Raw genomic sequence first — 111,200 nt, forward strand, 5'->3', positions numbered from 1 at the left:
TAATCGACGTGATAGCGGAACTGGTGGGAAATCGCGCCCCGCCGCGCATGAACCGTATGACCGGGGCAGAACTCACCGCTCATGCGGGCACCTTTTCGAAGTCGACCTGCGGCTGCGCCCCGCGATTCAGCTCGCGCGCCACCCGAACCGCCGAGGCGAACCCATCTTCATGGAAACCATGACGGAGCCATGCGCCCGCGAACCACGTCCGATTCAGACCCTGTATCGACTGGATTTCGCCCTGCACCTGTATCGCTGCGCGGTCGAAAACCGGGTGCCAGAAGACCTCGTGATCGTAGATCGTCTCCTCGGCAATCGGCGCATCGGGGTTCAGCGTGACGAAAAGCGGATCGCTCTCGGGAATGTTCTGCAGCTTGTTCATCCAATAAGTCACGCCAAGCCGCGTCTCATTCGCGCGGGTCTGCGCCTGATAGACCCAGCTCGACCAGCAAGCGCGTCGGCGCGGCATCTGCGCCACGTCGCGATGCAGATAGACGTCGTTGGGTTGATAGCGGACCGCCGAAAGCGCGGCCTGTTCTTCCGGGGTCGGCTTGGCCAGCAGCTTGAGCGCCTGATCGGAATGGGTGGCGATGATGACCTGGTCGAACTGATCCGGAAGGGATTTTTCCGCTGAAATAGTGACTGAATTGCGCTGCCTCTCGATCGCGGTGACCGGGGTGCCGGTGCGGAATTCGACGCCGCGAAGACGCAGGGCGGCCTCCAGCCGCCTAACATATTCGATCGATCCACCCGAGACCGTCCACCATTGATGCTGACCGGTCGCCGACAACAATGCGTGGTTCTCGAAGAAGCGCAGAAGGCTTTTCGCGGGGAACGCGCCGATCTGATCGGCGGGCGTGGACCAGATCGCCCCGCAGATCGGCAGCAGGTAATAGCGCCGGAACCACTCGCCCAGATTCAACTCATCCAGGAGACCGTCAATCGTCACGTCGTCGCTTTGCGCAACAGCGACGGCCTTCGCGTTGAACTTTGCGATATCCGCGACCATCCGCAGAAAACCCGGCCGGGCCAAGTTCCGCTTTTGCGCAACGAGACTGTTCAGGTCGCGCAAAGCATATTCGATGCGGCCCTGATCGATCGTCACGCCAAAGCTCATGTCGGATTTCTCGACCGGCACATCGAGCTCGGAGAACAGGCGCGTCAGATGCGGGTAATTCGCGTAGTTGAAGACGATGAAGCCGGTATCGACCGGCTGATCGCCGTTGCGCCCCGCAGTGATCGTGCGCGAATGCCCTCCAAGCCGCGTCTCCGCCTCATAGATGGTAACGCGATTATGCGGCGCGAGTTGCCACGCCGCCGCCAGACCGGAAATCCCGGATCCGATGATCGCGATACGTTGCGCATGTGGATGCAGGGCATCAAATGACATTCGAATTCTCCCAAGCTCTTGAAGGCGTAACGGTGCATATTACCGTTTGGATCAGAAGTTTTTTCGCATCGCATGTGAACCGCTATCTCATAAGCTGCGTATCGGTCACATGCTGAGAGATGCGACCATCAACTTCGACACCACAGGGACCCCGCCAATCGTGGCGGGTCAGGCCTTTGCCGGGAAGATAATGGACGACAGGAAATCAGCGAAACCGACGCCCGAGGCGGCTTGCGAGCAGACCGATTGGCTCGTGGCAGTTCGTGACAAGCGTGACAAACTGGCCTTCGCGCGGCTTTATGATCACTTCTCGCCGCGACTGAAGGGGATGCTTGTGCGATCCGGCATGACGCAGGCGGCGGCAGAGGATGTGGTTCAGGACGTGATGCTCACGATCTGGCGGAAGGCACATCTTTACGACGAGACGCGGGCACGCGCCTCGGCATGGATTTACCGGATTGCACGCAATCGGCAGATCGATGTGATCCGAAGACGGCCCCGGCCCGTTCCAGACGAGCTGATCGCCGAGGCCGAGACGCGGGAAACCCGCGAGGCCGATGCGGCAATCGGGCTGGAACAGGAAGCGGCGCAGCTGCGCGAAGCGATCGAGGCGCTGCCGGAAGCGCAGCGCGAGATCATTGAGCGGGCCTATGTGGGCGAACTCACACAGGCCGAAATACGCGAGGCGACGGGTCTCGCCCTTGGGACGATTAAATCGCGGATCCGGCTGGCGCTGGAGAAGCTTAGACACGAGTTAAGGGATCTGAGAGAAGAATGACCGAGATTACGCATCATTTGCCCGATTGGTTGGTACGGTCCTACGCGACCGGCTCGCTGGGTCATGCGTTTTCGCTGGTCGTGGCGGCGCATGTAAGCCAGTGCGACGAGTGTCGCGCACGGCTCGAAGCAGAGGAACTGGCGGGCGGGCTGGTTCTGGATGACCTGAAAGGCATGGCCCCCAGCGACGATTTGCGGCGACGTGTGTTTGACGGGTTGGACGACGACGATGTGATCGTCGCTGATCAACCTGCGCGCGCCGGGATTTATCCGGGCGCCGTGGTCGAAGCGATGGGCGCCGACAGTCCGCGCTGGCGGGCCTTGGGCGGCGGCATCAAGCAAGCCATTCTGAGCGAGGATAAAGAAGGGTCGGCCCGGCTTCTCTATATTCCGCCGGGGATGGCGGTGCCGGATCACACGCATGGCGGGCTCGAATTGACGCTCGTGCTGCAGGGGTCCTTCTCGGACGAGACCGGGCGCTTTGGCGTCGGCGATGTGGAGGTGGCGGATGACGATCTCGATCACACACCGATCGCGGGTATGGAGGATGTCTGCATCTGCCTCGCCGCGACCGATGCACCGCTGAAGTTCAAGGGCCTTCTGCCGCGCTTGCTGCAGCCGATCTTCCGGATTTAAGACCCTAAATCCGCCGAAACACGGCCCCGATCCAGAGGGCAAGCGTAGCCGCCCGGCTTTGGCGATAGAGCCTCAGCCGGGCTAATTCTTTCAGACGGGCCGGAAAAGTCGCGTCGCGCATCCTCTTGAAGCGATCGAAAACGGCCCGGTTCCCGGGCGTGAACCGATGCGCCGATGCGGTGAGCGCTGCACATTGATCGTCGATCCAGCACCGCCAATCGCCGGACAGCATGCATCCGAGTCGAGAGAGTTTGGCGCGCATTGTGATGTTCGCCCCTTCCGCGTTGCCACCGTGTTGGCGGTAGAGAAGCGTGGGCTCCACATCGTAGAAAATCCGCGCGCCGCACCCGGTGAAGAGCTGATAGAGCCACCAGTCATGACGCGGCGTGGATCGCAGCTCGTGCGCCGCAGAGATGGCCAGTTCGGCCCCGGCCGGGTTCAGAAGAATGGTGTTTCCCGCCGCGATATTCTGCACCAGTGCGTTGCGGAACGACGGTGGGCGTGTGTGTCGGACGGAGAGATGCTGGTCTCCCAGATCAGCGTTGCAGACCAAAGTCCGGCTGCAATAAAGCGAAGCTTCCCCCTCGCCCAAACTCGAAATCCCGCGCGCGAGCCGATCCGGCAGCCAGACATCATCCTGATCACAAAAGGCGATGTAATCCTGCTGCGCGCTGTCGATCCCCCGCAGCAGAGACAGGAAATTCCCTCCCGCGCCGGTCCGCGGGCCTCTCACGATCTGCACATCATGGCTGCGGGCGAGCTCCGCCAAGACGTCGCGCGCGGCATCGCTTCGGCTGTCGTCCCCGACGATCAGACGCCAATCCCGATGGGTTTGCGCCGCGAGGCTTTCCAGCTGATCGCGCAGTTCCGGCCCCGGATCGCGTGTCGCCATCAGGATCGTGACCCGCGCCACGGTCGCTTACTCGATCAGGCGCAGCAGATACTCGCCATAGCTGTTCTTGCCGAATTTCTTTGCGCGGTCGGCGAGTGCGTCGGCACTGATCCAGCCTTTCTCGAAGGCGATCTCGTCGGGCGAGCCGCTTTGCAGCCCCTGCCGCTCTTCCAGCGTGCGAACGAAGTTGCCCGCATCGAGCAGGCTGCCATGCGTTCCGGTGTCGAGCCAGGCAAAGCCCCGACCCATCTGCGTGACCGAGAGCGCGCCGTCATGCAGGTAGGTTTCCAGAAGCGAGGTGATCTCCAACTCGCCACGGGCGGAAGGCGTGATCGTCTTGGCGCGGTCCGGCGCAGTCTCGTCGAGGAAATAGAGCCCCGTGACCGCGAATTGCGATGGCGGCACTTCGGGCTTCTCGATGATCGCGCGCACGGTACCGCTCTCGTCGAAATCCACCACGCCATACCGCTCCGGATCGCGGACGCGGTAGCCGAAGACGGTGCCGCCATCTGTGGTCGCATTCGCCGCTTTCAGGATCTCGCCTAGACCTGCGCCGAAGAAGATGTTGTCGCCCAGAACCATCGCCGAAGGGCTGCCCGCAAGGAAATCCTCGGCCAGCAGATAGGCCTGCGCCAGACCGTCGGGCGAGGGCTGCGTGATATAGGTCAGGTTCAGCCCCCATTGGCTGCCATCGCCGAGCGTGCGGATGAACTGCTCCTGATCATGCGGCGTCGTGATCACCGCGATCTCGCGGATGCCCGCCAGCATCAGCGTCGTCAGCGGATAGTAAATCATCGGCTTGTCATAGACCGGCAGAAGCTGCTTCGAGACGCCCATCGTGATCGGATAGAGCCGCGTGCCCGAGCCGCCTGCCAGAATGATCCCTTTGCGTTTCGTCATACCGCTTCCAATTCAATTAACACTTCATTCAATCCCGATCTCCAATCGGGTCTATTCAGGCCGAACACGGCCAGATCGCTGCAGTCGAACCGCGAATTGAGCGGCCGTTTCGCCGGCGTCGGATAATCGGCGGTGGGAATATCCTCCACCGTCACGCCGCGCCCGGCCTGCGCGAAGATCTCCCGCGCGAAGCCCGCCCAGCTTACATCGGGAGAGCCTGAGAAATGGTAAACGCCGCTCTTCTCAGGCGCGCGCTGCAACTCTTGCGCCATCGCCAGGCAGGCCTCGGCGATCGCCTTGGCCGGGGTCGGGCCACCGATCTGGTCGGCGACGATCGTCAGGTGATCGCGGCTTTCCGACAGGCGCAGCATCGTCTTCACGAAGTTCCCGCCATGGGCGGAGAAGACCCAGCTGGTGCGCAGGATGGCGAAAGTGCTGCCCGTCGCCCGGATCGCCTCTTCGCCTGCGAGCTTGGTGCGGCCATAGGCGCCCAGCGGGCCGGTCGGGTCGGTCGGCTTGAACGGCGCGTCGCCCGAGCCGTCGAAGACGTAATCGGTGGAGATGTGAACGAACGGGATGCCAAGGTCGCGGCAGGCCTCGGCCATCGCCGCGGGCGCGTCACCGTTGACCGTCTGCGCAAGCGCCTCTTCTTCTTCGGCCTTGTCGACAGCCGTATAGGCCGCGGCGTTGATTACGGCCTCTGGCTTGGCCTCCCGGATCGCCTGTGCAGCGGCATCAGGGTCGCTCAAATCGACCCTATTCCGGCCCAAAAACACCGCATCGGGGGCGAGGCGTTGTAGTTCCTGCGCAACCTGGCCGGTCTGTCCGAAGACGAGGATCATGCCTTGCCCAACCTTTCGCCGACGCCGTGCCGCTCCAGCAGCGGGCGCCACCAATCCTCGTTCTCGAGATACCAGCGCACGGTGCGCTCGAGCCCCTCCTCCACCGTCACGCTCGGCCGCCAGCCTAGCTCCTCGCGGATGCGGGTCGGGTCGATCGCGTAGCGCGCATCGTGGCCGGGGCGGTCGGTGACGAAGGTGATCAGATCGGCATATGGCGCGTCGCCCGGACGCAGCTTGTCGAGAATGGTGCAGATCGTCTGGACCAGCTCGAGGTTCGACCGCTCGTTCTCGCCGCCGATATTGTAACTGCGGCCCGAGGCGCCCTTCTCCAGCACCAAGAGCAGCGCATCGGCGTGATCCTCGACATAGAGCCAGTCGCGCACGTTCGACCCGTCGCCATAGATCGGCAGGGGCTTGCCCGCGAGCGCGTTCAGGATCACGACCGGGATCAGCTTTTCCGGGAAGTGATAGGGGCCGTAATTGTTCGAGCAATTGGTGAGCACCACCGGCAGGCAATAGGTCTCGTGCCAAGCGCGCACGAGATGGTCCGAACCCGCTTTCGAGGCGGAATAGGGGCTGTTCGGGGCGTAGGGCGTCTCTTCGGTGAACTGGCCGGTGGGGCCGAGCGTGCCGTAAACCTCGTCGGTCGAGATGTGGTGGAAGCGGAAGCTCTCGGGGCGACCTTCACCCTCCCAAAAGCTGCGTGCCGCCTGCAGCATGTTGTAGGTGCCCATCACGTTGGTCTCGATGAAGGCACCGGGGCCGTCGATCGAACGGTCGACATGGCTTTCGGCCGCGAGATGCATCACCGCGTCGGGCTTGTGACGGGTGAAGATCGCCGTCAGCGCCTCGGGATCGCGGATATCGGCCTGCTCGAAGGCGTAAAGCGGGCTGTCGGCGACGGGCGCGACATTCTCGAGGCAGGCGGCATAGGTCAGCGCGTCGAGGTTCACCACCTCATGGCCGCGCGAGACGGCGAGGCGGACGACCGCGGAGCCGATGAACCCGGCACCGCCGGTGACGAGGATCTTCATGCTGCGCCCTCCCAGGTGAAGGGGCTATCGAAGGAAGCGAACAGAGGTGCCTCAGCGTCCTTGCCGGACAAAACAGGCTCTATTTCTGCGGAAAGCGGCCAATCGATGCCGATATCCGGATCGTCCCAGCGGATCGCGCCTTCACACTCGGGCGCGTAGTAATCCGAGCATTTGTAGACGATCTCGGTCCCCGGCTCGAGCGTCACAAACCCATGCGCGAAGCCCGCCGGGATCAGCAGCTGCTTGCCGTTCTCGAAGCTCAGCTCCGTGCCGAACCACTGGCCGTAGGTCGGGCTGCCCTTGCGGATATCCACCGCGACGTCCCAGAGCCGCCCGCACCCGCAGCGCACGAGCTTCGCCTGCGCGTGCGGCGGGGCCTGAAAATGCAGCCCGCGCACCGTGCCCACGGCCTCCGAGACCGAATGGTTGTCTTGGACGAACTCGATCTCGATCCCGGCTTCGGCAAATCGCTTCGCCGAATAGCTCTCGGAGAAAAATCCGCGGTGATCACCGAATCGCTTCGGGGTGATCACAAGAACGCCGCTGAGAGGAGTTGGTTCGACCTGCATTCGCCCTGCCTTCATTGCTTCGGGAAAGTTGTGCCAAAGCACGGCCCGAAAGGCCAGCGACATCGCAAGACGCCAAGAAAAGAGGGGAAATCGGGAAAATGGTCGGAGCGAGAGGATTCGAACCTCCGACCCCCTGCTCCCGAAGCAGGTGCGCTACCAGGCTGCGCTACGCTCCGACCGTGGGCGGGGAATTAGCCGCTTGTGCAGGGTTTTGCAAGGGGGTCTGAGTCAGCTTCTTGAATTGCGTGCACGAAGGCCCAAAACGCGACCCAGAAGCGACGATCGCGGGGCGGTGACGGTCTCCGAGCGGCCCCTCGTGCGCAGCACCGGCTGGTTCTCGGAGACACGTGTTTCGCGAATGACGATGTAGATGCCCGAGAGGATCACCACGCCCGCGCCGACAAGCGTCGGGATGTCCACGCTCTCGTGGAAGATGATCCAGCCGTAGAAGACCGCCCAGAGGATCTGCGAATATTGCATCGGCGCGACGATGGCGGCCTCGCCCGCGCGATAGGCGAGGATTTGCAGGAAGGAGGCGGTCAGGCCGAAGATCGCGATCACCGCCATGAGGCCGAGATCGCCGATCTGCAGCGGCTGCCAGACGAAGGGCAGAAGGATCGCCATGACGATCACGTTTCCCAGAAGCGGCGAGAGCAGCAGCACGACGGAGCGTTCCTCCGAGCCGATCTTGCGCACGATCACCGAGGCCAGCGAACCGGTGACTGCTGCCGTCATCGCCGCAAAGTGGCCGGGTGCGAGATCCGCCTGACCGGGGCGCACCACGATCACCACGCCGATCAGACCGAGGATGACCGCGGCCCATCGGTGAATGCCGACCTTCTCGCCCAGGATCGGGATCGAGAAGACAGTGACCAGCAGCGGCATCGCGAAGAGGAGCGGATAGACCTGCGCGAGCGGCAGGGTCGAGAAGGCGTAGAAAGCGCAGAGCCCGGTGACGACGGTGGTAAAGACCCGACCGACGACCCAGCCGGGGTGAACCGGGCGCAAGCTTCCCCCGCGCTTGTCGTTGAGCAGGATCACCGAGAGCAGCGGGAAAGACAGGAGCGCCGCGAAGAACACGATCTGAACCGGGGAGTAGGTCTGGCCCAGATGTTTGATGATGACGTCATGCGTGGCGAAAATCGCCATCGAGGTCAGGCCGAGGGACGCACCGCGTGCGTTTGATTTTCCGCCGAAATCGGGCATGGGAGGCTCCCGGTGTTATCGCTCACATCTTGAGCGGATGTTCGGGAGTTGCAAGGCCACGGCATGAAAAAGGCGCGAGCCTGTGCCCGCGCCTTTCACAAAACTTGTCTCGTGGATCAGAGCGAAGCGTCGAGCGCTTCGATGATCTTGTCGCCCATCTCGGAGGTCGAGACCGGGGTGCCGCCTTCGGGGCCCATCAGGTCCGCGGTGCGCACGCCATCGGCCAGCACTTTCTCGATCGCGGTTTCCAGACGGGTCGCCTCGTCGCCCTGATCGAAGCTGTAGCGCAGCGCCATCGCGAAGCTGAGGATACAGGCGATCGGGTTGGCCTTGCCCTGCCCCGCAATGTCGGGGGCCGAACCGTGGACGGGCTCGTACATCGCTTTCGGGCGACCGTTCGCCATCGGCGCGCCGAGCGACGCGGAGGGCAGCATCCCGAGCGAGCCGGTCAGCATCGCCGCGCAGTCGGACAGGATGTCGCCGAACAGGTTGTCGGTGACGATCACGTCGAACTGCTTGGGCGCGCGCACGAGCTGCATCGCGCCGTTATCGGCATACATGTGGCTCAGTTCGACTTCGGGGTATTCCTCGCCGACCCGGGTCACGACCTCGCGCCAGAGGATGCCCGACTCCATCACGTTGGCTTTCTCCATCGAGCAGAGCTTTTTGTTGCGCTTCATCGCCAGCTCGAACGCAGCCCGGGCGGCGCGCTCGATCTCGGACTCGGTGTAGCGCTGGGTGTTGATGCCGACGCGCTCGTTGCCTTCTTCGAAAATGCCGCGCGGCTCACCGAAATAGACGCCCGAGGTCAGCTCGCGCACGATCATGATGTCGAGGCCTGCAACCACGTCCTTCTTCAGCGAGGAGAAATCCGCCAGCGCGTCGAAGCATTGCGCGGGGCGCAGGTTGGCAAACAGGTCCATCTCCTTGCGCAGACGCAGCAGGCCGCGCTCGGGCTTCACAGAGAAGTCGAGCACGTCATATTTCGGACCGCCCACGGCGCCGAGCAGAACTGCGTCCACTTCCTGCGCCTTCGCCATCGTCTCATCGGCCAGCGGCACGCCGTGCTTGTCGTAGGCCGCACCACCGACGAGGTCTTCGCTGACGTCGAAGGCGAGATCGCGCTTGGCACCGTACCAGTCGATGACTTTGCGAACCTCGGCCATGACTTCGGGGCCGATCCCGTCGCCGGGCAGGATGAGGATGGAGGGGTTGGACATGAGGATAATCTCCCAAGAAAACAGGGTCTCGAAGGGCGTATCCCCTGCCCGCCCCTTGGTCAAGCGGCACAGGTCGCGAAACCGTGTCTGGACGATCGGCAAGCGGTTGCCGAGGCTTCGGCGGGCTTTTGCGGATCAGGTGGTTGGCGAGTGGCCCCCGCACGCGTATGAGCGCATGCTAGAGTTTAGAGCAGGCAGACGACACATGAGGGCGAAATGAATCGCAGGGTACTGATCCTGGGAATGGGCGGTTTGTTCGGATCTGCTGCGGCACGGTCCTTCAGGGCCGCTGGCTGGGACGTCGATCGCTATCGCCGGGGCACCGACATGGCTATCGCAGCGCGCGGCGCGCGGTGGATCGTGAATGCGATGAACCCGCCGAATTACCACGACTGGGCAAACCAGATCCCCCAGATCACCAAACAGGTTCTGGCCGCGTCGCGCGACAGCGGGGCCTCCGTGATGGTGCCGGGCAATGTCTATGTCTACGGGCGCGAGCCGTCTCCGTGGAGCGCCTCGACCCCGCATCACGCCTGCACCCGCAAGGGCAAGATCCGCGCCGAGATGGAGGCGCGCTACCGTGCCCATGCCGAAGAGGGCCGTTCGGTCGTGATCTTGCGCGGCGGAGATTTCCTGAATGCCGAGTCGCCCGACACGCTGATGAACCGGGTGATGCTGAAGGATTTGCGCAAGGGTAAGATCACCGCGCTCGGCAAGCCCGATGCACAGCGCGTCTATGCCGATCTCGAGGATATGACCCGGATCGCCGTGCAACTGGCCGAGACCGAAGATCACACGCCCGGGCTGCTCGATCTCGGGTTTCCCGGCACGCGGTTCTCCGCGCGCGAGCTGGCCGAGGAATTCTCGAGTCAGATGGGGCGCGACATCTCGATCAAGAAATTCCCGTGGACGGCGCTGCTGCTTGCCTCGCCCGCATGGGAGCTGGCACGCGAGCTGCGCGAAATGCGCTACCTGTTCGACATGAGCCACGAGATCGACGGCACCGACTTCCACGCGCGCTTCCCGGAATTCACGCCGAAGACGCTGCAGCGCGTGGTGTTCGAACATCTCTATATCCGAGGCCTCAAGGTCGTACCCGATCAGGGCAATGCGATGTCGAGCCACACCATCTTGTGACGCGAGGCGGCTACGGCCGCCTTCGCCAAGGGCGCGCCCGGCTTCGGCCAGACGACGCCCGCCCCCGTCACCCTCAAGTCGGTCGACGGCAGAACGTAATCGAGCCGCAGATTGCCCGGCCCGTCGTAATCGGCGGTATCGAGGCCCGGATCGCCTTCATGCGCAGGATCGGCGGTCAGCCTCGCGCCATCGCTGCGCGGCTGCGGGTCTTGCAGATGCGGGCCGTTCAGCAGCAGATCGAGCGCATCACGCCGCCCCTCCCCGTCCTTCGGGTCGAGATTGGCGTCGCCTAGCAGGATCACCGGCGCTTCGGGCGGCAGCGCTTCGAGCTCCCCATCCAGATACCGCAGCCAAAAGGCGATCTCGTCGCGATTGCGGCGGCCGTTGCGGTCCTCGGGTCCGTCGAAAACCGGAGGCGTCGCGGCGAAGGCCAGAAGATGCAGCGGCTCGCCCGAAGGCAGTTGGAGCGGCACATCCCAATGCGCGGTGGAGCTGAGACGCTGCACCTCCAGCGCCTCCGGCGACAGCTCCGCCCCTGCGCTTTGCCCGTCGGGCAGGTCTTTCCACAGCATTGCCGAGAAATCGCGCGCCCGGTCGGCCTCAATCGGGTAGCGCGACAGCAGCGCCAGACCGCCCTGCCCCGGAAATCGCCCGTAGCCGTGCCCATCGCGCGCTCCACCAAGTTTGCCATTGCCATCGAGATCGGCCCCGCTCATCCATCCGCTATTGGGGCGCGGCGCGAAGAGATGCGGATAGGGCTGTGCGAAAGTCTCATTCAGCGCGGCCAGCGCCTGCCCGTCATGGTCCCAGTCGATCCCGGTCAGCAAAAGCACATCTGGCGCGATCGCATCGACGATCCGGGTCACAGCCGCGACCTGCGCTGCGTCATTGCGGATATCTTTCAGCAAAAGCCCCGGACCCCGGCGGGACAACCCGGCATCCCATGTCGCCACGCGCAGGCTCTCTGCCGCGGCGGGCAGCGCCAAGCAGGTCGCGATCAGGCCGGCAAGTAGTCGCTCGCCCCGGAAGCGAGACGCTTGTTTTCGATCATTTGCGCCACCCGCGCCAGCGCGATGCCGCGCATGAACAGGCTTGCGGGAAGGAAGGCCCATGCCGTCACCATCCAGATCATCGTGTGGGGCACTTCCAGCGTCACGATCACGAAGCTGACCGAGACGAGTTTGAGCACCGCCGGAATAAGGAAGGGCAAAAGGAAGCCCAGCGCAATGTTGAACCACGAATCGCGGCGCAGACGCTCGACCACGTCGCCGCCTGCGGTCGGGTCGAAGGTGGGCAAATTGACCCAGACGTTGAATTTCGTATGCGCCTGCGGCCAGCCCATGATCCGCATGACGATGACGAAATAGCCAAGGGTCAGCAGCGAGATCAGGTAGGCCATGCCCGCAGCGGTACGCACCAGCGCGACCTGATGCAGTGAGGCATCCGCCGGCAGCGCGAGTTGCAGCAGGCGAACGGGGCTGTAAGGCACGTCGATGGAGCTGGCGACGGTCGTGCCCAGAACCTCGATCAGCCGGGTCAGGGTCGAGGCGTGATACTGCGACTGCACGGCAAGCGAGAGCAGCAGAACCGTCAGGAACAGCGACATGAAGCGGATGCGGTTGAAGGGCGGCGCATCGCGAAACTCGATCAGGCCGGGATAAACGGAAGCATATTCGAAAAGGGTCAGCGCAAAGCCGAACAGCGCCATAAGCGCCACGATCTGTGCGGTGTCACTACTCGTATCGGGCAGAATAAGCGCGGGGGTGCAGATCACCACCGCGACGAGGATCGCGCGAACGAGCGCCCCTGAGAGACGTGAGAACACAGTTACCCTACCCTTCCCTGCGGTCGGATGCGGTACATTGCCGATCCTTTTACCCGCAAGACGCGCGCCGACTGTGGCGCGCTGCCTCAAACTTGCCATGATTTTGCCCAAGTTCCCGATCCAAGCAAATAGTGTTTTCAGACTCTGTGCCGCATTAAGGCATTTTCTTGGAAGACCTGGTGCGACATTGCATCAACAAAGGTGCAAAAATGTGGCAACCTAGGAGGCGAAACCATATTTTGTGGATCAAGGGGTTAGCGCCTCAAAAACCCTCGGGAGTCGCGATTGGCAAAGCCAAGTGCGGCAAGCCCGACACCATCCGCCAGCAACTGGATTCCTAGCAATAGTCCAAGGATTTGCGTCGCTATCTGATCGAATGCGGAGAAGATCAGCACGCCGATCAGGATCGAAACCGCGCCCGACAGGACCAGCATCCACCGCAGGCGCGGCCCGGCAAGGCGCAGACCGAGGAGCAAGCGCAGCGCGCCCATCAGCAGGAAGAGAACACCGACCACCGCCGCGAGCGACACCGTGCCGGACATCGGATCGGCCATCAGCCAGACGCCGACGACGATGTTGAGAAGTGCGATCAGCGCATGCCACGCCCGATGCGCCCCGTCGCGGTCGTTGAAGGCGAGCCACGCCTGCACGACCCCGGCGATCAGGAACAGGATGCCGACGAAGGTGGTCAGGGCCAGCGAGGTCGCGAAGGGATTCGTGATGGCCGCAACGCCGAGAACGATCAGCACGAGGCCGGTCACCAGAAACAGGGTCGAAACGCGCATCGCATCATCCTCTCGATCTACGTCAAATGATGAACCCTACCACGGGTGCCGGGTTCCCGCGCCCCCCCTCTCATGTAAAAAGCCGCCCCGGTCGGAGCGGCTTTTCACTTCGCGATGGCGTCTTGGGTTACACCCAGGGACGCGCCTGATGCATCTGCGTCTCGAACGTGTCGATGGCCGCGGCCTTCTCCAGCGTCAGGCCGATATCGTCGAGACCTTCGAGCAGGCAGTGCTTCTTGAACGCATCGACGTCGAACTTGATCGTCTCGCCTTCCGAAGTCGTGATCTCCTGGTTCTCGAGATCCACGGTCATCCGTGCGTTCGAGCCCTTCTCGGCATCCTTCATCAGCATGTCGACCTGCTCCTGCGGAAGCACGATCGGCAGCATCCCGTTCTTGAACGAGTTGTTGTAGAAGATGTCGGCGAAGGAAGTCGAAACGATCACCTTGATACCGAAATCGGCCAGCGCCCACGGGGCGTGCTCACGCGAGGAGCCGCAGCCGAAGTTGTCGCCGACCACGAGGATCTGCGCTTCGCGATATTGCGGCTTGTTAAGCACGAAGTCGGGGTTCTCGTTGCCCTGACGGTCATAGCGCATCTCGTCGAACGCATGCACGCCGAGCCCGGTGCGCTTGATGGTTTTTAGGAAGCCCTTGGGGATGATCATATCGGTGTCGATATTGACCAGCGGCATGGGGGCGGCGATCCCGGTAACTTTTTCGAACTTTTCCATTCTCGTCGCTCCTTACGCGTCTTCCAGTTCCATCAGCTTGCGCACATCGGTCAGATGACCGGTGACAGCAGCTGCGGCGGCCATTTGCGGGCTCATCAGATGGGTGCGGCCCTTGTAGCCCTGACGCCCTTCGAAGTTGCGGTTCGAGGTCGACGCGCAGCGCTCGCCCTCGGCCAGCTGATCGGGGTTCATCGCGAGACACATCGAGCAGCCCGCCATGCGCCATTCGAAGCCTGCGTCGAGGAAGATCTTGTCCAGACCTTCTTCCTCCGCCTGCGCGCGCACGAGACCCGAGCCCGGCACGACCATCGCGCGGACGCCATCGGCCAGCTTGCGGCCTTTGACGACTTCGGCGGCGGCGCGCAGATCCTCGATCCGGCCGTTGGTGCACGAGCCGATGAAGACCACGTCGATCTTGATGTCGGTCAGCTTGGTGCCAGCTTCGAGGCCCATGTAGTCGAGCGCACGCTTGGCCGCTTCGACCTTGCCGCCTTTGAAGTCTTCCGGCGCCGGAACGGAGCCCGAGATCGGCAGCACGTCCTCGGGCGAGGTGCCCCAGGTCACGACCGGTTCGATCTCTTCGGCCTTGATGGTGACGACCTTGTCGAAATGCGCGCCCTCATCGGTGTAGAGTTGCTTCCACCAATGCAGAGCCGCCTCCCACTGCGCGCCTTTCGGAGCGTGGGCCCGGCCTTTGACATACTCGAAGGTCTTCTCGTCCGGCGCGATGAGGCCAGCGCGCGCGCCGCCTTCGATCGCCATGTTGCAGACGGTCATGCGGCCTTCCATCGACAGATCGCGGATCGCTTCGCCGCAATATTCGATGACATGGCCGGTGCCGCCGGCGGTGCCGGTCGCGCCGATGACCGACAGGGTGATGTCCTTGGCGGTGACGCCCGGACGCAGCTTGCCGGTGATCTCGACCTTCATGTTCTTCGACTTCGACTGGATCAGCGTCTGGGTGGCCAGAACGTGCTCGACTTCCGAGGTGCCGATGCCGTGGGCGAGTGCGCCGAACGCGCCATGCGTCGCGGTGTGGCTATCGCCGCAGACGACGGTCATGCCCGGCAGGGTCCAGCCCTGTTCGGGGCCGACGATATGCACGATGCCCTGACGCACGTCGGAGACCGGGTAATAGTTCACCCCGAAATCCTTGGCGTTCTTGTCGAGCGCGTCGACCTGAATCCGGCTTTCCTCGTTCTCGATCCCCTTGGCGCGGTCGAGCGTGGTCGGCACGTTGTGATCCGGAACGGCGATGGTTTTCTCCGGCGCGCGCACCTTGCGGCCCGCGATGCGCAGCCCTTCGAAGGCTTGCGGCGAGGTCACTTCGTGGACGAGGTGACGGTCGATATAGAGCAGGCTGGTGCCGTCTTCGTCTTCGGACACGACATGCGCGTCCCAGATCTTGTCATAGAGGGTCTTCGGAGCAGACATGGCTCTCACTTTCTTTGGATGGCTGGCCTAAAAACGGCCGTTTGTCAGACATGGGACAGCAGGCGCAGATATGCGCCCGCGGGCGCAGAGCATCAAAGTCGTGCCAGCACCGAGCGGCTTTCGCCGTAGAAGCGCTCGCGAAGGCGGGCGCGGTCATCCATGTCGAAAACGAGTGTCATGGGGCGCTAAATACGGCGAATCCGTCTCTGAGGCAATCGAAGAGTCCGTGTTTGGACTGATCGCAAAACCGGGCTAACGTCATTTTCATGGATTTCGCGAATGGGGACATCGTCAAGATATTGGCTTCGATCTGGGCGCAGATCGAAATCTTCCTCAATTCGATCGTGCTGCCCTCGCGGCTTTGGCAGTTCGGGATCATCGCGGCATGTTTTGCGCTGGCCCATCTCGGGCGGATCTGGCTTGCCCCGAAAGTCGACGACTGGGGGCGGAGGCGCGAGCTTTCGACCCGCCAGCTGCGCCTGCTGATCCTGTTCCGGCAACGCCTGCGCGGCTTCCTCTTCATTCTTCTCGCCTGGGCGTCGGTCTTCGTGCTCGAGGCGACCAAAGGCTTTTATTCCTGGCGCTTCCTCGTGGTGCTGGTGGCAACGCTGGTCACGGCATGGCTGGTCGTGGGCCTCGTCGCGCGACTGATCCGCAACGCGCTTCTGCGCCGCATCGTGCGCTGGGGCGCGTGGATCTGGGTGACGCTTTATTACCTCGGGCTGTGGGACGAGACCGTGCGGCTGTTGAACGGGACGGCGGTCGAATTCGGGGATTTCCGGATCACAGCCTACGGCGTTCTCAAGGCGCTGGTGCTGACGACGATCCTCTTGTCGGTCGCGCGGATCATCTCGGGGCAGACCTCGGTGCGGCTGCGCACCAACGAGGATATCAGCCCCTCGATGTCGGAGCTGGTCATCAAGGTGATGCAGGTTGTGCTCTATGGCGCGGCGCTGTTCATCGGGATCAAGGCGGTGGGCTTCGACCTGACCGGGCTTGCCGTCCTGTCCGGTGCGATCGGCGTGGGCCTTGGCTTCGGTCTGCAGAAAGTCGTGTCGAACCTCGTCTCGGGCGTCATCATCCTGCTCGATAAGTCGATCAAGCCCGGCGACGTGATCAGCCTTGGCGAGACCTTCGGCTGGATCAATTCGCTCGGCGCGCGCTACGTCTCTGTCGTTACGCGCGACGGCAAGGAATACCTGATCCCGAACGAAGACCTGATCACTGGGCAGGTGGTCAACTGGTCCCATTCCAACGAATTCGTGCGGATCGACCTGCCCTTCGGCACCTCCTATCACGACGACCCGCACGTGGTGCGCAAGCTGGCGGTGGAAGCCGCGCAATCTGTGACCCGCGTTTTGAAGAACCGCCCGACCGTGTGTCACGTGACCGGTTTCGGGGACAGTTCGGTCGATTATCTCCTGCGGTTCTGGATCACGGACCCCGTCGAAGGGCTGACGAACGTGCGCGGGCAGGTGTTCCTCGCATTGTGGGATACGTTCAAAGCGAACGGCATTTCGATCCCGTTCCCGCAGCGCGAAGTGCGTTTGCTCGAAGGTTCGCAACTGGACTTGCAACCCGGGCCGGAAACGCATAGCGAAAATTCGCCGCATGAAAATTGAAATTGAACCTTCGGGATGCTATTTTCGGAGGACGTCCAGCGCCGGGGCCATTTCGGTGCGTAACATCTGGAGGACCATGTCCTGTCTCATCTTTCCATCGTGCCGAGTGATGCCGGCACAAAGGCAGCGGCCATGAATACACGGGCCGTCAATGCCGAAGCGACGAGCGAAGAAATCCTCGCGCGCGTCATTTCTTCCCTCGAAGACGACAAGGCCGAAGATATCGTGACCATCGACCTGCGCGGTCGGTCCTCGATCGGTGACTATATGGTTGTCTGTTCCGGGCGCAGCACGCGTCAGGTCAGCGCCATCGCCGAGAACCTGACCGAGCGGCTGAAGCACGAATTCGACCGGGCTTGCAAAGTCGAGGGCAAGGATCAGGGCGACTGGGTGCTGATCGACAGCTCCGACGTCATCGTTCACGTCTTCCGCCCGGAAGTGCGCGAGTTTTATCAGCTGGAAAAGATGTGGATGCCCGCGGGCGCCCCCGTCTGAGTTCGGCTGCATGAAGATCACGATCTGCGCGGTGGGCCGCTTGCGCAAGGGGCCCGAACGCGAGCTGATCGACGACTACCTGAAACGCTTCGAGAAATCCGGGCGCGCCTTCGGGCTCGGCCCGGCTTCCGTCGTCGAGGTCGAAGACAAGAAGGGCCTGGGGCAGGGCGCAGAGGCAGACCTGCTGAGCCGCGCCATTCCTGATGGATCGGTGATCGTCACGCTCGACGAGCGCGGCAGCCTGATCTCATCGCCCGAATTTGCCACGAAGCTGCAAGGCTGGCGCGATCAGGCGCGTGATGTGGCTTTCGTGATCGGCGGCGCGGACGGGATCGACCCGTCCCTGCGCAGCCGCGCCGAGTTCTCGATCTCTTTCGGCAAGATGGTCTGGCCGCATATGCTGGCCCGCGTCATGCTCACCGAACAGATCTACCGCGCCGGACAGATCATCGCCGGCACGCCCTATCACCGCGTCTGATCAGCACATCTTTAGATTGTGCAGTTTTCAATAGCTTGCGCAGCGTCTCCGCGACGTTACGCTGCGCTCGAAAACAATGCCCAGCAGGTCAGGCTCCATGAATACACTTCGCGACATGAATATTTCCGGCGCGTCCATTTCGCGCGAGGCGATGATGCTGATGGGCTTCCAGCGAACGCGCCAGATTTCCGGCACCGCGCGCAAGGCCTGGGAAGCCGGCGACAGGGGGCCCGCGCTGGAAGAAGTCGAGGCCCGCAACGAGGAGATTTTCCGGGGGGCGCTCGCCGAGGTCTTCACCGAGTATCTCCCGCTGCGCAAGGCGCTCGAGGAAACCGGTCGCCGCCCGACCCATGTGATCGACATCGGCTGCGGACAGGGTCTCAACGACGCGCTGCTGATCAAGGATTACGATTGCGCCGTGACCTTGATCGATATCGAGGAAACCCCGGAGCAATACCATTTCTGGAGCGATACCGGTGCGGGCTATGCCTCGCTCGACGCCGCGGCGGCGTTTCTACGCGACAATGGCGCCCATGCGGTCGAGACGCTCAACCCGGTCAAGCAGCCTGATGCTTTGGAGGGGGTCACGGGCGATCTGGTTACCAGTCTGATTTCCTGCGGTTTCCATTACCCGATCGGCGACTATCTCGACCTTATGATGCGGGTGATCCGGGATGGCGGCGCGGTCGTGCTGGACCTGCGTCGGCGCTATATGAACAAACCCGACGAAGCGCTCTCGACGCTAATCGAGGCCACGCGACAGACCGAAATTCTCAGCTACGAGAAGAAAGCCCGGCGGATCATGTTCCAGGCCTGAGGCGCACACGCCCCCGGTTGCCGCCAAGGCTTGCGAGGCGTATGAGGGGGCAACAGATTAGGAGGCCGCCATGACCCGCCCGAAACCCGTCGTCCTGTGCATTCTCGATGGCTTTGGCGAGCGAAAGGAGCGCGAAGGAAACGCGCCCCTGCTGGCCGATACGCCGAACCTCGACCGCGTTCTGTGGAACAACCCGGCGAAATCGACGCTGGTGACCTTCGGCCCCGATGTCGGACTTCCGAGCGGTCAGATGGGCAATTCCGAGGTCGGTCACACCAATATCGGCGCAGGCCGGGTGGTGGCGATGGATCTGGGCCAGATCGATCTGGCGATCGAGGACGGTTCTTTCTTCAAGAACGAGGCGATCCTGTCCTTCATCGACACGATGAAAGAGAGCGGCGGGCGCGCGCATCTGATGGGTGTCATCTCGGATGGTGGTGTGCATGGTCATATCGAACATACGCTCGCCGCGGCGAAAATGGTCTCGGAGGCGGGCGTTCCGGTGCTGATCCACGCGATCACCGACGGGCGCGATGTCGCTCCCGATAGCGCGAAGTCCTTTGTCTCCGATCTCTGCGACCGACTGCCCGAAGGCTGCACCGTCGTCACCGTCGATGGCCGCTATTACGCGATGGACCGCGACAACCGCTGGGACCGCGTCGGCCTTGCCTATGACGCGATGATCAACGGCAAAGGGCAGGGGGCCGACACCCCCGTGGCTGCCGTCGAGGCCAGCTACGACAAGAAAGAAATGGACGAGTTCATCAAGCCCACCGTGATCGGCGATTACGAGGGCGCGAAGGATGGCGACGGGTTCTTCTGTCTCAATTTCCGCGCCGACCGGGCCCGTGAAATCCTGCGCGCGATTGGCGAGCCGGATTTTTCGGAATTCGAGACCGGCCCGCGTCCGAAATGGGCGGCGCTGCTGGGGATGGTCGAGTATTCCGATAAGCATAACGCCTATATGAAGACCGCCTATCCGAAGCGCGAGATCGTCAACACGCTCGGAGAGTGGGTTTCAAAACAAGGGCTTAGCCAATTTCACCTGGCCGAGACCGAGAAATACCCGCATGTGACCTTCTTCCTCAACGGCGGCAAGGAAGAGCCGTGGGAGGGCGAAGATCGCTACATGCCGAAATCGCCCAAGGTCGCCACCTATGACCTGCAGCCCGAGATGAGTGCGCCGGAAGTCACCGACAAGTTCGTCGAGGCGATCGAGACCGGGTACGACCTGATCATCGTGAACTACGCCAATCCCGACATGGTCGGCCATACCGGCTCGCTGGAGGCGGCAATCGCGGCGGTGGAAGAGATCGACCACGATATCGGCCGCGTCGTCGAGGCGTTGGAAGCCGCGGGCGGCGCGATGATCATCACCGCCGATCACGGCAATTGCGAAACCATGATCGACCCGGAAACCGGCGGGCCGCATACCGCGCATACGACGAACCTCGTGCCGGTCTCACTGGTCGGTGGACCCGAGGGCGCCAAGCTGCGCGAAGGTCGGCTTGCGGATCTCGCGCCGACGCTGCTGGAGCTGATGCAGATCGAGCAGCCCGAGGAAATGACTGGAAAGAGCCTGATCGTATCGTGATCCGCGCCGCACTCGCAGCTCTTCTGATCTCGGCCGGGCCGCTTTGGGCGGACGGATCGGGCGACGCCGCACTCAAGGCCTCGGCCGATCTGCGCAAAGCGATCACCGCGCTCGATGCGGCGCAGTCGAAATCCGACCGCATCGCGGCGCTGACGAAAACGATCCACGCCTATGAACAGGGGCTGAGCGCGCTGCGCGACGGGTTGCGCCGGGCCGCGATCCGCGAGCGTGAGATCAAGCAAGGGTTCGACGCGAAACGCGAGGAGCTTGGCAGTCTGCTGGCCGTGATGTCGACGATGCAGCAATCCGACGGGCCGCTTTTGCTGCTGCATCCCTCGGGACCCGAAGGCTCGGCCCGTTCGGGAATGGTGCTGTCTTCGGTCGCGCCCGCCTTGCAGGAAGAGGCGCAGAAGCTGAGCGTCCACCTCGAGGAGATCGCGACGCTCCGCAAGCTGCAGGAAAACGCGCGCGAAACGCTGGAAGCGGGGATGGTTTCAGTGACCAAGGCGCGCACCGCGCTGTCCGAAGCGATCTCGGAACGCCGTGAGAAACTCCCGCAACGCTATCTCGAAGAACCCGAGGAACTGACGGCTCTGGTGCAAAGCGCCGATACGCTCGAAGGCTTCGCAACGGGCCTGAGCGACATGGAAAACGATATCGGCCCGCCGCGCGGAGATTTCGCGGGCGCGAAAGGCAGTCTGAACCTGCCAGTAATCGGCTCGGTTCTGCGGAGCTTCAATGAACCCGATGCCGCGGGGATCAAACGTCCCGGCCTCGTGATCGCAAGTGAGCCGGGCTCGCTGGTCACAACGCCCTGGGCTGCGACAATTCGCTACCGTGGTCCGTTGCTCGACTACGGAAATGTGATGGTTCTCGAACCCGCAGATGGATATCTTCTGGTTCTTGCGGGGCTCGGAACCGTCTATGGTGAGGTCGGAGACGTGCTGCCAAAGGGCACGCCCATCGGTTTGATGGGCGGAATTCAGCCGGGAGCGAAGGAATTCGGCAAGGAATTCGTGCAGGCGGCGACAGATGGCGCTGGTGCAGATCGCAGCGAGACGCTTTATTTGGAACTGAGAGAGGGCGGTAAGCCCGTGGACCCGACGCCGTGGTTCATCCAGACAAAAGACGACAAGGGTTGAGTATGAAAAAGTTCATGATGGCAGCGGTAGGCGGCACGCTCGCGGGGGCGCTTTTGTCCACGCAAGTCGCGGCGCCGCTGATGGCCGAAGAAACGAAGCGCAACGAGACCGTCTACCAGCAGCTGGACCTGTTCGGCGACATTTTCGAGAAAATTCGCCAAGACTACGTCGAGCCGGTGGATAGCAAGAAGCTGATTGAAGCCGCGATCAACGGCATGCTCAGCTCGCTCGATCCGCATTCCAGCTACCTGCCGCCCTCCGATTACAGCGACATGCGCGTGCAGACGCGCGGCTCCTTCGGCGGTCTCGGCATCGAGGTCACGCAGGAAGACGGCTTCGTGAAGGTGGTTTCGCCGATGGACGGCACGCCTGCCGCTGAGGCCGGCATCGAATCCGGCGATTACATCACTGCGGTCGATGGCGAGTCCCTGATGGGTATCCCGCTCGATCAGGCGGTGGACAAGATGCGTGGGCCGGTCGGCTCGGACATCACCGTGACCATCGTGCGCGAAGGCGAACAGGATCCCTTCGACGTCACGCTGACCCGCGACACGATCAAGCTGACCGCCGTGAAAGGCCGCCATGATGGCGATACCGTCATCCTGCGCATCACTACGTTTAACGACCAGACCTTCCCGAACCTCGAATCCTCGATCAAGGAGCAGGTCAAGGAAGTCGGCGGCATGGACAAGGTCGATGGCTTCATCGTCGATCTGCGCAACAACCCCGGCGGTCTGCTGACGCAGGCGATCAAGACGGCGGATGCGTTCCTCGACAAGGGCGAGATCGTCTCCACCCGTGGCCGGAACCCGCAGGATAGCGAGCGGTTCAACGCGACCGCGGGCGATATGGCCGACGGCAAGCCGATCGTCGTGCTGATCAACGGTGGCTCGGCCTCGGCGTCGGAAATCGTGACCGGTGCGCTGCAGGATCATCACCGCGCGATCGTCGTCGGCACCAAGAGCTTCGGTAAGGGCTCGGTCCAGACGGTCATGCCGATCCAGGGCGAGGGCGCGATGCGTCTGACCACCGCGCGTTACTACACGCCGTCAGGTCGCTCGATCCAGTCGCTGGGCATCGCCCCCGATGTGGTCGTGCCGCAGCCCGATCAGCCGAAATCCGAGGATAAAGCGGCTGCCGAAGGCGATAACGCCCGCAAGATGACCTCGGAGGCCGATCTGAAGGGTGCGATCACCAACGACTCGATGACCGAGGACGAAAAGCAGCAGGCCGAGGACGAGCGCGCAAAAGCCGAAGAGGCCGCGAAGCGCCGGATGGAAGATTTCCAAATGTCCTACGCAATCGACCTGATCAAAGGTCTCTCGGCCATCGCCCCCGAGACGCAGGCTGACACCGCGTCGACGCAGAAGGCCGAAGCGCCGAGAGCCGATGGCAAATCCGACACCCAGCAGAATTGAGGGAAGGGGCCTTCGGGCCCCTTTTTCATATGACCCCCGAAGAGATCGTTAAACTTCCTTATCGCCGCAATGTCGGCGTCGTGCTGATGAACCCCGCTGGCCTCGTGTTCGCAGGCCAGCGCATCGACAATCCCGGCCCGGCCTGGCAGATGCCGCAAGGTGGGATCGACAAGGGCGAGAAGCCGAAAGAAGCAGCCCTACGCGAGCTGGAAGAAGAGACCGGGGTGAACCCCGATCTCGTCGAAATCGTCGCGAAAACCTCCGATTGGGTGCGCTACGACCTGCCGCACGATCTGGTGCCGAAGATTTGGAACGGGCGCTGGCGCGGGCAGGAGCAGAAATGGTTCCTGATGCGCTTTCTCGGTTCCGACGATCAGGTGAAGATCGAGACCGACCATCCCGAATTCTCGGTCTGGCAGTGGATGTCCTTTGACGAGCTGGTCGAGAATATCGTGCCCTTCAAACGCTCGGTCTATGAGGCCGTTCGCGCCGAATTCAGAGACTATCTCGGCTGAAACCTCAGAAATCGAGGCCCAGATCGAGCGTCCGGGCCGAATGGGTGAGCGCACCGGAGGAGATGTAATCCACACCGGTCGCCGCCACTTCGGCAATCCGCTCGAGCGTCATATTGCCCGAAGCTTCCAGAACCACGCGGCCCGCATTCAGCGCCACCGCTGCGCGAAGTTCCGCGCTGTCCATATTGTCGAGCAGGATGACATCAGCCCCGCCGATCTTCAGCGCTTCTTCCATCTGGCGCAGCGTGTCGACTTCCAGCTCGATCCGCATCATGTGGCTACGCGCCGCTTTCGCAGCCTCCAGCACCGCACGCACGCCACCGGCGGCCGCAATATGGTTATCCTTGATCAGGATCGCGTCGGACAGACCGTAACGATGGTTAAAACCGCCACCATGGGTCACCGCGGCCTTCTCGAGAACGCGCAGCCCCGGCGTCGTTTTCCGCGTGCAGGTGATGCGCGCCTTGGTGCCTTCGGTTTTCGCGACAAAACCCGCGGTTTTCGTGGCGATCCCGCTCAGACGGCCCGCGAAATTCAGCGCAACACGCTCCGCCATCAGGATCGAGGCGGCCGATCCGTCGACCGTCAGCAAAGTCTCACCCGCTTGGCAGGGTTTGCCGTCAGCGATCAGAATCGACACGCGCAGCGTGGGATCGACCAGCCGAAACGCCATCGCCGCGACCTGCATCCCCGAAACCACGCCATTTTCCCGCGCTTTCAGCCGCGCGGAGTAGGTTTTGCCCGTCGGGATCACCGCATTGGTCGTCGCGTCGCCCATCGGCGAGAGGTCTTCCACCAGCGCGGCGCGGACAATCGGTTCGATCAGCAAATCGGGCAGCATGTCAGTCCTCCAAGGCAGCGGCGCGAATCTTCAGCGCCTCCTCCAGCGTGATTTTCGTTCTTTCCGCCAGTTTCGGGTTCATCTCCGGAAAATCCGAGCGGAAATGACCCCCGCGGCTTTCCTCGCGCGCAAGGGCCGCCGAAGCAATCAACGTGGCCGTGGCGGTCATGTTCCGCATCGTTTCCGTGCGGGCCTCCGCCTCGATCTTCGCAATGACCCGAAGCGCGGCTTTCAAACCGTCCGCATCGCGCACGACGCCGACGCCGTCGGTCATGGCTTTTCGCAAGACCTGTACGGCTGGCTCATTCACCGGGATATCGCCTTGCGGGAATTCCGGGTTAACCGTCTCGACGTCGGGGATCTCGCCAAGTTCTGCGGCGATCCCGACAGCACAGATCCGCGCAAACACCAAGGCTTCCAACAACCCGTTCGACGCCAGACGGTTCGCCCCGTGAAGCCCGGTCGACGACGCCTCGCCACAGACCCAAAGCCGATCGAGCGAGCTGCGCCCTTCGAGATCCGTATCGATCCCGCCCATGTGGTAATGCGCGGCGGGCGCTACAGGGATCACACCAGAAACAGGGTCTATTCCAGCCCTTTCGCACGCTTCGGCGACAGCCGGGAAACGCGTGAGAACCTCGGCCCCAAGCGCTGCGCGCGTATCCAGAGCGGGCTCTCGTCCGGCTTTGCGCTCCAGATACACCGCCCGCGCCACGATATCACGCGGCGCAAGCTCGGCATCGGGATGAACCGAAAGCATGAAGCGTTCGCCATCCGCGTTAACGAGTGTTGCGCCTTCACCGCGCAGCGCTTCGGTCGCAAGCGGGGCAGGGTCTTCGCCACTGGCGATCGCGGTCGGATGGAACTGCACGAATTCCGGATCGGCGATCCGCGCCCCCGCGCGCGCCGCCATCCCGATCACCTGCCCACGAATGCGCGGCGGGTTCGTCGTGACGGCAAACAGCCCACCCGACCCGCCGCCCGCCAGCAAGACCGCCGGGCTTTTTATCAACACCGGCCCCGAGGGCTCGAACGCGCGCTCGATCCACACGCCGGTGACGCGACCGTCTTCCGTCTCCAGATGCGTCGCCAAAACGCCCTCGAGAACCTGAACCGATGGGGTTTGCCGGACGGCGGCCACGAGGGTTTGCATGATCTCGCGCCCGGCCTGATCCCCCTTCACCCGAACGACCCGCGCGTGGCTATGCGCCGCCTCGCGCGACATCACGTAATCACCCTCCGGATCGCGATCGAACGGCGTGCCGAGTTCGGTCAACGCGAGGATATGCTGACGCGCTTCTTCGGTCACCAAATGCGCGATTTGCGGTGAGACAGTGCCTGCTCCGGCGATCATCGTGTCGCGCGCATGAGAGGCGGGCGTATCGCCAACCGACATTGCGGCGGCGACACCGCCCTGGGCCCAGGCCGAGGATGCGCCTTCGCCCAAAGTTTCCGGCGAAATGATGAGAACGGGGCGGGGCGCAAGGCTGAGCGCCGCATAAAGCGCCCCCAGACCTGCGCCGACGATGATGATCCGTCGCGTTTCGATCACTTCGCGAGGGTCCGGGACAGCTCGATCATCCGCTCTACAGCGACGCGCGCCTTTTCGGCGACCTGCGGATCGACGATCACTTCCTCGGTCCCGGTATGCAGCGACCACAGGATTTTCTCGAGTGTGATTTTCTTCATGTAGGGGCACATGTTGCACGGACCCACAAAATCTACTTCCGGCAACGCGTCTGCGATGTTGGACGCCATCGAGCATTCGGTGACCAACATCGCCTCTTTCGGCTTGTTGGTTTCGACGTAGTTGATGATGCCCGAGGTCGAACCCGAGAAATCCGACGCCGCGACGACGTCGGGCGGGCATTCGGGGTGCGCGATGATCCGTGTATTCGGATGCATCGAGCGGAAGTCATTGATATCTTTAGCGGTATACTGCTCGTGGACGATGCACGAGCCCTCCCACCAGACGACATTCTTCTCGGGGACCTCGTTTGCCACGTTCTGCGCAAGATACTGGTCCGGCGTCATGATGACCGTGTCGCTCTCCATCGCACGCACGATCTGCGCCGCGTTGGACGAGGTGCAGCAAATATCGGACGCCGCTTTCACCTCGGCGGTCGTGTTAACGTAGCTTACCACGGGCGCACCGGGATATTTGGCGCGCATCTCCGCGATACCGTCTGCAGTGATCGATTCCGCCAGCGAACAACCGGCTTTCATGTCGGGGATGAGGACAGTCTTGGCGGGGTTCAGGATCTTCGACGTCTCGGCCATGAAATGCACGCCGCATTGGACGATCGTCCCGGCCTGAACCTTCGTGGCCTCAATGGCGAGCTGAAGACTGTCACCCACAACATCTGCCACGCCGTGATAGATTTCCGGCGTCATGTAGTTATGCGCGAGAATTACCGCGTTTTTCTCTTTTTTCAGACGATTAATCGCGCGGATGTAGGGCGCGTAGCGCGCGAAATCCGGCAAGGGAATAACGCGATCCATCTTTGCGTGGATGTCCCGCATTTCCTCTGCCAACTCAATGGATGGCGCAAGATCGTAAGTCTCGGCCAGCGTAGCACGCATTTCGGTCAGGTCCAGCATGGACGGTCCTCCCGCTCTCTCCCTAAGAAGCCCCCGATTTAAGGGAGGTTGACGCTCGGTTAAATGGAAAACTTGCGTATTATGTCAGAAAACCCGACGTTTTCAGTCGTAGCGGTTCCAGATCGCGGCTTCGCCGAGCTGGGCTACGAAGGCAGCATGCGCCTCGGCCTCCTCGGCAGTCAAGCGCGGGGGCAGAGGCTCGGGGCGAGGCTTGGGACGCCAGTCTTGATTGGCTCCGGCCTGACGTTTCTGTCCCGTTTCAACGGGTTGCAGCCCGAAGCCCGGCTGCCGACCACCGATCAGCTCGAGATAAACCTCGGCCAGAATTTCACTATCGAGCAACGCGCCATGCAGCGTCCGCGATGAGTTGTCGATGCTGAAGCGGCGGCACAGCGCATCGAGCGTCGCGGGCGAGCCCGGAAATCTCCGCCGGGCCATTGCCAGCGTATCGAGCGCGCGATCATCCTGGATCAGCGGCATTCCGGCCCAGCCAAGCTCGGCATTCAGGAATTTCATGTCAAACTTGGCATTGTGGATCACGAGGACCGAGTCCGTGCCGATGAAATTCAGAAAATCGAGGCCGATCTGGGCGAATTTGGGTTTGTCCGACAGGAATTCGTCGCCCAGCCCGTGCACCTGAAAGGCTTCCTGCGGCATCGACCGCTCAGGGTTAATGTACTGGTGATAGGTGTTGCCAGTCGGCATGTGGTTGAAGAGCTCAACCGCACCGATCTCGACGATCCGGTCGCCTTCTCCCGGCTCGAAACCCGTGGTTTCGGTATCGAGAACGATTTCACGCATCTTGCTCACCCCTGATCTTCGTAATCAGGTTTCGCACATCTTGGCGGGTCTGCTCAAGATCGAGGGTTTCGATCACGAAGGTTGCGCGACGTCGTTTTTCGGCATCCGGCATCTGGCGCGACAGAATGAAATCAAGCTGCGCCTCGGTCATGTCTGGCCGTTCAAGAACACGCGCGCGCTGAACCTCTGCCGGGGCGGTGACCACGAGCGTTGCATCGCAGGCAGCGTCAGCCCCGGTCTCGAACAAAAGCGGAATATCAAGGAGGATCAGGTCCGCCTCCGGATGCGCGGCGATGAAATCACTCCGCGAGGCCGTGGTGAGCGGATGAACGATCGATTCAAGGCGGGTTAGAGCCTTTTTATCGCTGGCGAGCAGCTTTTTCAGCTCGGCCCGGTCCACCGCTCCATCCTTGACCGCAGACGGGAAGGCCGCGGCAATCGGCGCAACGGCCGCACCACCCTTCGCGTAGAGATCGTGCACCGTCCGATCCGCATCCCACACGGGAATTCCCGCCTCGGCGAACATCGCAGCCGTCGTGGATTTTCCCATCCCGATGGAGCCGGTCAGCCCGAGCAGGAAAGGATTGCTCATGCCCCGAGCACCGCGTTGCGGACAGTTTCGGTCACTTCCGGGCGCTGGCCGAACCAGCGCTCGAACCCGGGGACAGCTTGATGCAGAAGCATTCCGAGCCCGTCGACCACGGTGCATCCCACATCTTCAGCCTCGGCGAGGAATTTCGTCTTAAGAGGTGTGTAGACGAGATCGCAGCAGGTCGCGCTGGGACGCAACGCATCGAGCGGAACGCGGAATTCCGATTTGCCGACCATGCCGAGCGAGGTCGTGTTCACGACGGTCGCGGCATCTTCGAGCATGTTGCCTGCCTGAACCCAATCGTAAACGACGAGACGCGCGCCGAATTCCTGACGCAGCGCGTCTGCGCGCGCCCGAGTGCGGTTCGAGATACGAATCTCCGGCGCGCCACTTTCAAGAAGCGAGGCGACGATGGCGCGCGCAGCGCCGCCAGCGCCCAGAACTGCGGCCGGGCCGGACTTGGGGTCCCAGTTCGGCGCATTCTGCCGAAGATTAGCGATAAACCCGTAACCGTCTGTATTATCAGCGTAAATCTTTCCGTCTGGACGGAAAACCAAAGTGTTCGCGGCCCCGATCAGTGCCGCACGATCGGAAATGACATCGGCAATCTCGAGCGCGCGGATCTTGTGTGGGATCGTCACATTGGTGCCGACGAACCCCGCTTTCGGCAATGTCCGCAGCACGGTTTCCAGATCGTCTCTCGCCACATCCATCGGAATGTAAAACCCGTCGATCCCGTATTCGGCGAACCACGTCCGAAACAGGAGCGGCGAGCGCGAGTGCGCGACCGGCGATCCGATGACGCCGGCGAGGGGAATGCGCGGATGATCCGTCATGTCGTGAAGTCTCCTCGGGCGTGAAGCCAGTTAAGGAATTCGATCAGGGGAAGGCCCAGGACGGCAAAATAGTCGCCTTGGACGCGGGAGAAAAGACGGACGCCTTCTTCCTCGAGTTTGTAGCTGCCGACCGACCAGCGAATGCTGTCCCAGTTGCGGGCGACGTAATCGTCAATGAACGGCTCCGACAGCGTGTGCATCGTGAGGCGCACTTCGCCGACATGCCGCCAAAGTGGCTCGCCATCCCGGATCGCGACCATCGCGGAAAGAAGTTTGTGGGTCTGGCCCGAGAGGGCGCGCAGCTGCGATTTCGCATCTTCTGGCGTCTCCGGCTTCGACAACACCGCGCCTTTGAGCTCGAGAACCTGATCCGCGCCGATCACCAATTCCCCGGGGTGGCGCGCCGAGAGCTTCGCGGCCTTCATCTCGGCGAGGAGGTCCGCCACGTCGCGCGGCTTCGCCTCTTCGGCCTCCAAACTCCGGCGGATCATGTCTTCATCGATGCGCGCGGGCTGCACGGTCACGGACAGGCCGGCATTGCGCAGAAGCTGCGCGCGGATTTCTGAGGCGGAGGCGAGGAGGATGTTCATGAACTTGTGGATAAGCGGGCGCAGAAGTCTCGGGGTCAAATTGGGCATAACGCGGATCGGCGGATTACTCCACCGGATCGGCACGTTTCATGGCAGATTTCCGAAACTTGTCCACCTGTGGAATTCGGATTCGAGCCGTTGGGGACATGCCCGGGGTTTCACAATTTTCTCCCAAGAGTTATCCACAGGGTGACGCTGTGACTCTCTGAAAAAGAATCACGTGATATCAATATTTTATGAAACGTGTGTCGAGTAAAAGATTAGTGCTCGCCTGATGTTTTCCGCCTGTGGAGAAAGTCTTGATAAAGTGTTAATCCACATCATCAACAGGCCCTACATCATCATCATCTTTTTCTTTAAAGAATCTTTTTTGAAGATGATGGCAGCTGTCAGCCGGAGGCGAGATGACCGATTTCCTGAGCACTTGGTATTTGTGGATCAAAGCACTGCATGTGATGGCGATCATCACCTGGATGGCGGCCCTGTTCTATTTGCCGCGACTTTACGTTTACCACGTCGAGGGGCTGAACAAGGCGGGCATGGAGCGCGACAGCGATCAGGAGCTTCTGTTCCGGCATCAGGAACGGCTTCTTCTCAAGGCCATCATGAACCCGGGGATGATCGCGAGCTGGCTCTTTGGCCTGATGCTGGTCTTCACGCCGGGGATCGTCGATTGGTCGAGCATCTGGCCGTGGACCAAAGCCGCAGCCGTTCTCGGCATGACCTGGTTCCACATGTGGTGCGCGAAGGAACGCAAGGCGCTCGCGGAGGGCAGGGCGAACCGCAGCGGGCGTTACTACCGTATGATGAACGAGATCCCGACCATCTTCATGATCGTTATCGTCGCCTCGGTGATCGTGAAATTCTGACTTTCGTTGACTCAGCGACGCTTTGCGCTTATCTGCGTCGCTAAGCCACGGCCGTCCTGGTCGACCGGTTTTTCTGTTACATGACGAATTTATGCGTCCATCGTTGAGATGAGGCGCCAGCTGCAGGTGATCCGATGAGCGATGAACGCCTCAATCTCTCCGATTTGAAAGCCAAGAGCCCGAAGGAACTTCTGGCGCTGGCCGAAGAATGGGAGATCGAAAACGCCTCGACCATGCGCAAGGGCGAGATGATGTTCTCGATCCTGAAGGAGCATGCCGAGGATGACTGGGTCATCGGCGGCGATGGCGTGCTGGAAGTGCTGCAGGACGGCTTCGGCTTCCTGCGCTCGACCGAAGCGAACTATCTGCCGGGTCCCGACGATATCTACGTCTCGCCCGACATGATCCGCCAGCACAGCCTGCGCACCGGCGACACGGTCGAAGGCGTGATCCGCGCCCCGGGCGAGAACGAGCGGTATTTTGCGTTAACGAAGGTTGAGCGGATCAACTTCGAGGAGCCGGAGAAAGCGCGCCACAAGGTCGCTTTCGATAACCTCACGCCGCTCTATCCCGATGAGCGTCTGAAGATGGAAATCGAGGATCCGACGATCAAGGATCGCTCGGCCCGGATCATCGACCTCGTGGCGCCGATCGGTAAGGGTCAGCGTTCGCTGATCGTGGCGCCGCCGCGGACCGGTAAGACGGTGCTGCTGCAGAACATCGCGACCTCGATCGAGCAGAACCATCCGGAATGTTACCTGATCGTGCTGCTGATCGACGAACGCCCGGAAGAAGTGACCGACATGCAGCGCTCGGTGAAGGGTGAGGTCGTGTCCTCGACTTTCGACGAACCGGCAACGCGTCACGTCGCGGTCTCCGATATGGTGATTGAGAAGGCGAAACGTCTGGTCGAGCATAAGCGCGATGTCGTTATTTTGCTGGACTCGATCACCCGTCTGGGCCGTGCCTTCAACACCGTCGTTCCGAGCTCGGGCAAGGTGCTGACCGGTGGTGTCGACGCAAACGCGCTGCAGCGTCCGAAGCGCTTCTTCGGTGCTGCGCGGAACATCGAAGAGGGCGGCTCGCTGACCATCATCGCGACGGCGCTGATCGATACCGGCTCGCGGATGGACGAAGTCATCTTCGAAGAATTCAAAGGCACGGGTAACTCGGAAATCGTGCTGGACCGCAAGGTCGCGGACAAGCGCGTCTTCCCGGCGATGGACATCCTCAAATCCGGTACCCGGAAAGAGGAACTGCTCGTCGATCAGAAGGATCTGCAGAAAACCTACCTTCTGCGCCGCATCCTGAACCCGATGGGCACGACCGATGCGATCGAGTTCCTGATTTCGAAGCTCAAGCAGACCAAGACGAACTCGGAATTCTTCGACTCGATGAACGGCTGAGGCCGTCCTATCTTCCGCAGGGAAGAGGATTGCTATGGACACGATCTATGCACTGGCCACGGCCCGCGGAAAAGCGGGCGTGGCCGTCATTCGTATTTCAGGACCGCTGGCGTGGCAGGCGGCGCGGAACTTGGCAGGGACCCTGCCGGAACCGCGCGTTGCCGGCCTGCGGCGGTTGCGGCTCGCGGGTGAGGAACTCGACGAGGCCGTGGTATTGTGTTTCGAGCGCGGCGCCAGCTTCACCGGCGAAGAGGTCGCGGAACTGCATATCCACGGCGCGATTGCGACGGTTTCCGCCGTGTTGCGCGCCCTTGGGCAGATCGACGGGTTGCGGCTTGCAGAACCTGGTGAATTCACCCGGCGGGCGTTGGAAAACGAACGGCTCGATCTGGCGCAGGTCGAAGGGCTCTCCGATCTGATCGAGGCGGAAACCGAGGCGCAGCGTAAGCAGGCATTGAAGGTTTTGTCAGGCGCAGTTGGGGCTCTGGTCGAGGATTGGCGCGCAAAGCTGATCCGGGCAGGGGCGTTGATCGAAGCCACGATCGATTTCGCGGATGAGGAAGTTCCGGTAGATGTTTCGCCCGAGGTACTGGAGCTGATCGACGCGGTTAGCGCCGGAATTCGCGATGAATTACGTCGTCTTGGCGCGGCGGAGCGTATTCGCGAAGGGTTTGAGGTCGCGATTGTCGGGCGGCCGAATGCCGGGAAATCAACCTTGCTTAACGCACTTGCAGGGCGCGAAGCGGCGATCACCTCCGAATTCGCAGGCACGACGCGCGACGTCATCGAGGTGCGGATGGAGATTGGTGGGCAGGCGGTGACCTTGCTCGATACCGCTGGGCTTCGCGAAACCGACGATGTCGTCGAAGCGATCGGGGTGGAACGGGCACTCGACCGCGCGCGACAATCCGATCTGCGTGTTTTCCTGCTCGACGGCGAGGAAGTCCCGCTGATCGCACCGGAGCCGGGCGATCTTGTGGTGCATGGCAAAGCCGATATCGCTGCGCATGATGGGTTGAACGTCTCCGGGAAAACGGGGGCGGGGCTCGGCGAATTGCTCTCTGCGATCGAAGAACGTCTGTCCGGGGTTGGCGAAGGCGCCGGCGTAATGACGCGCGAACGGCACAGGGTTGCGATGCAGCGCGCATTCGGGGCTTTGGAATCGGCGCGAGATGAGGTATTGCGCGGGTCCGACCGAAGCGAGCTGGCAGCGGAATCACTGCGCCAAGCGGCTTGGGCGCTCGAAGCGTTGCTCGGTCGGGTGGATGTCGAGAACCTGTTGGATGAAATTTTCTCGAGCTTCTGCATCGGAAAGTAAGGAGTGTTTCACGTGAAACATTACGACGTCATCGTGATCGGAGGCGGGCACGCCGGAACCGAGGCAGCCCACGCGGCGGCCCGGATGGGTGCGCAGGTGGCTTTGGTGACGCTTCGCGCCGATGCGATTGGGGTGATGTCGTGCAACCCGGCGATCGGCGGGCTTGGTAAAGGCCACCTGGTCCGTGAGATCGACGCGCTGGACGGTGTGATGGGCCGTCTTGCCGACGCGGCCGGTATCCAGTTCCGCCTTCTTAACCGACGTAAAGGCCCCGCCGTGCAAGGCCCGCGCGCTCAAGCGGATCGTAAAATCTACCGCGAGGCTGCCCAGCATATGACCGCGGCGCAGCCCAACCTCGAGGTGGTCGAGGGGGAGGTGACCGATCTGCGCGTTGAAGGCGGTCGGGTCAACGGTGTGGCGCTGGCCGACGGTGTGACGCTGAGCTGTCAGTCGGCGATCCTGACTTCGGGGACATTCCTTAACGGCGTGATCCATATCGGCGACCAGCAGCGTCCGGGTGGCCGTATCGGGGATCGGCCTTCGCGCGCCTTGGCCGAGCGGCTTTACGCGATGGATCTGCCGATGGGGCGCCTGAAAACGGGCACACCGCCGCGGCTGGATGGGAAGACGATTGCCTGGGACAAGCTGGAGAGTCAGCCCGGAGATGATGATCCGGTGATGTTTTCCTTCCTTAACCGGAGCCCCGAGGTCCGGCAAATCTCTTGCGGGATCACCCATACGAATGGGCGGACGCATGACATCATCCGGAGCAACCTTGACCGCTCCGCGATGTATGGCGGGCATATTTCTGGAGTGGGCCCCCGCTATTGTCCGTCCATCGAAGACAAGGTCGTGCGCTTCGCTGATAAGGACTCGCATCAGATTTTCCTCGAGCCGGAAGGCCTGGATGACGACACGGTCTATCCGAACGGGATTTCCACCTCGCTGCCGGTGGATGTTCAGGAAGATTACGTCCATTCGATTTTCGGGTTGGAAGAGGCGAAGATCCTGCAGCCCGGTTACGCGATCGAATATGACTATGTCGATCCGCGCGCGCTGGACGCGACGCTGCAGTTGCGTGCCGTCCCTGGCCTATATCTTGCGGGTCAGATCAACGGGACCACAGGATATGAGGAGGCCGCAGCTCAGGGTCTCGTCGCTGGCTTGAATGCGGCATCCTCTGCGAAGACGGGCGCACCGGTGCATTTCAGCCGGACGTCGAGCTATATCGGCGTGATGATTGATGATCTGACATCGCGCGGAGTAACTGAACCTTACCGCATGTTTACCTCGCGGGCCGAGTTCCGTCTGTCGCTGCGGGCCGACAATGCCGACCAGCGCTTGACGGGGATGGGGATCGAGATCGGCTGTGTTGGCGAGGCGCGCCGCGTTCTGTTCGAAGATAAATCCGCAGATCTGACCGCAGGGCGGGAGTTGCTGCAGTCGATCTCGCTGACACCAAAGGAAGCCAAGGCGAAGGGCTTCAAGGTGAACGAGGACGGGACGCGGCGGACCGCTTTCGATTTGCTGTCTTTCCCCGATATCACGATGCCCGCGCTGCAAGAAGCGCTGCCGGAATTGCAGGATCTCTCTGATGAGACGGCGCGGCAGCTGTCGATCGATGCGCTCTATGCGAATTACGTTGCGCGTCAGGAGGTCGACGCGGCTTCCCTTAAGCGCGATGAGGGCTGGGAAATTCCCGAAGATTTCGATTTCGATTCGCTGCAGGGGCTCTCGAACGAGTTGAAGGGTAAACTTAAGCGCGCGATGCCTAAAACTTTGGGGCAGGCGGGACGTGTCGATGGCGTCACGCCCGCGGCACTTACGTTGATCTTGGCGCGGCTACGGCAATCAAAGCGGGCACGCTCTGCATGACGGCGCCTGAAACTGAAGAGTTCGCTGAGCGATTCGATGTTTCACGTGAAACATTGGATAAGCTGTTTGCCTATGAGGCGCTGCTCAAGAAGTGGAATCCCGCGATTAACCTCGTCGCGAAGTCGACTTTGGAGGATATGTGGTCGCGTCACTTCCTCGATTCGGCCCAGATATTCGCGATGGCGCCCGAAGATGCGCGGATTTGGGCGGATTTCGGGGCAGGGGGCGGCTTTCCGGGTTTGGTGATTGCGATTCTGTCGGCGGAAAAGGCGCCAGAACGCCAAGTCATTCTGGTCGAATCGGATCTGCGAAAATCGGCTTTTCTCTCGACGGTCACGCGGGAGCTGTCGCTCAATATCCGCGTTCTTCCTCAACGAATCGAAGAGATCGCCCCGCTGAAAGCCGATGTCGTCTCGGCCCGAGCCCTCGCGAATCTGCCGAAACTACTGGAATTCACCGCCCGGCATCTGAAGCCCTCCGGCATCGCTATCTTCCCGAAAGGCGCGCGCTGGCAGGAAGAACTTGCGCAGGCGCAGGAAAGCTGGTCCTTTGACTACGAGGCGATCGAAAGCCTCAGCGATCCAAACAGTGTTGTCCTGAAAATCCACGGAGCCGAGCGTGTCTGATCCAATTCGCGCAAATGAACCGAAAATCATTGCGATTGCGAACCAGAAAGGCGGCGTGGGGAAGACGACGACGGCGATCAACCTCGCTGCAGGGCTGGTAGAAGCCGGGCGTAAGGTTCTTTTGATCGATCTCGATCCGCAGGGGAATGCATCGACGGGCCTTGGAATTGAGCCCGATGATCGCGAACTGACGACCTACGACCTTCTGATCGAAGACGCGCCGGTTTCCTCGGTTCTGCACAAGACCGAAATCGACGGTCTTTACCTCTGCCCGGCGACGACGGACCTGTCTTCGGCGGATATGGAGCTTGTCTCGACCGAAAAGCGCAGCTTCCTTCTGCATGACGCGCTACGACATCCAGATGTTGATAGCTATGGCTTCGACTATATCTTGATCGACTGCCCGCCTTCTCTGAGCTTGCTGACAATCAACGCAATGGTTGCGTCGCATTCGGTTCTGGTGCCGCTGCAGGCGGAATTCTTCGCGCTCGAAGGGCTTTCTCAGCTGATGCTGACGATCCGGGAGATCCGTCTGAGCGCGAATCGTAACCTGCGAATCGAGGGCGTCGTCCTCACGATGTATGACGTGCGGAACAATCTCTCGCAGCAGGTGGAGGCGGATGCGCGCGCGACTTTGGGCGAGTTGGTGTTCCGGACGATGATCCCGCGGAATGTGCGGGTCTCCGAGGCGCCATCCTACGCGATGCCGGTGCTCAGCTACGACAGCAGTTCGCGCGGGGCGTTGGCCTATCGGAATCTCGCCAGCGAATTGATGTCGCGGCATGAACTGGCAAAGGCGGTGTGAGAATGGCTAAGGAACGCGAAAAGCGTGGATTGGGGCGTGGTTTGTCGGCTTTGATGGCGGATGTTGATTTGAATCCGACCGAGACGACGGCGCCTCCGCGTCGTCCGGAGCAATACGTCCCGGTCGAGAAGATCGAGCCGAACCCCGATCAGCCACGTCGCGATTTCGAGCCGGCCGCTTTGGAAGAACTGGCGTCTTCGATCCGCGAAAAGGGTGTGATTCAGCCGCTGATCGTGCGCAAACACCCGACGAAGCCCGATCATTACGAGATCGTGGCCGGTGAACGCCGGTGGCGCGCCTCGCAGATGGCCAAGCTGCACCAGCTTCCGGTCATCATTCGCGAATTCAACGACACGGAAGTGCTCGAAGTTGCGATCATCGAGAACATTCAGCGCGCCGATCTCAATGCGCTCGAAGAGGCGCTGGCCTATAAGCAATTGATGAGCCGCTTTGGGCATACGCAGGAGAAGCTGGCCGAGGCGCTGTCGAAAAGTCGTAGCCATATCGCGAACCTGATGCGTCTGCTGCAGCTGCCCGAAGAAGTGCAGGTCTATCTGCGCGAGGGGAAGCTGTCCGCCGGTCATGCGCGGGCGATGATCACCGCTGAAGATCCGGTCAGCCTAGCGAAACAGGCCGTCGCGAAGACGCTTTCGGTGCGCGATGTCGAGAAACTTGCGAAGAAGCAGCAGGGCGGGGAAGAGCGCAAAGCGCGCCCGAAGCCTCAGAAAGACGCTGACACGCGGGCGCTCGAGGGCGATTTGTCCGCGACGATCGGGATGAAGGTTGCGATCGATCATACCAGCAGCGGCGGCGGCAAGATTACGATTGCTTACGACGATCTGGAGGAGCTCGACAAGCTTTGCCAGATGCTCAGCAACGGCTGATCAGCTATTCGGGCGCGTCCAGATGAAAATCAGGACGCCGAGCAAGGTGATCCCCTGAATCGCCAGGATTTCAATCGGTAACCGGAAGACCAAAGACAGGCCGAAAGCCGCGAAAACAGACACTGTTGCCGCGATTTTCGCGCGTTTCGCGATAGCGCGGCGTTCTTGCCAGTCGATGATCTGGGGTCCGAAGCGCGGATGGGTGATGATCCAGTTATGCAGACGATCAGAGGATCGCGCGAAGCAAAACGTCGCCAAAAGCATCAACGGAACGGTCGGGACGAGCGGCAAAAACAGCCCGATAATCCCGATTCCGGCCGAAATAATGCCAAGCGTGAGCCAGAGGATGCGCATCAGGGGATAAGATCGCGAATAATGGCGTTCAAGACCGGGCGGCCTTGATCCGTCGCGCGCAGAAATCCGTTCTCTCTCTCAACCATGCCGATATCCTCAAGATGGCGCATCGTCGCCTCATCGAGCGGTGAACGCGAGATCGTGTTGAACCGTTCCATCTCGAGCCCTTCGGACAGGCGCAGCGCGAACAAAAGATATTCGATTGCCTGCTCTTCGCGGGGCAGGGCGGCGCGCTCATTCTCTCCGGCACCGGTTTTTTCTACCTGCGCGAGCCAGGCTCCGGGCTGTTTGAGCGTATCGGTGGCGTGGCGGACACCGTTTTCGGTCAGGCGTCCATGTGCGCCTGGGCCGATGCCGATATAGTCGCCATAACGCCAATAAATCAGGTTGTGGCGGCTCTCGGCGCCCGGGCGCGCGTGGTTTGAAATCTCGTAGGCGGGCAGGCCGTGCTTCTCGCAGATTTCCTGCGTCGCGAAATACATCTCGGCGGAGATATCGTCCTCAGGAATTCCGCGGAGTTTGCCGGCATCGTGCCGCGCGCCGAAAACCGTGCCGGGTTCGATGGTCAGCTGATAGAGCGAGAGGTGGTCGACCGCCATTTTCAGCGCCTCATCCAGCTCTGCTTTCCAATCTTCGATCGTCTGGTGCTGGCGCGCGTAGATCAGATCGAAGCTCACACGCTCGAATTGCTTGCGCGCGATGTCGAAGGCTTTCTGGCCTTCTGCGACCGAGTGCATTCGGCCCAAACGACGGAGATCTTCGTCATTCAGCGCCTGCATCCCCATCGAAACTCGGTTCACGCCAGCCTCAGAAAAGGCTCTAAACCGCCCGGATTCGACACTTGTGGGGTTCGCTTCGAGGGTGATCTCGAAATCGTTGCTGGTTTGCCAGTTTCTGCGGATGCGTTCGACAATTGCGGCGACAATCTCGGGATCCATCAGCGAGGGTGTGCCGCCGCCGAAGAAAACCGTGTTCAGAATCCGGCCTTCCGTCTGCGCGGCATAGCGGTCGAGTTCGCTGAGATAGGCAGAGAGCCATCGTTTCTGGTCGATGGCCGTCGCGACATGGGAATTGAAGTCGCAATAGGGGCATTTGGCGGCACAGAACGGCCAGTGAAGGTAGAGGCCGAACCCTCCGTGCCGCCAATCCTCGGTCATTGCGCGTCGAAAATCGTCACGAACTTGCGGAAAGCATCCGCACGGTGCGAAATCTCGTTCTTTTGCGCGGGATCCATCTCCGCGAAGGTTTGGTCATAGCCATCGGGCTGGAACATCGGGTCATAGCCATGCCCGAGAGCGCCGCGCATAGGCCAAACCAGCTGACCTTCGACACGGCCGTCGAACACCTCGTCATGCCCGTCGGGCCAGGCAAGAACCAAGGTAGAGCGGAAACGCGCGGTCCGCGGGAGCTCCGCTTCGACCTCGTCGCAGGCCTTCCAGGTCTTCTCCATCGCCATGGTGAAGTCGCGCCCGTTGGGGGTGGTTGCCCAATCGGCCGTGTAAACGCCCGGCGCTCCGTCGAGACAGTCGACTTCGATGCCGGAATCGTCCGCCAAGGCGGGCAGGCCGGTCGCTTTTGCCGCCACATGGGCTTTGATCCGCGCATTGCCGACAAAGGTGCTCTCGGTCTCTTCCGGCTCGGGGAGGTTCATCTCCTTCGCGCCGACGACCTCGACGCCGAAAGGCGCGAGGATCGCTTTGATCTCCTCGAGCTTTCCGGCGTTATGGGTCGCGACCAGCAGCTTCTTTTCGGTGAAGCTTCTCATTCGACTGCGGCTTTCTGCATTTCGACGAGCTTCGCCGCGCCTTCCTCGGCCAGATCGAGAAGCCGATCCATCTGCTCGCGCGAAAAGGTCGCGCCTTCGGCCGACATCTGCACTTCGATCAACTTGCCGCGCCCGGTCATGATGAAATTCCCGTCGGTGCCCGCTTCGCTATCTTCGGCATAGTCGAGGTCGGCGACCGGCTGGCCCGCATAAATGCCGCAGGACAGGGCCGCGACATGATCGAGCAGCGGATCGGAAGTGCAGGCGCCCGATTTCAGCAGCTTGTTCGTGGCGAGACGCAGCGCGACCCAACCGCCGGTGATCGAGGCGCAGCGCGTGCCGCCATCGGCTTGGATCACATCGCAATCGACGACGATCTGACGCTCACCAAGCGCCGAACGATCGACGCCAGCGCGCAGGGCGCGACCGATAAGACGTTGAATTTCAACGGTTCTTCCACCTTGCTTGCCCGCAGCGGCCTCGCGACGGTTGCGCGTGTTGGTCGCGCGCGGCAGCATGCCGTATTCTGCCGTCACCCAGCCAAGGCCGGAACCTTTGAGGAAAGACGGCGCGCGGTCTTCGATCGTGGCGGTGCACAGCACGTGGGTGTCGCCCATTTTGATCAGGCAAGACCCTTCTGCGTGTTTCGTAACCCCGGTCTCGATTGAAATCGGGCGAAGTTCACTTAACTCTCTGCCGGATGGGCGCATCGTGGGGACCTTTCTAATGAATTCACCCCATTTGATCGCCCATGCGCAGCGATGCAACCCCCGTGCCGTGATTGACCTTCGGCTTCGCGCGGCTTTAAGTCAGCAGGGATGAAGCGCGATGAGTGACAAGAACGATATTCTTTCCGAATTGAACGACCGCTCCCGCGAAGTGTTTCGCCGGGTTGTCGAAGGCTATCTCACGACCGGCGGTCCCGTGGGCTCGCGGAGCCTGACCCGAGAGATGAACGAGAAGCTGTCCGCGGCGACGATCCGCAACGTGATGCAGGACCTCGAATATCTCGGACTTCTGGATAGCCCCCATGTCTCCGCCGGACGTGTTCCGACCCAGACGGGTCTGCGGCTGTTCGTCGATGGGGTGATGGAGGTGAACCATCTCGGCGACGAGGACCGTGCGGCGCTCGATGCCACGATGGGCGCGAATTCAGGCGATGTAGGGTCTTTGTTGGACCGAGTTTCGAGCGCGCTTTCGGGGATGACGCAGGGCGCGAGCCTCGTTCTGACGCCGAAACACGAGGCCCCGATCCGGCATATCGAATTCGTCTCGCTCTCGCCCGACCGGGCGCTGGTGGTGCTCGTCTTCGCTGACGGTCAGGTGGAAAACCGGGTTTTCACACCGCCGCTTGGGCAAACGCCGTCTTCGATGCGGGAGGCTGCGAATTTCCTCAACGCGATGGCGGAGGGGAAAACGCTGTCGGAACTGCGCGGTCACATTGCACGCCAGATCGCGAACCATCGCACCGAAATCGATTCGCTCGCGACCGAACTGATCGACAGCGGGTTGGCGGCCTGGGAAAACAAAGGCGAGCGCTACGAGCGGCTGATCGTGCGCGGTCGTGCCAATCTTTTGGGCTCCGAAGACGACCTCGACCGCATCCGCTCGCTGTTCGATGATCTCGAACGGAAACGTGACATCGCCGAATTCCTCGATCTGGCCGAGGATGGCGAGGGCGTGCGTATTTTTATTGGCTCGGAGAACAAACTTTTCTCTCTTTCGGGTTCCTCTTTGGTTGTCTCTCCATATATGAACGCTGACCGAAAGATCATTGGTGCGGTGGGCGTGATTGGGCCAACCCGGCTCAACTACGGGCGCATCGTGCCGATCGTGGACTACACAGCGCAACTGGTCGGGCGGATGATCTCCGGCCAGGGCAAAGGATGAATGGCATGAGCGAGAAAAAAGACGAGATTGCCGAGGATCAGGCGCATATCGACGAGAGCTTCGAGGATGTGCTGTCCCATGAGGAAGACGAGCTCGAGGCATTGCGTGCCGAGCGCGACGATTATCGCGACCGATTCATGCGCGCGCTGGCAGATGCCGAGAATGCGCGCAAACGTGCCGACAAAGAGCGTCAGGAAGCCTCGAATTACGGTGGGACGCGTCTGGCGCGCGACATGCTGCCCGTGTTCGACGCGCTCTCGCGTGCGCTCGAAGCCGCGAATGAGGACGTGCGTTCGCAGGCCGGGCCGTTCCTCGAAGGGGTCGAACTGACCCAGCGCGAATTGCTGAACGTGTTCGCCCGTCACGGCATCACCACGGTGGCGCCCGAGGTCGGCGAGAAATTCGACCCGCAGATGCATGAGGCGATGTTCGAAGCGCCCGCGCCCGGCACCAAGGCCGGCGACATCATTCAGGTCATGGAGAACGGCTTCATGATCCACGACCGGCTTCTGCGGCCGGCGAAAGTGGGCGTCAGCTCCACTCCGAAATCCTGATCGGACAGGCTGGGGGCGCTGCCCCCAGACCCCCGGGATATTTTCCCCAAAACGAAGATCACTCCGTGAGAAGCGCGCGAAGCTCGTAAAGGGCGTCGAGCGCGTCTTTCGGTGTCATGTCGTCTGGAATGAGGGCTTTCAGCCGCTCTTCCAATTCTGACGGACCTGCTGGCGCGGCGGCCGGTTGCGGTGTGTTAGACACTGAAAACAGCGGCAGATCGTCGATCACCGCCTGTTTCTTGCCGCCACCTTCGCGTTCGCCCTTCTCCAGCGCATCGAGCACGATCCGGGCGCGTTCCACGACGGAATGCGGAAGCCCGGCGAGGCGCGCGACCTGAACCCCGTAGGAGCGGTCGGCGGCGCCTTTGCGAACTTCGTGCAGGAAGATCACCTCGCCTTCCCACTCCTTCACCGCGACGGTCGCATTCTCGACGCCGTCCAGCTTGGCCGACAGCGCGGTCATCTCGTGGTAATGGGTCGCGAAGAGGGCCCGGCAGCGGTTGGACGCGTGCAGATGCTCCATGACCGCCCATGCGATGGAAAGCCCGTCATAGGTCGCGGTGCCGCGGCCGATCTCGTCGAGGATCACCAGAGCGCGGTCGTCAGCCTGATTGAGGATCGCGGCGGTTTCGACCATCTCGACCATGAAGGTCGACCGGCCCCGTGCCAGATCGTCCGCCGCGCCGACACGGCTGAAGAGCTGGGACACAAGGCCGATATGGGCGGATTTCGCCGGAACGAAGCTGCCCGCTTGGGCCAGAAGCGCGATCAGGGCGTTTTGACGCAGGAAGGTCGATTTACCCGCCATGTTGGGACCGGTGAGCAGCCAGATCGCGGGGGTCGCGCCCTCGGTCAGTTCGCAGTCATTCGCGATGAAGGGCTCGCCGGATTTCTTGAGCGAGGCTTCGACGACCGGATGCCTCCCGCCCTCGATCTCGAACGCATGGCTGTCGTCGACGGTGGGCTCCGCCCAGTCTTCGTTGCGCGCAAGCGTCGCGAAAGCGCTGGCGAGGTCGATTTCGGCAAGCGCGCGCGAGGCTTCGTTGATTGGGCCTGCGCGGTCGAGAATGGCCTGTCTCAGGCTGGAATAGAGCCTTTTTTCGATCTCCAACGCATGGTTCCCGGCATTGAGAATCCGGGTTTCGATTTCGCTCAGTTCGACGGTCGTGAAACGCACCTGGTTCGCGGTGGTCTGACGGTGAATGAAGCGCTCCGACAGCGGCGGGGCGAGCATCTTCTCGGCATGGGTGGCCGTGGTTTCGATGAAGTAGCCCAGCACGTTGTTGTGCTTGATCTTCAGCGAATTGATGCCTGTGGTCTCGATATACTCCGCCTGCATCTTCGCGATCACGCCGCGGCCTTCGTCGCGCAGTTGGCGCGTCTGGTCGAGATCTTCGTCATAGCCCGTCGCGATGAAGCCTCCATCGCGTGCGAGAAGCGGCGGCTCCGCGATGAGCGCCGCATCCAGAAGGGCGGTGAGGTCGTCATGGCCCGTGAGGGCTTTCGCAGCCTCGGCGAGAAGCGGTGGGGCCTCGACGGCGGACACCGCTTCGGCGATCCGCTCGGCCTGCTCCAACCCGTTGCGGATCGCGGCCATGTCGCGCGGGCCGCCGCGGTCGAGGGCGAGACGTGACAGCGCGCGATCCATATCAGGGCAGCGCTTCAGATCGGCGCGGATATCTTCGGCAAATCGACCCTGTTCCAGCAGAAAACGCACGGAATCGTGCCGCGCATGGATCTCGGTCAGGTTCCGGGACGGGGCGGAGATCCGGCGCTCGAGAAGCCGCGCCCCGCCCGCCGTCACGGTGCGGTCGATGGCATTGAGGAGCGAGCCCTCGCGTCCACCCGAGAGAGCCTGCGTCAGTTCCAGATTGCGCCGCGTGGCGGCGTCGATCTGCATCGCTGCGCCGCTGTCTTCATGCACGGGACGGCGAAGCAGGGGCAGTTTCCCTTTCTGCGTGATCTCGAGGTAATCGACGATGGCGCCCATCGCGGCCATCTCGGCGCGGGTGAAGCTGCCGAACGCATCCAGCGACCCGATCGAATAGAGCGACAGAAGCCGCGTCTCGGCGGCCTGACTGTCGAAGCTCGCGCGGGACAAGGGCGTCATCGCGGCCCGCATATCAGAGACTATTTCAGCGCAATCGGCTTCTTTCGCCTCGCTTACCAGCACTTCACGCGGCGCAAGCCGGGCAAGCTCGGGACCCAGCCGTGACAGCGGGCAGGGCGTCACGCGGAATTCGCCGGTGGAGATATCGACCCAGGCGATCGCGGCCTCGTCGCGCACTTCCGCCCAAGCGGCGAGGAAATTGTGGCGGCGCGCCTCCAGCAGGCTTTCCTCGGTGAGCGTGCCGGGCGTGACCAGCCGCACCACATCGCGTTTCACGACGGATTTCGAGCCGCGCTTCTTCGCCTCGGCCGGGTCTTCCATCTGCTCAGCAATGGCCACGCGGAAGCCTTTGCGGATCAGCGTCAGCAGGTAGCCCTCGGCCGCGTGCACGGGAACGCCGCACATCGCGATGTCCTCGCCCAGATGCTGACCGCGTTTGGTCAGCGCGATATCGAGGGCAGACGCGGCATCCACCGCGTCCTGAAAGAACATCTCGTAGAAATCACCCATCCGATAGAACAGGAGCGCGCCCGGATTGGCCTCCTTGATCCCCAGATACTGTTCCATCATCGGTGTGACGGTCGGCTTGGCCATGTGCCCCCCATTTGCTGGTCGCGCGACCCTACAAAACCCCGGATTCGGGCGCAATTCCGTTGAGTGGCGGATCACGGGACGTTAAACGGGTTCGGACCTGCAGGAGGAGCACCGGCCCAATGCCCAGCAAGAACCGTATCACGCCCGAGGAGGCCTTGGCCTATCACCTCGACCCGCATCCGGGGAAATACGACATCACCGCGTCGAAGCCGATGACATCGCAGCGCGATCTGTCGCTGGCCTACAGCCCGGGCGTTGCCGTGCCGGTGGAGGCGATCGCCGAGAACCCCGAACTGGCCTACGATTACACCGTGAAGGGGAACATGGTCGCCGTGATCTCGAACGGCTCGGCCATTCTGGGGCTCGGCAATCTCGGGGCGCTCGCCTCGAAACCGGTGATGGAGGGCAAGGCGGTTCTCTTCAAGCGGTTCGCCGATGTGAACGCGATCGATATCGAGCTCGATACCGAAGATGCCGACGAGATCATCAACGCGGTGAAACTGATGGGGCCGACCTTCGGGGGGATCAACCTCGAGGATATCAAGGCGCCGGAATGCTTCATCATCGAGCAGCGGCTCAAGGAGCTGATGGACATCCCGGTGTTCCACGACGATCAGCACGGCACGGCGGTGATCTGTGCGGCGGGGTTGATCAACGCGCTGGAGCTGTCGGGCAAGAAGATCGAGGACTGCAAGATCGTGCTGAACGGCGCGGGGGCTGCGGGCATCGCCTGTCTGGAGCTTGTGAAAGCGATGGGCGCGAAGCACGACAATTGCATCATGTGCGACACCAAGGGCGTGATCTATCAGGGGCGCACCGAGGGCATGAACCAGTGGAAATCGGCGCATGCGGCGGTGACCGAGGCGCGCTCGCTCGAAGAGGCGATGGAGGGGGCCGATGTCTTCCTCGGCGTGTCGGCCAAGGGCGCGGTGACGCCCGAGATGGTGCAGTCGATGGCCGACAATCCGGTGATTTTCGCGATGGCGAATCCGGACCCGGAGATCACGCCGGAAGAGGCGCAATCGGTGCGCCCGGATGCGATCGTGGCGACGGGGCGGTCGGACTATCCGAACCAGGTGAACAACGTCCTCGGCTTCCCCTACCTGTTCCGCGGCGCGCTCGACATCCATGCCCGCGCGATCAATGACGAGATGAAGATCGCCTGCGCCAACGCCTTGGCGGAACTGGCGCGCGAGGATGTGCCCGACGAGGTCGCGATGGCCTATGGGCGCAAGCTCAGCTTCGGGCGCGATTACATCATTCCGACGCCCTTCGACCCGCGGCTGATCCACGTGATCCCGCCGGCGGTCGCGAAAGCCGGGATGGACACAGGTGTCGCGCGGCGTCCGATCATCGACATGGAAGGCTATGCGCAAAGCCTGAAAGCCCGGATGGACCCGACCGCGTCGATCCTGCAGGGCATCCAGAGCCGGGCGCGTCAGGCGCAGGCGAAGATGATCTTCGCCGAGGGCGATGACGAGAGGGTGCTGCGCGCCGCCGTGGCCTATCAGCGCTCCGGCATGGGCGAGGCGCTGGTCGTGGGCCGTGAGCAGGATGTGAAGGAAAAGCTGGAAACGGCTGGCCTGGGCGACGCCTATCGCGAGCTGCGCGTGGTGAATGCGGCCAATTCCAAGCATACCGAGACCTACAAGGACTTCCTGTATAAGCGCCTGCAACGGCAGGGCGTGGACCGCGAGGATGCGCATAAGCTGGCGACGCGCGACCGGCATGTCTTCGCGGCGCTGATGCTGGTGCATGGGCATGGCGACGCGATGGTCACCGGGGCCACCCGGAAATCGGCGCATGTGCTGGAGCTGATCAACAAGGTGATCGACGCGAAGCCCTCGGATGGGGCGGTCGGTATTACCGCCCTGCTGAACAAGGGTCGCGTGGTGCTGATCGGCGATACGCTGGTGCATGAATGGCCCGACGAGAACGATCTGGCCGATATCGCGACGGCGGGCGCGCATGTCGCCCGCGGTCTGGGCCTTGAGCCGCGCGTGGCCTTCTGTTCCTTCTCGACTTTCGGCTATCCGGTGTCGGAACGGGCCACGAAGATGCATGTCGCGCCGAAGGTGCTCGACGCGCGCGGGGCGGATTTCGAGTATGATGGCGAGATGACCGTCGATGTGGCGCTCAACATGGATCAGATGAAGAACTATCCGTTCTGCCGTCTGACCGGCCCCGCCAACATTCTCGTCGTGCCGGCGCGCCATTCGGCATCGATCTCTGTGAAACTGATGCAGGAGATGGCGGGCGCGACCGTGATCGGCCCGATCCTGACCGGGACGAGCCACGCGGTGCAGCTGTGCTCGACCACGTCGACGGTGAACGACATCCTAAACATGGCGGCGCTTGCCTCGTGCAAGCTGTGCCTGAAGGACTGAATTGAACAGGCGCGCGGTGATCCGCGCGCCTGTTTCGCTTTATCCCAGCGCGTAGCCCGTGCCGCGCACCGTGCGCACCGGATCATCCCCGCCATTGGCCATCAGCGCCTTGCGCAGCCGCCCGACATGGACGTCGATGGTGCGGGTGTCGACATAGATGTCGCGGCCCCAGACCCGGTCGAGCAGTTGATCGCGGGTCCAGACGCGGCCCGGTTTTTCCATCATCGTCGAGAGCAGCCGGAACTCGGTCGGCCCGAGTTTCAGCGGCTGGCCGTTGCGGAAGACGCGGTGTTCCTCGGCATCGAGGATGATGTCCTCGAAGCTCAGCCGCTCGCCCATCGTGGCCGGGCGGGTACGGCGCAGCTGGGTGCGCACGCGGGCCATCAGCTCGACGACCGAATAGGGTTTCACGACGTAGTCATCCGCGCCGGTCTCGAGGCCCCGCACCCGGTCCACCTCTTCGGACCGTGCCGAGAGCATGATGACGGGGATACTGCGGGTCTCGGAATTGGCCTTCACCCGGCGGCAAATCTCGATACCGGAGACATTGGGCAGCATCCAGTCCAGCACGATCAGATCGGGCTTCTCTTCCTTCAGGAACAAGAGGCCCTCGTCTCCGTTCTCCGCCATCACGACACGAAACCCTTCGGCTTCGAGGTTGTAGCTGAGCACTTCGCGCTGGGCGTTTTCGTCTTCAACCACAAGGACGCAGGGTTGTTGGGCTGGCGACATTTCTCAGGTCTCCGTCACATTACGCTCGAGCTTTTCGGGCGCGCGTCTTCCGGCATTTCGCCGGTCACGAGGTAGATCACCTGCTCGGCGATCGTCGTCGCATGGTCGCCCATCCGCTCGATGTTCTTCGCGATGAAATGCAGGTGCATGCAGGGCGTGATGTTGCGCGGGTCTTCCATCATGTAGGTCAGGAATTCGCGGAACAGCGCGTTATACATCTGGTCAACTTCGAGATCGCGCTCACGAACATCGGCGGCCAGTTTCGGGTCGCGCTGGATATAGGCGTCGAGCGCGTCTTTCAGCATCGCCTCCGTCGTGCCCGCCATGCGGCGGATCGCGGTCGCGGTGCCGCTGATCTGCGGCCCGTCGGACAGAACCTGCGTGCGCTTGGCGATGTTCTTCGCGTAATCGCCGACCCGCTCGAGGCTTGCGGAGATCTTGATGACCGAGAGCGCCATGCGCAGGTCGCGCGCGGCGGGGGCGCGTAGGGCGATCAGGCGCGCGGCTTCCTCGTTGATCTTCTCTTCCAGCTCGTCCACGGCGCGGTCGCGGGCCCGGATCTGCTCGGCCAGTTCGAGATCGCGCACTTCGAGCGCGCGGGCGCTTTCGAGGATCTGCTCCTCGACGAGGCCGCCCATTTTGACGACCAATGCCTGCACCGCCTCAAGGTCGCGGTCGAAGGCGGAAAGAATATGCTCGCTCATGATTATTTGCCTCCTCAGCCGATCCGGCCGGTAATGTAGCTTTCCGTCCGGCTGTCGGACGGGTTGGTGAAAATCTTGTCCGTGTCGTCGTATTCGACGAGGTTTCCGAGGTGGAAGAACGCGGTCTTCTGACTGACGCGTGCGGCCTGCTGCATCGAGTGCGTCACGATCACCACCGAGAAATTCGCCCGAAGTTCGTCGATCAGTTCCTCGACCTGCGCGGTCGCGATCGGGTCGAGCGCCGAGCAGGGCTCGTCCATCAGCAGCACTTCCGGCGAGGTCGCCACGGCGCGTGCGATGCACAGGCGCTGTTGCTGACCGCCCGAAAGCCCGGTGCCGGGCGCGTGCAGGCGATCTTTCACCTCGTTCCACAGCGCGGCCTTGCGCAGCGAGTCCTCGACCACCTGATCCAGCTCGGCCTTGTTCTTCGTCAGGCCGTGGATTTTCGGCCCATAAGCCACGTTGTCGTAGATCGACTTCGGGAAGGGGTTCGGTTTTTGGAACACCATGCCGACCTTGGCCCGCAGCTGCACCGGGTCGACGCGCTTGTCGTAGATGTCTTCGCCGTCGAGTTTGATATCGCCCTCGACGCGGCAGATATCGATCGTGTCGTTCATCCGGTTCAGGCAGCGCAGGAAGGTCGACTTCCCGCAGCCCGACGGGCCGATGAACGCGGTGACGGTCTTGTCGAGAATGTCGACATCGACGTCCTTGATCGCGTGGGTGTCGCCGTAATGGACCTGCACGTTGCGTGCGGTGATCTTGATGTCGTCAGTGGTCACGGCTCTCTCCGTCAGGCTCATGTCTTCCATTTGTCTCGCGCTCCCTTACCAGCGACGCTCGAATTTGCGGCGCAGGATGATGGCGATGATGTTCATGCCCAGAAGGAAGATCAGCAGAATGATGATACCTCCCCAGGCGCGTTCGTAAAATGCCGGGTCGGCGCGCTTGGCCCATTCGTAGATCTGCGCGGGCATGGCCGAGTTGGGCGAGACGAAGCCGTCGAGGAACCCGTCCGGCGAGTTGGTCGCGATATAGCCCACCATCCCGATCAGCAGGAGCGGCGCGGTTTCGCCCAGAGCCTGCGCCAGACCGATGATCGTGCCGGTCAGGATACCGGGCATCGCCAGCGGCAGAACGTGGTGGAAGACCGATTGCATCTTTGATGCGCCGACGCCGAGGGCGGCGTCGCGGATCGAGGGCGGCACGGCTTTCAGCGCAGCGCGGGTCGAGATGATGATCGTCGGCAGGGTCATCAGCGTCAGCACGAGGCCACCGACCAGCGGCGCCGATTGCGGCAGATGGGCGAATTGGATGAACACCGCGAGGCCGAGGATACCGAAGACGATCGACGGCACCGCTGCGAGGTTCGAGATGTTCACTTCGATCAGGTCGGTGATGCGGTTCTTCGGTGCGAATTCTTCCAGGTAGATCGACGCAGCGACCCCGATCGGAAGGGCCAGCACCAGCACCACCAGCATCATGTAGAACGAGCCCAGCATCGAGATCCCGATCCCGGCCTGCTCGGCGCGGCTGTCGGAGGCGTCGGCGCCGAAGATGAAGGCCCAGTTGAAACCTTTGTGGATGATGCCCGCGTCGCGGAGCTGGTCGACGAGGTCGAGCTGCGCCACGGTGATGTTCTTGTCCTTGGCGATCTCGTCGCGATGCACGCGGCCCTTGAGGTAGCTGTCCACCCGCGACGAGGCGAGGATCTTGAAATCCACCGTCGTGCCGATGATCGACGGGTCGGCGAGCACCGTGTCGCGCACCTGGCTCGCAGCCGAGGCCGAGATCAGGTTCTTCATGTCCTTCGCCTTGGCGAGATCAGTCGTCGCGCCGGATTTCTCCACCGCGTCGAGCAGGCCTTTTTCGATCAGCGGCTTGTAGGTGAAGGTGGTCGCCTTCTTCAGATCCTCCGGATCGCGGTTGCCCTTCTTGTCGAGCTTCGCGGCGTCCAGATAGACCGGAACTTCCACAAACGTCTGCTGAAACGCGGTGGCGCCGTTGGAGACGATCGTCACCAGCAGGATCACGAGGAACGCGAGACCGATCCCGATCGCGCCGATGCCGAGTGCCTTGAAGCGTTTCTCGGAGGCGTTGCGGCGTTTCGTGCGCGCATCGAGATGATGCAGCGAACGCGTCGCGGGTTGGCCTGCGCCGTGTTGGGTCGCATCACTCATTCGTATTGCTCCCGGTATTTGCGCACGATGTAGAGCGCGAAGATGTTGAGCCCGAGCGTCAGGACGAACAGCGTCATGCCGAGCGCGAAGGCGACCAGCGCCTCGGGGGACGCGAAATCGGCGTCGCCGGTCAGCTGCGAGACGATCTTGGCGGTGACGGTGGTCATGGCGTCGAACGGGTTCATGCTGAGCCGCGCGGCGGCGCCTGCGCCCAGCACCACGATCATCGTCTCGCCAATGGCGCGCGAGGTCGCCAGAAGCACGGCGCCGACGATGCCGGGCAGGGCTGCGGGCAGGATAACCTGCTTGATCGTTTCGGATTTCGTCGCGCCGAGGCCGTAGGAGCCGTCGCGCAAGCTTTGCGGCACTGCGTTGATGATGTCGTCGGACAGCGAGGAGACGAAGGGGATCAGCATGATGCCCATCACCAGACCCGCGGTCATTACGGCCGTGCCCGCATGCATCCAGCCGCCATCGGCCATCGCAGCGGTCGGGCCATTCGCGCCGAAGATCGACAGCAGGAACGGGCCCACGGTCAGAAGGGCGAAAAGGCCGTAAACGATGGTCGGGATGCCGGCGAGGACTTCGAGCAGCGGTTTCACGACGCCCCGCACCGATTTGGTCGCGTATTCCGACAGGTAGACGGCAGCGAACAGCCCGATCGGCACTGCAACGAGAAGCGCCACCAGCGAGATGTAGAGCGTGCCCCAGAGAAGCGGCAGGATACCCAGCTCCGACCCGCCACCGAAGCTTGGCGACCAGGTCGTGCCGAGGAAGAAATCGGAGATCGGATAGAGGCGGAAGAACTCGATCGTGTTGAAGACCAGCGACAGAACGATACCGATCGTCGTCAGGATCGCGATGGAGGCTGCGGCGATTAGCAGAACGCGCACGCCTTTTTCGACCGTGTTGCGCGCGCGGAAATCCTTGTTCGTGCGCAGGTAGGCGAAGGCGAAGCCCCCGATGGCTGCCAGCAGGACCAGTACCGTCATCGCCAGATCGCCCACCGAGGTCATGTCACGATAGGTCTGTGCCGCGTTCAGCGTCGCCGGATCGACATTGGAGCCGAGCGCGACACCGACTGAGCCGAGAACCTCGCGCAGGTCCGTGGTTTGCAGATCGATGTTCGCGGCTTGCCGTGCGCTCAGCGCGCCTTGCGCGATTGCGGTGTCGAGGCCGTCGGCAACACGCCGGACATCCGACATCACGAGGCTCATGTTCGAGCCGTCCAGCAGCGCATCGGGAATCTCGGCGGAGACGCGGGCATTCACGATCAGCGGCTGCGCCACCATCCAGACCAGCAGCAGAAGAAGCGCCGGCACGGCGGTGAACATCGCGACGTTGAAGCCGTAGTAATTCGGCAGGCTGTGCAGAGACCGTCGGTCTTCGCCTGCCGAATGCAGCGCACGCATACGGCCCATCACGAAGCCGACGACTGCCAGCACGACCACGATCACAACGATCCACAAAACAGGCATTTCAGCCCCACCAGTTGAAAATAACCAAAAAGGAAAAAGGGGGCAGCGAAATAAGCCGCCCCCTGAAGATAGCGGTCTCGATTACGAGCCCGAACCCATGGTCACTTCGTTTGCCACGGCATCCTGGGTCTTGGCCAGTTCCGGGTCGGCAACGAGGCCGTACTGAGCGAGCGGGCCGTCGGGGCCAGCGATCTCGTCGGAGACGAAGAACTCAGCGTATTCCTTCAGGCCGGGGATCACGCCGATATGCGCTTTCTTGACGTAGAAGTAGAGCGGACGCGACACTGGGTACTCGCCCGAAGCGATGGTCTCGGTCGAGGGCTCGACGCCCGACATGGTCGCGACTTTCAGCTTGTCGGTGTTGTTCTCGTAGAACGCCAGACCGAAGACGCCGATGCCGTTCGGGTTGGAACCGATGCGGGCGAGGGTCTCGGTGTAGTCGCCGTCGATGTCGACAGCCTTGCCGTCGGTGCGGACTTCCATGCAGGCCTTGCCGGCTGCTTTTTCGTCCATGCCCGAAGCGATGAAGGCTTCTTTCGCGCCGGTCGCTTCACAGCCAGCTTCCAGAACCTTCTCTTCGAAGACTTCACGGGTGCCGTGCTTGGTGCCCGGGATGAAGGCGATGATGTCGGCATCCGGCAGGTCGGAGTTGAACTCGTTCCACTTGGCGTAGCTGTTGTCGACGATCTCGCCGTCCTTCAGGACCTTCGCGCCGAGCGCGTTGAAGATGTCCGAGGGGGTGAAAGCGTTGAAGGCCGGGCCGTCTTTTTGCGAAGCAAAGACGATGCCGTCATAGCCGATGCGGACTTCCATGATGTCGGTGACGCCGTTGTCGGCGCAGGTCGCGACTTCTTTGTCCTTGATCTTGCGCGAAGCGTTCGCGACGTCGATCGTGTTTTCGCCAACGCCTTCGCAGAAGCGCTTCAGGCCAGCCGAGGAGCCGCCCGATTCCACGACCGGGGTCGGGTAATCGAAGTTTTCACCGAAAGCTTCGGCGACGATGGAGGCGTAGGGCAGCACGGTCGAGGAACCGGCGACCTGGATGTTGTCACGCGCGAAAGCGGCGGTGCCCGAAGCGGCAACGATCGCGATCGCGGAGGCGGCGAGGTTGAACGATTTCATAGATCACTCCCAGTGTTCTCAAATTTGGGCCGTCGAGTGGCCTCAGCGCGGTCCTAGGGGTCTTCGGTGACGCTTATGCAAACATTATGTAACAGCTATGTGACAATCTACGAGTCCGTGAAGGTTCGTGATCAGGCCCGCGAAATCGCCTGTGCAATCAGGACGGGAACCTCACGATGGGCCCCAATCTCGGGCAAAAGGCGCCCCCGATAGCTAGCGGCTTGCAAGGCCTCAGGAATATCGCCTGTCACATGTCCCGCCCGCAGCGCGAAGAAGGGCAGACACACGCCATCCGGGTGCGCGCGGGCCACGTCTTCGAGGAACGGGGGCTCTTCGATCAGGGCCACATGAATCTCCGGCATCGCGGAATTGCGGCCCAAGGTCTCGGCCATGTCATAGACCGAATTGCGCGATTTTCGCGATATTTTCGACCCGTGTGCTACGAGAATCAGCGGCGAGTCGGCTGGGATTCCCTTCGAAGCGCGGGCCTCAAGGATCACTCTGGTCAGCAGATCGGGCAGCGCAGGGTCGACGCCAAACGGCTCCAACTGGCGCGCTTGCGAGCGCGCCGCCTCCAGCCGCCGCGGAAGTTCGGTCTTGGTGAACCAGCCCTGCGCCATGAAATAGGGATAGATCACCGGATCTTCGTGCCGCGCCAAGGCGGCCTCCAACGATCCCGGTTTTGCAAGGGTCGCGGCGTCTATCTTGCGGCCCGGCATCTCCTCCGAGACCTTATTGGCTAAGGAAATCAGAGCCTTCTCCTGAGTTTCAGGCTCGGACGGGGATCCATGGGCGACGAGAATGACCGGCTGCATACCCCTAGATTAGCGCAGCAGCGCCCTATGGCAATCACGCGTTTGCGGCGTGAGTTTTCGGTTAACACCCTGAATTTTATGAATATTGTCCGTAGATGCCATTTGCGCGACCGCATCTTTGCATATACGCATAAGGCAGAGGCCAGGATGGCCAGACCCGAGATTTAGTTTCACGTGTGGTGCGTAGGGGTGCACGTGGGTGAAGGAGGGTTCTGGCTGGGGTGCCGGAACCCTCCTGTTTTATCCGGTTCAGGTCGGATCGGTCTCGCCCATCTCGCAGACGATATTCCATTCCTCTTCGGTGACCGGCTGAACCGACAGCCGCATCGACGTCACAAGCGACATCTCCGACAGGCGCGGTTCGCCTTTCACATCGGCCAGCGTGACCGGCTTGGTGAAGGACCGCACCGCCTTGAGGTCCACGCAATCCCAGCGCGGATCATCGGTGGTGGAATCCGGATGGCTCTCGGCCACGACCTCGCAGATGCCGACGACTTCCTTGCCGATATTCGAATGGTAGAACAGGCCGCGATCGCCGATCTTCATTTCGCGCATGTTGTTACGCGCGAGATAGTTGCGGATGCCGTCCCATTCCTCGCCCGCGTCGCCCTTGGCGACCAGATCGTCCCAGGAAAACTTGTTGGGTTCCGATTTGAACAGCCAGTACCGCATCAGCCGATCACCTTTTTCCACGCTTTGACCTGCACATCCTCGAACAGTCCCGCCTTGGCATAGGGATCGTTCGCGGCCCAGTCCTGCGCGGCTTCGAGGTTGTCGACCTCCACGATCACGAGCGAGCCGACCATCTGGTCATTCTCGATAAACGGGCCCGCCATGAAGACCACGCCGGTTTCTTCGATATAGGCGAGGTGCTTCTCGCGGTTGTCCATCCGGGTTTGCAGGGCGCCGGGCTTGTCACGGCAGATCACGGCAAAATACATCTCATTCCTCCTTCAAGGGGCGGGCGAGCAGAGCCTGCATCGCCTCATCCACGCTGATTGACTGTTCGGTAAGCGCAAGAACCATCGCGGCGACCGGAATCTCCAGCTCGCGCGCATGGGCCAGCTTGTTCAGGGCCTTCGCGGTCGCGGCCCCCTCGACGGTAATCGAGGGATCGAAGACTTCGCCCGAGCCGATCGCGCAGCCGAACCGGAAATTGCGCGATTGCGTCGAGGTGCAGGTCAGCACCAGATCGCCGAAGCCGGACAGGCCCGACAGCGTCTCGGGCCGGGCGCCCAGTTCCGTCGCGATCCGCAGCATCTCGGCGAAACCGCGGGTCATAAGCGCGGCGCGTGCGGAATCCCCGAGCCCTGCGCCGATCACGGTGCCCGCGGCGATCGCATAGACGTTCTTCAGCGCGCCGCCGAGTTCCGCCCCGGTCGTGTCGGTCGTGCGATACAGCCGCAGCGTCGGCGTCGACAGCTCGGCCTGCAGCTCCTCGGAATGATCGGCGCAGGCCAGCGTAAGCGCAGTCGGCAGGCCGCGCGCAATATCTCCGGCAAAGCTCGGCCCGGTCAGCACGGCAGCCCGCACCCCCGGGACTTTCGCGCGGATCAGGGCCGTCGGCCCTTGGCCGGTAGAAAGATCGATCCCCTTGGAGCAGGAGACGAGGGTCTTACCCGTAAGCGTGTCGGAATGGGTGTCGAGAAACCCGGCCATCTTCTGCATCGGCATCGCGAGAAGTAGCGTCTCGGCCTGCAGTGCATCTGCGATTTCCGCCGAAACAGTGACGTTTTCGGGCAGTTTTACACCCGGAAGGCGGCGCGAGTTTTCACGGCTCTCGCGCATGGCCTGCACTTGCTCGGCATCGCGCGCCCAAAGGGTCACCGGCCCGTTTTGCGACAGCGTCACCGCCATCGCCGTGCCGAAAGCGCCCGCGCCCAGAACCGAAATACTCATGCCTTGGCCCCCTTCTTTCCCGATCCAAGAAGCGGGGCGGCGCTGCGATCCAGCGGCCAGCGGGGGCGGGCGGTCAGGTCCATCCCGTCTTGCGCGCCACTGCGGAATCTCTCGATCCCGGCCCATGCGATCATCGCCGCGTTATCGGTGCAAAGCTTCAAGGGCGGGGCCACGAAATCCGCGCCCATTTCACGTGAAACAGTCTCTAATCCAGCCCGAATGGCCTGATTTGCCGCGACACCGCCTGCGACCGCGAAGCCGGGGTTGGCGGGCGCGAGTTTCAGGTATTCCGCCAAGGCGCGCCGCGATTTCTCGACAAGAACATCCGCAATCGCCTGCTGGAAACCCGCGCAAAGATCGGCGCGGATCTGGCGCGGCAGCCCGCCATGCTCTGCCACCACCTGATCGCGGGCGCGCAGCAGCGCGGTCTTCAACCCGGAGAAGGACATATCGCAACCCGGCCGATCCAAAAGAGGCCGCGGAAAGGCAAAAGCCTTGGGATCGCCCTTGCGCGCCTCGGCCTCGACGGAGGGTCCGCCGGGTTGGGGCAGGGCCATCAGCTTCGCCGCCTTGTCGAAGGCCTCGCCCGGCGCGTCGTCGATCGTGCCGCCGAGGCGCGAGAAATCTTCCGGTCCTTTCGCGATCAGGAACTGGCAATGCCCGCCGGAGACCAGCAGCATCAGATAGGGAAAGGCCAGCCCATCGGTCAGGCGCGGGGTCAGCGCATGGCCCGCCAAGTGGTTCACGCCAACCAGCGGCAGACTCGCCCCGGCGGCGAGGCCCTTGGCGCACATCACGCCCGACATCACCCCGCCGATCAGCCCCGGACCCGCCGTCACCGCAATGCCATCCAGCGCGTCGAGCCCAAGCCCGGCCTCTTCCAGCGCCTCTTCGACGCAGAGATCGAGCTTCTCGGCATGGGCGCGCGCGGCGATTTCGGGGACCACGCCACCGAAGGCCGCATGCAGATCGGTCTGCCCGGCGACAACGCTCGAGAGAATTTCCGGCTTGCCATCCGTCAGGCGCACGATCGCCGCTGCCGTATCGTCGCAGCTCGATTCCAGCCCGAGAAAGGTCAGCGTATCGGTCATCGGGGCGCCTGTTGCGTGGGTTATCCAACGCAGGTAACACCGGGGAAGCGTTCGCACAATCCCGGGGCGGTGGATGGACAGCCAGCCTGAGAGACCGATTCTCCTCGTCACGCGACCCGCCGTCGCGGCAGAAGGATTCGTCGAGGCATTTCGCAACAGGTTTGGGCAGGATTGGCCTGTCATCGTCTCTCCGCTCACGGAGATCGAGCCTCTAGACACGCCGATACCCGAGTTTCAGACCGCAATCTTCACATCGCAAAATGCCGTGGCCGCGTTCCAGCGACTGGCTCAGGGACAGGGCCGCCGCGCCTATTGCGTGGGGCAGCGCACGGCGCAGGCGGCGCGCGAGGCCGGGTTCGATGCGATCGCCGGGCCGGGCGATGCGGAGGCGTTGAGCGAAATGATCGCGCAGCGGGAGCTCGGCGGAAAGCTGCTCTTTCTGAGGGGGGAGCAGGTCGCCTTCGATCTTGAGGAAAGGCTGAATTCCGCCGGAATAGAGACTGAATCCGCGATCATTTACCGCCAGGTCTCGCGCCCGCTGAGCGATGAGGCGCAGGCGGTTCTGCGCGCATCGCGCCCTGTTTTAGTGCCGATTTTCTCGCCAAACGCGGCGGATCGCTTCTTAAATTCTTTGCCTGATGCGCCTAAGCCGCCGCTCTTTGTCGCAGCCATGAGCGAGGCAGTGGCGTCTCGCCTCAAAAGCGCTAGCTTGTGCCATCTGGAAGTTGCCCCGCATCCCGATGCGCAAGGGATGCTCGATGCGCTTGCCGTCTTGCTGCAAAGGCAAAAGGCGGGTTGAGCAGTCGCGGACTGACTTCTAAGTTGATGTGAACGCGCAATTTGGTGCGGCAGTGGAGGGCTTAGACGATGGCGAAACGGACAACCGGGAAATCTTCCGATACGAGCAAGCCGGAAGACGCGAAATCGACGACCGAGTCCGAGACCAAATCCGACGCAACCTCTTCGCAAACCCCGAAGGATAGCAAGGCCGCCACGACTCCCGAGGCGACGGACAAGTCGAGCGCGGCTGCGACCAGCAAGCCCGCTGCGGCATCGAAATCGAGCACGCCCGCGAAGTCGTCCCCCACGTCTACGCCTGCGACCAAAGCGGATACGTCCAAGAGCCCGAGCGGAACCGCCAAGCCGACCTCCACGCCGGCAATCAAGGCGGAGACGCCTGCGAAATCCGATGCGGCGCTAAAGTCCGATTCTGCGACTGCGAAGGCTGAGACGACCTCGACCCCGGCCACGGCCAGTGCAAAACCGGAGGCCGAGCCGAAGAAGTCGACCGCAAGCGGCGCATCGGAAGATAAAGCGCAGGCCGAGAAGCCTGCGAGCGCCGCGACGACCAGCAGCGCCACGACCACTGACAAGACCCCGCCGAAAAGCGATGCGGCAAAGGCGAGCACCTCGCCCCAGCCGGTGATCGAAAAGCGCGGCGGGTTCGGATCTGCTTTCTTGGGCGGTGTGATTGCGGCTGTAATCGGGGCGGGCGTCGCGATCTGGGCGATCCCCAACCTGCCGCCGCAACTTTCCGGATGGCTGCCGACCGCGCCGGCCCCGGTGGACGAGGCGGCCATTCAAGCCAAGCTCGATGACCAATCGAAGCAAATCGGCCAACTCTCCGAAGAGATTGCGACCCTGAAATCGTCGCAGCCGCCCGCGCCGGATCTGTCGGGCGTTCAAGGCGTGCTCGATCAGGTCAATGCGGATATCCGGGCGAACAAATCCGCGCTGGAGGATCTGAAATCGCAGATCGCGTCGCTGCAGACCGACACTGGCGGCAGCGCGGCGCAAGCCGAGATCGAAGCGGCCGCGAAAGCCGCCGAAGCCCGGATCAAGGAAGCCGAAGCGCAGGCGCAGAGCCTGAAATCGCAAAGCGAGGCGGCCGCCAAGGCGACGATGACGCGGGCTGCGGCGGCGCGCGTTAAAGCCGCGCTGGATGCGGGCACGTCGCTCGATGCGCCGTTGGCCGATCTGCGTGACGCGGGTGTCGAAATTCCTGCGGCGCTCAGTGGTGACATTCCGAGCCTGCAGTCGCTGCAATCGAGCTTCCCGGACTCCGCGCGGGCCGCACTCCAAGCGGCGCGCCGCACCGAGACAGGCGGCTCGATCAGCGATCGCGTCGGCGCCTTCCTTCTGGCTCAGACCGGGGCACGCTCGGTCGCGCCGAAAGAGGGCGATAGCGCGGATGCAGTGCTGTCGCGGGCGCAGGCCGATGTCGACCGGGGGGCCTTGTCCGAGGCGCTCGACGAGATCGCGAAACTGTCCGACCCCGCGCAGGAGGCGATGTCCGACTGGGTGAACCAGGCGAAAGCACGGGTGGCTGCGATCGACGCGGCCAACCAGCTTGGCGCGACGCAATAAGGAGACAGACATGATCTGGTCATTCATCAAAATCGCGCTGTTTCTGATTGTCGTCGCCGCGGCGACCCTAGGCCTCGCGCATCTCGCCGAGATGACGGGCGGTCTGCGGATCACGACGCTCGGCATGGAATTCACCTTGGGCCCGCTGCAGGCGGTGATCGCGGCGATCATCCTTTTCATCGCGATCTGGATTGTGATCCGGGTCGTCGGTCTGGTGGTCGCCTTCCTGCGCTTCCTTGCGGGCGACGAAACCGCGATCACCCGCTATTTCGACCGGCATCGCGAGCGCAAAGGCTATCAGGCTTTGTCCGAAGGGCTGCTCGCGGCCGCATCCGGCGAGGGCAAGCTCGCCATGTCGAAAGCGGCGAAGGCCGAGCGCTATCTACAACGGCCGGAGCTGACCAACCTTCTCACTGCGCAGGCGGCGGAAGCCTCGGGCGACTCGAAGAAAGCGACCGAAGTTTACAAACGGCTCCTCGCCGATGACCGCACGCGGTTCGTGGGGATTCGCGGGCTGCTGCGCCAGAAGCTCGAAGAGGGCGATACCGAAACGGCGCTGAAGCTCGCGCAGAAAGCTTACGCGATCAAACCGCGCCACCGTGAAGTTCAGGATACGCTTCTGGGGCTGCAGACTGAGACGGGCGACTGGAAAGGCGCGCGGGAGATTTTGCAGGCGAAGATGCGTCAGGGCGAATTGCCGCGTGACGTCCATAAGCGCCGCGATGCTGTCCTCGCGCTGCAAGAGGCCAAGGGCGTCTGGCAGGAAGGTGCGAGCGTCGAGGCGCGTGAAGCTGCGATTTCGGCCGCCAAAGCGTCGCCCGATCTGGTGCCTGCCGTCGTCATGGCGGCGCGCGCCTATATCGACAAGGGCAAGAAAGGCGCGGCGGAGCGCATCCTGCGCAAGGCTTGGGAAGTGCGGCCGCATCCGGATCTTGCGACCGCTTTCGCGGAGATTACCCCGGATGAAACGCCGGAAGCACGGCTGAAGCGATTCTCGAAGCTGCTTTCGAGCCGTCCCGATCATGAGGAAACCCGCCTTCTGAAAGCGGAACTGAACATCGCGGCCGAAGATTTCCCTGCGGCGCGCCGGGCGCTGGGCGATCTCGTCGAGACACATCCGACGGCCCGATCGCTGACGATCATGGCGGCGGTCGAGCGCGGTGAAGGGGCGGAGGATGTCGTCGTGCGCGGGTGGTTGGCCCGGGCCCTGACTGCACCGCGCGGTCCGCAATGGTGCTGCGACAAATGTCAGAACATTCAGTCCGAATGGACGCCGATCTGTGACAATTGCGGTGGCTTCGACACGCTCAGCTGGCGCGAGCCGCAACAGGCGCAGTCGCCGCTGCCGCATGGGGCGGAGATGCTGCCCTTGATCGTGGGCAAGCCGAGTGCCGAACCCTCGCCCAAGAAAGAAGATGAAGCCGAAGACGCCCCCATTCAGGACGCGGAAATCGTCGATCCGCCGAAGGAGGAAGGCGAGGCTGCAAGTGCATCGAAGGAGACGCAAAGCGGAACTGCGACAGCTTGATCATTTTGGGGCTACACATCCCCGAAAGAGCATGGTAATCGCCCGCCACAGTGCCGGTGTAGCTCAGCTGGTAGAGCACGTCATTCGTAATGATGGGGTCGTAGGTTCGAGTCCTATCACCGGCACCACTTCCTGAAAGTTCAGGCGCAGAGGCGGAACCGCAAGGTTCCGCTTCGCTTGTTTCAGGGCAGTCGTTCTCGAGGCTTCAGGTCAATTCACGACAAATTCTGCATGCAACGCGCCCGCAGCATTGATGCTCTTGAGGATGTCGATCATGTCGCGCGGGCTAACGCCGAGCGCGTTGAGCCCCGCGACCAATTCCGATAGCGAGCTGCCCTGTGGGACTTCGGCCATGCGAATGCCTGGCTCTTCTGTGAGAGTCGCCTGCGATCTGGGGACGACAACCGTATCTCCTTGCGAAAACGGGTTGGGTTGCACCACGAGGGGGCTTTCCTCCACTTTGAGGGTCAGGTTCCCCTGGCTGACGGCAACGCGCGAAATCCGCACGTCTTCCCCCATGACGATCGTACCCGAACGCTGGTCGACCACGACCCGGGCGCGCTGTTCTGGTTCGACACTGAGATTCTCTACCCGACCGATCGCATGCGCGACCGAGCGCGCGCGGGTCTCGCGAATGTCCAAAGCGACAGTACCGCCGTCGAGCATTTCTGCGACGCGACGGCCGTATTCGCGGTTAATGGCGGTTTCAATTCGGCTTGCAGTGGTGAAGTCGGGCGTGCGCAGCGCGAGGCGCACTGTATTGAGGTCATTTATTTCGAATGCGATCTCCCGTTCGACGCGCGCGCCGGATGGAATGTTTCCTGAGGTTGGCACGCCTTGAGTCACCGAAGCGGCGTTACCTTGTGCCACAGCGCCGCCGGCAATGATCGCTCCCTGCGCGACCGCATAGATTTCGCCATCTGCCGCTTTCAAAGGGGTCATCACTAGGGTGCCGCCAAGAAGGCTCTTGGCGTCACCAATCGCTGAGACTGTGATGTCGATTTGGTTTCCCGCGCGCGCAAAGGGCGGCAGGCTCGCCGTGATCATCACGGCGGCGACATTCTTCGGTCGAAACTGTTCCCCGGTAACGTTAACGCCGAGCCGTTCGAGCATGTTCGACATGATCTCTTCGGTAAAGGGGGCGTTACGCAACCCGTCGCCCGTGCCGTTCAATCCAACGACCAGACCATAGCCGACGAGATCGTTCCCGCGCACTCCGTCGAATTCGACCAGATCCTTAATGCGGATCGGGGCGCAAAGAGCGATCTGCGGAAGGAAAATGAGGGCAACTAGCAACCAGCGCCACATCACATGTAATCCGTCATCGAGAGGTTGGAGAGCCGACGTGTCAGAAGATAGAGCGTCTCGATCTGGGAGCGTACCGCTTCGAGCGCGGTTGCCGAGGCGTACGGGTCGGCGCCGATGAGTTTCGTCCGTGCAATTTCAAGGCTGGCGCGTTCAGTATCGTTTCGCGTGGCTGCTGAGGCGACTTTGCCTTCGAACGAACCGACTTCCGCCGCGAGTTCGACAGTTGCGAGAGATCCCGAGTGAATTCTCTCGCCCGCTTCCTTCGCAAGCGCACTTCGCTGGGCCAGGTCACCGTCGAACAAACCTCGGTCCAAAAGCGTGCCTATAGCGTAGCCCTTAATCGCGTCTTTAACGCGTGAGTCATTTGCGGTGACATTGATCGCGGCGGTTTCGCCCTCTGCGAAGTGGAATTTTCCCCTGGCTTCGCCACCTTGATAGGAGGTTGCGCTGAAACCGCTTGGGTCGGCGAACCACGTATCGAGGGTCGCAAGTACATCCGTCGCATTCGTCGCCCCTGAAATCTCCGCAGACAGTGATGTGATAATCGTTTCGGCATCGGGTAGCGGGGTCGTGTCTCCTTGATCGCCCGCGAATATGTAGCGTCCGACAGAATTCGTGTTGAGCGTTGCGATCAGCGCGTCGAACTTTTCGGCTGCCGACGCGACGGTCGCGTCGATCATGATCTTGCTGGAGGTGGTTGCGGCGGACATGAGGGCCGTACTGATGCCGTCGTCGAGATTTCCGATCCGCTCGAGGCTGCGTTGCATCGCGTCTGCATATTGGCTCGCCTCGGTAGTGGCGAGGTCGAATGCGTCGAACAATCTCAGGCTCCGATCGATTGCGGAGAGCGCGCCGAAGTCGCCGGATACGGCGGCGCCGAGATCGGATTTTATGCCAGACGTCAGTTCTTGGGTAAGGGTCGCCAATTTCGTATCCAGCGCTGCATTGTGGCGTCGCATCTGGAAATTCAGCGCCATGTCCCCAACAGAGAGATAGTTCATCTTAGATCTCCAGAAGCTGTTTGATCAGTGCATCGACGGTTTGGATGACGCGTGCATTGGCGCTGTAAAGCTCTTCAATTTGCAGAAGTTTCTGCATTTCATGATCAGTATCGACGCCCTCAGCGAGGGCCTGCTCTTTCAATGTGTCGTAACGGGCCGTTGCATAGGTTTGAGTCGCCTCGTTGCCTTGACGATCGCTCGTAACTTGGGACAAGAAGCTTGCGAAAAGCTCTGCGCTTGAATGAAGCGACGGGCCGAAATTTCCGGACGCGGGTGCGGACGCGGTTGTTAACGCTGAGGCGAGTGAGAAAAGATTTTCTGCGTTGCTCACGGGGCCAGGGGTAGATGCGCCGAACCCGTCACGCAGCAGCGAGAGCGAGCCTCCTTGTGCAGGGTCCGCGAGCGGGTTGATGACGATCCGACCGGCGAGGCCTGTTTCGTTGAGCGGGTCGAGCGGGCCCCCGCCATCTGTAAAGAGACCGGCTGCGCCGCCACTGAGTGTTGGGTCGACCGCCGGGTCGCTGACTCTCTCGATCAGGTTGCGGGAGAGTGCGTCGATCTGAACCTGCAAGTTTGGAGCGAGCGTATCACGGATGGCGAAAAGGGCGCCAAGCGTGCCGCCGCCGAAGAACCCGTCATCGTCACTTGAGACGGCGTTTCCGTTGAGCGTCAGGCCTGAGAGGACCCCTCCGTCGTGGGTCATGTCCGGCGTAATGATTCCGCGCGCCGTGAACCCGATTTCCACTGGGTTGCCTTCGAGAAGGACGGCACCGCCTGTGGTGAAGAGTGCAATTTGATCGTTTTCGCGCGCGACTTGGCGGGTTGGGACGATGCTGGAAATCCGGTCGACCAGCGTTTGACGTTGGTCCTTGAGCGCATTGGTGTCATGGCCTGTGGCCTTTCCGGCTAGGATCGTTGCGTTGAGTTCATCGACCTGCGCGAGTGCGCTGTTTAGGGCGTCGACCTGCGTCGCGATTTTTCGATCTGCGTCCATCCGGCTGTCCTGCAATTCTGCGGAGAGCGTATTCAGGTGTCCGGTAACCTCGCGGGCGGCGCTCAGCACTGTGGCCAGGCGGGCTTCGCTTTCTGGGCGGCTGCCAGCTTCGACGAGCGAGGCTTCGAGCTCTGCGAATTTTGAGGATAAGGAGCTCGCATCCTCCGGCGTGCCGATGCGAGCTTCGAAGGTTGAAAGAAAGTCGCCGCGCAGCGATGCGTTTTGGGCCGCAGCATCGGAGAGGCGGAGATCGCTGCGGAGAGTTTCGTTGACGATGCGGTCGACGCTCAGCACGCGAACTCCGGCACCTTGCTGGCCGACGACCTGCGCGCCGAGTGAAATCTCGCGGCGCGCGTAGCCGTCGGTGAGCGCGTTGGCGGTATTGGAGGCGACGACCTCGGCCATGCGAGAGGCCGCGGTGAGGCCCGACAAGGCATTGGATAGCGTTTGCGAGATTCCCATCGCGACCTCCCGTCGCCGATCCGATCAGGATCAGCGTTTGATATTGGTGGTTTCCTGCAGCATCTCGTCGACCGTCTGGATTACCTTGGCGTTGGACGAGTAGGCGCGCTGCGTCTGGATTAGGTTGGTCAGTTCCTCTGCGACGTCGACCGTCGAGCCTTCGCGAGCGTAGCCTTCGATCGACCCGGTCGGACCGTCACCGGCATTCCAGAGGAAGAAAGAGCCGGAGTTTGAGGAAACTTCGAAGATCTGATTGTCGAGCGCGATCAGGCCGTTCTGATTGGGAACATCCACGAGGGGGATTTGATAGACCGTGCGGATGAAGCCGGTGTCGTAGGTCGCTTTGATGTAGCCATCCTCATCGATTTCGACGGCCGTGAGGTTGCCGACGGGCGAGCCGTCCTTCGTGATCGATGTCGGCGAGAAACTGTCGGAGAGCTGCGTCAATCCGTTGGTGTCGCCGATCTTACCGATGGTGACGCTCAGCGGACCGCCGGCGACAGAGAGATCCAGCGTGCCGGTCGAGGCATCGTAGGCGCCACCCGCGATAACGTTGACCGAGGCGAGCGTGCCGCCGCTGCTACGGCTGTCGTCGAAGGTCAGGACATAGCGACCGATGACGCTTTCATCGGTTGCGGGGGTGCCCGGGTCATCGACCGTAGCGCTGTCGCGGATGACCATTGCCCATTCGTTCGATGCGCCGCTGGCCGGGACCGTGGGATGGAACGTGATGTCCAGGGTTTCGGAAGTTCCGAGATTACCGAAATATTCGACGGAGAGTGGTAGCGTGTCACCGGCTGACCCGGCTTCGGTATCTGTCGCGGGTAGGTTGACCCCGAGATTGAGCGTCGTTGTGGGGTCGCCTGCCGTTTGGTTGGCGTTGATCACCACCGGCTCCATCCCGGACATGGTGTCGCGCGCGAAGGTCGGGATGGTGCCATCGGCACTGGCGGGCCAACCGAGCAGAACAAGCCCGGATTCCGTCATCAGTGTCCCGTCGACATCGGTGCGAAACGCGCCGGTCGTGGTCATCTTCAAAGGTTCGTCCCCCGTCGAGTTATCGAGCGCCACGGCCGTCATGACGGGCAGCATACCGCGTCCGGAAACCGCGATATCGAGTGCGTTCGAGGTGGAGACCAGCGAGCCTCTCTCTTCGATGAGGCGACTCGTGGAGGCACGGACACCGCCAGCCGAATAGGAGCCAGTCTTCGCCGCCTGATTGATCACCATGCTTTCGAATTCGGTGACGGCGCGCTTGTAGCCGTATGTACTCGAATTCGCGATATTGTCCGAGATCGTGGCAAGACGTGTGGCATTCGCGGCCAAGCCGGCCACGCCCGCATTGAGCGAGGAAGAAATGGACATGGATGCGCCTTTCTGCTGCTGCGTCCGAAGTTCTTCCTACCTTTGCGCCCGGGTGTTTAAGATCGGCCTAACAGGTCTGCTTTTTTCGATCCGTGGTTACCGCTTCGCTAAAACGCGCATCACCGGCCATTGCGCAGCACGATCACTTCCAGACGGTTATTGCGCAGGTCCATCGCACGCTCGACCTTGGGCTTGCGATCGGCGAAGCCGCTGACGCGCTGCATCCGATCGGGGGGGAAGCCGGCCTCGCCCAGCAAAGTCCGCATCGCTTGCGCGCGTGCGGCGGAAAGCTCCCAGACCGGGTCATGGGCCAGCATTTTCGGGTAGGATCTCGTGTAGCCGTTGATCGCGACATTGTTCGAGACGAGCGAGAAGACCCGCGTCAGGATTTTCGCCAGATCGGGGAGAACCGGCTGCGGCTTGGCCGTGTCGCCGACGAAAAGCGGCGCTTCGGGCAGGTCGGAGATCTCGATGATCAGACCCTCGTCGGTCACGCGGGTCACGATATGACGCGCGAGCTGCTCGCTGATCATCGACTCGCCGCCGACGCCCATCAGAGCTTGCTCGATCGCGCGCGCCATCTCTTTCAAACTGGCCGTGTCGCTGTCCCGCGTATCGTCGGCGGAGTTTTCGCCGCGAGCCTGACGCTCTTCGGTCGGACGTTGCGAGACGGCACCAGTGCCGGTCTGTGCGATCTGATCCTCGGAGAAGACGGAATCCCCGCCGAAAGCGCCTTCGCCGCCACCGGAGATGCGGTTGATCGGGATCGTCGGATTGAAGTAATCCGCGATGCCCTTGCGTTGTTTCTCGGTTGTCGCGTTCAGCAACCACATCAGCATGAAGAAGGCCATCATCGCAGTGACGAAATCGGCATAGGCCACTTTCCACGCCCCACCGTGGTGCCCGTCGCCTGCGACAACCTTCTTACGCTTGATGATGATTGGCGCCGCGTTGTCGCGGTTGCTCATTCCACCACCTCTTTTCACCCGCGTCCGGTATAGTAGGTGCGTGTTAACAGGCGATTGACGGATAAAATGCGAGCCATTGGCCTCTTCCCTTGTCGTGGCGCGGGCAATCGCTAGATTTGGCAGATGAATGGGCACCCGAACACAATGACAGTTGACCCGGCCGATCTGATTGCCTGTCCGCAATGCGACGCGCTCTATCGCGCGACGCATCTGCCCGATGGCAAGCGGGCGACCTGTGTTCGCTGTGGAACGGTGCTGATCTCGCCGCGCGAGAGATCGTTTCTGCATGTCATCGCCTTCTCCTTCACCGGGATGATCCTGATGATCGGAGCGATCTTCTTTCCGTTCCTCGAGATTTCGACGCGTGGGCTGAGCCATGAGAGCTCCATCTTCGGCGTGGCGATGGCGTTTTCCGACGGCTGGATTGCGCCTCTGGCTTTCTTCGTGCTGTCGATGATCGTGGCGCTGCCGATCTTCCGGTTTGCCGCGCTGATCTACACGCTCTGGCCGCTCGCCAATGGCAAACCCGCATGGAAACATGCCGCGACGATGTTTCGCCTTGCCGAGGAAAGCCAACCCTGGGCGATGGCGGAGATCTTCATCATCGGTACGGCGGTGGCGCTGGTGAAACTCGGCGGTCTCGCCAAGGTGTCGCTCGGCCCCGCCTTCTGGGCTTTCTGCGTTCTCATCATCGTGATCGCGCTCAAGAACTCCTTTGTCAGCAAATGGACGATATGGGACGCAATCGAACGAAAATGAATGTGCTGACCGCCACCGATGCCGGATTGATCGGCTGCACCCGCTGCGGTCGGGTCTGGACCCCGGATCATGCGCATTGCGAGCGTTGCGGCGCGACGCTGCACAAGGTCGACAAGAGCGGGCTGCAGCGCGTCTGGGCGTGGTGGATCGCGGGGCTGATCTTCTACATCCCCGCCAATCTTTACCCGATGCTGGTCACGGCGACGCTGGGCCATGAGCAGAAAAACACCATCGTCGGCGGCGCGATGGAGCTGTGGCGGCATCACAATTACGGCGTGGCGCTGATCATCTTCGGCGCCTCGGTGATGATCCCGATCGGGAAGTTCATTGCCATTGCCTATCTCGCCCTCGCGGTCGGAAACGAGCGCCGCAAAGGCGGCCCTCCGCATCTGCATCTCTACGAGGTGGTGGAATTCATCGGCCGCTGGTCGATGATCGACGTCTTCGTCGTGGCGATCCTCTCCGCACTGGTGCAGCTTGGTTTCGTGGCCTCGATTCATCCCGGCCCTGCCGCTGCGTCTTTTGCCCTCTCGGTTGCATTCACCATGCTATCCGCCCAAAGCTTCGACCCGCGCCTGATCTGGCGCGGCCCTGACAGAGTGAGTTCATGAACGACACCCCCGAGACCGGCCCGGCCGAGCTGGAAACCTCCAACGCTCCGCGCCCGATCTGGACGCGGCTTTCCGTCGTCTGGATCGTGCCGCTGATCGCCTTGCTGATCACGCTCGGCGTCGCATGGAAGACGGTCTCGGATCGCGGAATGCTCATCCATATCAACTTCAAGGATGCGACCGGGGTCGAGATCGGCACGCCGCTCAAGTTCCGCGATGTCGATGTCGGCAAGGTGGAGAGCGTCTCGTTCACCCCCGATCTGGAGCAGGTGCAGCTCGGCGTGCGCATCGATAACGAGGTGGCGCCTTTCGTCGATACCGAGGCTAAATTCTGGCTGGTGCGCCCCGAAGTGTCGGCGCGGGGCATCCAGAACCTCGGGACGGTGCTGTCGGGCACCTATATCGAGGGCTTCTGGAACAATAAGCCCAACGGCCAGCAGAGCATGTTCCAGGGTCTCGACAAGCCTCCGATTTCCCCCGATCCGACCAAGGGCACCATCATCGAGTTGCGCGCGAAGGATGCGGGCGGGATCGTCGATGGGGCGCCGGTTCTCTATCACGGGCTGACTGTGGGCCATCTGCAGAACCTGCGGCTCGACGATGACGGGTCCGGCGTGATCGTGGATGCGTTCATCGAAGCCCCGTATAATAAACAGCTGACGACCCAGACCCGGTTCTGGGACACGTCGGGCTTCTCCGTGAAATTCGACACCTCCGGTCTCAGCCTCGACGTGCGCTCGCTCGCGACGCTTGTGCAGGGCGGGGTGGAATTCGACACGTTCACCAGCGGTGGCGGGATTGTCGAGAATGAACACGCCTTCCGTCTCTACGACGGCAAGGACACGGCGGAAAACTCGGTCTTCCAGTCGGACGTGGTCGACCCGCCGAAATACACGCTGCTCTTCGACGACCCCGTGCAAGGGCTCGAAGTCGGCTCGAAAGTGCAGTTCCGGGGCGTCGAGGCGGGTGAAGTTACCGGGCTTGCGATCAAGATCCGCAAGGACAGCACCGGCCAGAGCTATGCGCAGCAACAGCTGACGATCGCGCTGTCGCCGGACCGGCTCGGTCTGTCCCGCGACGCCGGGGAAGAGGCCGTGACCCAGTTCCTGCAGGGCGAGATTCAAAGCGGCCTGAGAGCGCGGATCGCGAATATCGGGCTTCTGGGCGGAACGACGGTGATTGAACTGACCGACGTGCCCGATCTGCCGGACGCCGAGATGAATCTCGACGCCAAACCCTATCCGACGCTTCCGACCGCACCTGCGGCCGAGAACGATCTCTCGAAATCGGCGCAGGGCGTCTTCAAGCGGATCGAAGGGCTGCCGATCGAGGAGGTGATGAGCTCCGCGATCCGCACATTGGATTCGATTTCGGCCGTGGCCGAGAGTGAAGAAACCCGGAAAGTTCCGGGCGAGTTGTCCGGCCTGCTGGAGCAGCTCAAGACCTTCACGACCGAGCTGAACAAGAAGGATGCAGCGGATAAGACCGTGGCTGCACTCGACCGTGTGACGGAGGCCGCGTCCTCCGTGCTCGAGGAAATCTCGGGTCTCGACGAGACGCTCTCTTCTGCAGATCGCGCCGCGACGGCCATCGCAGATATGCCGCTCAAGGATGTGGGCGATAAACTCGACACGATCCTCGCCAGTATCGACCAGCTTCTGAATAAGCCCGGCACGCAGGACCTGCCGCAATCGCTCAACGACACGCTCGAGCAAACCGCCGCGATCCTGACCCAGCTGAAGGAAGCGAATGCGGCCGACAAGCTGAACCAGACGCTCGATGCGGCGCAGAACGCAGCGGATTCGGTGTCGAAAGCCTCGGATCAGCTGCCGGAACTGACGCAGAAGCTGCAATCGCTCGTCGATCAGGCGGGGGCTCTGGTCGCGACCTATGGCCGTGGCTCCAACTTCTCGAACGAAACCCTTAGCACCTTGCGCGAGTTGCGTCGGGCGATCTCGAATATCGGCTCGCTCGCGCGTATGATCGAACGCAATCCGCAGTCCTTCATTCTGGGCCGCTGACAGGAGATGACGATGAAAGCTCTAAGCCTGATCCCGCTATGCCTCCTGGGCCTCGCGGCCTGTTCCGATCCCGAGAAGATCGCGCGCTATCCAATCGACCCGCCCACCGCCGAGAAGGCGCTGCCGAACCGGCTGGGCCGGGCCGAGCTGCGGGAGGTATCGCTGCCGGATTATGCGGGCGGACAGGAGATCGCCTTCCAAACTGCGGACGGGGCGCTGCGGTCGAACCCGGACAACCTCTGGGCGGATGATCCGGCGCGGTCGGTGACGCTGGCGTTGGCGCGGCAGATCTCGTCCCTCTCGGGTGCCACCGTAATTTCCGAACCGTGGCCGCTCGCCGATCCGCCCTCGCGCAAGATCGAGGTCCGGATCGAACAGATGCTGCCGGGCGCCGACGGGCTGCTGCATGTCGCAGGTGTCTATTTCGTCTCGGCGAATGGCTATGAGCGCAGCGGAGACACGGTGCGGCGGTTCGACTTCACGGTGCCGATCGGCTCTCAGGAGCCGCAGGCCATCGCAAAAGCGAACAGCGCGGCGGTGACGATGCTCGCGCGGCAGATCGCTCAGCTACGCTGAAAGCTTGAAACTTTGATCAGCTGCGCTGATCGGGAAGGAAGCGCCCGAACTGGCCGCCTGCGAAAAGCAGCGGATCGGTCCCGGCGCCTTTCACGAAGCGGGTGACGCGACCGATGATGATCGTGTGATCTCCGCCGTCATGGCGCGCCTCGGTCACGCATTCGAACCGGGCGAGCGTGTCGTCGATCAGCGGGACGCCCGACGCGTTCAGCCGGTAGGACAGACCATCGAACCCTTCGCCGCGCTTGGTGAACCGCTTGGCCAGCGCCTCCTGATCGTAGCGCAGCACATGCACGGCAAAAGTGGGCGTTGCCGTGAAATGCGCATGTCGGAACGAAGAACGCGCCGCCGACCACAGGATCAGCGCCGGATCGAGCGAGACCGAGGCGAAACTGTTCACCGTCATCCCGACAGGCTCTGCCGCATCTTCATGCGCGCAGGCGGTCACCACGGTCACGCCGGTCGCGAATTGCGCGAGCGCATCGCGCAAAAGCCGCGTATTCGCCGGGTCGGGCTGGTGGCCGTGGCCGTCGCTCTCGGCGCGGCCCATTGCGGCTTCGATATCGTCGCTTTCGCGCATCGGCTCTCCTTTGCGCTCACACATAATCGTGCAGGCGGGGAGAGCAAGGCTCAGCGTTCCAATCCGATGAGCTTATCGAGAGAAAGCCGCCCGGGGCCCTTCGTCAGAACCGTCAGAAGCGCGACTGCCCAAATCCCATGCGTGACCCACGCGCCGGGATAGACAAAGATCTGGATCACCAGCGTCATCGCCAGAAGCGCGAGCGCCGCGAGGCGGCTGCCAAGGCCGAAGATAAGCAGCAATGGGAAGAAATGCTCCGCGAAGGTCGCGAGCACCGCCGCCCATTCATGCGGAATGACGGGCAGGTCGTATTCGTATTGAAAGAGGGTGAAGGTGGAATCCTTGATCATGAACCCCTCTACCTTGGTCCGCCCGGACATCCAGAACACCATCGCCGGAAAGAGCCGCGCGCCGATCAGAACAATCTCCTCCGGGAAGCGCTGGGCTACATCGGAAAACCGATGATACAGCCGGAACAGACCCTGTTTTGGCGTTTTCATCTCGATCGTATCGGTCATGACTCGTCTCCTGTTTCGATGCCCGCGCCGACGATCAGCGCATTTTCCACCAGCAGCAGAAGCGCTGCATTGAGGTCAAAATCCGCTCCCGCCCGGTCTTGTGCGCGGGCGACGGTATCGCCTGCACAGAGGGCCGAGACGAAGCGGCCGGTCGAGCTACGAACGACGGACGTGATCACATGAGAAATCCCGCGTCGTGCAATCAGCAGCGTCTCCGGCCTCCACTCTTTCGCCCGCGGTGGAGCGGGGCCGCCCGGTTGTTGCGAGGCCCAGATCGAACCGGCGGGCGTTAGGAGCTGAAGCACCTGCACCGACGGATGCAGATCGAGACACAGGTGAGTACCCGCGCGAGTCGCGGTTTCTTGCAGGCGTTCCGGCGCAATAGGCTCTGAATCGGCTGCGTGATAGGCCCGGCTGCGCGCCCATTCGATGCGGGCGACGTCGGGCAGATAGCTCAGCGATTGCAGCGAAGGTTCATCCGCGAGATAGGCCGGAAACGCGCCGCCCCATTCGGTCAGGACGGGCGTGCGCGGCGGGTGCTCGGCGATATAGGCCCGGGCGAGCCCCCGGAAGCAATCCGCGCCAAGAAGCCGCTCGATCGCCGGGAAATGCCGCGCGAGGGCCTGTGTCAGCCCATGCGCCACGTTGTTGCGGTAAACGTCGAAGCGGCGCTCGATCTCGGCCGGATCTTGGGCGGTAGCGTTTTGCGGCGCGGGTCCTCCGGCCAGACCCTCGCGGAAACCGCGGGCGAAGTCACGATGCGAGCGCATGGTGGTCACCCGACAGGATCATCGACGCGCGCTCGGCCTCGGCCATCAAGGTGACGAAGTCCGGCACGTCATTGTCCCACTCGATAAGGCTCGGTAGCGGCCCAGTTTTAGAGACTGTTTCGGCGTAAAGCGCCCAAACCGGCTCCGCGACTTCGCGCCCGTGGCTGTCGATCAGCAGGGGCCCGGAGGGCAGCTCTTCCTCTTCATGACCAGCCAGATGGACCTCGCCGACACGGTTCAGCGGGAACGCCTCCAGATAGGCGCGCGGATCCTGTCGGAGGTTCACGCAGGACACGAAGACATTGTTCACATCGAGTAGCAATCCGCAGCCGGTCCGCGTGCTGATCTCGGTCAGGAATTCAGTCTCGGGGATGTCGGAATCGTCGAAGAGCACATAGGTCGCCGGATTCTCCAGCAGCATCCGGCGGCCGAGATGCTCCTGCACCTCATCGACGTGATCGCAGATCAGCGACAGCGTTTCCGCCGTGTAGGGCAGGGGCAGCAGATCGTGCATCCAGACACCACCGTGACTCGCCCAGGCAAGGTGCTCCGAGAAGCTCTCGGGGTCGTATCGATCGCACAGCAGCTTGAGCCGCGCGAGGTGGTCGCGATCCAGCGGATCGGGGCCGCCGATCGAGAGGCCAACGCCATGCACCGAAAGCGCATAATCCGCGCGCAGCCGTTCCAGCATCGCATGCGGCATCCCGCCCGCGCCCATATAGTTTTCCGCGTGGATTTCGAAGAAACCGAGATCCGGTTTCGTCTCTGTTATGGCGGGAAAATGCTCTGGCTTGAAGCCGAGGCCCGCTTTGCGTGGCAGTGTCATGGCAGCCTCCATCGGTGAGAAAACGGGGCGCGCGCCGTCCGCACGCCCCGCTTGGGATCACATCTCCTTGGGTTCGAGCGAGCCCATGCCGTGCGGCGTCTCAATCTCGGTGCAGGTGCCCGCCGGGACGAGTTTCCAGGCGTTGCCCTGATAATCCATCGTCGCGGTGCCGGCGCAGGTGGTGCCGGGTCCGGCGGCGCAATCGTTCTGCCCGGCCATCGCGACGCCGTAGCATTTCTCCATCGCCTGATCTTCGGCATGGGCGGCGCTGGCCAGCCCCATCGCGCAGGTCAGAGCAGTTGCAAAGCCAAGGGTGGTTTCGGTCTTCATGATAGTCTCCCTGATTGGTTGGGACCGTTGCGGTCCTGATCACCTTTCGCGAGAGGTCACGCTGGCGTTACGCACATCACGCCAGCGTGAACGAAAAAAGTTTTTCTATCGGGCTGTAACGAAGGCATGATCGCGAACGAAGGGATGGCGATGATGCATGATCGGCGGGCAGATTGGTCGCAGCTCCTGCGGGCTGCGAATGCGGGCGACAAGCGCGCCTACGGTCTGTTCCTGCAGGCCGTGACCCCGGTGTTGCGGTCTGTCGTGCGGGCACGCGGTGCCGGGCTGTCCGAGGCCGATTGCGAGGATGTCGTGCAGGAGGTGTTGCTCGCCATCCATCTGAAGCGTCACACGTGGCGCGAGGATGAGCCGGCGGCGCCGTGGTGCTACGCGATCGCCCGGCACAAGGTGGTCGACGCCTTTCGCAAACGGGGGCGACGTATCCATCTTCCGGTGGAGGATTTCGCCGAGATGCTGCCCGCCGCTCCAGAGGCCGATCCCACGGAAAAGGCCGATATAGAGACGTTTTTGACCCATCTCGAGCCCCGCGCCGCGCAGCTGGTGCGCGCTATCGGGCTCGAAGGGAAAAGCATCGCGGAAACCGGCGATGCGTTAGATATGAGTGAGGGAGCGGTGCGCGTGATGTTGCATCGTTCGTTGAAAAAACTGGCCGCGCTTCGCGAGAGGCTGATCGAGATATGAAAACCGAAGACCTGATATCCGTATTGCAACAAGACACGTTGCCCGATCCGCGCCCGAAGCAGGTGCTTGGCCGCTGGCTTGTGCCGGCGCTTCTGCTGTCGGCGCTGTTCGTGATTTCGGTCTATGGGCTGCGTTTTCCGCTGCAACAGACCCTTATGACGCCGGAAATCGCCCCGAAATTCTACCTGCCGCTGGTCTTGGCCGTGCTCGTGACCCCGATGGCGGTGCGCCTGGGGCGGCCCACGGCGAAGGTTTCGACCGGGTGGCTCTGGATCTTCCCGGCGATCGGGGCAGCGCTTTTGGCCTATGCCTTCCTGACCACGCCTGACGGCCAGCGCATGTCGGATTTCGAGGGCGAAACGATCCTGCCCTGCCTGATCTCCGTGCCGATGCTGTCCCTCCCGGCGCTGGGTGCGCTCCTTATCAGCCTGCGCAAAGGGGCGGTGACGCGCCCGGCTCAGGCCGGGGCGCTGGCGGGGCTCGCTGCCGGGGGTATGGGCACCGCGATCTACGCCCTGCACTGCACGGAGGACAGCCCGCTTTTCTACGTTACCTGGTACGGGGTCGGGATCGTCGTGGTGATGCTCGTGGGGGCTCTGCTCGGGAAGCGCGTGCTGCGCTGGTAGACCCTAATCCGGCCAAAACGCCAGATTTTCGATGAATTTTTCATGCAGGGTCGGGTTGGCAACGACCAGCCCGCTCGATTGCGGCGGGGAGCGGTTGAACCGCAGCGCGCGGCCGTTGCGATCCGTTGCCAGAAGTCCCGCGCGCTGCGCGATCAGGCTCGCGGCGGCGATATCCCACTCCCATGCCGGACGTAGCGAGATCGTCGCATCGAACCGGCCTTCCGCCACGAGACACAGCCGCCACGCCAGCGACGAGCGGAAATGGCGGTGGTAATCCGGTTGGGCGTGCCGCCAGAAGCTCGGATTGTCGGAGAGTTTCGATGTCAGGACCGTCGCGCCCGTGAGCGCTTCTTGGGTACCGGGCCGGAGCTGCTCCCCGTTCAGGCAGGCCGGACCGTCGATCGTCGCGGAATAGGTGAGATCGTGAACCGGCAGATGCACCACGCCCGCAACGACCGCGCCATCGCGCACCACGGCGAGCGCATGGGCGAAGCCGCCATCATGGGCGAGAAAGGCGCGCGTGCCGTCGATCGGATCGACAATGAAGGTCGAGCGCGCCTCGAGACGCGCCGGATCGTCGGTGCTTTCCTCCGACAGCCAGCCGTAATCGGGCCGGGCGCCGCGCAGGCGCTCTTCCAGCAGCGCGTTCACCGCCAGATCGGCCTCCGAGACCGGACCGGCCCCGTCGCCTTTGTCCCAGGCTTCGGGTGCCTTTTTCCAGTATTTCAGGGCAAGCGCACCGGCCTCTTTCGCGGTCTCGATCAGAAGGGGAAGATCAGTCTCCGGCAAGCGTCATTCCTTCGAGGAGAAGCGAGGGCACGATATGGCTCAGATGCATCCGCGCGTCATTCGCGGGCCGGATGCTGCGGAGCATATCGCGCAGGTTGCCCGCGATGGTGCATTCATTGACCGGATAGACCGGCTCGCCGTTTTCGACCCAATAACCCGAGGCCCCGCGCGAATAATCGCCCGTATTGGGGTTGATCGTGGCCCCGATGAAAGAGGTTACGAGAAGCCCGGTGCCCATCTCGGCCATCAGTTCCTCGCGCGTCTTGTCGCCCTGCGTCAGGGTCACGTTGCCGATGCCGGGCGAGGGCGGCGAAGAGGTGCCGCGGCTGGCATTCGCGGTCGACTGCAGCCCCAGCTTGCGCGCGCAGGCGAGGTCGAGCGTCCAGCTTTTCAGCGCACCATTCTCGACGATGGCGCGACGCGCGGTGGCCAGCCCTTCCGCGTCGAAGGGGCGTGAGCCGGAGACGCGCTTGCGATGCGGCTCCTCGATCAGCGACAGGCCTTCGGGCAGAACTTGTTCGTCCAATGCGTCGCGCAGCCACGAGGCGCCGCGACAGATCGCCTGCCCGTTCACCGCCGACAGAAGATGCCCGATCAGGCTGCCCGAGACGCGTTCGTCGATCAGCACCGGATAGGCACCGGTTTTCGGGCGGCGCGGATTGGCACGGGCCGCGGCGCGTTCGCCCGCCAGACGCCCGATCTCTTGCGCGCTGGGCAGATCGGACTGGAAAATGCGGCTTTCGGCGGCCCAGTCCCGCTCCATCCCCAGCCCCTCGCCGGAAATCGCGACGGCTGAGACGACGCGCGAGCTGCGATCATAGCCGCCCGCGAAACCGTTGGAGGCCGCGACATGGACGCGCCGATAGGAATAGGCGGCGGAGGCGGATTGCACCTGGGTGACGCCGTCGACGCCAAGCGCTGCGGCCTCGGCCTCTAGCGCGTCACTTTGCAGCGCCTCGGCGGAGGGCTCGGCGCTCGGATCGGCCAATTCCATGCCGTCGGCATCGCGGCGGTCGGTCAGCTGCGACGGATCGGCGAGGCCGATGAACGGATCCTCCGGCGCTTCGCGGGCCATCGCAATCGCGCGCTGCGCCATTTCCTCGAAGGTGCGGGCGGAAATATCGGAGGCGGACACGCAGGCCTGTTTGCCGCCGAGAAGGACACGCAGCCCAATCTCGACGCCCTCCGACCGCTCGGCCTGTTCGAGACGGCCTTCGCGGACATCGATCGCAACCGAGCGCCCATCGACCGCAATGGCATCGGCGGCAGGCGCACCTGCGCGCTTCGCAGCCTCGAGCAGCGACTGGGTCAGATCGGAGAGGGAGGGCTTGGTCAATTTACACCTCGTGAGAATAACGAAAGCCGCCCGGAGACCCGGACGGCTTCTCGCCGTGGGTTTCAGTCTTTACTGGACGCGTTGGCCGTTGACGAGGATTTCCCCGCCATCTTGGAACTCGACCTGCGACTCGTAGGCATCGTCGCCCGTGGGCTTGGCGTAGAGGCCGAGCATCATCCGCCCGAACATGATCTGATCCTGCGGCACGAGCCCCATCGCAACCAGCTTGTCCATCAGCGCATTCGCCCCGGTCAGCGTCAGGTCGATCTTGCCCGTGGGCATCGGCATCGGCCCGCCATTCTTCAGCTCGAGCGCGCCCTTGCCGTTCAGATCGGCGCCGACCATCGACAGCTTGATGTTGTTGATGTCGACGGTGTCGACCTGCATCGGCGGTGCGTCCATCGCGGCTGCGGCCGGGCTGAATAGGTCCTCGGAGAGCTTCATCTTGCCCGAGAGATCGACCTGCAGCGTCGCCGGGTCATGGGGCAGATCGCCATTCGGATCGAACATGGCCCAGATATTGTCGGAGACGGTGACGCCGTTGAAGCCAAGCTTCGCTTTGTAGTCCTGCGCCTCACCGGATTTCGCGACCGGCATCGCGAAATTCATGTCCGCCGACTGGATATCCGCGGTGATCGGGAAGGGCAGTTCGGGCGTCGTCATCTCGATATGGCTGGAATTGCTCTGGCCACCGAAGGACAGGCCGTCCTTCGACATCGCGATATCGAGCTTGCCGCCCTGATCGGTAGACTTCTGATCGACCTTGCCGTCGGGACCGTCGGCACTCACCGTCCAGTTCGAGCTGGCATAGGTCATGCCCAGATCGAGATTCGCACCGGCGTTGAGCGCCTCGTCGAGCTTCTCGGAATCGATGCCCTTGGGCATCGCGAACGTTCCTTCATAGGCGAGATCGTTCATCTGGCCGTTCATGTTGAACGTGCCGCTGCCCTCGGGATCGGCACCCGATGCAGTCAGGTCCAGCGTTCCGATGGACATCTTGGAATCGACCGAATGCATGTCGCCATCGACGACGTGGTAATTGCCCTTGGTGTTCTCCAGCGAGAAGTACATTTTGACCGGCACGTCCTGCCCTTCGGCGGTGACGGTCTGGTCGAGATCCATCGTCATCTTCGGCGCGTCGATATCGTAGGTCAGGTCGCCCGGCGACCCGGAGACGATGACCTTGCTGTCCGTCTGGGTCATCGTCATCTTCATGGCGATGTCAGACGTGTCGGTGCCCGGCTTGCCGGTCATGTCGCCCGTCATGGTCTCGGGGAAGACGGTTTCCACCGTGCCGTCGCCAAGATCGCGCAGCTTCAGTTCCGGCACGTCGAGCGTGAGGCTCATATTGTCGACATTGCGGACCATCTTCACGTCGGAGACGGTGAGCGTGTCGCCCTCTCGGTTCTGGCTCCCGACCATCACCTCATAGCCGTAGGTCTGGTATTCGGATTGCCACGCCTGCCAGACCTGCTCCGCGGTCACATCCGCAAAAGAGGCCGTGGTGGACAGCAGCGAAACCACAACGGCGCCGGAACCGACGGTTTTGAGCCATGCCATGAGAGGGGTACCTTTCCACTGAGAACCAAGTCGCGCCATCCTCCTTTGGGTCAGGCCGATGGTCAAGCCTTCCTGGGGCTGCTAGACGGGTTTCACGGGAGTTGTGAGGAGGCTGGGAATGATCCGCCACGAGATCGAGAACGGGCTGTGGCGCGTGACCATAGACCGGCCTGAAAAAGCCAATTCGCTGACCGGCGCGATGCTGGGAGAGATCGCCGATCTGGCCGAACGTGCAGGGCGTGAAGAGGCGCGGGCTTTCGTTCTGAGCGGGAATGGCAAGGTCTTCTCCGCCGGCGCCGATCTGGACGAGGCGAAATCCGGTACACTGGCGACCGATCCGGTCTGGGAGCGGCTTTCGGGCGCAATCGCATCGCTGCCCTGCCTGACCATCGCGGCGCTCAATGGCACGCTGGCCGGAGGCGCGATGGGAATGGCGTTGGCCTGCGATCTGCGGATCGCCGTGCCAGGCGCGAAGTTCTTCTATCCAGTCATGAAGCTCGGTTTCCTGCCACAGCCCTCGGACCCGGCGCGCATGGTCGCGCTGGTGGGACCTGCGCGGGCGAAGATGATCCTGATGGCGGGGCAGAAGATCGAGGCCGAAGAGGCGCTGAGCTGGGGGCTGATCGACCGGATCGTGCCGCGCGAGGCGCTGGACGAGACGGTCGAGACGCTGGCCGCCGACGCGCTGGGCGCGCTGGCCTCGCATGTCGCCGGGATCAAGGCGCTGATCCGCTAAAGCGAACGGCCCGGACAGGCCGGGCCGTGGGTCGTCATAAGCTGCGCGATGTGCTCGCGATCAGGCGTAGACGCTTTCTTTGCCGAAATGCTTGGTGAGCATGTAATAAATCACGGCGCGATACTTGTTGCGCTCGGACCGGCCATAGGTCTCGATCACGCTGTCGATCGCATCCATCAGCGCGGGGCTGTCCGAGAGGCCAAGCTTTTTGACGAGGAAGTTGTCCTTCACGGTCTCAAGCTCTGCCTTGTCCGTCGCCGCCACGGTCGAAGAATCCGCATTGTAGATCGAGGGCCCGCAGCCGATCGTTACCTTGGTCAGAAGATCCATGTCCGGGGTCATGCCGCATTTGGATTTCAGATCCTCGGCGTATTTCTCAATCAGCTCGTCTCTTTTACCCATGTGTCCCACCTATCAGGTTGCTCTGCCCAGAAATGAAGGCAGGCGCAGGGTAAGCCGAGATAGTGAAATTACAAAGCGTAAATCCCGGGAAGCGAGTGGCTCAGCCTCCGCCGCGACAGGAGACGCATTGCGTGAAGGTCGGGTCGAGTTCGAGGCGCTTCTCGGGGATCGGCTCGCCGCAGCTGTCGCAATAGCCGAATTCGTCTTCCACGATGCGCTGGAGCGCGGCCTCTATCGCGGTGATCCGGTGCTGACGGCGGCCATCGACCGCATTGGCCATCGCCTGGTTCTGCAGCGCATCCATGCGCGACAGCCGCCCGACGCTTTGCTGGTCCAGCTCGACGGGTTTTCGGGTCTGCGCGGTGTCCTGCGATGCGCTGCGCAGCTCGGCCAGCTCCGCCTCCAATTGCGGTTTGAACCGCGCGGCAAGGTCTTCGGGTGTCATCGCTCTCCTCCTGTCCCGAGGAAAACCGATCATGGCCTGCGTTGCACGTAAAAAGGCCGCACCCGAAGGCGCGGCCTTTGAAATCGCTATGCGATCCGGTCAGTAGCGGTAATGCTCGGGCTTGAAGGGCCCTTCGACCGTGACGCCGATATACTCCGCCTGATCGGGCTTGAGCTGGGTCAGCTTCACGCCGATCCGCTCCAGATGCAGGCGGGCGACCTTTTCGTCGAGATGCTTGGGCAGGATGTAGACGCCCGGCGCATAGTCTTCGCCCTTGGTCCACAGTTCGATCTGCGCCAGCACCTGGTTGGTGAAGGAGGCCGACATCACGAAGCTCGGGTGGCCGGTCGCGTTGCCGAGGTTCAGCAAGCGGCCTTCCGACAGCAGGATGATGCGCGAGCCCGAGGGCATCTCGATCATGTCCACCTGATCCTTGATGTTGGTCCATTTGTGGTTCTTCAGGTTCGCGACCTGAATTTCATTGTCGAAATGGCCGATGTTCCCGACGATCGCCATATCCTTCATCTCGCGCATATGCTCGATCCGGATGACGTCCTTGTTGCCGGTGGTGGTGATGAAGATGTCGGCGCTGTCGACGACGTCTTCCAGCACGACGACTTCGAACCCGTCCATCGCGGCTTGCAGCGCGCAGATCGGATCGACCTCGGTGACTTTCACGCGAGCGCCTGCGCCACGCAGCGACGCGGCGGAGCCTTTGCCCACATCGCCATAACCGCAGACCACGGCGACCTTGCCGGCCATCATCGTGTCGGTAGCGCGGCGGATGCCGTCCACGAGGCTCTCTTTACAGCCGTATTTGTTGTCGAATTTCGACTTGGTGACGGAGTCGTTCACGTTGATCGCCGGGAAGGGCAGCAGGCCCTTCTTGTGCAGATCGTAAAGGCGATGCACGCCGGTGGTGGTCTCTTCCGAGACGCCCTTGATCGCGTCGCGCTGCTCGGTGAACCAGCCGGGGCTGGCCGCGAGGCGCTTCTTGATCTGGGCGAACAGCGCCTCCTCCTCTTCCGAGGTGGGGACTTCGATCAAATCAGTCTCACCGTTTTCGACGCGCGCGCCGAGCAGGATATAGAGCGTCGCATCCCCGCCATCGTCGAGGATCATGTTGCAGGTGCCTTCCTCGAACTGGAAGATCTGGTCGGTATAGGACCAGTATTCCGCGAGCGTCTCGCCCTTGATCGCGAAGACAGGCGTGCCGCCCGCCGCGATCGCCGCAGCCGCGTGATCCTGCGTCGAGAAGATGTTGCACGAGGCCCAACGCACATCGGCGCCAAGCGCCTTGAGCGTTTCGATCAGCACAGCGGTCTGCACGGTCATGTGCAGCGACCCCGCGATGCGTGCCCCTTTCAGCGGTTTGCTTTCCCCGAATTCCGCGCGGCAGGCCATCAGGCCCGGCATTTCGGTTTCGGCGATGTCGAGCTCCTTCCGGCCGTAGTCGGCCAGAGCGATATCCTTGATGACGTAATCGGCCATGTGCGGCTCCCAATCTGAATTTGGAAGCTATGTAGCACTGGGACCGTAAAGCGGCAATGAAGGCCGATCACGATCAGGTTGCGGGAAGAATCCCTTCGCGATGCAGGAGCGCCACCGGGTTGTTGCCACGCTTCCAATCGGTGCCCGAGGACACGATGCAGGAGACGTTGTCGGCACGGGTATAGACCGCAGTCCAAGTGCCCATGATGCTCGAGGCGTACAACTCGACCTTCCGGTGATCGCCAAGCTGTTTCGTCATCGCGGGCTTCTCCGCGAAGTCGTGATTGAGCGAATCCACGAGCTTCGCGCGGTTGTCGCAATAGGGTTGATCGGGGCTTTGCGCCTCGCCGATCGCGGTGACGTTGTCGAAGGCCGACAGATCGCCATAAGGAATTTCGGACGGAATATCTTCCATCGGGCGACCGTCGCCCTCATAGCCATCCAGCATGACCTGCCGCGCCGATTCAGCTTGCGGGGCGGGCGTCACAGCCTCGTCGCTGCGTACGGCGGCGAGGGCAATGGTAGCGGGGATCGAGATAATCGCGATCCCGGCGGCAAAGAACGTAGTTTTCGAGGTCTGCATTTTGGCGTCCCCTTTTTCTCTCCGTGTCAACCCAAGAACACACTCCGCGCGAAAATGTTCCTCAATCTGTGGCGTTTACAGCCGCAATGGCTTTGGCTAGTCACAGATACGCGCTGCATGAGAGGGGCGAATGGAGATCAATCTGGCCTGTTCGAAACCTGCGCAGCACCGCTCTGCGATCGCGTTTTGCTGCGATGACGCTTACCTGCCTTATGCCGCGCATGCGGCGGGACAGATCGCGCAGCTCCACCCGGATCGGGATTTCGATATCTGCATCGTCAGCGCCGAGCCGGTGACGCTTCCGGCGTCGCTCGACGGGTTGAATTTGCGGCTGTGCAGTTTCGATCCCGAGCTGATATTTTCGGGGTTCTCTACGGATCGCGGGCGCAGTTCGGCCATGTATATGCGGCTGATGCTGCCGAAGATTTTCGCGGATGATTATGATCGCATTCTCTATCTGGATGCCGATATTCACGTGGAAAGCGGCGATCTCTCGCGGCTGCTGACGGTCGACCTCGGGGAGAAGCCGGTCGCGGCAGTGCGGGATAATCCGCAATGGCGGACACCGTCTCGAATGCCGGAAGATTTCAAGGATTTCGATCTCGCCAACGCCGCCTATTTCAATTCCGGCGTGCTGCTGATCGATGTGGCGAACTGGAATGCCCAAGGCATTCTCGAGGCGGCGCTGAGCTTCGGGGAAAAGAACGGCGCCCGCCTGCGCCGCAACGATCAGACGCTTCTCAATTGCGTTCTGTACCGCAACTGGGCGGAGCTCAGCCCGATGTGGAACTGGCAATATACCCCGGCCTCGCGGCTGCATGAGGCGATGGTCAGCGCGCATATCGTGCATTTCATCGGCCCGTCGAAACCGTGGAAAGCGCGACCGGAAACTCTGCCGCCGCGCTTTGGGCGGGGTTTGCGCCATTTCTGCGCCGCGCATTTCCCGGAACGCCGCTTCGATATTCCCGACGGCCCCGGACCGGGCAGCAAGCTGATGACGAAAATGCTCGTCCGGCACCTCATCAACAGAAACAAAATGGCGCGCTATCTCGCGCGCTTTCCCGACGACTATACGGTGATCACATGAAACGCGCTTGGCAAAGGATGCTTTCGGGGCGCAGGCTCGACCTGCTGGACCCGACGCCCGTCGATATCGAGATCGAGGATATCGCGCATGGTCTGGCTTTCGTGGCGCGCTGGAACGGACAGACCTTCGGCGACTGGCCCTATTCCGTGGCTGAGCATTCGCTTCTGGTGGAGCAGATTTTCTGCCATCAGAATCCGAAGATCGCGGCGAAATGGAAATTGGCGGCGCTTTTGCATGACGCGCCGGAGTATGTGCTGGGCGATATGATCAGCCCGGTGAAGGCGGCGATTGGCGAAGGCTATGGCACGCTCGATGATCGGCTAATTGCGGCGGTTCACATACGCTTTGGTCTACCCGCAGCGCTTCCGGTGCGAATCAAACGTGCGATCAAAAAGGCGGATATCGTCTCGGCGCGGTTGGAAGCCGAACAGATTGCCGGGTTTTCCAAGGTTGAGGCCGACAAGGTTTTCGGAAAGCTCGCGCCCGAATATGCCGAAACCTTTAAAATCCATCTGCGACCGCCGTCAGAAGTGCGCACGGATTATACCGCACGCCACGAAGCGCTTTTGTCAGAGCTGTAGTACGAGTGTCTGCAATTCCAGCAGGCACTCGTATTCAAAAATACTTATTTGTTTCTCAGATCTTCAGATCGTCGAGAGATTTGCCATTATCAAGCGCGGCTTGCACCCAACGCGGCTTACGGCCACGACCGGTCCAGGTTTCGCTGGCATCGTCCGGATTGGCATATTTCGGCGGCACGGTGCGGCGCGGCTTGGCCGAACCCGATCCGGTCAGTTCCGCCAGCGAATAGCCCATATCACGGGCCGCGCGCTCAAGCTGATCGATCGCTTCTTTCTTCTTGCGATCCTCGTAGCCGGAGATCGCCTTGTCGACTTGCTTACGAAGAGCTTTCAGCTCGTCGAGGGACATATCATCTAGATTCATTTTAAAGCTCCGAATTGGATATCCGGAGCATTAAATAGAAACCTTAAATATTTAACAACCTAACCAAAACGTCAGCGAGGGCTTCTCTTAGCCAAAATCCGCTGAAGGGTCCGGCGATGCATATTCAAACGGCGCGCGGTTTCCGAAACATTCCGGTCGCAAAGTTCGTACACCCGTTGAATATGTTCCCAGCGTACGCGATCCGCGCTCATCGGGTTTTCCGGCGGCGGCGGGGCAACCTCGCCTTTCGCCAATAGCGCATTTGTGACGTCGGTGGCATCGGCGGGTTTCGCGATATAATCGGTCGCGCCCATTTTCACGGCGGCCACGGCGGTCGCGATGGCCCCATATCCGGTCAGCACGACGATCCGCGCATCGGCGCGTTTTTCGCGCAGCGCCTCGACCACGTCGAGCCCGTTGCCATCCTCGAGCCGCAGGTCGATCACCGCATAGGCGGGCGGGTTCGATTGCACGATCGCGCGGCCTGCGGCGACGGTTTCGGCGGTCTGGGTCTCGAAGCCGCGTTTCTCCATCGCGCGGGCCAGCCGCGTGAGAAGCGGGAGATCATCATCGACGATCAGAAGCGATTTGTCCGACCCGATATCGGCGCTGATGTCTTCAGCCATTATCGTAACTCCCTCTCGCCGAGTTTGACGCTTGGATTTGTTTTAAGCTGTTGCGCTTGTTCGGTCAATTTCCGGCTGCGCCGTCGGGATTGGCCTTTTTCCACGCATCGACGAAACAGGAGACGCTGTCGGCCATCTGCTCGGGCGTGGTGTCGCGGTTGTAGTATTCCGCGAAGCCGGTGTCCGGGAAGACGAGATAGCTTTGGGTCGAGTGATCGATCAGCGTGTAGGGATCGCCCGGATCCTGCACTTTGAAATAAGTGCGGTATTCCTGCGAGACCTTCTTGATCTGCTCCGGCGTGCCGGTCAGCCCGATCATTTTCGGATGCATGAGATCGGTGAATTCCTTCAGCAGCTCGGGCGTGTCGCGCGCGGAATCGACCGAAATGAAGACCGGCGTCACCGAATAGCCGCGCTTTTCGAGGAGGCTTACGGCTTCGGCATTACGCGCGCTGTCGAGCGGGCAGACATCCGGGCAATAGGTATAGCCGAAATAGAGAATGCTCGGCTCGGTGATGACATCCGTATTCGTCACTTCCTTGCCGTTCTCATCGGTCAGGGTGAATGGACCGCCGATTTCGCCCGCGCCGCCTGCGACGACGCTTTGCCGGCATTGCGCGAAAATATCGTCGTCATTGCTGCGGGTCGCGGCGAACCAGGTGACGCCCAGGCCGATGACCACGATCGCGGTCGCGGCGGCAGCGGAAATTTTCGCAATACGGTTCATATTGTCACTCCTCTCACGGCTGCATTGATCGCGCGGCGGGCGCCGATTATCAATGCTTTCATGCCGCCAATTCCGGCGATGTGCGCTTTGGACGCGGGAGACGACATGGCTCAACGCCTCGAGGCCCAACCCGGCCCGGCCGAGATTCACCACGACTGGGTGCGCCTCCGGACGCTGATCTTCCTGCGCTGGACCGCGATTGTCGGTCAGCTCGGCGCGATCTTCGTCGCCTATTTCGTCTACGATATCGCGCTGGATCTGGCGCTGTGCCTCGCCACGGTCGCGGCGGCGATTGCAGCCAATCTCGTGGCGATCTTTCTCTTTCCCGACACCAAACGCCTGACCCAGCCCGAGGCGGCGGCGACGCTGATGTTCGACATGGCGCAGCTCGCGCTGTTGCTGTCGATCACGGGCGGGATGAACAACCCCTTCGCGCTGCTCATTCTCGTGCCGGTCACCATAGCGGCCACCGCACTGGAGCGGTCGGCGACGATCCTGCTGGGGCTTTCGACGATGGTGATGATTTCCATAGTCGCCGTGGTCTATCTGCCGCTCGTCAGCAAGACCGGCGAGGTGATCGCCGTGCCTGACGTGTTCGAATTCGGCTACTGGCTGTCGATCATCATCGGCGTGGCCTTCCTTGGCGCCTATGCGCATAAGGTGGCGAGCGAAGTGCGCTCCATGGGCGATGCGTTGCGCGCGACGCAGCTCGCCCTGACGCGCGAGCAGAAGCTGACCGATCTGGGCGGGGTCGTCGCCGCGGCGGCGCATGAGCTGGGCACGCCGCTCGCCACGATCAAGCTGGTGAGTTCGGAGCTGGCCGACGAGCTCGAAGACAGCCCCGATCTGCGCGACGATGCGCTCTTGATCCGCGAGCAGGCCAATCGGTGCCGCGACATTCTCCATTCGATGGGCCGGGTCGGGAAGGACGATCTGCACATGCGGACCGCGCCCATCGTCGCCGTTCTGCGCGAAGCGGCGGACCCGCATATGGAGCGCGGGATCGAAATTCACTTCGATGCTCATCCGATCGTCGAGGGGCTGGAGCGGCAGCCGACGATCTACCGCTATCCCGAACTGATCCACGCGCTGCGCAATTTCATCCAGAACGCCGTCGATTTCGCGCACTCCACCGTCTGGGTCGAAGCGGAATGGGACGATGAAGAGATCACCGTGCGGATCAGCGACGACGGCAAGGGCTATCCGACGAGCGTGCTCAACCGGATCGGCGATCCCTTCCTGCAACCGCGTGCGAATGCGGCGGAGCGCAAAGGGTATGAGGGGATGGGGCTGGGCGTTTTCATCGCGAAGACCCTGATCGAACGGACCGGCGGGCGGCTCACCTTCTCGAATGGCGACGCGCCCTTCGCGCCCGACGCCGCAGCGCCCGCGCGCTCCGGTGCGGTTGTGGAGGTTGTCTGGCCCGCCGCGCGTCTTGTGGCGCGGGACGACGCAGGTCTTGGGCTGAACCAGCCGATCGCGGTCTGATCGCCTTCACTTCTCTTGCCGCTCCCCGAGCGAAGTTAACGCTGAGTTAACGAATCTTTCGCACCCTCGGCCTGGGGACAGGTTTGAGAGGCCGAAAGACATGGGGACTGCATGGCTCGAGGCGACAATGATCGCGCTTACCTCGGTGGGCGCGGCCTTGGTCGCGTTGCTGCTGACATGGCTCGCCGTGGGGCGGTCGCCCAGGCGCAGGCTGCCCCCCGCTGCGCGAGAGGACATCGAGGAGGTGGCCTTCCTGTTCGATGACGAGGCGCTTGTGGATGCAACGCCCCCCGCGCGGCGCTTGCTGGAATCGATGCCCATCGGGGCGAGCGATTGGACGCGCTTCACCGCGTTCGCCGCGCCGCGCTTTCCCGAATTCCAGTCCCGCATCGGCCAGCTCGCCGATCTCGGGCGGCTCGAGATGACCGAGGTTGCGAGCGCCACCGACAAGCCCCGGCTCCGCCTCACCGTCGAGAATTTCAACGGTCTGGCGCGGATCACCCTCGTCGATCCCGAAGGGGAGGGGCAGGGCCAGCGCGTCGACAGTCTCTCTTTCCGGGCGATGGAAGACGAATTGGAGATGATGCGCACGACACTCGACCGGTCGCCGGTTCTGATCTGGCGGACCGAGAAGGGCGGTGAGTTGAGTTGGGCAAACAGAGCCTATCTCGTGCGCGCAGGGGCCTTCGATGTGGGCGAAGAGGGGTTTGGATGGCCGCTGCCGAGCCTGTTCACGCTGCCGCCCGACGCATTCGACGGGGGCGGGCCGCATCGTCTGGAGATTGGCCCCGCCGCGCGGAGCGACACCGATGCCGCGACATGGTTCGACTGTCACTCCGTCGTTCTCGAACGCGGCACGCTGCATTTCGCCCTCCCCGCCGACGCCGCCGTGCGGGCCGAGAAGGCGCTGCGCGATTTCGTCCAAACGCTGACCAAGACATTCGCCGACCTGCCGATCGGGCTCGCGATTTTCGACCGGGACCGGCAGCTGCGCCTGTTCAATCCCGCGCTGAGCGACCTTCTGCAGCTCGGGCCGGAATTCCTCGCGACGCGCCCGACGCTCTACGCCTTTCTCGACAGGCTGCGCGAAACCAAGATGATGCCCGAGCCGAAGGATTACCGAAGCTGGCGGCAGGAAATGACCGAGCTGGAGCAGGCCGCCGCCTCCGGGTTCCACGCCGAGACCTGGAACCTGCCCGGCGGGCAGACCTATCGCGTCACCGGACGCCCGCACCCCGATGGCGCGGTGGCGTTCCTGTTCGAGGATATTTCGTCGGAAACGTCTCTAACGCGGCAGTTTCGTGGTGAAATCGAGATGTCTCAGGAGGTGTTCGACCGGGTGGGCGACGCGATCGCGGTGTTCCGTCCCTCGGGCGAATTGGCGATGGCGAATGCCGCCTATGGCGCGCTTTGGGGTGTCGAGCCGGAGGCGACGCTGGGCCGGGTGACCCTGCTCGACGCGGTGAAGCAATGGCAGGCGCGCGCCGAACCCAGCGCCTTCTGGTCGTGGCTGCAAAATCTCGCCCGGGAAATCGGCGCGCGCGAGAACCTGACCGAAGAGATCACCCTGCTCGACGGACGGCATGTGACCTGCCAGCTCGATACGCTTTCGGGCGGGGCGTTCCTCCTGCGTTTCTCCGCTCGGGACACCGCCGACACGTCGCCGCCACGTCAGACGGGCACCACCGTCGCGCAGCAAGGCTAGCCGCTTGGCAAAGGGGCGATCGGCGCGCTAGAACCGAGCCATGCCCGCGCCGACGCACGCCCCCGTTTCCAGCGAAATACCCTGCCTCGATCTCCCCGATCCCGAGGCGACGGAGCGGCTTGGCGCGCTCTTTGCCGAATTCGCCGGGCCGGGCGATGTGCTGCTGCTCGACGGCCAGATCGGCGCCGGGAAAACCCATTTCGCGCGCGCCCTGATCCAGACGCGGCTCGGCGTGGCAGAGCATGTGCCCTCGCCGACCTTTACGCTGGTCCAGACCTACGAGGCCGATTGCGAAATCTGGCATGCCGATCTCTATCGGCTCACCGATCCCGACGAGGTTCTCGAGCTCGGGCTGGATGCGGCCTTCGACAACGCGATTTGCCTGATCGAATGGCCCGACCGGCTCGGGTCCGCTGCGCCGAAAGGGGCCCTACGGCTGCGTTTCGAGCAAACCGAAGAGGGCGCGGCGCGAAGGGTCTGTTTCGAGACGAGTACGCCTCTTTCGCGGCAGGTTCTGGAGGCGTGGGATGGTTAACGAAGCCGAGATCCAAAGCTTCCTCACCGCCGCCGGGTGGCACGATGCCAGCCGCCGCCCGCTCGCCGGAGATGCCTCCGCCCGCAGCTACGAACGCCTGACCCGCGGCGCAGATCGCGCCGTGTTGATGAAAGCGCCCGACGGGTCCGAGATCGCGCGTTTCACCCGCATCGGCGATTGGCTCGCCGAGGCCGGTTTTTCCACGCCGAAGGTGTTCGCGCGCGACGATGCGGCGGGCCTGCTGCTGCTCGAAGATTTCGGCGATGCCCTCGCGGCTCGTCACCTCGACGCGACGCCCGAGGACGAGCCTGCTCTCTATGCTCTGATCACCGATTTCCTCGCCGATCTTCCCCGCCATGCGCCGCCGGAGGATCTGCCGCTGCTGGATGGTCCCGCGCTCGCCGATCTTCTGGACTTGGTGCCGGAGTTCTACCCCTGCACAGATCGCGCAGCCGCGGATGCGCTCAAACAGGCGATTGCACAGAAATTCGACACTCTTCCGGCGTGGAAGCCGGTTCTATGCCTGCGCGATTTTCATGCGGAGAACATCATTTTGCTGGATCGCCCGGGCCTGCGCCGCCTCGGGCTTCTCGACTACCAGGACGCGCTGCGCGCCCATCCCGCATATGATCTGGTCTCCGCGCTACAAGACGCGCGCCGCGATGTGAGCCCGCAGGTCGAGACAGCCGAGATCGCCCATTACTGTGCGCTGACCAAGACCGATCCGACCACGTTCCGCCTCGCCTACGGTCTGCTTGGCCTGCAACGCGCGCTGCGGATCCTCGGGATCTTCGCGCGGTTGACCATTCGCGACGGAAAGCCGCAATATCTTGAGTATATGCCCCGCGTCTACGCCTATATCTCGCGTAACCTTGGCGATCCCGCGCTCGCCGATCTGGCAGTACTGTTCCACGCCGCCTATCCTGCGCCCGACCCGAATTTGATTGCTGATTTGAGACGAAAATGCCCGACCAGCCCGACGCCTTGATGCTCTTCGCCGCCGGTTTCGGCACGCGCATGGGCGCGCTGACGCAAACCCGGCCTAAACCGATGATCGAGGTCGCGGGGCGTCCGCTGATCGATCATGCGCTCGATCTTGCCCGGGCGGGCGGGGCGCGGCGGCTGGTGGCCAATGTGCATTACCTCGCCGATCAGGTGGTCGCGCATCTGGCCGGGCAGGACGTCGCGATTTCGGATGAGCGTGACGAGATTCTGGAAACCGGCGGCGGGCTGCGCAAGGCGCTGCCGCTGCTGGGCGAGGGGCCCGTGATGACGCTCAACACCGATGCCGTCTGGCGCGGCGAGAACCCCGTGGCCCGGCTGCGCGCGGCGTGGCGGCCCGACGAGATGTCGGCGCTTCTGATGCTGGTACGGCCCGAAAATGCACGCGGACATGCGGGCGCGGGCGATTTCACGATGGATGAGACCGGCCGCCTGACGCGCGGTCCGGGCTATGTCTATACCGGTGCGCAAATGCTGAATCCCGCTGGAATAGGGTCTATTTCCGAGCGGAGTTTCTCGCTGAACATCCTGTGGGATGAGATGATCGCGGCGGGGCGCGTCTTCGGTCTCGTGCATGACGGGGGGTGGTGCGATGTCGGACGACCCGAATCCATTACACTGGCCGAGGCGATGCTCGATGAGTGAGGACGCCGCCTCCGTCTATGCCCTTCCGCCGGGCGTCGATTTTCCCCGCGCCTTGGTTGCTGGCCTGCGTGCGCGCTTTGCCGATCAGCCGCCCGAGGCGCTGGCCCGGGTCACGCTCTATCTGAACTCCGGGCGGATGCGTCGCCGCGTGCGGGAGGTCTTTCTCGAAAGCGGCGCGCTCTATCTGCCGCGGCTTCTGCTGGTGAGCGATCTCGGGGCCGATCCGCTCGCGGGTCTGCCTCTGCCCGTGCCCCCGCTGCGCCGCAAGCTCGAATTGGCCCAGTTCGTCGAGCAACTCACCCGCGCCATGCCCGAATTCGAGGCGGGTGCGAGCCAATTCGCGCTGGCCGAGAGCCTGTATTCACTCCTCGCCGAGATGCAGAGCGAGGGCGTCCATATCGACGATCTCGATCAGCTGGAACTGACCGAGACCCACGCCCGCCACTGGCAAGAGAGCCTACGCTTCATCCGGATCATCGCGCGCTATTTCGACAACGATGCCGAGCTGGACCGCGAGAGCCGCCAGCGAATGGTCGTGGAGGCTGTGATCGAGCGCTGGCGCGAAAGCCCGCCCGCGGATCCGGTGATCGTCGCTGGGTCCACCGGTTCGCATGGGGCGACCTCGCTCTTCATGCAGGCTGTCGCGCGGTTGGAAAACGGTTCGATCGTTCTTCCCGGCTTCGACCGCGACATGACCCAAGCGGCGTGGGATAGTCTCTATTCCGGCCCATTTCCGCTCGAAGACCACCCGCAGTTCCGCTATCGCAGCTTGCTCGACAAGCTCGGGCTTTCGGCGGAGGACGTCGTAGATTGGGACGAGATTTCCGCGCCGGACCCGGGCCGCAACCGTCTCGTTTCGCTCGCGCTGCGACCGGCGCCGGTTACCGATCAATGGCGGCGCGAAGGCGCTGGGCTAGGGCCGCTCGTTCCGGCCTGTCAGGGGCTGTCGCTGATCGAAGCGCGCGATCCGCGCCATGAGGCGCTGTCGATCGCGCTCGCGCTGCGCGACGCGGTCGAGCGGGGCGTCAGTTCGGCTCTGATCACGCCCGATCGCCTTCTGGCGCGCCGCGTGTCGGCGGCGCTCGACCGGTGGGGGATCGTGCCGGACGACAGTGCGGGGCAGCCGCTGCAGCAAACTGCGCCGGGCCGGTTCCTGCGGCAGATCGCGGCGACGCGGGCGCGTCCGGTCGGGATCGCCGATCTGATCGCGCTGCTGAAACATCCGCTGACCGCGACAGGTGAGGAGGAACGCGGGCCGCACCTGCGCAACACGCGCGAGCTGGAGCTGCGCCTGCGCCGCTATGGGCCCGCGTTCCCGGATCGCGAGAGTCTCACGAAATGGGCAGAAAAAGACCCTGATTCACGGGAATCTTGGGCGCAGTGGCTCTGCGATATTCTCGAAGATTTCGCGGCTCCGCCGGCGGCCGCGCTGTCAGATCACGTGGAACAGCACTTCCGGCTCGCCGAACGGGTCGCCGCCGGACCGAGTGCCGCGACCGAGACCAGCGAGCTGTGGCGCGAGGCGGCGGGGCGCGAGGCGCGTCGCTTGATGGAGGACCTGCGCAGCCAGTCCGGCTTCGGCGGGCAACTCGGCGCGCTCGATTACGCCGATCTGGTCAATCGGCACCTTCAAAGTGGGCTCGTGCGGCAGACGCTCGCCGCGCATCCGCTGATCGCGATCTGGGGGACGCTGGAAGCGCGCGCGCAGGGGGCCGAGCTGGTGATCTGTGGCGGGTTGAACGAGGGAAGCTGGCCCGAAGCGCCCGCGCCCGACCCGTGGTTCAGCCGTCAAATGCGGCTGGAATCGGGTCTGTTACTGGCCGAACGGCAGGTCGGCCTCTCGGCGCATGACTTCCAGCAGGCGGTTGCCGGGCCGCAAGTGATCCTGTCGCGTTGCGCACGCGACGCGGAGGCGCAGACGATCCCGTCGCGCTGGCTCAATCGTCTCTTGAATCTAGTGGACGGCCTGCCCGATCAAGGCGGCACCGAGGCGCTGGAAGAAATGCGCGGGCGCGGCAAGCGCTGGCTCGATCTGGCGGATGCGCTCGAGACGCCGCAGATCACGCTTGAGCCCGCCAAACGCCCGTCGCCCCGCCCGCCGGTCGATGTGCGCCCGCGCGAATTGCCGGTCACCGCGATCGAGACCCTGATCCGCGACCCCTATGACATCTATGCGAAGCGCATCCTGAAGCTGCGCGCCCTCGATCCGCTGCGCCCCGAACCCGACGCTTTGCTGCGCGGTCAGGTGCTGCACCAGATCGTCGAAACCTTCGTGAAGACCTATGACGAGACCGTCACCATCGAGGCGGCGCAGGCACGTCTGATGGAGATCGCCGAGGAGGTGATGCTCCGTGAAATCCCGTGGCCCAGTGCGCAGCGCATCTGGCTCGCAAGGGTCCGGGGGATCGCCGAGACTTTCTGCCGGGCCGAGGCCGAGCGTCGCGCGCAGGGCGCGCCCATGGTGGTGGAGAAAAAAGGCTCTGTTTCACTGCAAAACCCGCTTTTTACGCTCACCGCAAAGCCCGACCGGATCGACATTCTCGAAGACGGGCGCGCGTGGATCTACGACTACAAGACCGGCACGCCGCCTTCCGAGCGGGAGGTGATGGCCTTCAATAAGCAGATGCTTCTGGAGGCCGCGATGGTCGGGCGCGGGGCCTTCGAGGCGATCGGGCCGCGCGAGGTCGCGGGCATGTCCTATGTGCGGCTCGGCGGCGACGGCGCCACCACGCAGATCAAGGGCAAATCCGGGGATCGCAGCGAGACGCCCGAGGAGAGCTGGGAGAAATTCCGCAAGCTGATCGCGCGCTATTTCGAGCCTACGCAGGGCTTCACCGCGCGCCGCGCTCCGCAAAAAGCGCGCGCCCGGACGGATTACGATCAGGTCTCGCGCTTCGGGGAATGGGATGTCACCGATGAGGCCGAGGGGGAGGACGTATCATGACCCATCCGGCCAGCCTCAGACAGCATCAGGCCTCGCAACCGGACAGCTCGGTCTGGCTCGCCGCGAATGCGGGCTCGGGCAAGACCAAGGTGCTGACCGACCGCGTCGCGCGCATGCTTTTGGCGGGAACAGAGCCTCAGCGCATCCTGTGCCTGACCTACACGAAGGCCGCCGCGGCGGAGATGCAGAACCGTCTGCTCGGGCTGCTGGGCGGCTGGGCGATGATGGACGAGGCGAAGCTGCGCGAGAAGCTGCGGGCGCTTGGTGCCGATGAGGCGCTCTCTGCCGAAGATCTGGCAAAAGCGCGGCGGCTGTTCGCCAAGGCGATCGAGACACCGGGCGGGCTGAAGATCCAGACCATCCACGCCTTCTGCGCTGGGTTGCTTCGCCGCTTCCCGCTTGAGGCGAAAGTATCGCCGGGCTTTTCCGAGATGGACGACCGCGCCGGGGAATTGATGCGCGAGGATATCCTCGAGGAGATCGCGACTGGCCCGGATTGCGACCGGCTCGATGCGTTGCTCGGCGTCTATTCCGGCGAGGATTTGACGTCGCTCGCAGCCGATATAAGCCGGAATAGGGTCGGTTTTGCAGGCGATCTGGGCTTCGCCGATCTGCTGGAAGCCTACGATCTGCCGCGGGACATGACCGAAGAGGCGCTGCTGTCCGAGGTCTTCGACGATGGCGACTTGAAGATGATCCGCGAGGTCGCGCCTGCGTTCCTTGCAAGCTCCAAGAACGATCAGCGCGTCGGCGCAGGGTTGGCGGCGGCGCGTGAACGCGATCTGGACGCTGTGCAGGCTCTGGAAGACGTGCTTTGCGTCAAGAAGCCGAAGGACGGACCGCCTTATCAGCCCAAGCTCGAAAAGGTCGCCACCAAGGCGCTCGCCAAGGCGCTGGGCGACGGCACGATGGCGGCGCTGTCCGATCTGTCCGAGCGCGTCTCCGAGAACCGTCCCCGCCGTCTCGCTTTCGTCGCGGCCAAGCGCGCCCATGCGTTGCACCGGTTCGCGCAGGTCTTCCTGCCGCGGCTCGACGCCTATAAGGCCGCGCGCGGCTGGCTCGATTTTGACGATCTGATCGACCGCGCAGCGGCGCTCCTGGATGAGCCTTCGGTTGCGCAATGGGTGCTGTTCCGCCTCGATGGCGGGATCGACCATATCCTTGTCGATGAGGCGCAGGATACCAGCCCCCGGCAATGGCGGGTGATCGAGCGGATCGCCGAGGAATTCACCTCCGGCGAAGGCGCGCATAAGGGCGAGCGCACGCTGTTCGTGGTGGGCGACCGCAAGCAGTCGATCTATTCCTTCCAAGGGGCCGATCTTCAGCAATTCGAAGAAATGCGGGCCCATTTCGCCCGAAAATTCGCGGATATCGGTCGCGCGCTCTCTCCGCTGGAGCTGGAGCATTCCTTCCGGTCGTCCGCCGCCGTGCTGCGGTCCGTGGACCTCGCTTTTGCGCGCGGGGCCGAGCAGGGCCTGGGCGGCGCGCCCTCGCATATCGCCTTCCACGAGGCGCTCCCGGGCCGCGTCGATCTGTGGCCCGCGATCGAGTCGGTGAAAACGGAGGACGAGGACGATTGGGAAAGCCCGGTCGATCTGACGAGCGCGGAATCTGCGATTTCTCAGCTGTCGCGCATGATTGCCGCCGAGATTTCCGCGATGATCGCGCAGGGGGTGCAAATCCCCGATCACGAGGCTCCCGGCGGCGCGCGCCCGGTGCATGAGGGCGATTTCCTGATCCTCGTGCGGCGTCGCTCGGAGCTGTTTTCCGAGATCATCCGCGCCTGCAAATCGATCGGTCTCGCGGTTGCGGGGGCGGATCGCCTGAAGCTCGGCGCCGAGCTTGCGGTGCGCGATATCCGCTCGCTTCTCAGCTTCCTCGCGACGCCCGAGGACGATCTGTCGCTGGCCGAGGCGCTGCGCTCGCCGCTCCTGAACTGGTCCGAGCAGGAGCTCTATCAGCTCGCGCAGCCTCGGAAGGGCTATCTCTGGGAGGCGCTCCGCCGTGGCGAGATGCGGCCCGACACGCAGGAGATGCTGAAAGATCTGCGCGACCATTCCGATTTTCTGCGGCCATTCGAGCTGATCGAACGCCTGCTGACCCGGCATGGCGGGCGCGAACGGCTTCTGGCGCGGCTTGGCCCCGAGGCGGAGGACGGGATCGACGAGCTGATCTCGCAGGCGCTGGCGTTCGAGCGCAATGAAGTGCCGAGCCTGACCGGCTTCCTCGGCTGGCTCGATGCGGATGATGTGCAGGTGAAGCGGCAGCTGGACGGGGCAGGGCGCGCGATCCGGGTGATGACGGTTCACGGCTCGAAAGGGTTGGAAGCGCCGATCGTCATCCTGCCCGATACGGCGAAGAAAAAAGAGCCTAACCCGCCTAAAATCCTACGTTTGGACAATGGCGTCGCCGGGCTGCGGCAGCCTGCGCCGGATGCGCCGGAGGCCCAGCTTTCGGCTGCGGGTAAGGAGACGACTGCCCGAACGGAAGAGGCGCAGCGGCTTCTCTACGTGGCGATGACGCGGGCGGAGAAATGGCTGATCGTGGCCGCAGCGGGCGAGGTCGGCGAGGGCGACGAGACTTGGTATAGCCGGATGAAATCGGGCCTCGAAGCCGCGGGAACCGAGGACGTCACGGGGCTTTCCAAGCCGTTGCAGGAGCTGGGCGAGTTTCCCCGCCACGCAACCGGGGCTTGGCCGGAAAACGCGAGCGCCCCTGCGGCCGCCGAGGAGATCACGCGACTGGATCTTCCCGCATGGAGCCTTACGCCCGCCGCTGCCGTCGAGCCTCCGCTGCGTCCGCTTTCACCCTCCGATCTGGGCGGGGCGAAGGCTCTGTTCGGCGATGGCGAGATGATGGACGAAGACGAGGCGCTGCGTCACGGGCGCAATCTCCACCGGCTTCTCGAACATCTGCCGGAACGGCCGCGCGACCAGTGGGAAGACCTTGCCGAACTGTTGTTGTCCGAGGGCGAGGATGCGCTGCTTCCGGGTGAAATAGAGCCTGTCTTGGCCGAAGCTACCCGCGTTCTCGAAGCGCCGGGCATGGCGGCCTGGCTGGGCCCGGACTGTCTGGCGGAAGTTGAGATCACCGCCGCGCTGGAGGAATTCGGCGGCCAGCGGATTCACGGCTTCCTCGACCGTCTGCGGATCGATGCCGAGGGTGTTCACGTGCTCGACTACAAATCCAACCGCGTTGTCCCCGCGTCGCCCCATCAGGTGCCCGAAGGGATCGTGCGACAGATGGCCGCCTATCGCGCGGCACTGCGGCAAATTCACCCCGGACGCAGCATCACCTGCGCGATCCTGTGGACACAGGACGGAACGATCATGCCGCTCGCAGATGCACAGCTAGACGGGAGCTTGCGCACGCCCACTGTATCTTGACGCCAACGGGGGCGGAACTTACCTTCCTTGCCGACCCAATATTCAGGAGGCTGACATGGCTACCGTTGCTGTTACCGACGCCACTTTCGACGAAGAAGTGCGCAAGTCCGACGTTCCCGTCGTGGTGGATTTCTGGGCTGAATGGTGCGGCCCCTGCCGCATGATCGGCCCGTCGCTCGAAGAGATTGCCCAGGAAATGTCGGGCAAGATCAAGGTCGTGAAAGTGAACGTCGACGAGAACCCCGACAGCCCGGCGACGCTGGGCGTGCGCGGCATCCCCGCCCTGTTCCTGTTCAAGGATGGCGAGGTCGTCTCGAACAAGATCGGCGCGGCCCCTAAAGCGGCGCTGCAAAGCTGGATCAACGAATCGATCTGATCTGCGGATCAGGTTTGACGGAAAAGGGCGCCCTCGGGCGCCTTTTTTCATATCGGCCAGCCGAAATGGCGCAGCCTTGCGCGCAGGCGGTCTTCGAATTCGGGACGGCCCGCGTTGAGCGATTGCAGCTGCAGGAACCAATAGAGGTAGCGGGCGACTGGCGGGGTCTCGCGCAGTTTGGCGAAAGCGGCCTCGATCCCGTCGCGCGGCACCGATCCCGCGATGTGGTGGAAATCCGACAGGCCGAACAGGATCGCCGGTTTGCGCAGGAAGAACCCTTCGAGGGCGAGCGCGCTGTTTTGCGTTGCAACGAAGCGGCAGCGGCGCAGCAACTCAGGCGAGCCGCCGGACTGAAAGCGAAAGCGCGGGTGACGGGCCGCGATTGCCTCCAGCGCCTCTATTTCGCGTGCTGTGTAATCCTCGTTGGGGTGCAGCGTCGCCACGACCGGGCCGGAGTGTCGGGCCAGCACCTCTTCGATCATCTGCACCGGGCTCACCGACTGAAACGAGCGGTGATCCAGCAGCCGTCCCTGTAGCGGGATGAAGGACAGATCCTCCTCATCGAACGGTTTTACGCCGGGATAGAGCCTATTTCGCGTGGAAAAGAAGAATTGCGCCGCGGCCTCTCCGTCCACCTCATCGGCATCGAACGCCGCCTGCGCGACCGGCCAATCCCAGCGCTCCGCCTCCGCCTCCACATGCCAGAACGCCCCCACATAGGTCCGTCGGCAGGTCAGCGCCCGCGCATGGGGCGGCGGCTCCATCCGGTAGAGCGCATAGCCCTCGCGCGCAGGGGCCGCCGCGCGTGCTTCGGGGCCTGTCCGATGCAGGCTGACGGTCCAATCCGCCGCCTCGACCGCCCCGATCAGCCGCTTGAAGAAATTGTGTTCACCGGCCCGGACCTGCTCCAGAATCCAGTCATCGAGATAGATCGAAAGGTGCTGCACGCTCATGCGGTGACGCTAGCGGCAGGCTCACGCACCGGCAAGCGGGGTTGCAGCCCCGGCCTGCGGGTTACATATCTTTGGCGCAAACGGAGGACTAACATGGCCGAAGAGAAATTCCCGGGCTGGCACGGCACGACGATCATCGGCATCCGCAAGGGTGGTAAAGTGGTGGTCGCAGGCGACGGGCAGGTCAGCCTTGGCCAGACCGTCATCAAGGGCTCTGCGCGCAAGGTGCGCCGCCTGAGCCCCGGCGGTCACGACATCGTGGCGGGCTTCGCAGGCTCGACCGCGGATGCGTTCACCCTGCTGGAGCGGCTCGAGAAGAAGCTCGAGGCCTCGCCCGGTCAGCTGATGCGCGGCTGCGTGGAGCTGGCGAAGGATTGGCGCATGGACAAATACCTGCGCAATCTCGAAGCGATGCTGATCGTGACCGATGGCAAGGATCTCTACGTTCTGACCGGCGCGGGTGACGTGCTGGAGCCGGAACACGGCATCGCCGCGATCGGCTCGGGCGGCAATTTCGCCCTCGCCGCAGCGCGCGGGCTGATGGAAACCGATCTCGACGCCGAGGCGGTCGCGCGCAAGGCGATGGCGATTGCCTCCGACATCTGCGTCTACACCAACGGCAACCTGACGGTGGAGAGCATCGGTGGCTGAGCTGACGCGCGACGATCTGCGTGCGGCGGTCGCGGCTGGCCATATAAACGAGGCGCAGGCCGCCTCCGTGATGGCGCTGGCCAGCAACCGTCTCGCCGGTCGCGCGGCTTTGCCCGCCGAGGACGAACCCTTCGAGCTGTTCAAAGGCTTTGCCGAGATCTTCGTGACCGTCGGCCTCGGCATCCTGATCACCGGGTCGTTCGGCTTCCTCCTCTTCGCGGGCGGCAAGCTGGGTTACGCGATGCTGATCCCGCTGATTGCGCTGCTGGGGGAATATTTCACCCGCAAGCGCCGCATGGTGCTGCCTTCGATCCTGCTGACGCTCACGCTGGGCGGGGCGGTGCTGGCGAGCTTCCTCGGCATTCCGATCCTCGGAATGCGCTTCATCGCCGAGGCGCCCAACTTCGATCTCGCGTTGGTCGCGACCGCCGTGGCGCTGATCGCGTGGTTCCTGCGCTACCGGGTGCCGTTCTCGATGTTCCTCGTGGGGCTCTGCGGGCTGGGCCTGCTTCTGTCCTTCGCGAAGGGCTTCGACCCCGAAGCGCCGATTTCTCAGACGGTCGACCTGTTCGATCTGTCCAACGGCTCGGCGCTGTCGCTGGCGATGCTGGTCTTCGGGCTTCTGGCGCTCGCAGGTGGCATCTGGTTCGACATGCGCGATCCGCATCGTCTGGGTCGGCAATCGGCCTCGGGCTTCTGGCTGCACGTTCTGGCAGCCCCTGCGCTGGTGAATACGCTCGCGCTGACCTTCTACAAGATGGGGCCGGGCACGGGCTATGTGCTGCTGCTCGCCACGCTTGCCGTCTTTGCCGCGCTCGCGCTGATCATCGACCGGCGCTCCTTCTTCACGGCCGGGATCGGCTACATGATCTTTCTCAGCTTCTATGCCTTTGGCAATGCCACCGATCCGCGCAGCTGGTGGATCACGCTGATCCTGATCGGCCTCTTTCTCACCGCGCTCGGCTCGTTCTGGACCGAGCTGCGCACGCGCCTGATGCGCGCGCTTCCCAATTTTCCCGGCAAGCACCGCCTGCCGCCCTATGCCACGGAGTAATCCATGACCGATCTGACCCCCCGCGAAATCGTCTCGGAACTCGACCGTTTCATCATCGGCCAGAAGGACGCCAAGCGCGCCGTCGCCGTTGCGCTGCGCAACCGCTGGCGCCGTCAGCAACTGCCCGACGATCTGCGCGAAGAGGTTTATCCGAAGAACATCCTGATGATCGGCCCGACCGGCGTCGGCAAGACCGAGATCTCGCGCCGTCTGGCGAAGCTCGCCCGCGCGCCCTTCCTGAAGGTCGAGGCCACGAAGTTCACCGAAGTCGGCTATGTCGGCCGTGACGTGGAGCAGATCATCCGCGATCTGGCCGATGTCGCGATGGTCCAGACCCGCGACTACATGCGCGAAGAGGTGAAGGCGAAGGCGCATCAGGCCGCCGAGGATCGCGTGATCGCCGCGCTCGCCGGCACCGATGCGCGCGAAAGCACCCGCGAGATGTTCCGCAAGAAGCTGCGCGATGGCGAGCTCGACGACAAGATCATCGAGCTGGACGTGGCCGATCAGTCCGGCGGCATGCCGCTCGGGATGATGGGCGGTCAGCCGGGTATGGAACAGCAGATGCAGGGTCTTCAGGACCTGTTCAAAGCCTTCGGCGGCAACCGCACCACGCGGCGCAAGATGACGGTCTCGGAGAGCTACGAGACGCTGATCTCGGAAGAGGCCGACAAGCTTCTCGACGACGAGACGGTGAAGACCGCAGCCCTCGAGGCCGTGCAGCATTCCGGCATGGTCTTCATCGACGAGATCGACAAGGTCACGGCGCGCTCGGACGCGCGCGGGGCCGATGTCAGCCGTGAGGGCGTGCAGCGCGACCTGCTGCCGCTGATCGAGGGAACGACCGTTTCGACCAAGCTCGGCCCGGTGAAGACCGATCATATCCTCTTCATCGCCTCGGGCGCGTTCCACATCGCGAAACCCTCGGACCTGCTGCCCGAACTGCAGGGCCGTCTGCCGATCCGCGTGGAGCTGCAGGCGCTGACCGAGCAGGACTTCACCCGCATCCTGTCGGAGACCGACAACGCGCTGACCCGGCAATATCAGGCGCTGATGAAGACCGAAGAGGTCGAGGTCGCCTTCACCGAGGACGGCATCGCGGCGCTCGCCAGGATCGCGGCGGAGGTGAACCAATCGGTCGAGAATATCGGTGCGAGAAGGCTCTATACCGTCATGGAACGCGTGTTCGAGGAGCTGTCCTTCACCGCGCCCGACCGTGGCGGACAAAGCGTCACCGTCGATGCGGAATTCGTCGAGAACGAGCTGGGCGATCTGACCCGCGACACCGATTTGAGCCGCTACGTCCTCTAGGGCACTGGCACCTCGCGCGCGCTCTGGTATCCTCCTGCGGGAGGGATGCAAGGCACGGGCGATGGTGCGGTTTCTGATCATGATCTTGATGCTGAGCTTGGCCGCCTGCGCACCGCGTGGGCGGCTTGCCTATCTTGAACACCCGGTCGCCGATGCGCGGTCTATTTTCGTGGGCTCGACCCGGGCGCCCGATCCGCAGACCGGGCAACCCTTCGGCACCGCGCGCAGCCAGCAGCTGCGGCTCGCACGTTTCGACGTCGCGACGCCCCCGGACCGCGAGGTGGCCGAGATCGCCTATCCGATGACCGACACCTCGCCGGTCGACCCGGACAAGCAATTCCTCGTCTCGCAATCCGAAATCGACATGAAGCGCCCTGCGTTCCAGTCGGAGCTGCGCACGGCGCTGCGCAAACATGACGGGCAGGCGGTGCTGTTCGTCCACGGCTTCAACAACTCCTTCGCCGAGGGGCTGTACCGGATGGCGCAGATGGGCGCGGATTTCGATCTGCCTGGCGTGCTCGTGCATTATTCCTGGCCGTCGCGGGCGAATGTGCTGGGCTATGCCTATGACCGGGATTCGGTGCTGTTCGCGCGCGACGGGCTGGAGAGATTGATCGACGATCTAAACGCGGCCGGGGCGAAACGCATCCTGATCGTGGGGCATTCGCTGGGCGCGGAACTGGTGATGGAGGTGCTGCGTCAGGAGGCGATTGCGCAGAAACAGGGTCGATTTTCGACGATTTCCGGGGTGGTCCTGATCTCGCCGGACATCGCGGTGGATGTGTTCAAGACGCAGGCCGACGCGATCGGTGCATTGCCGCAGCCGTTCATCATCTTCACCTCCGCGAAGGATCGCGCGCTCCAGCTATCGGCGCGGCTGTCGGGCAAGCGTGACCGTCTTGGCAATCTGGAAGACGTCTCCAGCATCGCGCATTACAAGGTGACGCTGATCAACGTCTCGGCCTTCAACACAGGCGACGGGCATTTCAACGTCGTCACCTCGCCTGCGCTGATCCGGTTGCTCGACAGCGCGCAGAAAGTGGCCGAGGTTCTCGAGGTCGAACAGTTCGGGCGCACGGGGCTGGGCGATGCGGTGGTGCTGACGGTCGAGAATACGACGCAGATCATCCTCGCGCCGATCTCGGGCGGTTAGCGGATCCGGCGCAGATAGACGTAATAGGCGCCCGCGCCGCCATGTTTCAGATGCGCCTCGTTGATCTGCATGACGGCGGGCGCGAGCGGCATCATCCGCAGCCATTGCGGCACCTGATGGCGTAGTACGCCCACCCGCCGCGGGATCGGACCGTCATCGTCGCCGCGCTTGCCCTTGCCTGTGATCACAAGCACCAGTCGCTTGCCGTGGCTTTGCGAATTCAGGATGAAGCGGATCAGTTCGGGATGCGCCTCGGCCAACGTCAGCCCGTGCAGATCGAGCACCCCCTCGGGCTTTAGCTTGCCGCGCGTCATCGCCTTATGCGCCTTGCGGTCCATCGTGACGGGCTGACGTGCGAGATGCTCGCCCGGCTCCGGGGCCAGATCGTGACGGCTGGACGAGGGCTTGGCGTGCTGGCCCAGCTCAAAGCTGCGCAGCCCCTCGGCCTTCGGTTTCGGCTTGGGTTTGGGCGTCAGAAAAGACTCTAATTCGGCGGGATCGGCCTTTTTCGGGCGGTAATTCTCGGTGGTCGACGCCACACGATCCCACAGCGCACGTTCCTCGGGGCTGAGTTTGCGTTTGCGGCTCATGCGCGCCTCCGCAAGCCGATCATCCGGCCCTTGGCGTTGATCGCGCCCGCGATGCGTCCGGCATCCGCGCCGGTGCCGATGAAGAGATCACCGCGCCCCGCGCCCTTGATCGCAGAGCCCACGTCCTGCGCCACCATCAACCGCTGCCCGAAGCCGGGGCAGTCGATCCAGACCGGGCTGCCCAGCGGCACGACCTCGGGGTCTACGGCGAGGCTGCGTCCCGCGCTCACCGGACGCCCCATCGCGCCCAGGGGGCCGGTGTCACCTGGGATATCCAACACTCGGAAGAACACGAAAGAGGGGTTGTGATCGAGCAGCCCCTGCAACTGATCGGGGTTCTCGGCGGCCCAGCGTCGGATGAACTCAGGCGTCATCTCCCCGGCCGGGGCTGCGCCGCGCGCGATCAGCTCCTTGCCGATCGAGCGATAGGGATGCCCGTTCTTGCCGTCGAACCCCAGCCGCAGGCTGCCACCGCCTTCAAACCGCACCCGCAGCGAGCCCTGCACCTGCGCGAGATAGGCTTCGATCGGGCTCTCCAGCCAAATCAGTTCATGCCCTGCCAGCAGATCGCCCGCCGCGATCTCGGCGCGGGTATACCACGGCGAATTAGACCCTATTTCACCCGGTTTCGCATAAAGCGGCCAGGCGAAGCGGTCGGACTTCTCCCGCGCGCCGGGCAGTTCGGGTTCGTAATATCCGGTGAAATGCGCAGCCCCCTCGGGGACGATTTCATAGGGGGCGAAATAGGTCTCGAAGGCGGCTCTGGCATCGTTCAGCCCGGCGGTGTCCATCCCATAGAGATCGGCCGTAACGCAAAACGCCGCCCAAGCGGCGGCGTGATCGTCCCGGGCCCAGCCGGGAATATCGGCGAAGGACAGCGCCACCGGCTTCAGCCGCCCGTGGCGACGAGCTGCCAGTTCGGGTCATTCGCACCCATCGTGCGGGCGAAGGTCCAGATGTCACGCTGCTTGCGCGGCGATTTGGGATCGCCCTCGACCACCTCTCCGGCGGCATCGCGCGCGACCGAGATGATCTCGGCCCCGAAGCGCACGGTCACTTCGGCTTCCTTCGTGGAGTGGTCGAAATCGGCATTGCTCAGCACCAGCTCGCGCAGGCCGAGGAATTCCGCCTGAACTTCGAGACCCTTCTCCTTGCGCGCTTCCACGGCGCCCTCGAAGGCCTCGTAGACCTCGGCGGACAGGAAGGGTCGGACCTTTTCCAGATCGCCGGTCTCGAAAGCCATCAGGATCATCTCGTAAGCGCCGCGCGCGCCTTGCAGGAATTCCGACACCGAGAAGCTCGGCTCGACCCGCTTCATCGCGGCCAGCGCGACGGCGGCGGTCGAGCCTTCGGGCACATTGTCGATGATATCGTGGTCGGGACCGCCTTCGATCACGTCGAAATCGCGCTTCGGCGCCGGCGTGTCCGGCGTTTCGGGCGCGATCGGCTTTTCATAGCCCTCACGGGTCCCGAGCACGCTTTTCAGCTTGAAAATCAGGAAGATCGCAATCGCCGCGAGGACGATAAGCTGAATGACGGCACCGGACATCGAGACCCCTGTGTTTGGCTTCATGTTTGTTTCTAGGTCAATGGCTACTTATGTAAGGCGTCAACTAGTTCAAGTCCACCGGCGCAGCTTGCCCGGAGACGCGATAAAAGAGGATGCCATGTGGATCTTTCTGGCCTTTCTGGCCGTGCCGCTGATCGAGATCGGTCTGTTCATTCAAGTGGGCGGGCTCATCGGCCTGTGGCCGACGCTGGGGATCGTGTTGCTGACCGCGATCGTCGGCACGTCGCTGGTACGCCGGGAAGGGGCGCGGGCGCTCAACGATCTGCGCAGCTCTCTCAATGAATTGAGCGACCCGTCGCGGCCGCTGGCGCATGGCGCGATGATCCTCGTGGCCGGGGTGCTGCTGCTGACGCCGGGCTTCTTTACCGACACGGTCGGGATCCTGCTGCTGATCCCCAGAATTCGCGACTGGGTGATGAAAGCCGCGGCGAGCCGGGTGAAGGTGCAGCGATTCGAGATGGGCGGCGCGTATCGGACGACGACCCAATACGATCCGCGCCGCGAACCTCCGAACCGTCCGCGCGATCCGGAGATCCTCGATGCCGAAGAGGTCGAGGAGATGACCCATCGCGACGATCCCAACGGCAAGCCGTCCGACGGGCCCTCCGGCTGGACGCGTCATTGAGAATTGAGGCTTCTTTCTGCCGGTGCTAAACCTCGCACAATTAATTTTGGGAGAGGTCGATGACTGACGAAGCAAATGGCGAGACCAACGGCGCCGCGGATCCGCAGCAAGAGCAACAAGGGCTGCGCATGAACATCCTCGCGCAATTCACGCGCGACATGTCCTTCGAGAACAACGTCGCCACGAAAGGCGTGCAGACCAGCGACATCCAGCCCGAGATGCAGGTGCAGGTGTCGCTCGATGCCAAGAAGCGCAACGCCGAGCATCAGTACGAGGTGATCACCAAGTTCAAGATCACCGCGAACAACAAGTCGGACGGCGCGACGCTCTATCTGCTCGAGCTCGATTACGGCGGCATCTTCCACGTCGAAGGCGTGCCGGAAGATCAGCTGCATCCGTTCCTGCTGATCGAATGCCCGCGCCAGCTGTTCCCCTTCGTGCGCCGCATCGTCTCGGATGTGACCCGCGACGGTGGCTTCCCGCCCTTCAACCTCGAAATCGTCGATTTCGTCGCGCTGTATCGCAACGAACTGGCGCGTCGTCAGCAGACCGAGGCGCCCACGACGGTCTGATTCGTCAAGCTGGCCTGAGGCGCGGCATCGTGCCTCAGGGACAAGCTGACACCGTGACTCTGGCCTGTCACGGACCCATTTTGTAACGGTGATCCCGTCCGCGACCCGGGCAGGATCATCGGATTCAGAAGAGGTATCATGGGCCAGATACAGGCATGGATCGAGGGCACGCTCGCCCCTGTCGACGTGATGGATGCGCATCGCGAAGGGATCCGCCACCGGGCGGTTTCCATTTTCGTCATGGATGGCGAAAAGCTCCTTCTGCAGAAGCGCTCGGAAAACTGCCTGCAATCTCCCGGTCTCTGGTCGAATACCTGTTGTAGTCACCCCGATTGGGGGGAGCGCCCCGAGACCTGCGCGCTCCGGCGGCTGCGCGAGGAACTGGGCATCGAGGGGCTCTATCCCGCCCATGCCGACCGCATCGAATACCGGATGGATATCGGCGACGGGCTCGTCGAGCACGAAGTAACCGATATCTACATCGCCTATGCGCAGCGCGGCCTTACCGTGAATCCCGATCCCGAGCTGGTCTCGGAGACCCGCTGGATCGGTCTTTACGACCTCGGTGCCGAGGTACGGCGCTATCCCGATCGGTTCTCGCGCTGGCTCCGGTTTTACATGCACGAGCATATCTCCCGCATCCTGCCCGCCCTGATCTGCTGAGCGGCGGGGATTTCTGCCGATTGCCTTAAATTGCTACGCGGAATTCCGCGCTTGCCCTAGCTTTCGCATCGCTTACCTGTAACTCTGCTCTCGATTGGGCGGGGGCATGAGTAATGGGACCGAAGACCATCCGAGTTTTTCATTTGAGCGTGGCGGCGCTTGCGATCCTCGCGACCCCGGCACTCGCATATTCGTTAAAGTTTAATACTCCCGGCGCGTCGGACGATCTGCGCAATACGATCAAGGGCGCATCGCTTCTGGTGCAATCCGCAGATGACGACAGCAAGGACGCGCAGGACGTGCTCTCCGAGGCGCGCGCCGATTATAATCGCATCGTCTCGGCGCTGTTCGCCGAGGGGCGGTATTCCGGGACCGTGTCGATCAAGCTCGACGGGCGCGAGGCCGCCACGATCCCGCCGCTCGATGCGCCCTCGACGGTGAACAACGTCACCGTGACCGTGACGCCGGGCCCCGAATTCACCTTCTCGCGTGCCGATATCGCGCCGGTCGCGCCGAAAACCGATCTGCCCGAGGGCTACAAGGTCGGTGCGGTCGCGAAATCGGGCGTGATCGTCGATGCGGCGAGCGCGGCTACAACCGGCTGGCGCGATGCGGGCCATGCCAAGGCGGAAGTCTCCTATCAGAACATCGTCGCGGATCACCGTGCCAATCAGCTGGCCTCCGACGTGCGTCTGGCACCGGGGCCGCTGGTGACCTTCGGGCGGCTCGAGACCTCCGGCAACAAGCGCCTGCGCACGAAGCGCCTGCGCGAGATCGCGGGTTTTCCCACCGGCGAGGTCTATGATCCGAAGAAGCTCGATAAGGTTCAGTCGCGGCTGCAGCGCACCGGGATTTTCTCCTCGGTCGCGATCACCGAGGCGAAGACGCTCAACCCCGATGACAGCCTCGATGTGAACCTTGCCGTGGTCGAGCAGAAGAAGCGCAAGATCGGCCTTGGCGCGGAACTCAGCACCAGCGACGGGCTTGGCCTCAACGGCTACTGGCTGCACCGCAACCTCTTCGGCGGCGGCGAGCGTTTCCGCGTCGATGCGGGCATCTCCGGCATCGGCGGCGCGACGGGCGGCACCGATTACTCGATCGGTGCGCGGATCGACCGCCCCGCGACCTTCAACCCGGAAACCAGCGCCTATATCACGACCGAGATCAGCCAGAAGAACGAAGAGGATTACACCGAGAACGCCTTCGATATCGGCTTCGGTCTGACGCGGATCTTCAACGACAAGCTGACCGGCGACGTCTCAATCAATTACGGCTGGTCCAAGGTGACGGACGACTCGGGGCAGACCTATTTCCGGCAGGTCTATCTGCCCACGAAACTCACCTGGGACGATCGCGACAACAAGCTCGACCCGACCAAGGGCTATTACATTCAAGCCGGCGTGACGCCCTTCGTGGGGATCGGCGGCGATACCGGCACCGGGGCTCAGGTCACGGGCGATCTGCGCGCTTATCGCGGCTTCGGGCAGGACAATCGCTTCGTGCTGGCGGGACGCTTGCAGCTTGGCGGGGTCTATGGCTCCGATCTCGAGGAAACCCCGCGCGACTATCTGTTCTATTCGGGCGGCGGCGGCACCGTGCGCGGCCAGCCCTACCAGTCGCTTGGCGTCGAAGTGCTCGACGGCGGCACGCTGAAAACCGGCGGCACCGAATTCGTGGGCTTCCAGGGCGAGGCGCGCATCGGCATCACCGACAAGATCGGCGCGGTCGCCTTCTACGACTACGGCTATATCGCGGGCGGCGGCGACTCGGGCTCGCAGGCGGGCGCGGGTCTCGGCCTGCGCTACAAGACGGGCATCGGCCCGATCCGCCTCGACGTCGGCTTCCCGGTCTCGGGCGGCACCGGATCGGGGGCGCAACTCTATATCGGTATCGGGCAGGCCTTCTGATGAAACGTTTCGCTATCCTTCTCGCTTTCTGCCTCACGCCGCTGGTCGCCACCGCGCAGGACAGCGCGCCGCAGACCGCGGACGGGGCAGGGGCCGCGACCGACGAGCAGACGCAGCGCGACCGCTCCTATCTGACCGGTCTGATCGAGGATAACCTCTCGGGCGCCGGGCGTACCGTGCGGCTCGACGGGTTCTCGGGGGCGCTCAGTTCGCGGGCGACCTTCGATCAGCTCACGATCTCCGACAAGGACGGCGCGTGGATCACGATCAAGGATGGCGCACTCCAGTGGAACCGCACGGCGCTGCTGACCGGCAAGATCGAGATCGACGAGCTCTCCGCCGCCGAGATCGACCTGCCGCGCCTGCCGACCTCCGAGAGCAGCTCGACCGCCCCCAGCCCGGAGGCCAAGCCGTTCCAGCTTCCTGACCTGCCCGTCTCGGTGCAGATCGGCAAGATCGACGCGCAGAAGGTGATCCTCGGCGAGCCGATCCTCGGGCAAGAGGCGACGGTCAAAGTCTCTGGCTCGATGTCGCTCGCAGGGGGCGAGGGCAACGCCAAGCTCGACATCACCCGGATCGACAACAAGAAGGGCCAGTTCTCCCTCACCGCATCCTACGAAAACGCCACGCGCGAACTGGGCCTCGACCTGCTGGTGGACGAGGGCAAGAACGGGATCATCGTCCAGAAGATCGGCCTGCCGGGCAATCCGGCGATGACGCTCGCCGTTTCGGGCAAGGGCCCGCTCGACGATTTCACCGCCGATATCGTGCTGAGCACCGAAGGTCAGCAGCGTCTGGCGGGGCAAGTCTCGGTGGGTAGCAAACTGCCCGAGGGCGCACCCGAAGGCAGCGACAAGGTCACGACCTTCTCCGTTGCGCTGGGCGGCGATATCCGTCCGCTCCTGCCGCCTGACTACCACGAATTCTTCGGCAACGAGGTCGCGCTGGTCGCGGATGGCACGCGCACGGCTTCGGGTCAGACGACGCTCAATACGCTCGATCTGAAATCGCGCGCGCTGCAGCTGAACGGCTCGGCGCAGACCGGCGCCAACAACATGCCGGTGAAATTCGACCTCACCGCCAAGCTCGGCCTCGGCGATGGCCAAGAGGTGCTGCTGCCGATCTCGGGGCCGAAAACCTATGTGCAATCGGGTACGCTCGATCTCTCTTATGACAAGGCCGAAGGCGATGGCTGGAAGCTGACCGGCCGTCTGAACCAGCTGCGCCGCGAGGATGGCACAAAGATGCTGACCGCGAACCTTTCGGGTTCGGGCCGCATCCGGCAGGCTTCGCCGCCCTCTGCGGGCGGTACCGTGCTCTTGGGCATCAACGGGCTGGAGCTGTCCGATCCGAAGCTGAGCGCCGCCGCGGGCAGCGCCGTCACCCTGCGCACCGTCTTCTCGTGGCAGCAGGACAAGCCGCTGCGCCTGTCGCAACTGGCGCTGAAGGGCACCGGCTACAGCCTGAATTCGAACCTCACGATCGACAATATCAGCGAGGGCGTCACCATCGAGGGCGCGGCGCAGGTCGACCATTCGAACCTCTCTATGCTGTCGGGTCTGGCGGGGCGTGATCTCGGCGGCGCGGCGCGGATGACGGTCGCAGGGAAATACACCGTTCTCAGCGGCGCCTTCGACGCCAATCTCAACCTCGTCGGTCAGGACATCTCGATCGACCAGCCGCAGGCGGATCGTGCGCTGGCGGGCCGGTCGGAAATCGCGATCTCGGCCAAGCGGGACGAGACCGGGCTGACACTGGATTCGCTTAACGTGCAGACAAGCGCCGGCACGCTTCAGGCGCAGGGCGATCTGGCGAGCGAGAACGGTAAACTGACCGCCACGCTCGACACCA

The 111,200-nt window shown here is 62.9% G+C and carries 112 protein-coding genes and 2 tRNA genes (2 of these 114 only partly in view); 51 read left to right on the forward strand and 63 right to left on the reverse strand.

The genetic code is table 11. The annotated features are described in order from the left end of the window. Together BMI85_RS19040 and BMI85_RS19045 are read right to left on the reverse strand one after the other, a co-directional pair. Positions 1 to 83: the 5' portion of a DUF1365 domain-containing protein gene (locus BMI85_RS19040; RefSeq protein ID WP_078602397.1), read on the reverse strand. It extends 670 nt beyond the left edge of the window; the window shows 83 of its 753 coding nt (coding positions 1–83); the start codon lies at positions 81 to 83; its stop codon lies beyond the left edge, outside the window. After that, on the reverse strand, positions 80 to 1,390 hold the full coding sequence (locus BMI85_RS19045) for an FAD-dependent oxidoreductase (RefSeq protein ID WP_078602398.1): 1,311 nt from the start codon (positions 1,388 to 1,390) through the stop codon (positions 80 to 82). Before BMI85_RS19045 ends, BMI85_RS19040 begins: the two co-directional genes overlap by 4 nt. A gap of 109 nt (positions 1,391 to 1,499) precedes the next feature. On the opposite strand from BMI85_RS19045, the gene BMI85_RS19050 reads away from it, so the two are divergent. Both BMI85_RS19050 and BMI85_RS19055 read left to right on the forward strand, forming a co-directional pair. Further along, positions 1,500 to 2,168, forward strand: coding sequence for a sigma-70 family RNA polymerase sigma factor (locus BMI85_RS19050; protein WP_143595183.1), 669 nt, complete (start codon positions 1,500 to 1,502; stop codon positions 2,166 to 2,168). Next, entirely contained in the window at positions 2,165 to 2,803 is a 639-nt protein-coding gene (locus BMI85_RS19055; RefSeq protein ID WP_078602399.1) for a ChrR family anti-sigma-E factor, read from the forward strand. The genes BMI85_RS19050 and BMI85_RS19055 overlap by 4 nt, the downstream gene beginning before the upstream one ends. Positions 2,804 to 2,807: 4 nt before the next feature. Here BMI85_RS19055 and BMI85_RS19060 read toward each other — a convergent pair whose 3' ends face one another. The 8 genes from BMI85_RS19060 to leuB form a co-directional block, all read right to left on the reverse strand. Beyond that, complete coding sequence (locus BMI85_RS19060) at positions 2,808 to 3,716, reverse strand: glycosyltransferase (RefSeq protein WP_078602400.1); 909 nt, start codon at positions 3,714 to 3,716, stop codon at positions 2,808 to 2,810. Positions 3,717 to 3,722: 6 nt separating this feature from the next. Further along, on the reverse strand, positions 3,723 to 4,595 hold the full coding sequence (rfbA, locus tag BMI85_RS19065) for a glucose-1-phosphate thymidylyltransferase RfbA (protein ID WP_078602401.1): 873 nt from the start codon (positions 4,593 to 4,595) through the stop codon (positions 3,723 to 3,725). Beyond that, the gene (rfbD, locus tag BMI85_RS19070; protein WP_078602402.1) at positions 4,592 to 5,437 is read right to left on the reverse strand and encodes a dTDP-4-dehydrorhamnose reductase; all 846 of its coding nucleotides are present in this window, start codon (positions 5,435 to 5,437) and stop codon (positions 4,592 to 4,594) included. The genes rfbA and rfbD overlap by 4 nt, the downstream gene beginning before the upstream one ends. Further along, on the reverse strand, positions 5,434 to 6,471 hold the full coding sequence (gene rfbB / locus BMI85_RS19075; RefSeq protein WP_078602403.1) for a dTDP-glucose 4,6-dehydratase: 1,038 nt from the start codon (positions 6,469 to 6,471) through the stop codon (positions 5,434 to 5,436). The genes rfbD and rfbB overlap by 4 nt, the downstream gene beginning before the upstream one ends. Then, positions 6,468 to 7,040: a dTDP-4-dehydrorhamnose 3,5-epimerase gene (gene rfbC, locus BMI85_RS19080; protein WP_078602404.1), complete on the reverse strand. Its 573-nt coding sequence runs from the start codon at positions 7,038 to 7,040 to the stop codon at positions 6,468 to 6,470. Before rfbC ends, rfbB begins: the two co-directional genes overlap by 4 nt. A gap of 99 nt (positions 7,041 to 7,139) precedes the next feature. Then, positions 7,140 to 7,216, reverse strand: a tRNA-Pro gene (locus tag BMI85_RS19085). Between the two features lie 52 nt (positions 7,217 to 7,268). Beyond that, on the reverse strand, positions 7,269 to 8,246 hold the full coding sequence (locus BMI85_RS19090; RefSeq protein ID WP_078522643.1) for a DMT family transporter: 978 nt from the start codon (positions 8,244 to 8,246) through the stop codon (positions 7,269 to 7,271). Between the two features lie 116 nt (positions 8,247 to 8,362). Further along, positions 8,363 to 9,466, reverse strand: a complete 1,104-nt coding sequence (leuB, locus tag BMI85_RS19095; protein ID WP_078541515.1) for a 3-isopropylmalate dehydrogenase — start codon at positions 9,464 to 9,466, stop codon at positions 8,363 to 8,365. A gap of 216 nt (positions 9,467 to 9,682) precedes the next feature. On the opposite strand from leuB, the gene BMI85_RS19100 reads away from it, so the two are divergent. Beyond that, on the forward strand, positions 9,683 to 10,603 hold the full coding sequence (locus BMI85_RS19100) for a hypothetical protein (RefSeq protein ID WP_078602405.1): 921 nt from the start codon (positions 9,683 to 9,685) through the stop codon (positions 10,601 to 10,603). On the opposite strand, the gene BMI85_RS19105 is transcribed toward BMI85_RS19100, so the two are convergent. The 5 genes from BMI85_RS19105 to leuC all read right to left on the reverse strand — a co-directional run bounded on the left by BMI85_RS19105 (position 10,567) and on the right by leuC (position 15,380). After that, a complete protein-coding gene (locus BMI85_RS19105; protein ID WP_246832599.1) occupies positions 10,567 to 11,589 on the reverse strand; it encodes an endonuclease/exonuclease/phosphatase family protein in 1,023 nt (340 codons plus the stop codon). The two genes, BMI85_RS19100 and BMI85_RS19105, sit on opposite strands and share 37 nt — an antisense overlap. Positions 11,590 to 11,600: 11 nt before the next feature. After that, complete coding sequence (locus BMI85_RS19110; RefSeq protein ID WP_133052000.1) at positions 11,601 to 12,428, reverse strand: hypothetical protein; 828 nt, start codon at positions 12,426 to 12,428, stop codon at positions 11,601 to 11,603. Between the two features lie 254 nt (positions 12,429 to 12,682). Further along, positions 12,683 to 13,213 carry a DUF308 domain-containing protein gene (locus tag BMI85_RS19115; protein WP_078602407.1) on the reverse strand — a complete coding sequence of 177 codons (531 nt, stop codon included), beginning with the start codon at positions 13,211 to 13,213 and terminating at the stop codon, positions 12,683 to 12,685. 127 nt (positions 13,214 to 13,340) lie between these two features. After that, a complete protein-coding gene (gene leuD, locus BMI85_RS19120; protein WP_078522648.1) occupies positions 13,341 to 13,946 on the reverse strand; it encodes a 3-isopropylmalate dehydratase small subunit in 606 nt (201 codons plus the stop codon). Between the two features lie 12 nt (positions 13,947 to 13,958). Further along, the gene (gene leuC / locus BMI85_RS19125) at positions 13,959 to 15,380 is read right to left on the reverse strand and encodes a 3-isopropylmalate dehydratase large subunit (RefSeq protein ID WP_078522649.1); all 1,422 of its coding nucleotides are present in this window, start codon (positions 15,378 to 15,380) and stop codon (positions 13,959 to 13,961) included. A gap of 266 nt (positions 15,381 to 15,646) precedes the next feature. Here leuC and BMI85_RS19130 point away from each other — a divergent pair, with 266 nt between their 5' ends. The 8 genes from BMI85_RS19130 to BMI85_RS19165 all read left to right on the forward strand — a co-directional run bounded on the left by BMI85_RS19130 (position 15,647) and on the right by BMI85_RS19165 (position 23,461). Next, complete coding sequence (locus tag BMI85_RS19130) at positions 15,647 to 17,002, forward strand: mechanosensitive ion channel domain-containing protein (RefSeq protein ID WP_078602408.1); 1,356 nt, start codon at positions 15,647 to 15,649, stop codon at positions 17,000 to 17,002. A 132-nt stretch (positions 17,003 to 17,134) separates the two neighbouring features. Continuing rightward, positions 17,135 to 17,497, forward strand: a complete 363-nt coding sequence (gene rsfS / locus BMI85_RS19135) for a ribosome silencing factor (protein WP_075776745.1) — start codon at positions 17,135 to 17,137, stop codon at positions 17,495 to 17,497. Between the two features lie 10 nt (positions 17,498 to 17,507). Beyond that, entirely contained in the window at positions 17,508 to 17,975 is a 468-nt protein-coding gene (rlmH, locus tag BMI85_RS19140; RefSeq protein ID WP_078522651.1) for a 23S rRNA (pseudouridine(1915)-N(3))-methyltransferase RlmH, read from the forward strand. A 97-nt stretch (positions 17,976 to 18,072) separates the two neighbouring features. Further along, complete coding sequence (locus BMI85_RS19145) at positions 18,073 to 18,792, forward strand: class I SAM-dependent methyltransferase (RefSeq protein ID WP_078551012.1); 720 nt, start codon at positions 18,073 to 18,075, stop codon at positions 18,790 to 18,792. Between the two features lie 70 nt (positions 18,793 to 18,862). Then, positions 18,863 to 20,386 carry a 2,3-bisphosphoglycerate-independent phosphoglycerate mutase gene (gene gpmI, locus BMI85_RS19150; RefSeq protein WP_078602409.1) on the forward strand — a complete coding sequence of 508 codons (1,524 nt, stop codon included), beginning with the start codon at positions 18,863 to 18,865 and terminating at the stop codon, positions 20,384 to 20,386. Next, positions 20,383 to 21,528, forward strand: coding sequence for a peptidoglycan DD-metalloendopeptidase family protein (locus BMI85_RS19155; protein WP_078602410.1), 1,146 nt, complete (start codon positions 20,383 to 20,385; stop codon positions 21,526 to 21,528). Before gpmI ends, BMI85_RS19155 begins: the two co-directional genes overlap by 4 nt. 2 nt (positions 21,529 to 21,530) lie before the next feature. Continuing rightward, the gene (locus BMI85_RS19160; RefSeq protein ID WP_078602411.1) at positions 21,531 to 22,946 is read left to right on the forward strand and encodes a S41 family peptidase; all 1,416 of its coding nucleotides are present in this window, start codon (positions 21,531 to 21,533) and stop codon (positions 22,944 to 22,946) included. A 29-nt stretch (positions 22,947 to 22,975) separates the two neighbouring features. Next, positions 22,976 to 23,461, forward strand: coding sequence for an RNA pyrophosphohydrolase (locus tag BMI85_RS19165; RefSeq protein WP_078602412.1), 486 nt, complete (start codon positions 22,976 to 22,978; stop codon positions 23,459 to 23,461). Positions 23,462 to 23,465: 4 nt separating this feature from the next. Here BMI85_RS19165 and nadC read toward each other — a convergent pair whose 3' ends face one another. The 7 genes from nadC to BMI85_RS19200 form a co-directional block, all read right to left on the reverse strand. After that, positions 23,466 to 24,302, reverse strand: coding sequence for a carboxylating nicotinate-nucleotide diphosphorylase (gene nadC / locus BMI85_RS19170; protein WP_078541503.1), 837 nt, complete (start codon positions 24,300 to 24,302; stop codon positions 23,466 to 23,468). Position 24,303: 1 nt separating this feature from the next. Continuing rightward, positions 24,304 to 25,854 carry an L-aspartate oxidase gene (locus BMI85_RS19175; protein ID WP_078602413.1) on the reverse strand — a complete coding sequence of 517 codons (1,551 nt, stop codon included), beginning with the start codon at positions 25,852 to 25,854 and terminating at the stop codon, positions 24,304 to 24,306. After that, complete coding sequence (gene nadA, locus BMI85_RS19180; protein WP_078570612.1) at positions 25,851 to 26,903, reverse strand: quinolinate synthase NadA; 1,053 nt, start codon at positions 26,901 to 26,903, stop codon at positions 25,851 to 25,853. Before nadA ends, BMI85_RS19175 begins: the two co-directional genes overlap by 4 nt. A 102-nt stretch (positions 26,904 to 27,005) precedes the next feature. Then, the gene (dnaQ, locus tag BMI85_RS19185; RefSeq protein ID WP_078602414.1) at positions 27,006 to 27,704 is read right to left on the reverse strand and encodes a DNA polymerase III subunit epsilon; all 699 of its coding nucleotides are present in this window, start codon (positions 27,702 to 27,704) and stop codon (positions 27,006 to 27,008) included. Beyond that, positions 27,697 to 28,296, reverse strand: a complete 600-nt coding sequence (coaE, locus tag BMI85_RS19190) for a dephospho-CoA kinase (RefSeq protein ID WP_078602415.1) — start codon at positions 28,294 to 28,296, stop codon at positions 27,697 to 27,699. The genes dnaQ and coaE overlap by 8 nt, the downstream gene beginning before the upstream one ends. Then, complete coding sequence (locus BMI85_RS19195) at positions 28,293 to 29,132, reverse strand: shikimate dehydrogenase (RefSeq protein WP_078602416.1); 840 nt, start codon at positions 29,130 to 29,132, stop codon at positions 28,293 to 28,295. Before BMI85_RS19195 ends, coaE begins: the two co-directional genes overlap by 4 nt. Further along, positions 29,129 to 29,770: a Maf family protein gene (locus tag BMI85_RS19200; RefSeq protein WP_246832600.1), complete on the reverse strand. Its 642-nt coding sequence runs from the start codon at positions 29,768 to 29,770 to the stop codon at positions 29,129 to 29,131. Before BMI85_RS19200 ends, BMI85_RS19195 begins: the two co-directional genes overlap by 4 nt. Positions 29,771 to 30,126: 356 nt before the next feature. On the opposite strand from BMI85_RS19200, the gene BMI85_RS19205 reads away from it, so the two are divergent. From BMI85_RS19205 to BMI85_RS19235, 7 genes are all read left to right on the forward strand, one after another. After that, on the forward strand, positions 30,127 to 30,591 hold the full coding sequence (locus tag BMI85_RS19205; RefSeq protein WP_078541497.1) for a CopD family protein: 465 nt from the start codon (positions 30,127 to 30,129) through the stop codon (positions 30,589 to 30,591). Positions 30,592 to 30,725: 134 nt separating this feature from the next. Then, positions 30,726 to 31,997: a transcription termination factor Rho gene (rho, locus tag BMI85_RS19210; protein WP_078522665.1), complete on the forward strand. Its 1,272-nt coding sequence runs from the start codon at positions 30,726 to 30,728 to the stop codon at positions 31,995 to 31,997. A 34-nt stretch (positions 31,998 to 32,031) separates the two neighbouring features. After that, positions 32,032 to 33,315, forward strand: a complete 1,284-nt coding sequence (gene mnmE, locus BMI85_RS19215) for a tRNA uridine-5-carboxymethylaminomethyl(34) synthesis GTPase MnmE (protein WP_078602417.1) — start codon at positions 32,032 to 32,034, stop codon at positions 33,313 to 33,315. A 12-nt stretch (positions 33,316 to 33,327) separates the two neighbouring features. After that, a complete protein-coding gene (gene mnmG / locus BMI85_RS19220; RefSeq protein WP_078602511.1) occupies positions 33,328 to 35,190 on the forward strand; it encodes a tRNA uridine-5-carboxymethylaminomethyl(34) synthesis enzyme MnmG in 1,863 nt (620 codons plus the stop codon). Next, positions 35,187 to 35,816, forward strand: a complete 630-nt coding sequence (rsmG, locus tag BMI85_RS19225; RefSeq protein ID WP_078602418.1) for a 16S rRNA (guanine(527)-N(7))-methyltransferase RsmG — start codon at positions 35,187 to 35,189, stop codon at positions 35,814 to 35,816. Before mnmG ends, rsmG begins: the two co-directional genes overlap by 4 nt. Beyond that, the gene (locus BMI85_RS19230; RefSeq protein ID WP_078522668.1) at positions 35,809 to 36,621 is read left to right on the forward strand and encodes an AAA family ATPase; all 813 of its coding nucleotides are present in this window, start codon (positions 35,809 to 35,811) and stop codon (positions 36,619 to 36,621) included. The genes rsmG and BMI85_RS19230 overlap by 8 nt, the downstream gene beginning before the upstream one ends. Positions 36,622 to 36,623: 2 nt before the next feature. Then, positions 36,624 to 37,505, forward strand: a complete 882-nt coding sequence (locus BMI85_RS19235; protein WP_078541493.1) for a ParB/RepB/Spo0J family partition protein — start codon at positions 36,624 to 36,626, stop codon at positions 37,503 to 37,505. On the opposite strand, the gene BMI85_RS19240 is transcribed toward BMI85_RS19235, so the two are convergent. The 4 genes from BMI85_RS19240 to rph are packed head-to-tail and all read right to left on the reverse strand — an operon-like array spanning position 37,506 to position 40,334. Next, the gene (locus BMI85_RS19240; RefSeq protein WP_078602419.1) at positions 37,506 to 37,859 is read right to left on the reverse strand and encodes a YbaN family protein; all 354 of its coding nucleotides are present in this window, start codon (positions 37,857 to 37,859) and stop codon (positions 37,506 to 37,508) included. After that, positions 37,859 to 39,016, reverse strand: coding sequence for a radical SAM family heme chaperone HemW (hemW, locus tag BMI85_RS19245; RefSeq protein WP_078602420.1), 1,158 nt, complete (start codon positions 39,014 to 39,016; stop codon positions 37,859 to 37,861). Before hemW ends, BMI85_RS19240 begins: the two co-directional genes overlap by 1 nt. Beyond that, positions 39,013 to 39,624 (reverse strand): RdgB/HAM1 family non-canonical purine NTP pyrophosphatase, encoded by a 612-nt coding sequence (gene rdgB / locus BMI85_RS19250; RefSeq protein WP_078602421.1) that lies wholly within the window; start codon positions 39,622 to 39,624, stop codon positions 39,013 to 39,015. The genes hemW and rdgB overlap by 4 nt, the downstream gene beginning before the upstream one ends. After that, on the reverse strand, positions 39,621 to 40,334 hold the full coding sequence (rph, locus tag BMI85_RS19255; protein ID WP_078541490.1) for a ribonuclease PH: 714 nt from the start codon (positions 40,332 to 40,334) through the stop codon (positions 39,621 to 39,623). The genes rdgB and rph overlap by 4 nt, the downstream gene beginning before the upstream one ends. 118 nt (positions 40,335 to 40,452) lie before the next feature. On the opposite strand from rph, the gene hrcA reads away from it, so the two are divergent. Together hrcA and BMI85_RS19265 are read left to right on the forward strand one after the other, a co-directional pair. Continuing rightward, positions 40,453 to 41,514 (forward strand): heat-inducible transcriptional repressor HrcA, encoded by a 1,062-nt coding sequence (gene hrcA / locus BMI85_RS19260; RefSeq protein WP_078602422.1) that lies wholly within the window; start codon positions 40,453 to 40,455, stop codon positions 41,512 to 41,514. A gap of 5 nt (positions 41,515 to 41,519) precedes the next feature. Continuing rightward, the gene (locus BMI85_RS19265; protein ID WP_078522675.1) at positions 41,520 to 42,068 is read left to right on the forward strand and encodes a nucleotide exchange factor GrpE; all 549 of its coding nucleotides are present in this window, start codon (positions 41,520 to 41,522) and stop codon (positions 42,066 to 42,068) included. 58 nt (positions 42,069 to 42,126) lie between these two features. Here the strand turns inward: BMI85_RS19265 and mutS are convergent, their stop codons facing one another. Continuing rightward, complete coding sequence (gene mutS / locus BMI85_RS19270; protein ID WP_078602423.1) at positions 42,127 to 44,772, reverse strand: DNA mismatch repair protein MutS; 2,646 nt, start codon at positions 44,770 to 44,772, stop codon at positions 42,127 to 42,129. A gap of 119 nt (positions 44,773 to 44,891) precedes the next feature. Between mutS and BMI85_RS19275 the strand changes: the two genes are divergently transcribed. Beyond that, positions 44,892 to 47,159: an NADP-dependent malic enzyme gene (locus BMI85_RS19275; protein ID WP_078602424.1), complete on the forward strand. Its 2,268-nt coding sequence runs from the start codon at positions 44,892 to 44,894 to the stop codon at positions 47,157 to 47,159. A 39-nt stretch (positions 47,160 to 47,198) separates the two neighbouring features. Here the strand turns inward: BMI85_RS19275 and phoB are convergent, their stop codons facing one another. The 11 genes from phoB to tsaD form a co-directional block, all read right to left on the reverse strand. Further along, positions 47,199 to 47,891, reverse strand: a complete 693-nt coding sequence (gene phoB / locus BMI85_RS19280; RefSeq protein ID WP_078602425.1) for a phosphate regulon transcriptional regulator PhoB — start codon at positions 47,889 to 47,891, stop codon at positions 47,199 to 47,201. Positions 47,892 to 47,905: 14 nt separating this feature from the next. Beyond that, on the reverse strand, positions 47,906 to 48,595 hold the full coding sequence (gene phoU / locus BMI85_RS19285; RefSeq protein ID WP_152844554.1) for a phosphate signaling complex protein PhoU: 690 nt from the start codon (positions 48,593 to 48,595) through the stop codon (positions 47,906 to 47,908). Positions 48,596 to 48,609: 14 nt separating this feature from the next. Next, the gene (pstB, locus tag BMI85_RS19290) at positions 48,610 to 49,407 is read right to left on the reverse strand and encodes a phosphate ABC transporter ATP-binding protein PstB (RefSeq protein ID WP_078522679.1); all 798 of its coding nucleotides are present in this window, start codon (positions 49,405 to 49,407) and stop codon (positions 48,610 to 48,612) included. A 15-nt stretch (positions 49,408 to 49,422) separates the two neighbouring features. After that, positions 49,423 to 50,775, reverse strand: coding sequence for a phosphate ABC transporter permease PstA (pstA, locus tag BMI85_RS19295; protein ID WP_078602426.1), 1,353 nt, complete (start codon positions 50,773 to 50,775; stop codon positions 49,423 to 49,425). Next, positions 50,772 to 52,253, reverse strand: coding sequence for a phosphate ABC transporter permease subunit PstC (pstC, locus tag BMI85_RS19300; RefSeq protein ID WP_078602427.1), 1,482 nt, complete (start codon positions 52,251 to 52,253; stop codon positions 50,772 to 50,774). Before pstC ends, pstA begins: the two co-directional genes overlap by 4 nt. A gap of 81 nt (positions 52,254 to 52,334) precedes the next feature. Beyond that, the gene (locus BMI85_RS19305) at positions 52,335 to 53,375 is read right to left on the reverse strand and encodes a substrate-binding domain-containing protein (RefSeq protein ID WP_078570597.1); all 1,041 of its coding nucleotides are present in this window, start codon (positions 53,373 to 53,375) and stop codon (positions 52,335 to 52,337) included. Positions 53,376 to 53,506: 131 nt separating this feature from the next. Further along, the gene (locus tag BMI85_RS19310) at positions 53,507 to 54,190 is read right to left on the reverse strand and encodes a CbiX/SirB N-terminal domain-containing protein (RefSeq protein ID WP_078602428.1); all 684 of its coding nucleotides are present in this window, start codon (positions 54,188 to 54,190) and stop codon (positions 53,507 to 53,509) included. Positions 54,191 to 54,439: 249 nt separating this feature from the next. Next, positions 54,440 to 54,862 carry an EVE domain-containing protein gene (locus tag BMI85_RS19315; RefSeq protein ID WP_078602429.1) on the reverse strand — a complete coding sequence of 141 codons (423 nt, stop codon included), beginning with the start codon at positions 54,860 to 54,862 and terminating at the stop codon, positions 54,440 to 54,442. Then, positions 54,862 to 55,131, reverse strand: a complete 270-nt coding sequence (locus BMI85_RS19320; RefSeq protein ID WP_078541482.1) for a YciI family protein — start codon at positions 55,129 to 55,131, stop codon at positions 54,862 to 54,864. The genes BMI85_RS19315 and BMI85_RS19320 overlap by 1 nt, the downstream gene beginning before the upstream one ends. A 1-nt stretch (position 55,132) precedes the next feature. After that, positions 55,133 to 56,089, reverse strand: coding sequence for an NAD(P)H-dependent glycerol-3-phosphate dehydrogenase (locus BMI85_RS19325; RefSeq protein WP_078602430.1), 957 nt, complete (start codon positions 56,087 to 56,089; stop codon positions 55,133 to 55,135). Beyond that, positions 56,086 to 57,180 (reverse strand): tRNA (adenosine(37)-N6)-threonylcarbamoyltransferase complex transferase subunit TsaD, encoded by a 1,095-nt coding sequence (gene tsaD / locus BMI85_RS19330; protein ID WP_078602431.1) that lies wholly within the window; start codon positions 57,178 to 57,180, stop codon positions 56,086 to 56,088. The genes BMI85_RS19325 and tsaD overlap by 4 nt, the downstream gene beginning before the upstream one ends. A 73-nt stretch (positions 57,181 to 57,253) precedes the next feature. On the opposite strand from tsaD, the gene BMI85_RS19335 reads away from it, so the two are divergent. After that, complete coding sequence (locus BMI85_RS19335) at positions 57,254 to 57,979, forward strand: uroporphyrinogen-III synthase (RefSeq protein ID WP_078602432.1); 726 nt, start codon at positions 57,254 to 57,256, stop codon at positions 57,977 to 57,979. Positions 57,980 to 58,040: 61 nt separating this feature from the next. Here BMI85_RS19335 and BMI85_RS19340 read toward each other — a convergent pair whose 3' ends face one another. Further along, complete coding sequence (locus BMI85_RS19340; protein ID WP_143595185.1) at positions 58,041 to 58,760, reverse strand: hypothetical protein; 720 nt, start codon at positions 58,758 to 58,760, stop codon at positions 58,041 to 58,043. Between BMI85_RS19340 and BMI85_RS19345 the strand changes: the two genes are divergently transcribed. From BMI85_RS19345 to BMI85_RS19355, 3 genes are all read left to right on the forward strand, one after another. Next, positions 58,744 to 59,547: a hypothetical protein gene (locus BMI85_RS19345; RefSeq protein WP_143595187.1), complete on the forward strand. Its 804-nt coding sequence runs from the start codon at positions 58,744 to 58,746 to the stop codon at positions 59,545 to 59,547. The two genes, BMI85_RS19340 and BMI85_RS19345, sit on opposite strands and share 17 nt — an antisense overlap. Positions 59,548 to 59,557: 10 nt before the next feature. After that, positions 59,558 to 61,075, forward strand: a complete 1,518-nt coding sequence (locus BMI85_RS19350; protein ID WP_078541476.1) for a heme biosynthesis HemY N-terminal domain-containing protein — start codon at positions 59,558 to 59,560, stop codon at positions 61,073 to 61,075. 52 nt (positions 61,076 to 61,127) lie between these two features. Next, positions 61,128 to 61,203, forward strand: a tRNA-Thr gene (locus BMI85_RS19355). A gap of 82 nt (positions 61,204 to 61,285) precedes the next feature. On the opposite strand, the gene BMI85_RS19360 is transcribed toward BMI85_RS19355, so the two are convergent. The 5 genes from BMI85_RS19360 to BMI85_RS19380 all read right to left on the reverse strand — a co-directional run bounded on the left by BMI85_RS19360 (position 61,286) and on the right by BMI85_RS19380 (position 67,173). Beyond that, entirely contained in the window at positions 61,286 to 62,383 is a 1,098-nt protein-coding gene (locus BMI85_RS19360; protein ID WP_078602435.1) for a flagellar basal body P-ring protein FlgI, read from the reverse strand. Next, positions 62,383 to 63,384, reverse strand: coding sequence for a hypothetical protein (locus tag BMI85_RS19365; protein WP_078602436.1), 1,002 nt, complete (start codon positions 63,382 to 63,384; stop codon positions 62,383 to 62,385). The genes BMI85_RS19360 and BMI85_RS19365 overlap by 1 nt, the downstream gene beginning before the upstream one ends. A gap of 1 nt (position 63,385) precedes the next feature. Further along, a complete protein-coding gene (gene flgK, locus BMI85_RS19370; RefSeq protein WP_078602437.1) occupies positions 63,386 to 64,840 on the reverse strand; it encodes a flagellar hook-associated protein FlgK in 1,455 nt (484 codons plus the stop codon). Positions 64,841 to 64,870: 30 nt separating this feature from the next. Continuing rightward, entirely contained in the window at positions 64,871 to 66,205 is a 1,335-nt protein-coding gene (locus BMI85_RS19375) for a flagellar hook-basal body complex protein (RefSeq protein ID WP_078602438.1), read from the reverse strand. A gap of 119 nt (positions 66,206 to 66,324) precedes the next feature. Beyond that, positions 66,325 to 67,173 carry a flagellar motor protein MotB gene (locus BMI85_RS19380; RefSeq protein WP_078602439.1) on the reverse strand — a complete coding sequence of 283 codons (849 nt, stop codon included), beginning with the start codon at positions 67,171 to 67,173 and terminating at the stop codon, positions 66,325 to 66,327. A 144-nt stretch (positions 67,174 to 67,317) separates the two neighbouring features. Here BMI85_RS19380 and BMI85_RS19385 point away from each other — a divergent pair, with 144 nt between their 5' ends. The 4 genes from BMI85_RS19385 to BMI85_RS19400 are packed head-to-tail and all read left to right on the forward strand — an operon-like array spanning position 67,318 to position 71,140. Next, entirely contained in the window at positions 67,318 to 67,932 is a 615-nt protein-coding gene (locus tag BMI85_RS19385; protein WP_244176662.1) for a paraquat-inducible protein A, read from the forward strand. Then, positions 67,929 to 68,543 carry a paraquat-inducible protein A gene (locus BMI85_RS19390; RefSeq protein ID WP_244176661.1) on the forward strand — a complete coding sequence of 205 codons (615 nt, stop codon included), beginning with the start codon at positions 67,929 to 67,931 and terminating at the stop codon, positions 68,541 to 68,543. Before BMI85_RS19385 ends, BMI85_RS19390 begins: the two co-directional genes overlap by 4 nt. Then, positions 68,540 to 70,564 (forward strand): MlaD family protein, encoded by a 2,025-nt coding sequence (locus BMI85_RS19395; RefSeq protein ID WP_078602440.1) that lies wholly within the window; start codon positions 68,540 to 68,542, stop codon positions 70,562 to 70,564. The genes BMI85_RS19390 and BMI85_RS19395 overlap by 4 nt, the downstream gene beginning before the upstream one ends. 12 nt (positions 70,565 to 70,576) lie before the next feature. Further along, complete coding sequence (locus BMI85_RS19400) at positions 70,577 to 71,140, forward strand: PqiC family protein (RefSeq protein ID WP_168174018.1); 564 nt, start codon at positions 70,577 to 70,579, stop codon at positions 71,138 to 71,140. A gap of 16 nt (positions 71,141 to 71,156) precedes the next feature. Here BMI85_RS19400 and BMI85_RS19405 read toward each other — a convergent pair whose 3' ends face one another. The 5 genes from BMI85_RS19405 to BMI85_RS19425 form a co-directional block, all read right to left on the reverse strand. Continuing rightward, complete coding sequence (locus tag BMI85_RS19405) at positions 71,157 to 71,690, reverse strand: flavin reductase family protein (RefSeq protein ID WP_078602512.1); 534 nt, start codon at positions 71,688 to 71,690, stop codon at positions 71,157 to 71,159. 80 nt (positions 71,691 to 71,770) lie between these two features. Next, complete coding sequence (locus BMI85_RS19410) at positions 71,771 to 72,238, reverse strand: DoxX family protein (protein ID WP_078602441.1); 468 nt, start codon at positions 72,236 to 72,238, stop codon at positions 71,771 to 71,773. Next, positions 72,235 to 73,008 (reverse strand): DNA-binding domain-containing protein, encoded by a 774-nt coding sequence (locus BMI85_RS19415; RefSeq protein ID WP_078602442.1) that lies wholly within the window; start codon positions 73,006 to 73,008, stop codon positions 72,235 to 72,237. The genes BMI85_RS19410 and BMI85_RS19415 overlap by 4 nt, the downstream gene beginning before the upstream one ends. Next, positions 72,992 to 73,834 carry a DUF692 domain-containing protein gene (locus tag BMI85_RS19420; RefSeq protein WP_143595191.1) on the reverse strand — a complete coding sequence of 281 codons (843 nt, stop codon included), beginning with the start codon at positions 73,832 to 73,834 and terminating at the stop codon, positions 72,992 to 72,994. Before BMI85_RS19420 ends, BMI85_RS19415 begins: the two co-directional genes overlap by 17 nt. A gap of 57 nt (positions 73,835 to 73,891) precedes the next feature. After that, the gene (locus tag BMI85_RS19425) at positions 73,892 to 74,164 is read right to left on the reverse strand and encodes a DUF2282 domain-containing protein (protein ID WP_078522705.1); all 273 of its coding nucleotides are present in this window, start codon (positions 74,162 to 74,164) and stop codon (positions 73,892 to 73,894) included. A gap of 126 nt (positions 74,165 to 74,290) precedes the next feature. Between BMI85_RS19425 and BMI85_RS19430 the strand changes: the two genes are divergently transcribed. Both BMI85_RS19430 and BMI85_RS19435 read left to right on the forward strand, forming a co-directional pair. Beyond that, on the forward strand, positions 74,291 to 74,866 hold the full coding sequence (locus BMI85_RS19430) for a sigma-70 family RNA polymerase sigma factor (protein ID WP_232621676.1): 576 nt from the start codon (positions 74,291 to 74,293) through the stop codon (positions 74,864 to 74,866). Next, positions 74,863 to 75,492, forward strand: coding sequence for a DUF1109 domain-containing protein (locus tag BMI85_RS19435; RefSeq protein WP_078602444.1), 630 nt, complete (start codon positions 74,863 to 74,865; stop codon positions 75,490 to 75,492). The genes BMI85_RS19430 and BMI85_RS19435 overlap by 4 nt, the downstream gene beginning before the upstream one ends. A 3-nt stretch (positions 75,493 to 75,495) precedes the next feature. On the opposite strand, the gene BMI85_RS19440 is transcribed toward BMI85_RS19435, so the two are convergent. The 3 genes from BMI85_RS19440 to BMI85_RS19450 form a co-directional block, all read right to left on the reverse strand. Then, positions 75,496 to 76,281, reverse strand: a complete 786-nt coding sequence (locus tag BMI85_RS19440; protein WP_078602445.1) for a 3'(2'),5'-bisphosphate nucleotidase CysQ — start codon at positions 76,279 to 76,281, stop codon at positions 75,496 to 75,498. Then, positions 76,268 to 77,617, reverse strand: a complete 1,350-nt coding sequence (locus tag BMI85_RS19445) for a metallopeptidase TldD-related protein (protein ID WP_078602446.1) — start codon at positions 77,615 to 77,617, stop codon at positions 76,268 to 76,270. The genes BMI85_RS19440 and BMI85_RS19445 overlap by 14 nt, the downstream gene beginning before the upstream one ends. A gap of 69 nt (positions 77,618 to 77,686) precedes the next feature. Beyond that, on the reverse strand, positions 77,687 to 79,177 hold the full coding sequence (locus tag BMI85_RS19450; protein WP_168174818.1) for a DUF2125 domain-containing protein: 1,491 nt from the start codon (positions 79,175 to 79,177) through the stop codon (positions 77,687 to 77,689). A 118-nt stretch (positions 79,178 to 79,295) separates the two neighbouring features. Between BMI85_RS19450 and BMI85_RS19455 the strand changes: the two genes are divergently transcribed. Further along, positions 79,296 to 79,913, forward strand: a complete 618-nt coding sequence (locus tag BMI85_RS19455) for an enoyl-CoA hydratase/isomerase family protein (RefSeq protein WP_078602448.1) — start codon at positions 79,296 to 79,298, stop codon at positions 79,911 to 79,913. Between the two features lie 60 nt (positions 79,914 to 79,973). On the opposite strand, the gene BMI85_RS19460 is transcribed toward BMI85_RS19455, so the two are convergent. From BMI85_RS19460 to BMI85_RS19475, 4 genes are all read right to left on the reverse strand, one after another. Beyond that, positions 79,974 to 80,315, reverse strand: coding sequence for a DUF2853 family protein (locus BMI85_RS19460; RefSeq protein WP_078522711.1), 342 nt, complete (start codon positions 80,313 to 80,315; stop codon positions 79,974 to 79,976). A 100-nt stretch (positions 80,316 to 80,415) separates the two neighbouring features. Further along, positions 80,416 to 80,760, reverse strand: coding sequence for a TraR/DksA family transcriptional regulator (locus BMI85_RS19465; protein ID WP_078602449.1), 345 nt, complete (start codon positions 80,758 to 80,760; stop codon positions 80,416 to 80,418). 99 nt (positions 80,761 to 80,859) lie between these two features. Beyond that, positions 80,860 to 82,251: an adenosylhomocysteinase gene (gene ahcY / locus BMI85_RS19470; protein ID WP_078602450.1), complete on the reverse strand. Its 1,392-nt coding sequence runs from the start codon at positions 82,249 to 82,251 to the stop codon at positions 80,860 to 80,862. A gap of 73 nt (positions 82,252 to 82,324) precedes the next feature. Continuing rightward, positions 82,325 to 82,834, reverse strand: coding sequence for a hypothetical protein (locus tag BMI85_RS19475; RefSeq protein WP_078541456.1), 510 nt, complete (start codon positions 82,832 to 82,834; stop codon positions 82,325 to 82,327). 130 nt (positions 82,835 to 82,964) lie between these two features. Between BMI85_RS19475 and BMI85_RS19480 the strand changes: the two genes are divergently transcribed. Together BMI85_RS19480 and BMI85_RS19485 are read left to right on the forward strand one after the other, a co-directional pair. After that, complete coding sequence (locus BMI85_RS19480) at positions 82,965 to 83,921, forward strand: glycosyltransferase family 8 protein (protein ID WP_078602451.1); 957 nt, start codon at positions 82,965 to 82,967, stop codon at positions 83,919 to 83,921. Continuing rightward, positions 83,918 to 84,502, forward strand: coding sequence for a hypothetical protein (locus BMI85_RS19485; protein WP_078541454.1), 585 nt, complete (start codon positions 83,918 to 83,920; stop codon positions 84,500 to 84,502). Before BMI85_RS19480 ends, BMI85_RS19485 begins: the two co-directional genes overlap by 4 nt. Before the next feature lie 55 nt (positions 84,503 to 84,557). On the opposite strand, the gene BMI85_RS19490 is transcribed toward BMI85_RS19485, so the two are convergent. From BMI85_RS19490 to BMI85_RS19500, 3 genes are all read right to left on the reverse strand, one after another. Then, positions 84,558 to 84,866, reverse strand: coding sequence for an H-NS histone family protein (locus tag BMI85_RS19490; protein WP_078541453.1), 309 nt, complete (start codon positions 84,864 to 84,866; stop codon positions 84,558 to 84,560). A 71-nt stretch (positions 84,867 to 84,937) separates the two neighbouring features. Further along, on the reverse strand, positions 84,938 to 85,492 hold the full coding sequence (locus BMI85_RS19495; protein ID WP_078602452.1) for an ActR/PrrA/RegA family redox response regulator transcription factor: 555 nt from the start codon (positions 85,490 to 85,492) through the stop codon (positions 84,938 to 84,940). A gap of 64 nt (positions 85,493 to 85,556) precedes the next feature. Beyond that, entirely contained in the window at positions 85,557 to 86,219 is a 663-nt protein-coding gene (locus BMI85_RS19500; protein ID WP_078522718.1) for an SCO family protein, read from the reverse strand. A 105-nt stretch (positions 86,220 to 86,324) separates the two neighbouring features. Here BMI85_RS19500 and BMI85_RS19505 point away from each other — a divergent pair, with 105 nt between their 5' ends. The 8 genes from BMI85_RS19505 to trxA all read left to right on the forward strand — a co-directional run bounded on the left by BMI85_RS19505 (position 86,325) and on the right by trxA (position 98,300). Then, positions 86,325 to 87,707 (forward strand): sensor histidine kinase RegB, encoded by a 1,383-nt coding sequence (locus BMI85_RS19505; RefSeq protein WP_078602453.1) that lies wholly within the window; start codon positions 86,325 to 86,327, stop codon positions 87,705 to 87,707. Between the two features lie 127 nt (positions 87,708 to 87,834). Next, positions 87,835 to 89,412: a PAS-domain containing protein gene (locus BMI85_RS19510; RefSeq protein ID WP_168174819.1), complete on the forward strand. Its 1,578-nt coding sequence runs from the start codon at positions 87,835 to 87,837 to the stop codon at positions 89,410 to 89,412. 40 nt (positions 89,413 to 89,452) lie between these two features. Next, the gene (gene tsaE / locus BMI85_RS19515; protein ID WP_078602455.1) at positions 89,453 to 89,947 is read left to right on the forward strand and encodes a tRNA (adenosine(37)-N6)-threonylcarbamoyltransferase complex ATPase subunit type 1 TsaE; all 495 of its coding nucleotides are present in this window, start codon (positions 89,453 to 89,455) and stop codon (positions 89,945 to 89,947) included. Next, entirely contained in the window at positions 89,940 to 90,935 is a 996-nt protein-coding gene (locus tag BMI85_RS19520; protein ID WP_078602456.1) for a phosphotransferase, read from the forward strand. Before tsaE ends, BMI85_RS19520 begins: the two co-directional genes overlap by 8 nt. Continuing rightward, the gene (locus tag BMI85_RS19525; protein ID WP_078602457.1) at positions 90,911 to 91,594 is read left to right on the forward strand and encodes a nucleotidyltransferase family protein; all 684 of its coding nucleotides are present in this window, start codon (positions 90,911 to 90,913) and stop codon (positions 91,592 to 91,594) included. Before BMI85_RS19520 ends, BMI85_RS19525 begins: the two co-directional genes overlap by 25 nt. Next, positions 91,587 to 94,538 carry a double-strand break repair protein AddB gene (addB, locus tag BMI85_RS19530; protein ID WP_078602458.1) on the forward strand — a complete coding sequence of 984 codons (2,952 nt, stop codon included), beginning with the start codon at positions 91,587 to 91,589 and terminating at the stop codon, positions 94,536 to 94,538. The genes BMI85_RS19525 and addB overlap by 8 nt, the downstream gene beginning before the upstream one ends. Then, a complete protein-coding gene (gene addA / locus BMI85_RS19535) occupies positions 94,535 to 97,924 on the forward strand; it encodes a double-strand break repair helicase AddA (RefSeq protein WP_078602459.1) in 3,390 nt (1,129 codons plus the stop codon). The genes addB and addA overlap by 4 nt, the downstream gene beginning before the upstream one ends. A 55-nt stretch (positions 97,925 to 97,979) precedes the next feature. Then, positions 97,980 to 98,300 (forward strand): thioredoxin, encoded by a 321-nt coding sequence (gene trxA / locus BMI85_RS19540; RefSeq protein ID WP_078522726.1) that lies wholly within the window; start codon positions 97,980 to 97,982, stop codon positions 98,298 to 98,300. 47 nt (positions 98,301 to 98,347) lie between these two features. On the opposite strand, the gene BMI85_RS19545 is transcribed toward trxA, so the two are convergent. Beyond that, complete coding sequence (locus BMI85_RS19545; protein ID WP_078602460.1) at positions 98,348 to 99,253, reverse strand: hypothetical protein; 906 nt, start codon at positions 99,251 to 99,253, stop codon at positions 98,348 to 98,350. A 93-nt stretch (positions 99,254 to 99,346) separates the two neighbouring features. On the opposite strand from BMI85_RS19545, the gene hslV reads away from it, so the two are divergent. The 4 genes from hslV (at position 99,347) to BMI85_RS19565 (ending at position 103,422) form a co-directional block, all read left to right on the forward strand. Next, the gene (gene hslV / locus BMI85_RS19550; RefSeq protein WP_078522728.1) at positions 99,347 to 99,904 is read left to right on the forward strand and encodes an ATP-dependent protease subunit HslV; all 558 of its coding nucleotides are present in this window, start codon (positions 99,347 to 99,349) and stop codon (positions 99,902 to 99,904) included. Further along, entirely contained in the window at positions 99,897 to 100,958 is a 1,062-nt protein-coding gene (locus BMI85_RS19555) for a hypothetical protein (RefSeq protein ID WP_078602461.1), read from the forward strand. The genes hslV and BMI85_RS19555 overlap by 8 nt, the downstream gene beginning before the upstream one ends. Before the next feature lie 3 nt (positions 100,959 to 100,961). Beyond that, positions 100,962 to 102,269 (forward strand): ATP-dependent protease ATPase subunit HslU, encoded by a 1,308-nt coding sequence (hslU, locus tag BMI85_RS19560; RefSeq protein ID WP_078602462.1) that lies wholly within the window; start codon positions 100,962 to 100,964, stop codon positions 102,267 to 102,269. Positions 102,270 to 102,330: 61 nt separating this feature from the next. Further along, positions 102,331 to 103,422, forward strand: coding sequence for an alpha/beta fold hydrolase (locus BMI85_RS19565; RefSeq protein WP_078602463.1), 1,092 nt, complete (start codon positions 102,331 to 102,333; stop codon positions 103,420 to 103,422). On the opposite strand, the gene BMI85_RS19570 is transcribed toward BMI85_RS19565, so the two are convergent. Genes BMI85_RS19570 through BMI85_RS19580 form a run of 3 tightly spaced genes read right to left on the reverse strand, consistent with a single transcriptional unit; the run spans position 103,419 to position 105,561 of the window. Further along, entirely contained in the window at positions 103,419 to 104,012 is a 594-nt protein-coding gene (locus BMI85_RS19570) for a Smr/MutS family protein (RefSeq protein WP_078602464.1), read from the reverse strand. The two genes, BMI85_RS19565 and BMI85_RS19570, sit on opposite strands and share 4 nt — an antisense overlap. Then, positions 104,009 to 104,896, reverse strand: coding sequence for an MltA domain-containing protein (locus BMI85_RS19575; RefSeq protein ID WP_246832601.1), 888 nt, complete (start codon positions 104,894 to 104,896; stop codon positions 104,009 to 104,011). The genes BMI85_RS19570 and BMI85_RS19575 overlap by 4 nt, the downstream gene beginning before the upstream one ends. 5 nt (positions 104,897 to 104,901) lie before the next feature. After that, the gene (locus BMI85_RS19580; RefSeq protein ID WP_078602514.1) at positions 104,902 to 105,561 is read right to left on the reverse strand and encodes a Tim44/TimA family putative adaptor protein; all 660 of its coding nucleotides are present in this window, start codon (positions 105,559 to 105,561) and stop codon (positions 104,902 to 104,904) included. Between the two features lie 118 nt (positions 105,562 to 105,679). Between BMI85_RS19580 and BMI85_RS19585 the strand changes: the two genes are divergently transcribed. From BMI85_RS19585 to BMI85_RS19605, 5 genes are all read left to right on the forward strand, one after another. Continuing rightward, positions 105,680 to 106,207 carry an FxsA family protein gene (locus tag BMI85_RS19585; protein WP_078602465.1) on the forward strand — a complete coding sequence of 176 codons (528 nt, stop codon included), beginning with the start codon at positions 105,680 to 105,682 and terminating at the stop codon, positions 106,205 to 106,207. A 59-nt stretch (positions 106,208 to 106,266) separates the two neighbouring features. Beyond that, the gene (gene secB / locus BMI85_RS19590; protein WP_078522734.1) at positions 106,267 to 106,779 is read left to right on the forward strand and encodes a protein-export chaperone SecB; all 513 of its coding nucleotides are present in this window, start codon (positions 106,267 to 106,269) and stop codon (positions 106,777 to 106,779) included. A 135-nt stretch (positions 106,780 to 106,914) separates the two neighbouring features. After that, positions 106,915 to 107,442 carry an NUDIX domain-containing protein gene (locus BMI85_RS19595; RefSeq protein ID WP_093477209.1) on the forward strand — a complete coding sequence of 176 codons (528 nt, stop codon included), beginning with the start codon at positions 106,915 to 106,917 and terminating at the stop codon, positions 107,440 to 107,442. 113 nt (positions 107,443 to 107,555) lie between these two features. Continuing rightward, positions 107,556 to 109,349, forward strand: a complete 1,794-nt coding sequence (locus tag BMI85_RS19600; RefSeq protein ID WP_078602467.1) for an autotransporter assembly complex family protein — start codon at positions 107,556 to 107,558, stop codon at positions 109,347 to 109,349. Further along, positions 109,349 to 111,200 carry the 5' end (the start) of a translocation/assembly module TamB domain-containing protein gene (locus BMI85_RS19605; protein WP_078602468.1) on the forward strand. It continues 2,060 nt past the right edge of the window, so 1,852 of the gene's 3,912 nt are visible here — the first part of the coding sequence; the start codon lies at positions 109,349 to 109,351; the stop codon falls past the right edge of the window. Before BMI85_RS19600 ends, BMI85_RS19605 begins: the two co-directional genes overlap by 1 nt.

The sequence above is a fragment of the Thioclava sp. DLFJ4-1 genome, assembly GCF_002020145.1.
GTDB lineage: Bacteria > Pseudomonadota > Alphaproteobacteria > Rhodobacterales > Rhodobacteraceae > Thioclava > Thioclava sediminum.

Bases quoted from the DNA above. Each gene is read 5' to 3' on its own strand.
- BMI85_RS19045 (WP_078602398.1), bottom strand. From the start codon at position 1,390: ATGTCATTTGATGCCCTGCATCCACATGCGCAACGTATCGCGATCATC.
- BMI85_RS19050 (WP_143595183.1), top strand. From the start codon at position 1,500: ATGCTGAGAGATGCGACCATCAACTTCGACACCACAGGGACCCCGCCA.
- BMI85_RS19055 (WP_078602399.1), top strand. From the start codon at position 2,165: ATGACCGAGATTACGCATCATTTGCCCGATTGGTTGGTACGGTCCTAC.
- rfbA (WP_078602401.1), bottom strand. From the start codon at position 4,595: ATGACGAAACGCAAAGGGATCATTCTGGCAGGCGGCTCGGGCACGCGG.
- rfbD (WP_078602402.1), bottom strand. From the start codon at position 5,437: ATGATCCTCGTCTTCGGACAGACCGGCCAGGTTGCGCAGGAACTACAA.
- rfbB (WP_078602403.1), bottom strand. From the start codon at position 6,471: ATGAAGATCCTCGTCACCGGCGGTGCCGGGTTCATCGGCTCCGCGGTC.
- rfbC (WP_078602404.1), bottom strand. From the start codon at position 7,040: ATGCAGGTCGAACCAACTCCTCTCAGCGGCGTTCTTGTGATCACCCCG.
- BMI85_RS19090 (WP_078522643.1), bottom strand. From the start codon at position 8,246: ATGCCCGATTTCGGCGGAAAATCAAACGCACGCGGTGCGTCCCTCGGC.
- leuB (WP_078541515.1), bottom strand. From the start codon at position 9,466: ATGTCCAACCCCTCCATCCTCATCCTGCCCGGCGACGGGATCGGCCCC.
- BMI85_RS19100 (WP_078602405.1), top strand. From the start codon at position 9,683: ATGAATCGCAGGGTACTGATCCTGGGAATGGGCGGTTTGTTCGGATCT.
- BMI85_RS19115 (WP_078602407.1), bottom strand. From the start codon at position 13,213: ATGCGCGTTTCGACCCTGTTTCTGGTGACCGGCCTCGTGCTGATCGTT.
- leuD (WP_078522648.1), bottom strand. From the start codon at position 13,946: ATGGAAAAGTTCGAAAAAGTTACCGGGATCGCCGCCCCCATGCCGCTG.
- leuC (WP_078522649.1), bottom strand. From the start codon at position 15,380: ATGTCTGCTCCGAAGACCCTCTATGACAAGATCTGGGACGCGCATGTC.
- BMI85_RS19130 (WP_078602408.1), top strand. From the start codon at position 15,647: ATGGATTTCGCGAATGGGGACATCGTCAAGATATTGGCTTCGATCTGG.
- rsfS (WP_075776745.1), top strand. From the start codon at position 17,135: ATGAATACACGGGCCGTCAATGCCGAAGCGACGAGCGAAGAAATCCTC.
- rlmH (WP_078522651.1), top strand. From the start codon at position 17,508: ATGAAGATCACGATCTGCGCGGTGGGCCGCTTGCGCAAGGGGCCCGAA.
- BMI85_RS19145 (WP_078551012.1), top strand. From the start codon at position 18,073: ATGAATACACTTCGCGACATGAATATTTCCGGCGCGTCCATTTCGCGC.
- gpmI (WP_078602409.1), top strand. From the start codon at position 18,863: ATGACCCGCCCGAAACCCGTCGTCCTGTGCATTCTCGATGGCTTTGGC.
- BMI85_RS19160 (WP_078602411.1), top strand. From the start codon at position 21,531: ATGAAAAAGTTCATGATGGCAGCGGTAGGCGGCACGCTCGCGGGGGCG.
- BMI85_RS19165 (WP_078602412.1), top strand. From the start codon at position 22,976: ATGACCCCCGAAGAGATCGTTAAACTTCCTTATCGCCGCAATGTCGGC.
- nadC (WP_078541503.1), bottom strand. From the start codon at position 24,302: ATGCTGCCCGATTTGCTGATCGAACCGATTGTCCGCGCCGCGCTGGTG.
- nadA (WP_078570612.1), bottom strand. From the start codon at position 26,903: ATGCTGGACCTGACCGAAATGCGTGCTACGCTGGCCGAGACTTACGAT.
- dnaQ (WP_078602414.1), bottom strand. From the start codon at position 27,704: ATGCGTGAAATCGTTCTCGATACCGAAACCACGGGTTTCGAGCCGGGA.
- coaE (WP_078602415.1), bottom strand. From the start codon at position 28,296: ATGAGCAATCCTTTCCTGCTCGGGCTGACCGGCTCCATCGGGATGGGA.
- BMI85_RS19195 (WP_078602416.1), bottom strand. From the start codon at position 29,132: ATGACGGATCATCCGCGCATTCCCCTCGCCGGCGTCATCGGATCGCCG.
- BMI85_RS19200 (WP_246832600.1), bottom strand. From the start codon at position 29,770: ATGCCCAATTTGACCCCGAGACTTCTGCGCCCGCTTATCCACAAGTTC.
- BMI85_RS19205 (WP_078541497.1), top strand. From the start codon at position 30,127: ATGACCGATTTCCTGAGCACTTGGTATTTGTGGATCAAAGCACTGCAT.
- rho (WP_078522665.1), top strand. From the start codon at position 30,726: ATGAGCGATGAACGCCTCAATCTCTCCGATTTGAAAGCCAAGAGCCCG.
- mnmE (WP_078602417.1), top strand. From the start codon at position 32,032: ATGGACACGATCTATGCACTGGCCACGGCCCGCGGAAAAGCGGGCGTG.
- rsmG (WP_078602418.1), top strand. From the start codon at position 35,187: ATGACGGCGCCTGAAACTGAAGAGTTCGCTGAGCGATTCGATGTTTCA.
- BMI85_RS19235 (WP_078541493.1), top strand. From the start codon at position 36,624: ATGGCTAAGGAACGCGAAAAGCGTGGATTGGGGCGTGGTTTGTCGGCT.
- BMI85_RS19240 (WP_078602419.1), bottom strand. From the start codon at position 37,859: ATGCGCATCCTCTGGCTCACGCTTGGCATTATTTCGGCCGGAATCGGG.
- hemW (WP_078602420.1), bottom strand. From the start codon at position 39,016: ATGACCGAGGATTGGCGGCACGGAGGGTTCGGCCTCTACCTTCACTGG.
- rdgB (WP_078602421.1), bottom strand. From the start codon at position 39,624: ATGAGAAGCTTCACCGAAAAGAAGCTGCTGGTCGCGACCCATAACGCC.
- rph (WP_078541490.1), bottom strand. From the start codon at position 40,334: ATGCGCCCATCCGGCAGAGAGTTAAGTGAACTTCGCCCGATTTCAATC.
- hrcA (WP_078602422.1), top strand. From the start codon at position 40,453: ATGAGTGACAAGAACGATATTCTTTCCGAATTGAACGACCGCTCCCGC.
- BMI85_RS19265 (WP_078522675.1), top strand. From the start codon at position 41,520: ATGAGCGAGAAAAAAGACGAGATTGCCGAGGATCAGGCGCATATCGAC.
- mutS (WP_078602423.1), bottom strand. From the start codon at position 44,772: ATGGCCAAGCCGACCGTCACACCGATGATGGAACAGTATCTGGGGATC.
- BMI85_RS19275 (WP_078602424.1), top strand. From the start codon at position 44,892: ATGCCCAGCAAGAACCGTATCACGCCCGAGGAGGCCTTGGCCTATCAC.
- phoB (WP_078602425.1), bottom strand. From the start codon at position 47,891: ATGTCGCCAGCCCAACAACCCTGCGTCCTTGTGGTTGAAGACGAAAAC.
- phoU (WP_152844554.1), bottom strand. From the start codon at position 48,595: ATGAGCGAGCATATTCTTTCCGCCTTCGACCGCGACCTTGAGGCGGTG.
- pstB (WP_078522679.1), bottom strand. From the start codon at position 49,407: ATGGAAGACATGAGCCTGACGGAGAGAGCCGTGACCACTGACGACATC.
- pstA (WP_078602426.1), bottom strand. From the start codon at position 50,775: ATGAGTGATGCGACCCAACACGGCGCAGGCCAACCCGCGACGCGTTCG.
- pstC (WP_078602427.1), bottom strand. From the start codon at position 52,253: ATGCCTGTTTTGTGGATCGTTGTGATCGTGGTCGTGCTGGCAGTCGTC.
- BMI85_RS19305 (WP_078570597.1), bottom strand. From the start codon at position 53,375: ATGAAATCGTTCAACCTCGCCGCCTCCGCGATCGCGATCGTTGCCGCT.
- BMI85_RS19310 (WP_078602428.1), bottom strand. From the start codon at position 54,190: ATGCAGCCGGTCATTCTCGTCGCCCATGGATCCCCGTCCGAGCCTGAA.
- BMI85_RS19315 (WP_078602429.1), bottom strand. From the start codon at position 54,862: ATGCGGTACTGGCTGTTCAAATCGGAACCCAACAAGTTTTCCTGGGAC.
- BMI85_RS19320 (WP_078541482.1), bottom strand. From the start codon at position 55,131: ATGTATTTTGCCGTGATCTGCCGTGACAAGCCCGGCGCCCTGCAAACC.
- BMI85_RS19325 (WP_078602430.1), bottom strand. From the start codon at position 56,089: ATGAGTATTTCGGTTCTGGGCGCGGGCGCTTTCGGCACGGCGATGGCG.
- tsaD (WP_078602431.1), bottom strand. From the start codon at position 57,180: ATGACCGATACGCTGACCTTTCTCGGGCTGGAATCGAGCTGCGACGAT.
- BMI85_RS19335 (WP_078602432.1), top strand. From the start codon at position 57,254: ATGGACAGCCAGCCTGAGAGACCGATTCTCCTCGTCACGCGACCCGCC.
- BMI85_RS19340 (WP_143595185.1), bottom strand. From the start codon at position 58,760: ATGGCCGCCTCGTCCACCGGGGCCGGCGCGGTCGGCAGCCATCCGGAA.
- BMI85_RS19350 (WP_078541476.1), top strand. From the start codon at position 59,558: ATGATCTGGTCATTCATCAAAATCGCGCTGTTTCTGATTGTCGTCGCC.
- BMI85_RS19360 (WP_078602435.1), bottom strand. From the start codon at position 62,383: ATGTGGCGCTGGTTGCTAGTTGCCCTCATTTTCCTTCCGCAGATCGCT.
- BMI85_RS19365 (WP_078602436.1), bottom strand. From the start codon at position 63,384: ATGAACTATCTCTCTGTTGGGGACATGGCGCTGAATTTCCAGATGCGA.
- flgK (WP_078602437.1), bottom strand. From the start codon at position 64,840: ATGGGAATCTCGCAAACGCTATCCAATGCCTTGTCGGGCCTCACCGCG.
- BMI85_RS19375 (WP_078602438.1), bottom strand. From the start codon at position 66,205: ATGTCCATTTCTTCCTCGCTCAATGCGGGCGTGGCCGGCTTGGCCGCG.
- BMI85_RS19380 (WP_078602439.1), bottom strand. From the start codon at position 67,173: ATGAGCAACCGCGACAACGCGGCGCCAATCATCATCAAGCGTAAGAAG.
- BMI85_RS19385 (WP_244176662.1), top strand. From the start codon at position 67,318: ATGACAGTTGACCCGGCCGATCTGATTGCCTGTCCGCAATGCGACGCG.
- BMI85_RS19390 (WP_244176661.1), top strand. From the start codon at position 67,929: ATGAATGTGCTGACCGCCACCGATGCCGGATTGATCGGCTGCACCCGC.
- BMI85_RS19395 (WP_078602440.1), top strand. From the start codon at position 68,540: ATGAACGACACCCCCGAGACCGGCCCGGCCGAGCTGGAAACCTCCAAC.
- BMI85_RS19400 (WP_168174018.1), top strand. From the start codon at position 70,577: ATGAAAGCTCTAAGCCTGATCCCGCTATGCCTCCTGGGCCTCGCGGCC.
- BMI85_RS19405 (WP_078602512.1), bottom strand. From the start codon at position 71,690: ATGGGCCGCGCCGAGAGCGACGGCCACGGCCACCAGCCCGACCCGGCG.
- BMI85_RS19410 (WP_078602441.1), bottom strand. From the start codon at position 72,238: ATGACCGATACGATCGAGATGAAAACGCCAAAACAGGGTCTGTTCCGG.
- BMI85_RS19415 (WP_078602442.1), bottom strand. From the start codon at position 73,008: ATGCGCTCGCATCGTGACTTCGCCCGCGGTTTCCGCGAGGGTCTGGCC.
- BMI85_RS19420 (WP_143595191.1), bottom strand. From the start codon at position 73,834: ATGACACTGCCACGCAAAGCGGGCCTCGGCTTCAAGCCAGAGCATTTT.
- BMI85_RS19425 (WP_078522705.1), bottom strand. From the start codon at position 74,164: ATGAAGACCGAAACCACCCTTGGCTTTGCAACTGCTCTGACCTGCGCG.
- BMI85_RS19430 (WP_232621676.1), top strand. From the start codon at position 74,291: ATGATCGCGAACGAAGGGATGGCGATGATGCATGATCGGCGGGCAGAT.
- BMI85_RS19435 (WP_078602444.1), top strand. From the start codon at position 74,863: ATGAAAACCGAAGACCTGATATCCGTATTGCAACAAGACACGTTGCCC.
- BMI85_RS19450 (WP_168174818.1), bottom strand. From the start codon at position 79,177: ATGGCATGGCTCAAAACCGTCGGTTCCGGCGCCGTTGTGGTTTCGCTG.
- BMI85_RS19455 (WP_078602448.1), top strand. From the start codon at position 79,296: ATGATCCGCCACGAGATCGAGAACGGGCTGTGGCGCGTGACCATAGAC.
- BMI85_RS19460 (WP_078522711.1), bottom strand. From the start codon at position 80,315: ATGGGTAAAAGAGACGAGCTGATTGAGAAATACGCCGAGGATCTGAAA.
- BMI85_RS19465 (WP_078602449.1), bottom strand. From the start codon at position 80,760: ATGACACCCGAAGACCTTGCCGCGCGGTTCAAACCGCAATTGGAGGCG.
- ahcY (WP_078602450.1), bottom strand. From the start codon at position 82,251: ATGGCCGATTACGTCATCAAGGATATCGCTCTGGCCGACTACGGCCGG.
- BMI85_RS19475 (WP_078541456.1), bottom strand. From the start codon at position 82,834: ATGCAGACCTCGAAAACTACGTTCTTTGCCGCCGGGATCGCGATTATC.
- BMI85_RS19480 (WP_078602451.1), top strand. From the start codon at position 82,965: ATGGAGATCAATCTGGCCTGTTCGAAACCTGCGCAGCACCGCTCTGCG.
- BMI85_RS19485 (WP_078541454.1), top strand. From the start codon at position 83,918: ATGAAACGCGCTTGGCAAAGGATGCTTTCGGGGCGCAGGCTCGACCTG.
- BMI85_RS19490 (WP_078541453.1), bottom strand. From the start codon at position 84,866: ATGAATCTAGATGATATGTCCCTCGACGAGCTGAAAGCTCTTCGTAAG.
- BMI85_RS19495 (WP_078602452.1), bottom strand. From the start codon at position 85,492: ATGGCTGAAGACATCAGCGCCGATATCGGGTCGGACAAATCGCTTCTG.
- BMI85_RS19500 (WP_078522718.1), bottom strand. From the start codon at position 86,219: ATGAACCGTATTGCGAAAATTTCCGCTGCCGCCGCGACCGCGATCGTG.
- BMI85_RS19505 (WP_078602453.1), top strand. From the start codon at position 86,325: ATGGCTCAACGCCTCGAGGCCCAACCCGGCCCGGCCGAGATTCACCAC.
- BMI85_RS19510 (WP_168174819.1), top strand. From the start codon at position 87,835: ATGATCGCGCTTACCTCGGTGGGCGCGGCCTTGGTCGCGTTGCTGCTG.
- tsaE (WP_078602455.1), top strand. From the start codon at position 89,453: ATGCCCGCGCCGACGCACGCCCCCGTTTCCAGCGAAATACCCTGCCTC.
- BMI85_RS19520 (WP_078602456.1), top strand. From the start codon at position 89,940: ATGGTTAACGAAGCCGAGATCCAAAGCTTCCTCACCGCCGCCGGGTGG.
- BMI85_RS19525 (WP_078602457.1), top strand. From the start codon at position 90,911: ATGCCCGACCAGCCCGACGCCTTGATGCTCTTCGCCGCCGGTTTCGGC.
- addB (WP_078602458.1), top strand. From the start codon at position 91,587: ATGAGTGAGGACGCCGCCTCCGTCTATGCCCTTCCGCCGGGCGTCGAT.
- addA (WP_078602459.1), top strand. From the start codon at position 94,535: ATGACCCATCCGGCCAGCCTCAGACAGCATCAGGCCTCGCAACCGGAC.
- trxA (WP_078522726.1), top strand. From the start codon at position 97,980: ATGGCTACCGTTGCTGTTACCGACGCCACTTTCGACGAAGAAGTGCGC.
- BMI85_RS19545 (WP_078602460.1), bottom strand. From the start codon at position 99,253: ATGAGCGTGCAGCACCTTTCGATCTATCTCGATGACTGGATTCTGGAG.
- hslV (WP_078522728.1), top strand. From the start codon at position 99,347: ATGGCCGAAGAGAAATTCCCGGGCTGGCACGGCACGACGATCATCGGC.
- hslU (WP_078602462.1), top strand. From the start codon at position 100,962: ATGACCGATCTGACCCCCCGCGAAATCGTCTCGGAACTCGACCGTTTC.
- BMI85_RS19565 (WP_078602463.1), top strand. From the start codon at position 102,331: ATGGTGCGGTTTCTGATCATGATCTTGATGCTGAGCTTGGCCGCCTGC.
- BMI85_RS19570 (WP_078602464.1), bottom strand. From the start codon at position 104,012: ATGAGCCGCAAACGCAAACTCAGCCCCGAGGAACGTGCGCTGTGGGAT.
- BMI85_RS19580 (WP_078602514.1), bottom strand. From the start codon at position 105,561: ATGTCCGGTGCCGTCATTCAGCTTATCGTCCTCGCGGCGATTGCGATC.
- BMI85_RS19585 (WP_078602465.1), top strand. From the start codon at position 105,680: ATGTGGATCTTTCTGGCCTTTCTGGCCGTGCCGCTGATCGAGATCGGT.
- secB (WP_078522734.1), top strand. From the start codon at position 106,267: ATGACTGACGAAGCAAATGGCGAGACCAACGGCGCCGCGGATCCGCAG.
- BMI85_RS19600 (WP_078602467.1), top strand. From the start codon at position 107,556: ATGGGACCGAAGACCATCCGAGTTTTTCATTTGAGCGTGGCGGCGCTT.